This is a genomic window from Ruegeria sp. YTSA108, from assembly GCF_059610185.1.
Genome location: NZ_JBXWND010000011.1, coordinates 56,178 through 145,807, shown reverse-complemented (window position 1 = coordinate 145,807; position 89,630 = coordinate 56,178). Strand labels below are relative to the sequence as shown.

Below are 89,630 nucleotides of genomic sequence, written 5' to 3'. Positions count from 1 at the left end.
ATATTACACACCGTGCCAGAGCGGGCTTTTGCGTTGCGCCATCACAACTGAAAGCACCGTGGAAGCAAACGCGGCGAGAAAAACACTGTGACGGACCCGTAATAGATAATGCCAACCCGTAGGAAACGGGCAGCAATGTTGGTTACGCACCCTCGCTGCCTGACCCGCTCAACGTGAGACCCTTGGCGTTGAAGAAGGCGAAGGGATACCATGATCCTGTGTTAGGTCGGCTAGGTGCCAAGGGACTGCAAGGCCCGAAACACCGGGTGGAAGAGCTGAAATTGATTTAGACATTCTTCCCTAAGACCTGCCTGGGTTACGGTGGGTTGGGCGGTAAGATCTGTCCAAACGGTAAGCCCCTTGCGGCGCAGAAGGTCCAGATGAGGGTGGTCACTCGAATAGCCTGACGGTCCACGCTTCAACTCGGGCTCGCTGATCCTGACATTCCTGGCCGTAAGATCATTGATGATTGCCATGAGGTCATCGCCCGCTGGTCCTGCTACGCCGGTCCGGTACTTCTCTAGGGCTGCTTTTTCATATTGGAAGACGCCGCACCCAAGGGACAGGCAATCCGGGGACAGCCCGAAATGCCAAAGCGGGGGCTGATCTCCGCAATCGCCGGGTATGAAAGACATGCTCAGATGAGGATTATAGGGTGTCTTGTCGTTTGAGAACCGCACGTCTCGATGAATACGATAGATCTTGACCGAATGGGGCATGTGCGTCATCTCGGCCAGCGCCTGTGACATCTGGGCCGCAAATTGTTCTGCGGGCTGTTTGATCGCGGCCTCATAGATCTGTTTGTTGGCGTGAAACCACTCGCGTCGGTTATTGGCTCGCAGTTCAGAAAGAAACTGAAGGGCCTCGGGCGAAAAGCAGCGGAACTGATCCATCATCTTCTCCTGATATTCAACTTTTCGGCGGCAGGCTGGCGGCGTGCGCCAGGCACAGGCTCAGCCAGTCACCCAGCGCAGCCGGATCGCAGTCGGCCTCGTCTACAACGACAAACCCACTGAGTTTTCGCTTTCCGTGGACAATCGGGTTTGCAAACGGATTAGAAAGCGCCTCGGTCTCTTTGGCCTTGCCGACACGGAACATGAACCGTCCAAACCCGTCTTTGTCGCGGCGCGCGCCGCACAACATATTGCCGTTCAGAAAAAAGCAGGTGCCACCCATCATCCGCATTTCGGAAATTCCAATATGCGCCTCGAGGGCGAGGCGCATACGTTGATTCAGGTGTTCATCATTTGGCATCAGACTGATCCCGCCAACTGCCAAAGAATTGACAGGGACAAGACGAGCATCACCAATGTTGTCAGTGCGGCACCGATCACCCGACCTTTGCCGTCGGGGGTGGAACGCAGGCTGACATAGTGTACGGCGCGGGCCACCAACAGCACAAGACCGCATCCGCCGACCAGCCAGTCTGAGGCACCGGCAATTTCCGCCCCCGCCAAAGCCAGCAGCGCCAGAGGAACATATTCAGTAAAGTTCCCATGTGCCCGAATCCGCCGCAGCAGTTCGTCGTCATCCCCGTGCAGCAGTAAAACTCCGGTCTGGGATCGTCTGATGCCTACAAGAATTCCCATCGGAATACTCATAAGCACAAAGATTGCTGTCACAAGCAGAGCGATTTGCGGTGTGTGTTCCATGGGAATTCTCCTGTCTGCCCAAGATTAAGACGCCATGCTTTCATAAGTAATCAACGCAAACCGAGCGCCTTGTGGGTCGTTCAGAGTGGCCATCCGGCCGACCCCGGGCATATCTATGGCGGGTTGCAAGACTGAGGCTCCCTGTGCAACTGCGGCTGCTAGGCTGTTATCGACATCAGCAACCGTAAAATAGATCGTCCAGTTGCCATCCGTCTCGGGCATGGGCGAGAACCCTCCGATTGGCGTTTCACCAACCACCGCGGCGGCATAGCTTGACCCGTCCTGCATCGGCATCTCGTTAATGTTCCAGCCCAGCACATTTTTGTAGAATTGCTTGGCCTTGGTCTGGTCTGGCCCGGAATGCCCGATCCAGCCCGAGTTTCCAACGGTGGTCATGTCCAGAATGCTCATCTTTATCTCCCTTTGATTGCCCGCTGCATGCGGGACTGAACAAAGGACGCGTGAGGATCGGCCTTTCCTACAACTGGTTCAAATCTTTTTCACAGGCGGCGATTTCTTTCAGGACCGCCACACGTTCCGGTCCCGTCGGGCCAAGGTTCAATACGCGGTTAAGGGACTGGATCGCGGCGGGAAGATCGCCGATCTCTCGCAACATTGCCGCGCGCAAGGCATGGAACCAGCGATAAGACGCCAGATCATTCGCCACGGTATCCAACGCAACAAGCGTGCGGCGTGGGCCATGAACCCTGGACCCGGCGGCGATCTGGTTCAGGCGGATGACAGGTGAGGGCTGGAGGCGATAGAGCGCGGCATAATGCGCCTCGATCAGAGACCAGTCGGTATCTTTTGTCGATTGGGCATGCGCATGAACGGCGGCGATTGCGGCCTGAATACCGTAAACACCCACTTGGTTCAGCCGTTCGGCCTTTTGCATCAGGGCTGTCGCTTCGGCGATGTTGGCCTTGTCCCAAAGGGCCCCGTCCTGATCTTCCAGGGCTACAAGATCACCTTGATCGTCTAGCCGTGCTTCACGACGGGCATGTTGCAGAAGCAACAGGGCCAGCAGTGAAATCTGCTCGGCCATCGTCGGGAACAAGGCAACCAGCAGCCGGGCCAGACGTATCGCCTCATCGCATAGTTTGAGCCGGATTTGCACCGGGCCACCCGAGGTTGACCAGCCTTCGTTGAACATCAGGTAGATCATCAAAGACACTTCGCCCAAACGCGCAGCCCGCTCCTGTGGCGTGGGTGTTTCAAAAGCGACAGAACTTCCTGCGATCCTTTTCTTGGCGCGGGTAATTCGCTGTTCCATTGCCTTTGGACTGACAAGGAAACCACGGGCGATTTCTTCCACACGCAACCCGGCAACAATTTTTAGGGCCAGCGCAATCTGGTCTTGCCGGCTTAGGTCCGGGTGACAACAGATGAACAGCAGGCGCAGAACATCGTCGCGCAGCTCGTCCGGATCTGGTGGGTCATCAGCCATGGAATGAAATTCTTCCCTGTGGCGGGTCAGGATTGCGCTGCGGCGTTGGGATTTGCGCAAACCATCCAGCCCGGCATTACGGGCGGTGGTCAAAAGCCAAGCTAGCGGATCGCGCGGCGCGCCTTGTTTGCGCCATACGGTCAGGGCCTTTAGACAGGCTTCGGCAAATGCATCTTCGGCAAGGTCGATGTCCCGGAAATACCGCGTCAGGGCCGCGATGGCCTGCGGGCGTTGCTGCAAGAACGTGGCCTCTAGCCAATCCGACACGCGGTCAATCCAAGGTCATCGACCCGCCTGCCCAGGCGGCGGGGCGGACCTCGAGCCGGGCAACAGGTGACGAGATCATTCGCGCATGTTCAAGCGCCTCATCCAGATCGTTGAACTCGGCCAGATATAAGCCCAGAAAACTTTCTTTCGTCTCAGCGAACGGGCCGTCGACGATCATAGGTTGCAGAGTCTCGGCAGCCGCGGGTTCGACTGTGACAGCCGTAGTCGGGGGCATCAGTTTGACGGACAGGAAATCCCCGCGCTGCCTGAGGGCATTCTGTAGCACCGTATGTCCAGCCATGACATCGTCCTGACGGTCCTGTGGCAACGCTTCGAACACACCCGCCTGACCATAGATCGAGATTGCATAGATCATTTTTACCTCCGCGATGTTGGTTTCATCTTGCTAGGACGCGCGAGGCTTTGCAAATCCGACACTCATTTCACCGATCTGCACAGTTTCTGCAGATCTTCTGCACCCGAGCTTCCCGACCTTTGGGTCAAACCAGTCCCTTAAAACACAAGAGGGAAGAAATGGCGCAGCAACTTATAATATCTGGAGTTCCGAATTCTGTGGCGCTGGACGCTTGGTGGCTGTCGGAAGAGACGGTGATTTCAGGCACCAAGGGCCCGCCGGGTTCAACCCCGGGGTTTGCCACCGATGGTCGCGCATGGCGCGTGATCGGGTTTATCTTGCTGGTCGCGCTGGCGGATTACCTGTTCTGGGGGCATCAGGCGGGTGTGTCTCTAGCGGTCTTTGCTGTGGCGGTCTTTTTGTGCGGCCTGCCCGCGGATCGGTCTGGCAAAGGGGTGCTTATGCCCGCAACGGTTTTGGTGCTGAGTGTTTTGCCGGTCGTGGATTTCGTTCAACCATTATCGGTCGCGTTTCTTTTGTCCGGGCTCGTCGTTGCGATTGTCTGGGTCAGGCACCCGAAAGGCCAGGTTCTGGAACTGCTTTTGCTGGCGCTGGGGTTTCTGACTGATCTTCCAAAGAACTGGCTTGGCCCGGTCCGCGCGATACCCGGCCTGAAAACCACGATTGTCAGCGATGCCGGAGGCGGCTGGACGCGGGTTCGGCAGTTCCTGCGCAACTGGGGTCTGCCGATTGGCGGGACGATGGTTTTTGTTACCTTGCTGGCCGAGGCGAACCCGGTATTCCAATCCCTTGTCACCCCGGATATCGCCTTTGGCCACCTGCTGCAGCGCGCCCTGTTCTGGGGAGGGATTGCGCTGATCATCTGGCCTTTTGTCGATAACCACCCGCTTCGCGGACTGAACCCGCGACCATTCGCAGGCCCTCAGACAATCCCTGGCCTCAACGGTGGTTCGGTCCTGCGGGCGCTCTGGGTGTTCAATGCACTGATTGGTGTTCAGACTGTGCTGGACCTTTCGATTCTGCTGGGCGGGGCCTCATTGCCCGAGGGGATGAGCTATGCATCCTATGCCCATCGCGGCGCATATCCGTTGCTGGTAACGGCGCTGCTGGCCGGTGCATTCGCCCTGGCAGCGCGGCCGTTTCTGGATGAAAATCGGGTGCTGAAACCGCTGATGGTGTTGTGGCTGGCACAAAATGTGGCTCTGTGCGGTGCGGCGTTGATGCGTCTGGATTTATATGTCGGCACCTATGGCCTGACCTACCTGCGTATCTATGCGCAGATCTGGATGGGTCTTGTTGCGGCAGGTCTGGCGCTGGTTGGGTGGCAAATAGCGTTCAGGAAATCCAATAGTTGGTTGATCGCGCGAACCGGCATTCTGAGCATACTGGTCCTCTATTGCGCCAGTTTTGTGAATTTTGCCCATGTGATCGCGACCCGAAACCTGAAACTGCCCGAACCGGACTATGCCTATCTGTGTTCGTTGGAGCCCATGACCGGGATGCATATCAGCTACGGGTATCCGAATTCGCTGTGCTATTTTGAAGCCGACCCGATCAACAGCTGGCAGGAATGGGGCTTTCGAAAGTGGCGCCTGTCCCGCTATGGTGCCGATCTGAGCAGTATCGGTCCGGGTATATGAATATCTTAGTTGTCGATGATGATCCGCGGTTGCGTGAAGTTGTGCGTCTGGGGCTGGAACGCGCTGGCTACAGCGTCTCGACCGCCGCCAACGGTCAAGAAGCCGTAATCAGCACGTTTCGCGACGAACCGGACCTGATCGTTCTGGATGTTGGCCTGCCCGAACTGGATGGCTTTGCCGTATGTCAGAAAATTCGAACCCGTTCGGACGTCCCGATCCTGTTCCTGACTGCCCGCGATGATGAGGTCGACCGGATTCTGGGGCTGGAGCTTGGGGCCGATGACTATGTGACCAAGCCTTTCAGCCCGCGCGAACTGGTGACGCGGGTCAAGGTGATCCTAAGGCGCACCAATCGCATTGTGGCGGCGCCGGGAAATCTGCGGCACGGCCCCTTGACCTTGGACCGGACCGCAAGACTCTGTGCTTGTCACGACACGGAAATTGCCCTGACCGGTACTGAGTTTCAGATCATGGTGATGTTGATGGAAACACCGGGCCGTCTTGTTCCCCGCACGGCCCTGATTGCCGAGATTTGGGGCGCGCGCAGCCAGGTCTCGGACAGGACCTTGGACAGCCACCTGCGGAACCTGCGGAACAAATTTGCGCAGGTTGGTTTGTCGGACTCGGTGGAAACCGTACATGGTCAGGGTATCCGGATGAGGAGGCTGGGGTGACCCGGCGCTGGCGACCTTCATTGGCATTTGTGCTGGGCGGTGCGCTGGTCGGGACATTGGGTCTGTCATTCGCGGGGCTGGTGGCCCTGCGTTATCTGGGTCCTGAATTCGGCTTTCGGAACTCTGCCCTGGTTCTGGGCGGAGTGATCTTTCTTGCAACATCTGGGCTGGGCTGGTTGCTGGTACGGTTGCTGCTGCGTCCAATCAAAGCCTTGCAGGCCTATGCCGGGGCGCAAGAGGCCGGAGCCCGCGCCGTGCCAATTCGGCATTTCGGCACCAAAGAGCTTCACCAGACCGCAACTCAGGTTGTCACCATGGCCGAGGCGCTGCGTGACCGTGAGGCGACCATCCGGTCTTATACCGATCACGTCACGCATGAGTTGAAATCGCCGGTAACCGCAATCCGCGCGGCGGTTGAGATGCTACAGGACACCCCGGATGGCAGCGATGACTCCAAAGCCCTAATCGCGCAGATCGACGGGGCGCGTCAGCAGATCGAAACCCAGCTTGCCGCGCTTCGGGATGCCGCCCGTGCGCGCGAGGCCCGATATGTCGGGGCAAGCACCCTGCGCGATGCGTTGCCAGGGGCGCCTCCGCTTGAACTAAACCTGTCCGGGGCGGATGAGGTCGCATTCCCGATCTCGGCCGAGGGGTTGCGGATCGTTTTGGGCCATATTCTGCAAAATGCCAAAGATCACGGGGCCAGCGCGGTTGATCTGCGCGCCTCAGAGGCTGGAAACACGGTTATTCTGACCGTGTCCGACAATGGGGCGGGGATTTCGCCCGGTAACGTCGACCGCGTGTTCGATCCATTCTTTACCACCCGCCGGGAAAGCGGCGGGACCGGTATGGGTCTGGCTATTGTCCGTAACATCCTGTCTGCGCATCGCGGTGAAATCGAAAACCTGCCCGCCCCATGTGGCGCGCGGTTTGATCTGAGCTTTCAGAGGCTCTGACCCGCGCAGATATCCGTTACTGCGCCGGAAGCGGAAGGCATCCGGGCAGCCCCGCTGGCAGGACCAGCCGCGCCCCTTGCCGGTAAAGCGATTGGGCAAACCCGCTGCTCTCAGATGTGACCGTCACGCTGATCCCGGATGTCCCGATGACCGCTGCATCATCGGCCAGGTTCTGCATTAACCCCTGTGAAGGAAAGACCACGACATAGGCCGGGGCCTCATCCGTTATCAATGCGACGACGACAAGAACCGACAGCCAGCCAAGCACCATAAGCGGGATGGCTGTCAGGAGCGATCTAATAGTCATGGATATGCTCAAGCGTCAGGTTGTCCCCCTGGATCTGGCGCAGACGCTGAGAGAGGTCCGGAACCTTGACCAGTATCAGATGACGATAGTCCCCGAACCCTTGTCGTTGGGCGCTGAAGATTGCATCCGGCGCAGTTGGTTGGTCCGACAGGGCGGTGAACAGAATGTCGTCATTGCCAGCGATCTCGACAATCTCGACCCCCGCGCTGGCCATTTCCGCCAGTAGGTTGGTCAGGGTGCGGTAGCGTGGCGTTTCGACCTCAAACCCGTTCGGGCCTTCAGAGACAAACTTCACGCCGGGATAGGCAGACAGGCTGTCTGCACTGGCACCGGTGATGATCATCCGCAGCGTCAACTCATCAGCGCCGACCTGCGCAACTGCCTGTTCGATCACGCCCGCATAGGCCTGTTTGGCACCGTATTCCAAACCCAGCGCAATCGCTCTCTCGCTGTCGCGCAGGGTGCCGCTGTTTTGGTCGCTTAGGCTCTGGGCGTCGTCGGCGAAGGGCCATTTATACCAGGGAACCTGTTGCAGGAACGCGGCATAGGCGGCGGCCTGCTGTGCCGACACATCATCCAGCGGCGCCCGTTGCGAGCCCCGCAAGACAGTGGCCAGCCGACCGAGGGTTTCCTCATAGGCGGCCTTCAGCGCCAGTTCAGCGGAAAAGCTGGCACCGATCACATAGACCATCTGTTTGGTGGCCCCATCAACCTGACCGAGAGCGGAGGCGGTCCGATTCAGATCGCAGAGCGACCCCCAAAACCCGGTGATACTGCTCCAGAACCCGTAATCATGGGGATCGCCGGTGCGCAGAACCTCGGCGTAATCCTCATAGGCGTGGACAATGTGCCACTCGGGATAAGTCATCAGCGTGCGGGTTTCGGCCCGGTGATGTGCCGGGTCGATCAGGGCGGTATAAGCCGGGGGCTGACCCGTACCACGGCAGCTTGTTTCCACATAGAGGATCGGAGCAGCCAGCGCGATCCCGGCGAGGATCAACACCAGAATCAGCCGTTTGGTCCACCGCAGCAAGAACCTCATGCGGTGTGTCTCCGGTCCCGCAGCCCGGCCCAGGCGGCAACGCCGCCAAGCGCCAGATGTGGCAGGTTGGCAAACAGGCGAGGCAGGGACAATTCCGACCCGGCCGATGGGTTTGTAAAGATACCCAGATCAAGATAGCCATAACCGGTGAAAAACCCGAACACACCGTCCCCCAGATAAGCCAGCCCGAACAGGATCAGAAAGCTGCGAGCCGCGCGGTGTGACAACAGCCCGGCGATCAGCGCCCAAAGGGCCGAGGCCACGTGCAGCGCATCGTCATAGATATCCAGTGCGAAAATGCCAAAGGCCAGACCATCCTGATCCGTCAGGCCAGGAACATAGTTCAGCGATGCCGCAATCATCAGCGCGACAAAGTAAACCAGACAGAGTTTTTGAAGGTTGCTCATAGACGCCCCAGATAGCTGTCCCAAAGGTTGTTCCGCAGAACCAGTTGCGGATCAAGCTCTCGTTTTGCCTGCGCAAACCCTTCCGCATTGGGGTAGGCTGCAGTCAGTTGATCCAGTGTCGCATGTGGCCTGTACGGCAGGTAATAGGTTCCGCCAATCGCCACGATCCCGTCGATCAGCGCCCGGGTCATCCGCGCCATGTCGGCTTCGCCGCGTTCGGTCAGCTCCTGGCTGAACGACATGACAGCGGCGATCCGGGGCTGGCTTGCATAAGACAGAACCGCCTGATCGTCCTGTGCGACATAGCGCAGCGTTACGTTCAGAAACTCTTGATACGAGGCCGGAATTACCGCGCGACACACTGATAAGAAATCGTCGAACGCATCGAACCCTACGAAATACTCGTGCAGGATGTCGGTCCGGTCCGGGTTGCGGTCGTCCAGAGTCACAACCGGTTCGTTGATCAAAGTGTTCCGCGTCGCCTCACGCGAACCCAGCGCTGGGCCCAGCCGTGTTTCATTCCACCAACGGAAGGATTTGAAGGGCTCGCTGCCCAGTTGAGCCCGGTACAGACGGCTGGCCGCATGCGACATCCACCCCGACCCGGACGCTGGTGGCAGGTCCGACTGGTCCGAGCCTTCGCGATATGTCACCAATAGCGATTTCTCGAAAAAAGCATCGCGTTCAACATTCAGGCGGCCATAGGCCATTGTGACCGCCGGGTCGTCAATCGCCGCACGAAAGGCCGAGGCAAACGCTCCTGCTTCCAGAATGTCGAATCCCGGCGTCAGGCGTGAATTTGGAACCATCTCGACCTCAAGGTCCACGATCACGCCTATCAACCCGTACCCGCCCATCGCCAGATTGAACAGCTCGGTGTTCTCGGTGGGCGAACAGGTCACCAACTCACCCGAGGGCAGGATCATGCGCAACGACCGGACCGTCGCCCCCATCGGGCCAAAGGGAACCGGCCAGCCATGTGCATTGACCGAATAAGTGGCGGCGACACCGAAATCATTATTTGACTGCATGACTTTGGGGGACCAGCCTGCGGGATCAAGCGCTGCGATGACCTGCGACCAGCGGGCTCCGGCATGGGTCAGATAGGTCCCGGCTGAACCGTCGATCTGAACCGATCCATTGTTAAAGGTAATCGCTGTGCCGTTGCGGGGAATGGCTTGCCCACCCATGGAATGCCGCGCGGCCCCAATGTTGACCGGGCGTCCTTCTGACTTGGCCTCCGAAAGCTCTTGCCGGATGGCGGCGATCAGCGTGTCTCCGGGGTCATCGCTGAGCACCAGATGTTTGTGGATCGGTGTCGGTGACAGTCCGCTGGCGTCATTCATAACTTTGTCGCCGGTTTCCGCAAATGTCCTTCTTGTGCCTTCATAGACAGGAAGGTCCGGTCCCAGCCACCGCGACGCTGCCCACCCTGCCAACCCTCCGCCGGCAAACAAGGCCGCCCTTCTGGTAAATGTTTTCATCTTTCGATTTCTCCCGAAGTTAACTGGGACATCTGATCGAGAATGCTTTTAAGCGCAGTTTGAAATGCCTGCGGGCCTCAATCCGCGGTATGTGCCTGACCCCTGCCAAGGTGTCCATTTGGGCATCGGGTCAAAGAATGTGCAAGTCCATGGCCTGCTGTACCGGCGCAAAGGTGTCATAGTTGCCCCGGATCAGGCCGACGGGTACCTTCAGCATGGCGATGCGCCATGTTCAGCAGATTCGGGCAAGGTCCAAGGACCAGTTTTTTGACCGCAAGTGGCTCGAAACTTGACTTCATTCCCGGAATGTTCAACCGGAAGGCATGTTTTGAAAACTGCGGAAATCCGTACTTGTAAGACAGTCAGCGGCCACAGCTTGGCGTAAGCTTTCCGCTACGTAAGTTCATGCGCGCACGGCAGATTTGCGTCGGGGCATCCGCCAAACTGCCGTTTTTATGCTCAATCAGGTGTTGCAACTGTAACGATGATCTGGATGATCAGGACCACCAAGGCCGTAAAAATGGTCTGTCGTCCAAAGGACGATGTTAACAAAAAGGGGAGTTACAAATGATTCTAAGAAACCTGATGATCGCTGCAAGTGCGACGGCGCTGATGGCGGCGGGCGCTTCGGCGGAAACGCTGCGCTGGGCGCGGGCCGGTGATGCGCTGACGCTGGATCCGCATTCGCAGAATGAAGGTCCGACGCACACCGTGCGACACCAGATTTACGAGCCTCTGATCATCCGCGACGTGACCGGTGCATTCGAGCCCGCGCTGGCGACCGAGTGGGGCCCCAAGGCCGATGACCCGAATGTTTGGGTCTTCAAGCTGCGCGAAGGCGTGAAATTCCATGACGGTGCGGACTTCAACGCCGAAGATGTGGTGTTCAGCTTTACCCGTGCCAAGCAACCTAATTCCGACATGAAAGAGCTGATCGGCTCGATCGTCGAAGTGCGTGCAGTTGACGATTTCACCGTCGAGATTGTCACAGATGGTCCGAACCCGATCCTGCCGTCGAACCTGACAAACCTGTTCATTCTGGACAAGGGCTGGGCCGAGTCGAATGACACCGTCAATGTTCAGGATTTCGAAGGTGGCGAAATCACCTATGCCACCACCAATGCCAACGGAACGGGTCCCTATGTTCTTCAAAGCCGCGAGCCTGACATCAAGACGGTGATGGTGCGCAACGACAACTATTGGGGCATCGACCAGTTCCCGATGGAAGTGACCGAGATCATCTATACCCCGATCCAGAACGCTGCGACCCGCGTTGCGGCGATGCTGTCGGGTGAGGTGAACTTCCTCCAGGATATGCCGGTGCAGGACATTGAACGCGTCAATGGTGTCGACGGTCTGATGGTCAAGCAAGCCCCGCAGAACCGGGTGATCTTCTTTGGTATGAACCAGGGTGCCGATGACATCGAGGCGGATAACGTGGACGGCAAGAACCCTCTGGCCGATGTGCGCGTGCGTCAAGCGATGTCGATGGCGATTAACCGTGATGCGATCAAGCAGGTCGTGATGCGCGGCCAGTCGCAGCCTGCAGGCATGATCGCACCGCCCTTCGTGAATGGCTGGACCTCTGACATGGACGGCGAATCCTCCACCGATCTGGCCAAGGCCAAGGAACTGATGGCAGAGGCAGGTTATGGCGATGGCTTCTCGCTTCGGCTGGACTGCCCGAATGATCGGTACATCAACGATGAAGCTATCTGTCAGGCGGCTGTTGGGATGCTGGGCCAGATCGGCGTGACCGTGAATCTGGACGCCAAGCCCAAGGCGCAGCATTTCCCGCTGATCACCGATGGCAAGACAGATTTCTACATGCTGGGTTGGGGTGTGCCGACATATGACTCGGAATACATCTTCAACTTCCTTGTTCATGGACGCGAAGATGACATCGGCACGTGGAACGGCACCGGTTATCAGGACGATGCGCTGGACGGGAAGATCAAGTCGCTTGCCTCGAATACCGATCTTGACGCTCGGAATGCCGACATCGCCGACATCTGGCGGGTGGTGCAGGACGAAGCGCTTTACATCCCCATTCATCACCAGGTTCTGAACTGGGGTATGGCCGACGGTGTGGGCATCGAAGTGGATGCCGAAGATCAGCCTAAGGTCAAATATTTCACTCTGAACTAAGCCATTCAGATCAGTGATTTGGCAGGGCGCGGTTTCGCGCCCTGCCTTTTGCGCTATTGTTAAGCGCAACACCGCATCGCGGGGCAAAAAAGGGAGATTTCGCCATGACCCTCAGGAACAGTGCCATTGCTTTGGCCTTGCTGGCCACCACCAGCGTTCAGGCTGCCGAATTCAAATGGGCCTCGACCACGGACCCGCAGACGATGGACCCGCACGCGGTCAACTCGGCCCCTGTTCTGGGGTTTCTGAACAATGTCTACGAAGGCCTTGTACGCCGTGACAAGGACATGAGCGTTCAACCCGCGCTGGCCGTCAGCTGGGAGACGATTGGCGACGGCGAAGGTTGGCGCTTTAACCTGCGTGAGGGCGTGACCTTCCATGACGGTAGCAGCTTTGATGCGCAGGACGTTCTGTTCAGCTATCAGCGCGCCTCGGGCGAGGCAGCGGATACCCGCAGCTGGTTCGCGCCCATCAGCGAGGTGATCGTGGTCGACGACTATACGGTCGATTTCATGACGACTGCGCCGAACCCGTTATTCCCATCCTCAATCGCCAACTGGATGATCATGGATCAGGGCTGGGCCGAGGCCAATGACGCAGCGGTGCCCGACAAAGAGGTCGGGAATTACGCCACCCTGAACGCCAACGGCACAGGCGCTTTCAAACTTGCGGCACGAGAGCCCGGCCTGCGCACTGTTCTTGAGCCCTTTGACGGCTGGTGGGATCAGGCCGACCACAACATCACAAGTGCTGAGTTCACGCCGATCCAAAACCCGGCGACAGCGGTTGCAGCCTTGTTGTCAGGCGATGTGGACATGATCAACCCGGTGCCGATTCAGGATGTGGCGCGCCTGAAGGAAAACGGGGATGTCGACGTCATTCAGGGGATCGAGGCACGGGTCATCATGTTGGGGTTCGATCATCAGGCCGAGGTGCTTAAATACACCGACGATGCGGGCAAACCGAACCCATTCCGCGACGCGCGCGTCCGCAAGGCGGTAGCGCAGGCGGTGAATGTGGATGCCATTCTGGCGACTATCATGCGGGGCAATGCCGAAGCGGCCTCGCAACTGGTTAGCCCGGCGATGAGCGGCTATTCGGCGGCAAACGCAGACCGCCCCGCCTTTGATGTCGATGCCGCCAAGACGCTGCTGGCCGAGGCGGGCTATGCGGATGGCTTCTCGTTCGGGCTGAAATGCCCCAATGACCGCTATCTGAATGATGAGGCCGTTTGCCAGGCGGTTGTCAGCATGCTGGCCCAGATCGGGATCACTGCGGAACTGGATGCCATGCCGGTCCGTAACTACTGGCCGGAACTCAGGGAAGGCAAATACGATATGTACCTGCTGGGCTGGAGCCCCGGTACATTTGATGCCGAACACCCCGTGCGCTTCCTTGTGGCTACCCCAAACGAAGAGAAAAAGCTGGGCAGCTGGAATTTCGGCGGATTTTCGAACGCGCGGGTGGATGAGCTGCTGCCGATGATCCAGTCCGAGTTGGATGCGGGCAAACGGCAGGCGATGCTGGATGAGGTCACGCAGATCATTCAGGACGAACAGGTCTATTTGCCGATGTATGTGCAACCTCTGGTCTGGGGCACACGCAGCAATGTCGAACTGACGCAGCGCCCGGACAACTTCTTTCTGCTGCGCTGGGTAACGGTGAACTGAAACCGGGGCGGGGCCAGAAAACGCTAGCTTGCGTTAGCGGTATCTTGACCACCCCGCCCGGGCCTGCATAGACAGTCCGATCAACGAGGAAAACGAATGTTCGCTTATATTGTCCAAAGGATGTTCCAATCCGTGATCGTGCTGCTGATCGTGGGTCTGGTTGCCTTTTCGATGTTCCGCTTTGTCGGTGATCCGATCGACAACATGCTGGGGCAGGAACGTACGCAGGCCGATATCGACCGGCTGCGGTCCGATCTTGGTCTGGATCAGCCGTTTCCGGTGCAATATTTCAAGTTCCTGCAAGGCGCGGTGCAGGGCAATTTTGGCGTGTCCTACCGGCAAGGCCGACCGGTTTCGACCATCATAGCCGAACGCGCGCCCGCGACATTGGAACTGGCCTTTGTGTCGGGCTTTCTGGCCATCACCCTTGGCATCGCGCTGGGCGTTTTCACAGCGATTCGACGACAGGGGGTGGCGGCGAATATCATCATGACCGTGTCGTTGATCGGGGTTTCCCTGCCAACCTTCCTAATCGGGATATTGCTGATCTATATATTCTCGGTTGAATTGGATCTTTTACCCAGCTTTGGGAGGGGCGAGACCGTTATGATTGGCGGCTGGTCCACGGGGTTCCTGACAACCTCGGGGCTCAAGGCGCTGATCCTGCCGGCGATCACGCTGGGCCTGTATCAGATGACGCTGATCATGCGGCTGGTGCGGTCGGAAATGCTTGAGGTCCTGCGTGCCGACTATGTCCGTTTTGCACGTGCGCGTGGGCTGTCGGACCGGGTGATCAATTTTCGCCACGCGCTGAAAAATACGCTGGTGCCGGTGATCACCATCACCGGGTTGCAGCTGGGCTCGATCATCGCCTTTGCCATCATCACCGAGACGGTGTTTCAGTGGCCCGGTGTGGGCCTGCTGTTCATAAATGCGATCCAGTTTGTCGATATCCCTGTCATGGCCGCCTATCTGATGCTGATCTCGGTCATGTTCGTGTCGATCAATCTGATCGTCGATCTTTTGTACTATGCCATTGACCCGCGCCTGCGTGTCGACGCGAGGGCCACATGACCGATACTTCTGAAACTTCGAGACAAGTGCCCAAATCACGACTGGCCCAGTTCTGGGACAGCGATTTCGCATGGTCCTTCCGGCATTCACCCGTGGCGATGGTTGCCTCATTTGTTGTGGTCCTGCTGGTGCTGGCGGCAATACTGGCCCCGCTGATTGCGCCGCATAACCCGTTTGATCCGGCAACGCTGAACCTGATGAACGGATTTACACCGCCGGGCACGCCGAATGCCTTTACGCAGGACACGTTCCTGCTGGGCACCGACGATCAGGGGCGCGATGTGTTCTCGACCATCCTCTATGGGATGCGCATATCCCTGTTTGTCGGCGCTGCGGCGGTGCTGCTGGCGCTGATCATCGGAGTTGTTCTGGGGCTGGTCGCGGCCTATTTCGGCGGCTGGGTCGAGACGCTGATCATGCGGGTCGCAGATGTGCAGCTGACCTTTCCGGCCATTCTGGTCGCCATGCTGATCTTTGGCATCGCCAAAGGCGTGACCCCACCCGAATATCGTGACGAGATGGCGATCTATGTACTGATCATCGCCATTGCCCTGTCCGACTGGGTGCAGTTTGCCCGGGTCGTCCGCGGTGCTGCGTTGGTGGAAAAGAACAAGGAATATGTGCAGGCCGCCCGCCTGATCGGGCGCGGTTCTTTCCCGATTATGTTCCGCCACATCCTGCCCAATGTACTCAGCCCGGTTCTGGTCATCGCCACGATCTCACTGGCGCTGGCGATCATTGCCGAAGCAACGCTGAGCTTCCTCGGCGTAGGGGCACCACCAACCCAGCCGTCATTGGGCACGCTGATCCGTATCGGGCAGGGCTTCCTGTTCTCGGGTGAGTGGTGGATCTTGTTCTTCCCGGCCTGCACCCTGTTGGCGCTGGCCCTGTCTGTGAACCTGCTGGGCGACTGGCTGCGCGATGCACTGAACCCCAAGCTGCGGTGATTTCATGAGCCTTCTGACGATCAATGACCTGACGGTCGAATTCCCCACCCGCCGCAAATTGTTCACAGCCGTGGACCATGTGGACCTGTCGGTTGAACCCGGAGAAATCCACGGCTTGGTTGGCGAATCCGGGGCCGGTAAATCCACCATTGGCGCGGCCATCATGGGATTGTTGGATCGCCCCGGCCGTATTGCCAGCGGCACGATCCAGCTGAGCGGTGACCAGATCAGTGGTCTGGATGCCGAGGCGATGCGGGGGTTGCGCGGCAAAAAGATCTCGATGATCTTTCAGGACCCGCTGACCTCGCTGAACCCGTTATTCACCGTGCGCGAACAACTGACCGAGACCATTCAGGCCCATCTGGGCGGCACGGATGCCGAGGCGAACCAACGCGCGCGCGACCTGATTGACCGGGTTGGCATTCCTGATCCGGACACGCGGTTGGACCAGTATCCGCACCAGTTCTCGGGCGGGATGCGGCAGCGTGTGGTCATCGCACTTGCCTTGTGTACCGAACCGGATGTGATCATCGCGGATGAGCCGACCACGGCGCTGGACGTCTCGGTTCAGGCGCAGATTCTGGACCTGATCAAAGAACTGGCGCGGGAACGTCAGGTGGGCGTCATCCTGATCACCCACGACATGGGTGTGATCGCGGACACGACGGACAAGGTGACAGTGATGTATGCGGGCAAGGTTGTCGAAACCGGCCCGACCGCGCAGGTGATGGGGCAGCCCACCCATGAATACACCAAATCGCTGATCGCTGCCGTGCCGCGCCCGACCCTGAAACTGCATCGCTTTCCCCAGATCAGCTATGGTGGACGCGAGACACGCTTTGCCATCGAAGACATGGCCCGCCACTGGCCCAAGGTGGATAATGACACCAGCAAACCGGTGTTCGAGATCCGCAACCTGACCAAGAAGTTCCTGCAGCGCAAAGGCCTGCTGCCCTGGGACCGCACCTATTTCACCGCCGTTGACGAGGTAAGTTTCGACATCCGCGCAGGTGAGGTGTTTGGCGTTGTGGGTGAATCCGGCTCGGGCAAGTCGACTGTCGCACGGATGATTGCAGGGTTGTACCCTGTGGATGGCGGCACGATTACATTCGACGGGCAGGTGGTCAGCGATCTGACCAATCGGACCGCGCTGGATGCCTATCGCAAGAACATCCAGATGATCTTTCAGGACCCGTATTCCTCGCTCAATCCCCGTATGCGGGTGGATGAGATCGTGGCCGAGCCGATCCGCCATCACAGGTTGATGGAAGGTGCAGATATCAAACGCCGCGTCGATGAGTTGTTGGATCAGGTGGGACTCGGCCATGAGGCCGGGCAGAAATACCCGCATGAATTCTCGGGCGGACAGCGGCAACGTATCTCGATTGCACGTGCGCTGGCCACGCAACCGCGATTCCTGATTTGTGACGAGCCAACCAGTGCGCTGGACGTGTCCATTCAGGCGCAGATTCTGAACATCTTGAAGGACCTGCAGGAACATCTGGGCCTGACCCTGCTGTTCATCAGTCATGACCTGCCGGTGGTACGTCAGATGTGCGACCGAGTGGCAGTGATGAAACAGGGCCAAATTGTCGAGTTGCAGGAAACCAATAACTTGTTCGCCAACCCCCAGACGGATTATGCCCGCGAATTGTTGCGCCTGATGCCCAGGCTTGATGACCTGTCGACCGAGGGGTTGGACGCCGAATCCTGAGTCAGTGACGATTCCAGTATTGGCGGTATGACGGAAGGTCCGTCAATATGGCGATAGTTTTGACGTTTTCGTCAAGATTGCCTCTGCAGATTGAACAACTGTGCCTTCATACTTTCTGAAACGAAAGAGGAGGCGCGTTTTGAGCTGGAATATCTGTGTCATCGGAGCAGGCAAGATCGGTCAGATGATCGCGACTTTGCTGCAATCTTCATCCAACTATTCGGTCACAGTTGCCGACCGCGATCTGGCGGCTTTGTCCGTGCTGAATCGGCAAGGAGTTTCGACCCGCCAGATTGATGTCAGCGATGAAACGCAGCTGGCTGAGGGTCTGAACGGTTTCGATGCGGTTATCTCGGCGGCTCCGTTTTTCCTGACCCCACGGATTGCCAAAGCCGCCAAATCGGCCGGCGCGCATTATTTTGACCTGACCGAAGATGTTGCCGCCACCAACGCGGTGCGCGAGTTGGCCGCCGACAGCGAAACGGCCTTTATGCCGCAATGCGGGTTGGCACCGGGTTTTGTCGGCATCGCCGGCGCGGCCTTGGCTGCGGAGTTCGATACGCTGGACAGCCTGCATATGCGGGTCGGGGCGTTGCCGCTCTATCCCACCAACGCATTGAAGTACAATCTGACCTGGTCCACCGATGGGCTGATCAACGAATATTGCAATCCGTGCGATGCCATCGTGAATGGCGAACGGGTCAAGACCGCTCCGCTCGAGGATTACGAGCGTTTGGGTCATGACGGGGTGGAATATGAATGCTTCAATACCTCGGGCGGGTTGGGCACGTTGCCAGAAACCCTGGACGGAAAGGCGCGGGACGTGTCGTACCGATCGATCCGCTACCCGGGACACCGTGACATTCTGCGTTTGCTGCTGAATGATCTTGGATTGGAACGTCGTCGCGACCTGATGAAGGAAATCTTCGAGACCGCGCTGCCGCGGACCGATCAGGATGTGGTTCTGGTTTATTGCACCGCAAAAGGCATGATCGATGGGGCTCTGCGCGAGAAATCCCTGATCAACAAATCTTATGCCCGTACCCTCAATGGTCAGGTCTGGAGCGCCATTCAGGTCACCACTGCTGCCGGTGTTCTGGGTGTGGTTGATCTGATGCGAACGGGTGCTTTGCCCGGCAAAGGGTTCGTGCGGCAAGAGCAGGTGAACCTATCTGATTTCCTGAACACCGAATTCGGTCAGCTTTACCGCACCGGGGACATAACCAAACAGAACAAGGCGGCCTGAGATATGAAAGACATCGCTATGACAGCCCAAACAACCCTTGCAAATCTGGACCTGACAGCCGCTGAACTGATGGGCGGCACGCTGGCTGTACGCTCGCCCATTGATGGCGGCATTCTGGCCGAGGTACATGAAACGCCTGCGTCAGGGATGGGCACGGTGTTTGCCAATGCCAAGACGGCATTCAAGGCGTGGCGCACGGTTCCGGCCCCACGCCGGGGCGAGCTGATCCGCCTGCTGGGCGAGGAATTGCGCGCCGCCAAAGACGATTTGGGTGCGCTGGTCAGCTGGGAAGCTGGTAAGATCACCTCGGAAGGTCTGGGTGAAGTGCAGGAGATGATCGACATCTGCGATTTCGCCGTCGGCCTGTCGCGCCAGCTTTATGGTTTGACCATCGCATCTGAGCGCCCGGGCCACCGGATGATGGAAACGTGGCACCCGGCAGGACCGGTGGGCGTGATCTCGGCCTTCAACTTTCCGGTGGCGGTCTGGTCGTGGAATGCCGCGCTGGCGCTGGTCTGCGGTGATCCGGTGATCTGGAAGCCGTCTGAAAAGACGCCGTTGACCGCGATGGCCTGCCAGAAGATCTTTGAACGTGCACTGGCCCGATTTGGCAATGCGCCCGACCACCTGCTGCAGACCCTGATCGGAGGTGCCGCGCTGGGCGAGGCGCTGGTGGCCAGCGAGGACGTGCCGGTCATTTCGGCGACCGGGTCCACACGGATGGGCCGTGCAGTAGCCCCCATCGTGGCGCAGCGGTTCGGGAAATGTATTCTCGAGCTTGGCGGCAATAACGCGATGATTGTGGGCCCTTCGGCCGATCTGGAAATGGCCGTGCGTGCGATTGTCTTTTCTGCTGTCGGCACAGCCGGTCAACGCTGCACCACGCTGCGCCGACTGATCGTTCACAACTCGATCCGCGAGGAGCTGGTGAGCCGGTTGAAAAAAGCCTATGCCGGTCTGCCAATCGGCAATCCGCTGACCGAAGGCACATTGATCGGTCCTCTGGTGGACGAAGCCTCGGGCGCGGCCATGACCGCTGCGCTGGACGCTGCAAAGGCCGAAGGCGGCGCAGTCTTTGGTGGCGACCGCGTGACCGAAAACGTCCCCGCCGGTGTCTATATGCAGCCCGCGATTGTCGAGATGCCTGGCCAGACAGCAACCGTAAAGACCGAAACCTTTGCGCCGATCCTCTATGTCATGGGGTACGACGCGTTCGACGAAGCCATCGAATTGCAAAATGACGTACCGCAAGGTCTGTCGTCTTGCGTATTCACTCTGAACATGCGCGAGGCCGAGCAATTCCTGACCGCAGCGGGATCGGATTGTGGCATTGCCAATGTCAATATCGGGCCATCGGGGGCCGAGATCGGTGGCGCATTTGGTGGCGAGAAGGAAACCGGTGGCGGGCGTGAAAGCGGCTCGGATGCGTGGAAGGCCTATATGCGCCGTCAGACCAACACCGTGAACTACTCAGCCGAGCTGCCGCTGGCGCAAGGCGTCAAGTTCGACATCTGATCGTGCTGTCGGCGGTACCTGATGGTGCCGCCGGCTCATCAATCTGCAAACAGATAATCCAATCGCATGATGGCCTGCGCCTGTTCCTGTGAAACATTCAGAAACCGGACAATGGCGTCTTCGTTTTCTGTCCGGTCGCTGGTTTCCCGCAGGCGTGCATGTCGATCCAGCGCGGTGCCCCGGATCAACTCGGATTCGTATTCCATCGCGTTGTGCAAAGTTGGGACAAGCCGTGCCACGGTTTCGGTCGGGCTGTCCTGACCGGCCAACCCCACACGGCGGGCGTGGCCGATCAGGTAATCGTCGGAATATTCACACTCGACTTCAAGCACATGGGTTTTGACCTGATCTGCACAGAAGTCCTGAATGATTTCGATATCTGAGGGATCGATGCACAGAACCAGCCGGTTGGTTTCGAAACTTTCAAACAGCATCCGCACAAGAGCACGCCGGTGGCGGGACCGTTTGAGCAAGGTCGTTTCGATGCCGCCAAGATCGGGCAGAGCCGTATCCTGTTCGTTGAACAGATACTCGACACAAGGGATATCGGTTTCGGACTTAATCTGATCGACCAGACGCTTGGCCACATGCCATTTCTTACACACGATCAGGAAAACATCGCGGTCCGGTCCCAGCGTATTTCCGGCCTCCCAGAACCTTTGCTTGTGGCGGCGTCCGACGCGCCCTCTTGCGGTTAAGAAACTATGGAGATTGCGACCTTCATCCGAGATGTGAAAATCCACCCCATCCGCAGAATAGAGCTGGCCTAACCGGTCCTTCAGCTCATGTGCCTCGGGGCTGATTTTGCGGGCGAACAGAAAATCCTGCCCTAACAGCATGTCGTAATGGTCGTTATAAAATGTCACGGGCATTCCGTAGTCCGAGAACATCAGGAATGTGAGCGTTCGGTTGTCGATCTCTTCACGGGGAACAAGGTGGCGGACAAGCGTTTGAAAGAAAGTCTCATCCGGTATCCAGGTGGTCGAGAAAAAGCGGATTACGTCCGGGCGCTGGGCCAGGAATTCAAAGATCATTTCAACAGTATGACGGCGCAGACACCACCACTGACTGCCGATCATGACCTGGATGTCAGCCGGAACCTCGCGGGTCAGACCAAGTTTTTTCTGTACGTCATAGGATGTATAGAATCGTCTGCTCTGGGTGCGTTCATTGAAGAAATGGCGATAGATCAGCCGGTCTTCTTTCATGCCGGTCTTGATCCAGTTACTGGCAAAAAAGTCGTGGCTTTCGACAAAATCCCTGTCGTTGTCGTTCAGGAACTGATGCGCGTATTCCGCTGTTTTGATCGCCATGCAATCCCCTGACAGCATGTAGAAATGCGTCGCGCGGGGAAAGGCTTTGAGGGCGGCTTGCACTGCGTTCAATGTGGCCTGTACCAAAGACCACTCGCCCCAACCGCATTTGATGCGTTTGGTTGCAAAAGTGACATTCGAATTGGCCTGAAGAGCGCCCTGAATGCGTGCATAGGCCTCGCGACTTGCGCGGGCGTCAAAATGTATGGCCATGCAATCGCCAGCAGCGGTTAGCTGCTCGGCCTGCGCAATGATTGCGTCAGGGTCCTTGTGGCACAACAAAATGTAGGCAATTTTTGCCATTTCAGTTCTTTGTTATCCGTTTCTGCCCGGTTCCCTCTGTGATACTGAGGATGAGCGATTGAATAAACAGATTATTTTTGGTTCTGTAGATACAAAAGCAGGCGCGAATAGTGAGTTACGACCTGTTGAGGAGGCGCAGCAAATGGGTTTTCCCGGTACATGGATGACCGAGAGCGAGAGCATGGTTTACCGTGTTGTCCCGAAATGTGCATGCTCAACCATCGGGCAAATCATGTATTTTTCGGATCATGGCCGTTTTTTTGACGGCGATATCCACGATGCCAAGGACGGGATGCACAAGTGGGCGTTCGGTCCCAGCCAGGAGCCGATTTCGACAAATGTCCGAAATCATAACTCCTTTTCTTTCACCTGCGTGCGGAACCCGTACACGCGAATTCTCAGTTCGTTTTTTGACAAGATCTGTGGAATTCAGCGCAACGGCAAACGGTATCGCGGCAATCTGGTGCCGACGCTGATCTACAATTACGGCATCGAGGTTGGCGGAGAGGACGGTCAGGGTGATTTCGACCAGGTCGCCAGTTTCCGCAGATTCCTGTTATTTGCTCGTGACACGATCAGGTGGCGCCGGCCCATGGATCCGGATATCCACTGGTCCGCCATGTCTGGCCATGTATCGACCTTTATTGCAAATGGCGGACGATATGATCGCATCTTCTGGACCGAGAAGTTCAACGATGGGATGCAAGGTGTTCTGAGCAACTTGGACACGCCACACAAGGTGGCCCTGTCCGAAATCCCGCGGTTCAACGAATCCGAAGGCCACGGACCCAAACGAAAGCATCCTGTCGAGGACTATTTCGACGACCTGTCGATGCATCTTGTCTACGAGATATACAAACAGGATTTCGATCTGTTCAAATACGATTTTGAAGATCCGGCCAACAAGATGCCGATCGCCGAGATCGATCTGGATGAAGTCCACGCCAAGCTTGGGGATTGAGCTGGAAATCACCTTCTCCCGCCCATCGACAATGTAACTTGCGAAACATCTCCTCTGGTTGGGCCTGGCGCCGCGCTATGCGCCGCGCCAGGCCCAAGACCGAAGCCGATAGCGCCAGAAGGCGCGGGAGCGCTTTGGGAATTGATTGGGCCGGATCACTTGATTTGGTGTCCGGCCCTTATGTCTTAGACCTCCCGCACGGCCCCTTTTGCCGCGCTGGTTGTCAGTTTGGCATAGGCTTTGAGCGCGGTTGAGACTTTGCGCTTGCGGGGCGCTGCCGGTATCCAGCCTTTTGCATCCTGCTCCTGGCGTCGTTCGGCAAGCACTTCATCTGAGACTGCCAGATGGATCGAGCGGTTGGGGATGTCGATCTCAATCCGGTCACCCTGGCGCACCAGTCCGATCTCGCCACCTTCGGCCGCCTCGGGTGAGACATGGCCGATCGACAGGCCGGAGGTTCCACCCGAGAACCGTCCATCCGTCAGCAAAGCACAGGCTTTTCCCAGACCTTTGGATTTCAGGTAAGACGTCGGGTACAGCATTTCCTGCATCCCCGGACCGCCGCGCGGGCCTTCATAGCGGATGACCACCACGTCGCCCTCTTTGACCTTGCTGGTCAGAATGTCATTCACCGCCTGATCCTGGCTTTCGCAGACATAGGCCGACCCGGTGAAGGTCAGGCTGGCCGGATCGACACCGGCTGTTTTCACGATACAGCCGTCGCGGGCAATATTGCCGAACAGAACCGCCAGACCGCCATCCTGGCTGAAGGCGTGCTCTTTCGACCGGATCACACCGCCTTCGCGGTCTGTGTCCAGCTCTTTGTAGCGGTTCGACTGGCTGAACGCCTGCGTGGTGCGCACACCGCCCGGCGCGGCCTTGAACAAGTCTTGCGCCTTGGGGTTGTTGGCCACCTTGATGTCCCAATTGGCAATCGCCTCACCCATCGTGCCGGAATGGACCGTGCTGCAATCCTCGTGCAGCAGGCCTGCGCGGCTGAGCTCACCCAGGATCGAAAAGATGCCGCCGGCGCGGTGGACGTCTTCCATATGCACATTCTCGGTATTGGGTGCGACCTTACACAGGCAGGGCACCTGACGGCTGAGACGGTCCATGTCGGTCATGGTGAAATCCACCTCGCCCTCATGCGCGATGGCCAGCAGATGCAGCACCGTGTTGGTCGATCCGCCCATGGCGATATCCAGGCTCATTGCGTTTTCGAACGCCTCGAACGTGGCGATTTCGCGCGGGAGGAAGCCTTTCTCGTCCAGATCATAGTGCCGTTTGGTGATCTCGACGATCCGGCGACCGGCTTCAAGGAACAGCTCTTTGCGGTCCGCGTGTGTGGCCAGAGTCGAGCCGTTGCCCGGCAGCGCCAGACCCAGCGCCTCGGCCAGACAGTTCATCGAGTTGGCGGTGAACATGCCCGAGCACGACCCGCAAGTCGGGCAGGCGTTTTCCTCGATATGCTGAACCTGTTCATCGGTGAACTTGTCGTCGGCCGCGGCCACCATAGCGTCCACGAGGTCGATCTTTTTGGCGTCCAGATCGGCGATGTCGATCTTGCCCGCCTCCATTGGCCCACCCGAGACGAAAATGGCGGGGATGTTCAGGCGCATCGCGGCCATCAGCATGCCGGGCGTGATCTTGTCACAGTTCGAGATGCAGACCATCGCGTCAGCACAGTGCGCGTTGACCATATATTCAACTGAATCCGCGATTACCTCACGCGAGGGCAGCGAATACAGCATCCCGTCATGTCCCATGGCGATACCGTCATCCACCGCGATGGTGTTGAATTCCTTGGCAACACCACCCGCCGCCTCGACCTCGCGGGCGACCATCTGGCCCAGATCCTTCAGGTGCACGTGGCCCGGTACGAACTGGGTGAACGAGTTGACGATGGCGATGATCGGCTTGCCGAAATCGTCGTCGCCCATGCCAGTCGCGCGCCACAGGCCGCGGGCACCGGCCATGTTGCGGCCATGGGTTGAGGTTCTGGATCGGTACAATGGCATGATGCTGTTTCCCTTTTGCCTCGGGTTGCATGTCTTGGGGTTTGTGCGTTATAGCGCACGTACCACATGTGCGCTATAACGCACAAGAGGATTCGAAAGACGGCATCATGGCACCGGACGAGATCACGCTGAAATTACGGGACATGCGGGCGGCATCCGGGCTGAGCCTGTCCAAAGTCGCCGAGATGACAGGCGTCAGCAAAGCTATGCTGGGGCAGATCGAGCGTGGCGAATCCAGCCCAACCATCGCCACTTTGTGGAAGATCGCCAAGGGGTTCCAACTGCCGCTGAGCGCGCTGATTGAAACCGCGAATGGGGACCCCTCTGTTTTTCAGACCGTGACTTTTCCGGGCAGCATCGAGGTCAAGATCGTCTTTCCGTTTGATTCCGCGCTAGGGGCCGAAACCTTTCACGTCAGTCTGACCCCAAACCAATGCCACGAGTCGCCCGCGCATGCGGCGGGCGTGACCGAAGAGGTCTTTGTCCTTTCCGGTACGCTTGAAATTCTGCGTGGTGAGGCCTGGGTGCCGCTAAACGCTGGACAGGGGCTGCGTTTTGCCGCCGATCTGCCGCATGGCTATCGTGCGGGCGCGCAGGGGACAGCGTTTTTGAACATGCACCATTATGGGCAACACAGCGAGTTTCCTGAAAACGGCAAGGGCTGATCATGACTGCGTTTCTTGACACTTTGACCATCGCGGATGGAATCGGCTCAATCGGGGCGATGATCGTGGTCGCTGCGTATTTCGCCACGCAGATGCGGATGATGAATTCCGACGACCTGGCCTTTCCAGTGGTAAACCTGTTGGGGTCGATTCTGATCGTCTATTCGCTGTTTGAGAACTTCAATTTGGCCTCGATGCTGATCGAATCCTTCTGGATTTTGATCAGTCTGATCGGGATCGCTCAGTTTTTCCGCCTCAGGCGGGCCCGTTAGCGGTACAGGCCGCCATCCAGCCTTGAACAGACATGCGCGCGCGTATAGGGACAGACCAAGCGCGCATAGGGGAGGCATTGATGCAGGACGATCCCAAAACCCTCGTTTCAACCGAATGGCTTGCGGCCCATCTCAAGGATCCGGACCTGCGGGTCCTGGACGGATCATGGTATCTGCCGCAACACGGACGCGACGCCAAAGCGGAATATGACGCGACCCATATCCCCGGCGCGAGATTCTTTGACATTGATGATATTGCCGATCTTCGGTCGGACCTGCCGCATATGGTGCCTCCGGTCGAGAAATTCATGTCGCGCCTGCGGGCGATGGGCGTGGGGGATGGCCATCAGGTGGTGGTCTATGACGGCTCGGGGCTGTCCTCGGCTGCGCGGGTCTGGTGGATGTTCCGCCTGATGGGGCAGGACAACATTGCCGTGCTGGACGGTGGCTTGCCGAAATGGCTGGCCGAGGGGCGAGAGGTTGAAGACCTGCCGCCTGTTATCCGCGACCGCCACATGACCGTGCGGGTTCAGAACCATCTTGTGCGTGATGTCACGCAGGTATCTGCCGCCGCCAAGCTGGGGGATCACGAGATCATCGACGCACGCGCAGCCGGCCGCTTCGCAGGTACCGATCCCGAGCCGCGCGAAGGGCTGCGGTCTGGTCGTATCCCCGGATCACGAAACGTCCCCTTCGGCACCTTGCTGAACAAGAATCACACGATGAAATCGCCCGAGGAATGCCGCGCCATTTTCGAGGCCGCTGGCGTCGACCTGTCGAAACCGGCGATTACCTCATGCGGGTCGGGTGTGACTGCCGCGATTCTCAGCCTTGCGCTCGAGCGCATGGGCAAGAAAGACCACTCGCTTTATGACGGCTCCTGGGCTGAATGGGGTGCCTTCCCGACCCTGCCCGTCGCAACCGGAGAGACCTGATGTTTGAACATCTCAAGCCGCAACCTGCCGACAAGATTCTAGCGCTGATGCAGATGTACCGCGAAGACCCGCGCGATCAGAAGATCGATTTGGGTGTTGGCGTCTACAAGAATGCCGAAGGGGTGACCCCGGTGATGCGTGCGGTGAAAGCGGCCGAAAAGCGCATTCTGGAAGAGCAGGAAAGCAAGGCCTATACCGGTCTGGCGGGCGATCCGGCCTATGCTGATGCGATGATTGGCCTGATCCTGGGCACCTCGGTTCCACGCGGCAACATCGCTGCCGTGGCGACGCCCGGCGGAACCGGTGCCTGCCGTCAGGCATTTGAGATGATCCGCATGGCCAACCCCTCGGCCCGCGTGTTCGTCTCGAACCCGACCTGGCCAAACCATCTGTCGATCCTGAATTACCTGGGGATCGAAGCGGTTCCATACCGCTATTTCGATGGCGAGACTCGTGGCGTCGATTTCGACGGCATGATTGCCGATCTGAATACCGCCAAGTCGGGCGATGTGGTGTTGTTACACGGCTGCTGCCACAACCCGACCGGGGCCAACCTGAACCTGGTGCAGTGGCAGGAAGTGGTGAACATCATCAACGAGCTTGGCCTCGTGGCGATGATCGACATTGCCTATCAGGGTTTTGGCGACGGTCTGGAAGAGGATGCGCAGGCGACCCGCCTTGTTGCGTCTTCAGTCAAGGAATGCCTGATTGCCGCGTCGTGTTCCAAGAATTTCGGCGTCTACCGTGAACGCACCGGCCTATTGATGGCAATCAGCGCAGATGCGGGACAGACCGCGCTGAACCAGAGCACGCTGGCCTTTCTGAACCGCCAGAACTATTCATTCCCGCCCGACCACGGCGCGCGCGTGGTCACCACGATCCTGACCGACCCCGTCCTGCGGGCCGACTGGGAGGCCGAGCTGGAAGAGATCCGCTTGTCCATGCTGGGGCTGCGCCAGCAACTGGCCGATGAGCTGCAACGCCACAGCGGCTCCGACCGGTTCGGCTTTGTCGCCCAGCATCGCGGCATGTTCTCGCGCTTGGGCGCGGCACCGGAACTGGTGGAACAACTGCGCGCTGATCACGGCATCTACATGGTCGGCGACAGCCGTCTGAACATTGCCGGGCTGAATGCCAACACGGTTCCGATTCTGGCCAAAGCGATTATCGACGTCGGAGTTTAAATCTGCGGAAAAAAAAGAAACCCGGGCGACACCGCCCGGGTTTTTTGTTGGATTGGGTTGGATATCAGCCCTTGGAGAACTCCGGGTACGCTTCCATGCCCAGTTCCGCCATGTCCAGGCCGTTGATCTCATCCTCTTCGCTGACTCGAATGCCGACGGTGGACTTCAGGATCGACCACAGGATCAAAGCGCCGACAAAGGTGAACAGACCGTAGGCGAGGATACCCAGCAGCTGCGTACCCAGGCTGGCTTCGCCGTAAAAGATCACGGCGATGGTGCCCCAGATCCCGGCGAACAGGTGAACCGGGATGGCACCGACAACGTCGTCGATCTTGAACTTGTCCAGCATCGGAACCGCGAAGACCACGATGATACCGCCTACGGCACCGATCCACAGCGCGCCGAACAGCGTCGGGGCCAGCGGTTCTGCAGTGATCGACACCAGGCCGGCCAGCGCGCCGTTCAGCACCATGGTCAGATCAGGCTTTTTGTACAGCAGCTGTGTCAGGATCAGGGCTGCCACTGCGCCTGCCGCTGCGGCCATGTTGGTGTTAGCAAAGATGCGCGACACGTCGGATACGTCACCCACGGTTCCCATCGCCAGCTGCGAGCCGCCGTTGAAGCCGAACCATCCCAGCCACAGGATGAATGTCCCCAAAGTGGCCAGCGCCAGGTTCGAACCGGGCATCGGATGAACCTTGCCGTCTTTGTACTTGCCAATCCGCGGACCCAGGATCAGGGCACCTGCCAGAGCCGCCCAGCCGCCAACCGAATGCACGATGGTCGAGCCAGCAAAATCCGAGAAACCAGCCTCGGACAACCAGCCACCGCCCCACTGCCACGAGCCAGAGATCGGGTACATGACGCCGGTCAGAACAATCACGAAAACCAGGAAGGGCCACAGCTTGATACGTTCGGCTACAGCACCCGATACGATCGACGCGGTTGCGGCCACAAACACCAGCTGGAAGAAGAAGTCCGAACCAACCGAAGCATAATCCAATGCCGCGGCGTCAGCACCCACGCCCACCGGATCCAGGACTGTGGTTTTGAAGAACGGTCCAACCCACCCCGCGATGGTCCAGCCGTCGCCGGGATACATCAGGTTGAAGCCGATCAGCCAGTACATGATCGCGGCAAAGGAAAACAGCGCCACGTTCTTGATCATCTGCATGGCCACGTTTTTCGACCGCACCAGCCCGCCTTCGAGCATGGCAAAGCCGGCGGCCATGAAGAACACCAGGAACCCTGCCATCAGAAACAGCAGCGTGGTGAAGATGTATTGTGTGTGCAGCGCGGCTTCGCCGGTGGCGGCCTCCTGCGCTAGGCCAATCTGCGGCAGCGCGACTATCGCGGCGGCAGGGATGAGAGATTTCATCAGGTTCATTGTCAGTCCTCGAATAGTGTTGAGTGGGGGCGCTTAAAGCGCCTCTTCGTTCGTTTCCCCGGTCCGCACGCGCAGGGCCTGCTCAACGTCGAGGACGAAAATCTTGCCGTCGCCGATCTTGCCGGTCTTGGCGGATTTGGTGATGGTTTCTACGATCTGGTCGGCCATCGTGGCGGGCACCACGATCTCAAGCTTGATCTTGGGTACAAAGTTCACCGCGTATTCGGCACCGCGATAGATTTCCGTGTGCCCCGATTGCGAGCCGAAGCCCTTGATCTCGGTTACCATCATGCCGCGTATGCCCGCGTCGGTCAGTGCCTCGCGCACCTCCTCGAGCTTGAACGGTTTGATTGTTGCAATAATCAGTTTCACGCTGTTCCCCTCTGCTTCCCCGGTCTGTCCGGCGTGTTTGCACCTGCAGAAAAAGAGCGTGCCGAAGCTGTGTAAGGAACGGTTCAGTGGTCAAATTCGGGAGGAATTGGTGAGTGAGTGCACAATTTTTGCACAGATTCTGCATATCGATTAAAATATAGGCGCGTTAGAGAGGGTGCATTCCGGAAATTCAGACCTCTACTTCATCGGTATAGCAGGGTATGGTGCCTCAAAACGATAACCGGGCAGAGTTTGAGCATGACTGAGTCCAGGCGCCGCAAGGCACCGCTTGTGGCGGACAAAAGATACGCGTCGAAGGGGCGAAAACCCACGGCGACCAAAGGCACTGCGAAACCCGCAGGCAAAAAGGCTGCGGCGCGCAAAACGACAACCCGAAAAAGCACACGGAGAAAGACACGCCGGAAATCCGGCGGTGGTGGTGGCTTTTTTCGCCGGTTGTTTCGCTGGGTCTGGCGCCTGATCTGGGGGGTAAGTTGGCGCGTGGGCGCTGTGGCTGCCCTGTTGCTGGCGCTGGCTGTCGGGGTTGTCTATACCTCTTTGCCTGATGTCGGCGCCTTGCTGGACGGGCGTGCGCGCGGGTCTGTCACCTTGTTGGACCGGGATGGCAAGGTCTTTGCCTGGCGTGGGGATCAGTTCGGCGGGGTAATCACCGCGGACACGGTTTCTCCGTATCTGAAAAATGCAGTGGTCGCCACCGAGGACAAGCGATTCTACCGCCATTTCGGCGTCAGTCCTCGGGGTGTCGCTAGCGCTGTGCGTATCAACCTGCGCGAAGGGCGCGGGCCTTTGTCTGGTCATGGCGGATCGACCATCACCCAGCAGACGGCCAAACTGTTGTGCCTGGGCGTGCCATATGTCCCTAGCGAGTGGGAGTCTGAGGCCGCCTATGAGGCTGATTGCCGTCAGGGATCCCTGTGGCGCAAGGGCAAAGAGGCTGTCTATGCGATCGCGATGGAGGTCAAATACTCCAAGGATGAAATCCTGACCATCTATCTGAACCGTGCCTTCCTCGGGTCCGGTGCGCGGGGTTTTGAGGCGGCAAGCCAGCGCTATTTCGGGATTTCTGCCGCCGAGGTCAGCCCCTCGCAGGCGGCGATGCTGGCTGGTCTGCTGGTGGCGCCGACGCGGTATGCGCCGACAAATAACCTGCAACGCTCGCAGGATAGGGCGCAGTTGGTGATTGGGCTGATGGAGGCGCAGGGCTATCTGACCACTGCCCAGGCCAGCGGGGCGCGCAGCAACCCGGCGCAATTGTCTGCGGCTGCGGCTGCACGCGCCGGTGGGTATTTTGCCGATTGGGTCATCACGGAACTGCCCAGCTTTTTCGGCTCGGACACCACCGATGACGTGGTGATCCGGACGACGCTGGACCAGCGCCTGCAGAAATCCGCAGAAGAGGCATTGCAATATATCTTCAAGGAAAAGGTCCGCGAAGGGTCCAAGGCGCAGGCCGCGATTGTGGTGATGTCCGCAGATGGTGCCGTGCGGGCGATGGTCGGCGGGCGCAAGACCCGCGTATCGGGCGCATTCAACCGGGCCACACAGGCGCTGAGGCAAACAGGGTCGTCCTTCAAACCCTTCGTCTATGCTACCGCGTTGGAACTGGGCTATTCGCCTCTGGATACGGTGGTGGACGAGCCCTATTGCATCAATATCGCCGGTTCGGGGCAATGGTGCCCCAAGAACTATACCAACAAGCATTATGGGCGCGTCACGCTTGCTGATGCCCTCAAGAACTCGTTGAACATCCCGGCCGTGAAAGTGGCCGAGGTTGCCGGTTTGGAAAATGTCCGTACCGTCGCCAGTGAGTTTGGCATTGAAAGCAATCTGGCCGAGGGACCCGCGCTGGCGCTGGGCGCATCGGAAAGCACGCTGATTGAGATGACCGGGGCCTATGCCGGTATCCTGAACGGCGGTTCTGCAGTTGAGCCCTATGGGTTGACCGAGCTGAAGCTGCTGGGCGACGACGCCCCTCTGATGGCGACGAGCACCGGCATCGGTGAGCGGGTGATCAACGGTAAGGCTGCCAAGCAACTGACCTGGATGATGGAACGTGTCGTGTCCGAAGGCACGGGCGGGCGCGCGAAACTACCCGGCTGGCAGGTGGCAGGTAAGACCGGCACCACGCAGGCGGCGCGGGATGCCTGGTTCATCGGGTTCACGGCTGATTATGTGACCGGAGTCTGGATGGGTTATGACGACAACACCCCCCTGTCCGGCGTGACTGGCGGCGGGTTGCCAGCCGAGATTTGGAAAGAGACGATGGTGCGCGTGACTGACGGGATGACGCCCACACCGCTGCCAATGCTGGCCCCCGATCCGCCCGTCCGGCAAGAGCAACCGAGGCGTCAGCGCCGCAATCAGGGCAATGGGTTCGAAAATGCGATCAACAACCTGCTGAACAACCTCTTTGGCAACTGATGTAGGCAAGGAAAAGTCGGCGCGCAGGGTCAGCCAATGACAGCATATGGTGCAGAATGCCCGATTCGCATCCGTATCAACGTGAATCCCATCTCTGAACTGCTCTGCCGCTGCCAACATTGCAACTTCCGATATGCGGGACAAAACCGCCATTTACAAAAATCAGAAAGTGTCGGCCATTTACTCAAAGTAATGACCCGTTTGGGTCGCCAAAAATGTAGTTTCACAAAGGCGAGCTTGCGGCTGTGTCCAACGAAAGCTCGCCCTGCATTTGAATAGTGGAAGTTCAGTTTTCTACTGAGACATGCCACCTTCCTTGGAAGTTTGTTCTTCTACGTGGCTCTGATTTGCTACCGGTCGTCCTCGCGGCGGGAAGTCTTGGAAGGTCGCCAAGTGCGATTGCACAATGCGTGCGGCGGGCCCGAACGCCCACATTTTTTCTCCCATCCAACGGACATACATGCCACTTTCATCAGCTGCTTTCTCATACGGGTCTCTGCGCAAGTTATAGAGCAACGGAGCTACCAACTCTTCTTTTGGGCCAGACCATCCATGGTTTTGAACTACGAAATGAGCTTTCCAATCATTATAGCGCACAGCTTGAAGGTCCGTTCCCTGGTAGTAGAGCAGTTCCCGACGGCTGCTCTCTTCCGCTTCTCCGCTCAGATAAGGAAGTTGATTGTAGCCATCGACGTGGACTTTGAAGCCTTCATAACCTTCTAACAGTTTCTCTTTGAGGTCCGCCGGACCACCCGCAGCAGCAACAAATGTTGGCATCCAGTCCAAGCCGCTGAAAATACCGTTCAACACCTGCCCTTCGGGGATCTTGCCGGGCCACCTGATGACCGCCGGGACGCGGAAACCGCCCTCCCAAGTCGTTCCTTTCTCGCCATGAAAGGGTGTGGTGCCTCCATCCGGCCACGTCAGCGTCTCCGGACCATTGTCCGCGGTGAACATGACGATAGTATTGTCGGACACTCCAAGGTCGACCAGATGAGCTAAGACTTTCCCGACGTTGTCATCCAGTTCTTTCATAATGACATCTTGCAGACCGCGACCGTCACCAAGCATCGCCTCATACTTGGGACTAAGATGTGTCCAGACATGAGCCCGTGCCGGAGCCATCCACACGAAGAATGGAGTATCTGCTTCTACCGCGCGAGAAATGAAGTCTTTGGTGTGATTTGTTACCTCATCGTCCAAGGTCGCTTGCCGTTCTGGTGGGGCGGGCCCATCATCGACAATGCGTTGTTTTCCAACTTTACCAAAACGAGGGTCGATCGTTTCGTCGTCTTCTTCGGTAGCGTACGAATGGATGATGTTACGTGGACCGAACTGCGCCACGAATTCCGGGTCATCGGGCCAGTCTGGGTCACTTGTGTATTCCATTGCGTTCAAGTGATACAACCAACCCCAATATTCGTCGAAGCCCTTGGTGGTAGGCAAAAACTCATTCAGGTCTCCAAGATGATTTTTGCCAAACTGACCCGTGGTATAGCCCAATTTCTTCAAAAACATTGGCAGCGTGGGATCATCGGGGTGCAACCCAACTGGATCGCCCGGGAGACCAACAGTGTGCATACCTGTTCGAATAGGCATTTGTCCTGTCATGAATGCCGACCGACCCGCCGTACAACTGGGTTCAGCATAGTAATCCGTCAGGCGTACACCTTCGGAAGCAAGCTGGTCGAGATTTGGGGTCTCGATACTTTTGATACCCCCATGGTAAACGCCGAGGCTTGCCCATCCTACGTCGTCAGCCATAATCACGAGTATGTTTGGGCGCTCACTTTCGTCACTCCAAACGCTAGACCCTACGATACACAGCCCAAGTGTCATTGCCGCTAATGTTTTCATTTGTCCCTCCGCCTTTTTACTTTCCGCAGCCTATCCACAGCGCGACTAGGTGACCACACTACATTTCAATAATCTATACTTCTGAATAAGATACTATCCTTTATACCGTTGGAGGGGGGTGCCATACTGGGTTAGTAGGCGACGCTCCAACAACATCGAAACCATGGGAACGGTATCATGACAGAACGCTCGTTATTGATCCTGGCTGCCTTGGGCCTTGTGCCCATAGCGTTATCTTACGGCCTCATGCCGTCGGCTTCCGTAACCTATCTGTTGGGTTTTCCCGTCGAAGGTGTAAACCAAACGCATGTCTTCCGCGCCATCATGGGCCTCTATCTGGCGAACGCATTGTTTTGGTTGGTTGCGTCGACAAAGCCGAAGTTGCAGCGGTCCGCGCTGTGGGTACTTTTTCTGTTCATGGCAGGGCTTGCTGGCGGCCGTGCTTTGAGCATCCTGTTGGATGGTCTGCCGGGGGCAATACTGGTATTTTATCTGATAGCCGAACTGGTTTTTGCTGCTCTGTCACTCATGCTCTTGCTCAAAAATGGGGAAAGCAAATGAAAGACCTGAAAAATCTAATCCATCATTGTCAATTTAGTCTCGTTGCAGCATCTCTGGTGCTGACCGGAGGGTCCGAAGCATATGCGTCCTCAGCCGAGGCGGCTGTAGATAACAGTTTTGCTGCCATTGAGCGCGCAGTGGAAGACGCCGGGTTCAACTCAGTTGTGACAATTGATCATGCGCGGTTAGCAGCAGCAGAAGGTGTTGAGATGCCGCCGTCACGGGTTCAAATATTTTCGGACCCGAGTATCAACACATCGATCCTGAGCGACAATGTCAGAGCAGGCTTAGACCTGCCGTTTCGGGTGTTGTCCTTTGCGCAGGATGGAACCGCCAAGGACATTTATACGAACGCAGAATTTTTGAAGATCCGGCATTCTTTAGACAACCAGCAATCACTCAACAACTTTGGGATCCGACTTAACGCGGTAGTGGATGGTGCAGGCGCAACACCGGCACCTACAGATGGATTGACCCCAGACTTCGGCATTATCGAACTGACCTCCCCACTTAGCGTCGCTGAAGCAGTATCAAACCTGACCAGGATTGTGACGGCACAGGACGATACGGTCTGGTTTGGTGAAATCGATTTCGCCAAGCAAGCCTACAAGCATGGCGTCACGCTACCTGACGCTGTCTTGCTTCTCTTTGGGGGGCCAGCGCCGGGCGGCGTTGCAATGGCGGATTTCCCCGCAATTGGTCTGGATGCATTTTGCCAGAAACTTCTTGTATATGCAGGCGAAAATGGAGGGTCTGTGGTGATATTTAACGACATCGCCGCGTTGGCAGAATTGCACTACGGTTCATCTGCTAAACCTCACCACGCGTTGAACGAGCGGCTTACAGCCACATTCAAAAAAGCACTCGAACAGAAGAGTTTGGCCGCTACCAAAGACTGAAAGTGGCAAGCAACGGAAGTGATTTGCATCGATTTGCAAAGGCTGCTTTGGGCTCAAAGCAGACTAACGTCGTCCGTGGCAAGAGCCCGTGCAGACTGCGTGCCAGTGATCCACGCCATCGGCTATAGATGGGCGGCGCATCTGGCGCCGCCTCTATTTTCGGTTGTGACCTCTGATCAGAGGCTGTCGTCCAGCGCCGCCAGAATCGCGTCGCCCATTTCCGTTGTGGAAACCGGCGTGACCCCTTCGTCGGCCAGCAGGTCGCCGGTGCGGACACCATCGGCCAGGACTTTTTCGATCGCAGCTTCCAGTCGGTCAGCCTCGGCCCCCTGATCGAAGCTGTAGCGCAGGGCCATGGCAAAGCTCAGGATACAGGCGATCGGGTTGGCTTTGCCCTGACCGGCGATATCGGGTGCGGAACCGTGGACCGGCTCGTACATCGCCTTGGGGCGGCCATTGGCCATTGGTGAGCCCAGGGAGGCGGACGGCAGCATACCCAGTGAACCGGTCAGCATCGCGGCACAGTCCGACAGGATGTCACCAAACAGGTTGTCAGTGACGATCACATCAAACTGCTTGGGCGCACGCACCAGCTGCATCGCGCCATTGTCGGCATACATGTGGCTCAGCTCGACCTCGGGATAGTCCTGAGCGACCCGGTTTACGACTTCGCGCCATAGAATGCCGGATTCCATGACATTGGCCTTTTCCATCGAGCACAGTTTCTTGTTCCGGCGCATCGCCAGCTCAAAAGCCGAGCGTGCGGCGCGTTCGATCTCGGATTCGGTATAGCGCTGGGTGTTGATGCCGACGCGTTCATTGCCTTCCTCGAAGATGCCGCGCGGCTCACCGAAATAGACGCCCGAGGTCAGCTCGCGCACGATCATGATATCCAGACCGGCAACGATGTCTTTCTTCAGAGACGAGAAATCCGCCAGCGCGTCAAAGCATTGTGCCGGGCGTAGGTTCGAATACAGGTCCATCTCTTTGCGCAGCCGCAGCAAGCCGCGCTCGGGCTTGAGGCTGAAATCCAGATCGTCGTATTTGGGTCCACCAACAGCACCCAGCAGAACTGCGTCCGCCTCCTGCGCCTTGGCCATGGTTTCGTCCGACAGCGGCTTGCCATGGGCGTCATAGGCGGCACCGCCGACCAGATCCTCGCTCACGTCGAATTCCAGGCCGCGCTTGGCACCGAACCAGTCGATGATGCGGCGCACTTCGGCCATGACTTCGGGGCCAATTCCGTCTCCGGGCAGGATGAGGAGCGAGGGGTTGGACATGAAGGATCTCCTTGCGTTTGACAGCAAAGGCCCTAGCGCCTGCGCCGCATCGGGTCAATGAGACGAACCGGCCTAAACGCAGGTTCTGGACGGGAAATCGGGTTTCCGTGCCCTTGCTACGTCACGGATAGTGTGATTCGGTCAGAGATCGGCCTTTATCCCTTCGGCCAACATATCCCAGACTCGTCGGATTCGTGTCGTTTGCCGCATCGCCTGCGGTGCGGCAAGCCAAACCGGCAGCGCAGGGATTTCGACATTTATGTCCAAAACCTCTACCTCTGGGTCGGCCTCGGCAACTCTCACGGCGCTAAAACCGATACCGCAGCCCGCGCGGACCAGTTCCCAATAGGCAGTCTGAAAGTCGCAGCGTGTGGCAAAGCTGTCCCGGTTCACCGGCCAGCCCATTTCGCGCATGCCGATAATGATCTGCTCGTTCGCATCAAACCCGACAAGGTCATGGCTCAACAGATCGTCGGGAGAATTGGGGCGGCCGGCACGATCCAGATAGGACCGGCTTGCGCAAAAGCACAGTCTGATTTCCCCCAGATGTTTCGTGATGATGTCCATCTGTTCCGGCCGAAACATCCGCACTGCGATATCGGCCTCGCGGTAGAGCAGGTTCTCGGTGGCATCGGTGGCGACCAGTTCCAGTTGTATCGCGGGTTCTGCTGCCCGTATTTGGGCCAGAATCGGCGGCAGCAGGTGATGAGAGGCAAAGACAGACGCGGTGATGCGCACCGACCCTTCCAATTCCTGAGACTGGCCTGCGGCCGTTAGGCTGAACGCGTTCATGGCTACGTGCATCTGTTGCGCCATCGGGAAAAGCTGCGCCCCGACTTCGCTTAGCTTCAAGCCCCGCGCATGCCTGTCAAACAGCGAGACGCCAAGCTCATCCTCAAGTGCGTGGATCTGGCGACCCAGGGTGGGCTGGCTGCGGTTCAACTGCCGGGCAGCGGCAGACAAAGACCCGGTTTCCGCCACGGCCAGAAAGCTCTGGATCAGAGACCAGTCAGAGTGGGTGATAGATTTGTCCATTCAAAAATGAATACACGTTCTGCGTTTGGCGGCAATTCCTGAATTGAACTGAATGGCTCATATTAGATGGACAAGAGGAGGCTTATATGACGGGAACAGTTCTTATTCTGGGTGCGACGGGTCGGTTTGGACGCAATGCCGCAATAGCTTTTCGCGAGGCGGGCTGGATCGTACACTGCTTTGATCGCAAGACGCAGGATCTGAAGCGATCTGTCGAAGGGGTGGATGTTGTCGTCAATGCCTGGAATCCGGCCTATCCGGACTGGGCGCGACAAGTCCCCGAACTGCATCGTGATGTGATCAATGCGGCAGCGGATCACGGTGCAACTGTGATCCTTCCCGGCAATGTCTATGTTTTTGGCGCGCAAACGCCGGGGCCATGGTCGGGTGCAACACCGCATGCGGCGCAAAATCCCCTGGGCAGGATCCGGGTTGAGATGGAAGAAGCCTATCGAAAATCCTCGGTAAGAACGATTCTTCTCAGGGCAGGTGATTTCATTGACACCTGCGCCTCGGGGAACTGGTTCGATCAGGTCATGATCAAGCCTTTGGCACGCGGCAAGATGGTTTATCCTGGTCGCCCGGATATCCCACACGCCTGGGCCTATCTGCCCGACCTGACCCGAGCGGCCGTTGCGTTGGCTGATATCCGCCAGGACCTTCCCCGGTTCTGCGAGGTTCCTTATGCCGGGTTTACCCTGACCGGCCGGGATATTGCGCAATCCTTGTCGCGGGTGACCGGTGCCGAAATAGCTGTCAGCCCCATGAAATGGTGGCCGATTCAGGCACTGCGGCCTTTCTGGAAGTTGGCGCCACATCTGGTTGAGATGCGCTATCTATGGGATCTGCCGCATAGTTTGGACGGCGCATTCTTTGACGACCTTATCCCTGGATTTCAGACGACCGACTTGGACACGGCGATGGCTTCTGCGATCCCGAAAACAGCCAAGCAGAAAGCGACTTTGGTCAGAACTGCCCGGGCCTGACCAGCGTTAGCGATGTCCCAGGTCCACCCAGACAAGCCGGTGCCGGCTGGCCTGTTCGGCGATTGCGCGCAGGTCTGCGCCCGTGTCGGGCCAAAAGATGCCCGCATCCACAACGCGTAGATCTGCCGAGGGCAGAACGTAATCAACCCGCATCTCTCCGACGGCTTTCCACTCAACCGTGGCCAATGCCCCCGAGGGGGTGGCAGGCCTTGCATCCTGCAACCGCGGGTCTGCCAGCAAGCCCTGGATAGCCTCTTTCCGGCCTTCCCCGCGCGTGGGGTCCAGATTTGCATCCCCAGCAATCACGAAGGGCCCGAGTGGGGCAGGGCCCAGAGCACCGTCCAGCACAGCGTTCCACAGGCGAATTTCGTCACGATTGCGCAACCCGTTCCGGTCCTCGGGTCCGTCGAAAACGGGCGGGGTCGCGTGAAATGTCATCAGGTTCAGGTGGCCGATCGGGGACTCGATTGGTACGATCCAATGTGCCACCGAGGACAGTCGCTGAATGCGCTGGGCGGCTTCAGAGGGAAATGGCGTGCCATCGACCGTCGGCAGATCAGCCCCCGGCAGGTCGCGCCACAGTACTCCCGAGAAATCCTGCATGTCGTCATGGCCTATGGGAAACCGGGACAGAATGGCCAGCCCGCCCTGACCGGTGAACTCGCCATAGCCTTGGGAATCTCTTGGTCCATTGGCCTGCCCGTCCCCGTCCAGATCCAGACTGGTTTCCATTCCTGAATTAGGCTTGGCGGTAAAGCGATAGGGATAGTCCAGCCCTTCGTCGCGCAGCGCCTCACCGAATGCGGTCAGCGTTTCGCCATTGAGATCCCAGTCGATGCCCTGCAAGGCAACGATATCGGGTTGGGTTTCCAACAACACCCGCATCACAGCGCGAACCTGCGCATCCCCACGCCGGATATCGCGCAGCAGAATGCCCGGTCCTTTACGGCTGAGTTCGGTGTTGAAGGTGGCTATGCGTATCGTCTCTGCCTGTGCCGCGAATGGCAGCAAAAGCAGCAGAAAAACGCGAATCATGCGGTTTGTGTTGATTCAGTCGTAGAATAGGCGCGGCGTTTTTCGACAATCAGGTTTGCAATGCGCAGTGTCGCCATTCCTCGCATGATCATGCTAGCAGGCAGAAAGGCCCAAGCGCTCAACGTCCAGATCAGCGTCTGGGGGCTGTTCAGCGAGATCGGGCTCACATAGTCGGTCAGGATCTTGATCAGAGCCGGGATTACAAACGGCAGCAGGACGCCGATCGAGATGTTCAACCGTCCGTCACGCTGCAGACGGGTCACGACATCGCCACCCTTGGTCGGATCGAACAGCGGCAGATTTGTCCAGACGTTGAAGGCTCCGTTTCCGGTGGGCCAACCACGCATTTTCACCGCGTAGTAGAAACTGGCGATTGTGACCATAGCGGCGACATAGGCCACACTGGCAGCGATACGAACAAGTTCGATCAGCGGCGCGCTTGCGTTGACAGGCAGCATCAACACGATCAGACGCACGGGTGAATAGGGGAAGTCGACCACATTGGCGACGCCCAACCCGATCACATAAAAACCTGAGGTCAATTCTGTCGGCGAATAGGCGTTTTTGCAGATCAGCGTCAGGAAAGCGACCATCGAAACCAGCCCAACAAAGCGCAGGCGGTTCACTGGTGGTGCGTCGCGAAATTCAATAAAGCTTGGGAAGGCCGAATTATATTCGGCGAAGGTCAGGAAAAACGCGAGAATGGCGAGAAAGACGACAATCTCGGTCCCATTCGTTGATGATACGGGCAAGTACAACGCGGGTGTCAGCACTAAAAGTGCAACCAATATTCCCCGAATTGCCGCCCCTGTTGTGCGCGCAATCACTATCCGAACCCTTTCAAACTGGATAAGCCGATTCTATGCCGACTTCATTCCAACTTGTGCCTGCCACGTTACCGTTGCAGCAGATGTCATCTCTCACCAATGTTTTGCCATGGTGGGTGCCTGTACCCGCCGACATTGGCGATAAGCGACATTTCGCTCAAGCCAGGTGGCAGAAAACACTCAATTTTGGGCAAAATGATGGCGCAACTGGTGCGGGATTGCATCATTTTTGACGCAAATCCGACGTGTGTTTCAAGTCGAGACCTATATGTAGTGGTTTCGCCGTTCAGAACCCCAAGAAGGCGAATGGGGACGCCGTGGCGTCCCCATAAAGTTGAGTATCAACAGATTCGTTCCCAGAATCACACCCAGGGGCGTGCCTGGCCCGCATGATCCTCGAATTTCTCGATGTGATGGTCTTTTTCCATCGTCAGGCCAATATCGTCCAGACCGTTCAGCAGGCAGTGCTTACGATGAGAATCCACCTCGAATTCGATCACGACACCATCGGACGTGGTGATCTGCTGATCTTCCAGATGCACGGTCATGCGGGCGTTTTCGCCTCTATGCGCGTCTTCCATCAGAACCGCATGATGTTCTTCCTCGACCACGATGGGCAGGATGCCGTTCTTGAAGCAGTTGTTGAAGAAGATGTCGGCAAAGCTGGTCGAGATCACAACCTTGATGCCGAAATCCTTGATCGCCCAGGGCGCGTGTTCGCGCGATGAGCCGCAGCCGAAATTGTCGCCGGCCACCAGAATCTCGGTTTGCCGATAAGCGGGTTTGTTCAGAATGAACTCTTCATTCTCACCGCCGTGATCATGATAGCGCATCTCGTCAAACAGTACGACGCCAAGGCCGGATCGTTTGATCGTTTTCAGGTGCACTTTCGGAATGATCATATCGGTGTCGATATTGATCAATGGCATCGGGGCGGCCACCCCGTGGACTTTGTCAAACTTTTCCATGTCTACACTCCTGCGGGGGAGGGCCGCGCCCATGCCCCGCGTTTAAGCTTGTTTCGCTTCAGTTGTTTCGTCTTTGGGTGCGTCTTTGATGAACAGCGCCATGAAGACCAGACCCAGACCGTTGAACACCATCTCGATCCCCAGCAGGATGCCGAGCAGTTGCAACAGCACGACGGGATCGGTTGCTGCGAACCGCCAGATGAGCATCGCCAGAACAATCGACATCACGCCCGAGATCAGTGTCGCCCAGAAATACTGCGTACCTTTCATCTGGAACGACAAAATGACCCGCGCGATACCGCCTGCCATAAACAGGATCAGGCAGACCGTCGCCAGCGTCACGGTGCCCTGCAGCGGGTGATCCAGGAAGGACCAGCCCAGAAACAGCATCACCGCACCCATAATAAGCGACAGGATCTTGTTGCCGGTGCCCTCGACGGTGAACCCGCCGACCACCTGCAATGCCCCTGAAATCAGCAGCAGTACGCCGGTCACCACCGTTACGGCAATCGACGCCACTGCAGGCGCGCCCAGCACAAAAAGGCCGAACACTATGGACAGAAGCCCCATCAGGAGCCATTTGATCCAGTCACTCATGTCTTAAATCCCTCAAATATCCAGTTATGAGGGCAGCTTACATCAACTCGCGGACGTCTGTCAGCCGTCCTGTGATTGCCGCTGCGGCAGCCATTGCGGGGCTTAGCAGGTGGGTGCGCCCGCCGCGGCCCTGACGGCCTTCGAAGTTGCGGTTCGAGGTCGCGGCGCAGCGCTCGCCCGGTTGCAACTGGTCGGGGTTCATCGCAAGGCACATGGAACATCCCGCCAGACGCCATTCGAACCCGGCCTCTTTGAAGATCTCGGCCAGACCTTCTTCCTCGGCCTGCGCACGGACCAGACCGGAACCGGGCACGACCATGGCGCGCATCCCGTCCTTGATCTTTTTGCCCTTTAGAATCTCGGCAGCGGCGCGTAGGTCCTCGATGCGGCCGTTGGTGCAGGACCCGATAAAGACGGTGTCGATTTCGACGTCGCTGAGCTTCTGACCGGCTTCCAGACCCATATATTCGATCGACCGGCGGGCCGCATCGACTTTGCCACCTTCGAAATCCTCGGGGTGAGGCACGGATGCAGTGATCGGCAGCACATCCTCGGGGCTGGTGCCCCAGGTGACGACCGGCGCGATGTCTTCGCCGCGCAGAGTGATGATCTTGTCGAAATGCGCGTCTTCGTCGGTGAACAGCGTTTTCCACCAGTCCATCGCCGCTTCCCACTGGGCCCCTTTCGGTGCGTGTGGGCGGCCTTTGACATATTCGAACGTGGTCTCATCCGGGGCGATCAGGCCGGCGCGGGCACCGCCTTCGATGGCCATGTTGCAGACGGTCATGCGGCCTTCCATCGACAGATTGCGGATCGCTTCGCCGCAATATTCGATGACATAGCCGGTGCCACCAGCAGTGCCGGTCTCGCCAATCACAGCAAGAGTGATATCCTTGGCGGTCACGCCCGGCTGCAGTGTGCCGGTGATTTCCACCTTCATGTTCTTGGATTTCTTCTGGATCAGGGTCTGAGTGGCCAGAACGTGTTCAACCTCGGACGTGCCGATGCCGTGGGCCAGCGCACCAAACGCACCGTGGGTGGCGGTGTGGCTGTCGCCGCAAACAACAGTCATGCCGGGCAGGGTCCAACCCTGTTCGGGTCCGACGATATGCACGATGCCCTGGCGAACGTCATTCACCGGGTAATAGTGAATGCCGAAATCCTTGGCGTTCTTGTCCAGTGCCTCGACCTGAATGCGCGATTCGGGGTTTTCGATGCCGTTCACGCGATCCGGCGTGGTGGGCACGTTGTGATCCGGTACCGCGATGGTCTTTTCCGGTGCGCGTACCGGGCGGCCGGCCATGCGCAGCCCTTCAAAGGCCTGCGGGCTGGTCACTTCGTGGACCAGATGGCGGTCGATATACAGCAGGCAGGTGCCATCATCGGCTTCGTGCGCGACATGGGCATCCCAGATCTTGTCATAGAGTGTTTTGGGGGACATCGGTCCTCTCCCGTATGTATTGAGATTTAGCTGGCGAGTGGCTGGACGCCGCTTATAGGCGGGCCAGAACCGTGCGGGCGGCCCCAAAGAACCGTTCACGCAGTCGCGTGCGGTCTTGCAACGTAGGTGCTGGGGTCAGATTGAGTCTCATGCGCATCAGATATATCGCGTCAGTCCGTCAATCAAGGCGCAATCCTGCGGCGGGCTTGCATCATGCGTCAACGCTGTCCAAGCTGGCAAGCAGGAGACGTGCATGAACCCAGACCTGATACCCAGTTCGCTGTCTGATCTGTATCAGACCATGATCGAGGCCTTTTCCCTACAATTCGATAGACTGGTCGATCTGGTCATTACACCGGGCTGGCGTCAACATCAGCTGGTCATCATCCTGGGTCTCTGGGCGCTGGCCTATGTGTTGAAGCTGGTTACGCAGGGCCGATGGGAGGCCTGGGCCCGTGCCCGCTCTGGTTGGCCCAAATGGCGGTTGCGCACGCTGATCCAGCTGATGCAACGTCTGACGCTTGTCTATTTCGTCACGCTGTCCTGGATGCTGTATCTGGTGATGCAGCAGATCACCTGGCCATCGCGCAGCTATATCATCGGGGTGGTAGCAACTTTGGCGACCGCCTGGCTGGCGATTGCGCTAGTGGCCCGTCTGGTGCGAAACCGGACGCTGCGGCGAATTTTCAAATGGGCAATGTGGGCCTATGCGACGCTGATTGCGCTGAACTTGACCGATGACGTCGCCGGGTTTCTGGATGGGGTGGCGATCTCGATCGGGGATCTGCACCTCTCGGCGTTGGGTATCCTCAAGGCGCTTTTGCTGATTGGCGTGTTGTTGACGCTGGCCCGTCTTGGCACCGGTGCTGCTGAACGTGGCCTCAAACGCAATGACGATATCTCGCCGTCAATGCAGGTCTTGTTGGCCAAGGGATTACAGGTCGTCATCTATGGCGCCGTCTTCATGGCCGCCATTCGGACGCTGGGCTTTGACTTGACGGGTATTGCGCTGTTGTCGGGGGCCATTGGCGTCGGCATCGGCTTTGGTTTGCAGAAAGTGGTGTCGAATCTGATCTCGGGCATCATCATCCTGATGGATCGGTCGATCAAACCGGGCGATGTGATTTCGCTGGGCGACACGTTCGGCTGGATCAACGCGCTGGGCGCGCGCTATGTCTCGGTGGTCACGCGGGATGGGCGCGAATACCTGATCCCGAACGAGGATTTGATCACCAATCAGGTGGTGAACTGGTCGCATTCGGACCGGTTCGTGCGGCTGGATCTGACATTTGGCACAAGTTACACGGATGACCCCCATAATGTGCGGGCAACGGCCATCCATGCGGTTAAATCTGTCGAGCGAGTGCTCAGTGGCAGCGGGCATGACGCGGTCTGCCATATCACCGGGTTCGGCGACAGCAGCGTGGATTACGTGCTGCGATTCTGGATCAGCGATCCGACCAAAGGGCTGACCAATATACGGGGCAATGTCTATCTGGCGCTGTGGGACGCATTCAAGGCTGAAGGCATCTCGATCCCATTCCCGCAGCGTGAGGTTCGCCTGCTGAACGACGACGCCGATGCGCAACAGCTTGCCACAGAGTAAGCAATCGTTGCGATCCTTTGGTCTGTGTTCATTGAAATGTTGCAATCTCCTTGCTACCTTATTAGTACCCCGGCGCCGGGATATCATGGCGCGCAGCAAAGGAGGACTATGTCCTGTCTCTACACACTCAGGCGGGTTTGCCCGCCGAAGATGGGGCCAATATGATGGCCCACTCTCAGTCAATCAGCGACAAGCTGCTTGAACGTATCCTTTCCTCACTTTCCGATGACAAGGCCGAAGACGTCGTGCAGATCAACCTGCAGGGCAAGTCGTCCGTCGCGGATCACATGGTCATTGCCTCGGGTCGGTCGACCCGTCAGGTCTCGGCCATGGCGGAAAAGCTGACGGATCGCATCAAGCAGGAATTCGGATTCACCTCGAAGGTCGAAGGCAAGGATGCTGGCGACTGGGTGCTGATCGATACGGGCGACGTGGTCGTTCATATCTTCCGCCCCGAAGTGCGTGAATTCTATCAGCTGGAAAAGATGTGGCAGCCTGCGGGCGGCAGCGCCTCGGCGAACTGAGGCGCTATCCCGGCCTGCATTAACGGGTCGGCGGCGAGAGAGATATGCGGATCAGCATAGTTGCGGTCGGGCGATTGCGCGCCGGACCCGAAAAGTCCCTGCTTGATGATTACCTGACCCGATTTGATCGGACCGGCCGCGCGCTGGGCCTTGGGCCTGCGCGGGTGATCGAGGTCGAAGACAAGAAAAACGCAGGGATTGGGGCCGAGGCCACATTGCTGCGCAAGGCGCTGCCCAAAGGCACCGTAATCTGCACGCTTGATGAACGGGGGCGGGTGATGTCCTCGCCCGATTTTGCCCAAAAGCTGGGCGGTTGGCGCGATGCGGGGCGGCAGGATCTGGCGCTGATCATTGGCGGTGCCGACGGAATAGCCCCTGATCTGCGCGCCGAAGCGGATTTCTCCATCTCTTTCGGGTCCATGGTCTGGCCCCACATGCTGGTCCGTGTGATGCTGGCCGAGCAACTTTATCGGGCCGCAACCATCCTGTCGGGCGGTCCCTATCACCGGGTCTGACATGGCGCAGCTATTGATCGTTTACCATTCACGCACCAGCGGCGCCCGGCAGATGGCCGAAGCTGCTGCCGAAGGTGCGCACGATGAGGCCGACACCGTTTTGAAGCCCGCAGAGCGGGCCGGACCCCAAGATCTGCTGGCCGCAGATGGCTATATCTTCTGCGCACCCGAAAACCTGGCGGCGATTTCGGGCGTGATGAAAGAGTTTTACGACCGCTGTTATTATCCGGTTCTTGGTCGCATCGAAGGTCGCCCCTATGCCCAGATGATCTGTGCCGGGTCAGACGGCGAAAACGCCGCGCGCCAGACGGCCCGGATCGCAACCGGTTGGCGGCTGAAAGAGGTCCAGCCCCCTCTGATCATATGCACCCACGCACAAACGCCCGAAGCAATCCTAGCCGAAAAGCGCATCCCCCAAGACGCGCTGCAGACATGCCGCGACTTGGGGCAGGCGATGGCCGCAGGGCTGGCGTTGGGCGTATTCTGAGGTCAGTTCAGCGGCACAACAATGGTTTCGTCTGCCCAGCCATCCACGCTGCAACGGGCCTGTATCTGGACCTGAGATGTACCATCAGGAATTGCCACCCCGCCCAGCGAGCGGGTAAAGGGCTGTTCCGTCTCATGCGGGTGATGCAACACACGCATCCCCAGCTCATTCCCGTCCATATCCAGCACACGCCAGCCATCGGCATAGTGATCCCATCCGGTGTCCGGATGCCGGATCGTCACGTCGAAACGCCAACTGCCACCGCTGGACGAGGCGTTGACCTGCTCGATCGTTGGCGGATCGGCTAGGGTGGGGCTGGCCAGAAAGGTGCAGAGAATCACATATCGCATGTTTCGACCCTAAACTCTTGGCGGTATAGAGCTTCGCTCTAATAGAATCAGCTCCCGGCAGAAGTCTATGGAATTGCCCACTGCAGCAAGGCTTATATTTGGAAGCATATTTTTAATGCAAGCTATGCAAGGTGAAACAGACAGTTATCGGAGCGTGTCTAGAGCACGAATTGAGCGTTCGATTCTCAAGCTACTGAGACCACTTGAACTTGCCAGTTTGTTTACCGTTCATGTCGTGAAAAGTACCCTTTCCACTGGGCTTGAACAAATAAACGACCCCGAATTCCTTGAAGACGACCTGCAGACCGTTCTTGGTCTTTGTCATCGGATTGTTTGCCGGCGAAGTATTAGTGTCTCGCAAGCACAAACCACTGTTGGATTTACAAGATACGATCTGCGGACTGTAAGGCCCTCCGTTCTTTGAGTGCCAGTCGGAAGTTACCGTAAGTCTGGACCCTGCCGCGATATCCTGAGCCAAGGCCGGTGACATCGAAGTCAACAAAGTTATTGCTATGCCTACGAACACTTTTTTCATGGAACTATCTTTCTTTAAAAAATTTGAAGCATCTTGGCAGATTTGAGTTAACTGTCAAATCTTGTCGGCAAGGATAATGCTACTCGGCTGCTCAGGACTCAGATCGGACAATCGTTGCGTGTTGACCAAAAGCTCGCTTCGACCCACATGAAAACCTGCTGGCAAAAAGTAAGAACCAAAAGCCGGGCGTCAACGCCACGGCGATGGCATGGGGTCACGACTGCGTGTTGCCAACCTGCGCCATCAAGATCGCGCGGGATTGCGAGGCGAATTCGCGTCGGTAAAGCAGGCCTGCAGTGATAACTGTGCCGACGATCAACGCGAGTGGCCCCAGAAACCATGCAAGCAAGGCCAGTGCGAAATAGGTAGAGCGCAGCCCGCGGTTAAAGCTGCGGGCGGCGGTGACACAGATCTCGGCCGATTGCGTGGCGCGGGGATAGGCGATGGGATTTTCGGGCTCATTCGGGACCGCGGCCATCAGTACCGCGCAATAGCCGAACAGACGATGCGCCCAGACATATTTCAGAAAGGCATTGGCCAGCAGCAGGACGACGGCGAGTATCTTGATCTCCCACACCAGGGCTGGAAAGCTGCCGATGGCCAGATCACTGGCGACACCGGCCAGACGCTCGGTATTGCCCAGCAGGGCCAGGCCACCACCGATGGCAATCATCGTGGTCGAGGCAAAGAAGGTACTGCCTTGCCGCATCGTGGCCACGACCTGCGCGTCAAACATCCTTGGCTGGCGTGTGACCATCTCGCGCATCCAGTCGCGGCGATACTCATCCATCATCAAGGCCACTGACCGCTTCTTTGGCGACGGGTTTTCGATCATCCACCCAAGGCACAGCCAGGCCCCCATCATCAGCGTTATGGCGGCAAAATCCAAAGGGGCAAACAGAGCGGCGCGGTCAATCCAGGTCATGGCCGTGACAGTACTTCCGGAAGTCGGAACTTGCCATACTGACAAATTGGTAATATTATTTTACCAAACCAAGGAGCCTGCCATGGAAATGCCAAAGCCAAGCCCTGATGTCCTGCGTCGCAAAGATGCGGTGGTGGCGCGCCTGTCGGGGGTTCTGCCGGACGACGTGATCATTCATGACCCGGCCGAGACACGCGCCTATGAATGTGATGCTTTGACCGCCTATAGATGCCCGCCGATGCTGGCGGTTTTGCCTTCGACCACGCAGCAGGTCTCGGATATCTTGCGCATTTGCCATGACGAAGGCGTGCCGGTGGTACCGCGTGGTGCGGGTACGTCGCTGGCCGGGGGGGCGCTGCCAACAGCTGATTGCGTCATACTGGGCGTGGCGCGGATGAACGACGTGCTGGAGGTTGATTATGACAACCGATTCATCAAGGTCCAGACTGGGCGCACCAACCTGAGCGTCACCGGCGCGGTCGAGGAAGAGGATTTCTTTTATGCCCCCGATCCGTCGTCGCAACTGGCTTGCGCGATTGCGGGCAATATCGCGATGAATTCCGGCGGGGCGCATTGCCTGAAATACGGGGTAACCACGAACAACCTGCTGGGTGTGACCCTGGTGATGATGGATGGCAGCGTAGTCGAAATCGGTGGCGCTCATCTGGACGCGCCGGGTCTTGACCTGCTGGGGGTGATCTGCGGGTCCGAAGGGCAACTGGGCGTCGTCACCGAGGCGACCCTGCGCATCCTGCGCAAGCCAGAAGGCGCACGGCCCGTTCTGATGGGGTTTGATGACAATGAAATCGCAGGCCAATGCGTTTCGGACATCATCAAGTCCGGTATCTTGCCTGTCGCGATTGAGTTCATGGATCGCCTGTGCATTCAGGCCTGCGAAAACTTTGCGCATGCCGGGTATCCGGAATGCGAAGCATTGTTGATTGTCGAGGTCGAAGGCTCGGAGGCCGAGATCGACAGCCAGCTGGCCAAGATTGTCGAGATTGCAAAACGCCACAATCCGGTCGAACTGCGCGAGAGCCAGTCGGCGGATGAAAGCGCCCGGATCTGGTTGGGCCGCAAATCGGCCTTTGGCGCCATGGGGCAGATGAACGACTATATGTGCCTGGATGGGACCATCCCGGTATCGGCGCTGCCCGCCGTATTGCGCCGGATTGGTGAGCTGAGCGATGAGTTCGGCCTGCCGGTTGGAAATGTATTCCATGCCGGCGACGGGAACATGCACCCTTTGATCCTGTTTGATGCCAACAAACCCGGCGACCTCGAAAAATGTGAGGCGTTCGGGGCGGAAATCCTGAAACTTTGTGTGGATGAGGGCGGTTGCCTGACCGGCGAGCACGGTGTGGGAATCGAAAAGCGCGATCTGATGCATCATCAATATGCCCCTGCCGATCTTGAGGCGCAGATGGCGGTTAAAGATGTGTTCGATCCAGGATGGTTGCTGAACCCGGCTAAAGTGTTCCCGCTGGACGCCTCCGAACCGCGTCGCAACCCGCAAATAGCCGAAAAATAGGCTCTAACAAAGAGATATATGATGAAACCCACGTCCGAAACTGAACTGGCCCAGATGGTTGCCGGACTTACAGGCGCCGTGCGTATCACAGGCGGCGGCACTCGTGGCGTTGAGGGTCCCGGCCAAGTGATTGAAACCGGCGGGATGACAGGCATCACACTGTATGAACCCGGTGCCCTGACGCTGGTTGCGCAGGCCGGGACACCGCTGGCCGAGGTTGAGGCCGCATTGGACGCCGAAGGCCAGCAACTGGCCTTTGAGCCGATGGACCATCGCAGCCTGTTGGGCACCCAAGGCGAGCCGACCATCGGCGGTGTGGTTGCCGCCAACATCTCGGGGCCGCGCCGCATTCAGGCAGGCGCATGTCGCGATTTCTTGCTGGGGGTGCGATATGTCGATGGCACCGGGCAGGTGATCAAAAATGGCGGGCGGGTGATGAAGAATGTCACTGGCTATGATCTGGTCAAGCTGATCTGTGGGTCCTGGGGAACGTTGGGCGTGCTGACCGAAGTGTCGTTGAAAGTCCTGCCCAAGCCAGAACACACAGCAACGCTGTCAGTGACCGTATCTAATGCAGAAGCAGCGATAAAAACGCTGTCCGCAGCGCTTAGATCTCCGTTCGAGGTAACTGGCGCAGCTTATGACCCGGAGTGCGAAAAAGCCTTTGTTAGGGTCGAAGGATTTGCGGACTCCGTCGCTTACAGAACCGAGAGGCTGACATCCGAACTGTCTGGGTTCGGCCAGATCGCAAATGTCGATGAACCGGCAACGCTGTGGACGGCGACCCGCGATGTTCACGCGTTCCGGGGCAAGGCTGGCGACGTGTGGCGTCTGTCTGTCACGCCCGGTGACGCCCCGATGATCGCGGCGCGGGCCGAGGCTGAACAGGTGTTCTACGACTGGGGCGGCGGTCTGATCTGGCTGCGCCTTCCTGCGGGGACCGATTTGCGGGCGCGACTTGGCACTTTTTCTGGTTATGCAACCCTTGTGCGCGGCGATGCGGAAACGGTCGAGCGGCTGGGCCGGTTCCAGCCTGAGAGTGTAGCTATACAGGCTCTAATAAAAGGCATTCGGGCGAAATTTGATCCCCGAGGGCTGTTTAACCCGGGGCTGATGGGGTAGGGCAATGCAGACAGATTTCACCGAAAAACAGCTGCAGGATCCGGCGATCCAACGCTCGAACCAGATCCTGCGCAGCTGTGTTCATTGCGGCTTTTGTACCGCCACTTGCCCGACTTATCAGGTGCTGGGGGATGAGCTCGACAGCCCGCGCGGACGGATCTACCTGATCAAGGACATGCTTGAGAATGAGCGTGTCCCGGATGAGAAAACCGTCAAACATATCGACCGCTGCCTGTCCTGTCTGGCCTGCATGACCACCTGTCCGTCGGGCGTTCACTATATGCATCTGGTCGATCACGCGCGCGAGTATATCGAGCAGAATTACAAACGCCCGCTGACCGATCGCCTTCTGCGTTGGGTTCTGGCGCAGATTCTGCCCTATCCGATGCGGTTTCGCTGGGCCCTGATCGGGGCCAAGCTGGGCCGTCCCTTCCGGTTTCTGATGCCGGATGCGCGGCTGCGGGCGATGCTGGAGATGGCACCAAAACATATCCCTCCGGTCAGCCGCAACGATGACCCGCAACGCTTTGCCCCTAAAGGAGCGCCGAAAAAGCGCGTGGCACTGATGACAGGTTGCGCCCAAAAGGCGCTGAACACGGATATCAACGACGCCACGATTCGCCTGCTGACCCGACTGGGCTGCGAAGTCGTTGTGGCCAAAGGCGCGGGATGCTGTGGTGCGCTGACCCATCACATGGGCAAGGTGGCTGACAGCCATAAAGCGGCGGCGGCCAATATACAGGCCTGGACCAGAGAGATCGATGGCCAGGGGCTGGATGCCATCGTCATCAACACCTCAGGTTGTGGTACGACCGTCAAGGATTACGGGCACATGTTCCGAAACGAGGCTTTGGCGGCAGATGCCGCGCGGGTTTCGGCGATTGCCATGGATATCAGCGAATTGCTGGTGCAACTGGACCTGCCCGGAGGCCAGCACAAGGGCATGACCGTCGCCTATCATGCCGCTTGTTCTTTGCAGCATGGGCAAAAGATCAAAAACCATCCCAAAGACCTGTTGAAGAATGCGGGTTTCACCGTGTTAGAGCCTTCAGACAGCCATCTGTGCTGTGGCAGCGCCGGGACCTATAACCTGATGCAGCCCAAAATCTCGGGTCTGTTAAAGCAACGCAAGGTTCGGACGCTTGAGGCTAAGAACCCTGATGTTATCGCTGCAGGCAATATTGGTTGCATGATGCAGATCGGTTCGGCCACGCAGATACCTATTTTGCATACGGTCGAGCTGTTGGATTGGTCCACAGGCGGGCCGTTGCCGCGTGCGATGCAGCAGGGTCATGAGATGGGAACGGCCGTGCCGATCCTGCGTTAGCTGCCTGATGCAGGGCTGCATCAGATAGAACGGGAAACGTACCGGCCCTATTTTCGCCGTACCCGACAGCTATGAGTATGCGCTGGAAGCAACGCCGGAGAACCGCTTGAAAAACTGGATCAAGGCTTTTGCGCTGGCACTCATGCCGATGGCCGTACTGGCGCAGGATAGCGGGCTGAAAAGTCTGGACACCACCGATGCAGGGCGGGCCTGGATGGCTGTCGGGCGCTTGAATATTGACGGCGAAGCATTCTGCACCGCGACGCTGATTGCGCAGAACCAGGTGCTGACGGCAGCGCATTGTCTTTATGATAAGGCCACAGGCCAACGTATTGACCTGTCTAAGGTCGAATTTCTTGCCGCCTGGCGTCTGGGTCGGGCATCAGCCTATCGTGCGGCGCGCAGGGCGGTGATTCACCCCGATTACTTTTACGACGACGAAACTCCGACCAACCGGATCGGTAGCGATATAGCGCTGATCGAGCTATGGCAGCCAATCCGCAGTACCTCGGTCATTCCATTTGATACTGGCGATCGCCCCGTTCGCGGACAGGAAGTTGGGGTTGTGTCCTATGCGAAGGACCGCGCCGAGGCGCCATCATTGCAAGAGGTCTGTTCGGTCGTGACCGGCGTTTCCGAGGTTCTTGTCCTGTCCTGTGATGTCGAGTTTGGATCCTCCGGCGCCCCGGTATTTGCGTTCGAGGGCGAAAGACCACGGATCGTCTCGGTCGTGGCGGCCAAGGCGGAATTCAATGGCGAGCCTGTGGCCATAGGTACCGCGGTCGAGGTTTCGTTGCCTTTGCTGCGGAGTGAACTGTCCGCCGGGCGAGGGTTCAGCGGCTCGGAAACCGGCGATTCGGCAAGCCGTCATATTGGCGCCAGGTTCGTCCGGCCATGATGCGATTTTGGGCAAGCCTGTTTTTATGCCTGGCTATGATGACAACGATGTCCCAGGCGCAAAGTGCAAAACGCAAACTCACCGACCGCGATGACCTATATGGCTGGGAGGCCGTCGGCCGCCTGGATATCGGCGCCGAGGGGTTTTGTACGGGTACGTTGATCGCACAGGATCTGGTACTGACCGCGGCCCATTGCGCCTTGGACAAAAGAACCGGTCAACCCTATGGGCCAGGGCAGGTAACCTTTCGGGCAGGGCTAAGCGACGGAACTGCGTTGGCAGATCGCAAGGTGGTGCAGATCGCGGCACATCCGGATTACACACGTTTCGCTCAACTGTCGCCCGATGCCGTGCGCGTTGATGTCGCGTTGATGCGGCTGGATCAACCGATCCCCTATTCCGTGGCCGATCCCTTTGCGTTGCATAACGGGCGCGTGGCGGGGGATGAGGTCAGTCTTGCATCGTATGGTCGGGGCCGATCGAATGCGATTACGCGGGAACGGTCCTGCAAAATCCTGCAGCGCCATCAGGGCCTGATCACATTCAACTGCGACATTACCTTTGGGTCCTCGGGTTCGGCTCTGTTGGCGCGAAACGGTCCGCGCTGGCAAATACTTTCAGTAGTCTCTGCAGTTGGTACGGATGGTCGGCAGAAAGTGGGATTCGGTATGGAATTGCAGGAAATTGTGGCCGATCTGAAGGCGACTCTGCGCCGGGATGCCCCTAAACCAAAGGCGACAATAAAGCGATTGCAGGTGGGATCAGGCAAGTCGGATACCGGTGCGAAATTCATCAGCTCCGGAGGGGGTTGAACTCGGCCAGAACGTTTCCCATGTCAAATGTATCGGGTCGCCGCAAACGGGGCCTGAGACAATCGAACGCCCGTCCGATCGGAGGGCATTACGTTCATCGCTCAAACATGAGGATACGACATATGCGTACATTTGACTTTGCACCGCTGCACCGCGCCACTGTAGGTTTTGACCAGATCGCTGACATGATGGATCGCGTTCTGACCAATGATGTGGCTCAACCCAGCTATCCGCCCTACAACATCGAAAAAACCGATGTCGACACCTATCGTATCTCGGTTGCTGTTGCCGGTTTTTCCGAGGCCGATCTTTCGGTCGAAGTGAAAGAGAATTCGTTGGTCGTCGCCGGTAAGAAAACTGCGGAAGACAAAGATCGCAGCTATCTGCACCGCGGCATCGCCACCCGCGCGTTCGAGCGCCGTTTTGCCCTTGCCGACCACGTTCGTGTTACCGGTGCCAGCCATGAGAACGGCATGCTGAATATCGATCTCAAGCGCGAGGTGCCCGAAGCCCTGAAAGCCCGCCGGATCGAGATTTCGTCCAGCAAGGCCATCGAAAAGGATGTGGTTGACGCCAAAGCCGTAAACTGAGGCAGTCAGTCACCACGCCGCGGTAATCGTTCCTCTCTGGATTACCGCACCATGCGCCCCGCGTTCCTCCAGACGCGGGGCGTTGCCTTTACGGCCATCTGTACAGCGAAGGTTTGGGCGGATCAGACCGACAGGCAGATGTATTTCATCTCCAGATAGTCTTCCATGCCATGATGGCTGCCTTCGCGGCCCAAGCCGGATTGTTTGACGCCGCCAAACGGGCCCAACTCGGTTGAGATGATGCCGGTGTTCACACCAACGATCCCGTATTCCAGCGCTTCGGCCACTTTGTAAACGCGGCTGAGATCCTTGGCATAGAAATACGAGGCCAGACCAAAGATCGTGTCATTGGCCATGGCGATCACGTCGTCTTCATCCTCGAACTTGAACAGCGGTGCCAGCGGGCCAAAGGTTTCGTCCTGCGCCACCAGCATGTCCTGCGTCACACCGGTGACAATGGTCGGCTCAAAGAAGGTGCCGCCCAGATCGTGCGGCAGGCCACCGGTCAGGATTTGGCCGCCTTTGTCGGTTACATCCTTGATGTGTTCCTGCACCTTTGCAACGGCGTCATCATTGATCAGCGGTCCGGTGGTGATGCCTTCGTTCAGGCCGTCGCCGACGTTCAGAGCCTCGACCGCAGCCTTCAACTTGGCAGCAAACGCGTCATAGACACCGGCCTGCACATAGATGCGGTTGGCACAGACACAGGTCTGGCCGTTATTGCGGAACTTGCACATCATCGCGCCTTCGACGGCGGCATCCAGATCGGCATCGTCAAACACGATGAACGGCGCATTGCCGCCCAGTTCCATCGAGCATTTCATCACCTGTTCCGCCGCCTGCCGCAGCAGGATGCGCCCGACTTCGGTTGAGCCGGTAAAGGTCAGCTTGCGCACGCCGGGGTTTTCGCAGAATTCCTTGCCGATTTCGCTGGCGCGCGACGAGGGCACCACGTTGAACACACCGGCGGGGATGCCTGCCTGCTGGGCCAATGCGCCCAGAACCAGCGCCGACAAGGGTGTCTCGGCGGCAGGCCGGGCGACAAAGGCGCATCCGGCTGCAAGCGCCGGTCCGGCCTTTCGCGTGATCATCGCGTTGGGGAAGTTCCAGGGCGTGATCGAGGCCGCAACGCCGATGGGCTGCTTCAGCACCATGATGCGTTTGTCGCGCTGATGACCTGGAATAGTCTCGCCATAAACGCGCTTGGCCTCTTCGCCGAAAAACTCGATGAACGAGGCACCATAGCCGATCTCACCCACGGCTTCGGCCAGCGGCTTGCCCTGTTCGGCGGTCAGGATCTTGCCCAGATCCTCGGCGTTTTCCATCATCAGATCGTACCAGCGGCGCAGGATCACCGCACGTTCCTTGCCTGTCAGCTTGGCCCATTCCTTTTGCGCGGCCTCGGCCTGTGCGATGGCACCTGCAACCTGCGCGCGGCTCAGGTCGGCGACCTCGGCGATCACATCGCCCCGCGCAGGGTTGGTGACGGAAAACGTCCCATTGTCACCATCGACCCACTGGCCGCCGATATAGGCCTTGGTCACCAGCAGATCGGGGTTTTTCAAAATGGATTTCAGGTCGGTTGTAGTATCCAGCATGGGTCGGACTCCGGCAGAAAAGGGTTTGCGCGCACCCAAACAGGTGGCGTCGCATTTGTCTATGTCCACTCGGCGGGCAGGATCAATCCAGATTTGATCAAATTCATCGTTGCGGAGCGCAGATATCTCGCCTGCGTGGCCTATCTTTTTCGATACGAAATTGTAAAAGTCTCGGTGATTTGAGGGCTCAAGGGGATGTAAATGAACATAACATTCCCTATCTTATTGGGTAAATAAAGAAAACAGGGGACAGCAGAGATGTCGAACCAGCAATTCGAAGCGTTGATTGAAGAAACACAGACGAAAGTGCGCGAAAGCCAGTCGCAGATCCAAGGGCTGACCTCGCGGATTGAGGCTGCGCGGGCCAAGATCGGTACGGCCGAGGCGGATATCGATATCGAAAACGCCACTTTGGAAGATGTGCACGCCCATACCGAAGTCATGAACGCCAATATCGCCGAGCTGATCATGGGTCTGGATGACGTCACCAGCGCGTTCTCTAAGGATTTTGACGAGATGCGCTCAAAATCCGGGTGGGAGACGTTTGTTGGCATCTTCTCGAAGGGTAAATCTGAATCGATGCGGCAGGAGCGGATGCGCACAGCCAGTATCGACGACAAGCTGCAGGACCTGATCGCCAAATCCGACGTGATCGTGAAACTGCTGGAAGGACAGCTGTCGGTGCTGGAAGAGCAGCGCGTGAAAGTTGAAAACAACCTGACCGGCACGCTGGACGACCGTGAGGCCACCGTGGCCGAATTGGAAGCGCTGCGGGCTGAGATTCAGGGCATGGACCCGACGATCATCACGCTGGAGAACAAGATCAGCGTCGAACAGGACGCCGCCGCGCGGACCCAACTGGAAACCGAACTGGCCGAGCTGAACAAGCAATACAACGCCAAGGTTCAGGAAGAGCAGGTCAAGCTGGCCAAGTCGCAAACGCTTGAGCGCTATATCGAAAAGGGCAAGACTTGGGTTGACTCCCTGCAGAACCAGGCGGCGACGCAGATGGTGCTGATCAACAAGCTGCAGACAGACACGCAACAGCGTGTGGTGCTGTATGACGCCCTGACCAAATCGCTGAAAACCGCGCAGCAGCAGGATGTGGCCCACCGCATCAACGAGATCGGCGTGCAGACCGACCAAGAGGCGCAAACCGCCATGGCCTCGATCGGCACCGCGACCAACCAGAAAATGGCCGACATGCTCGAGGCGCATGAGGACCACATGGTCTTTGCCCGCGACGTGCTGGAGAAAAAGGCCAAGGCAGATGAACGCTTTGCCCGCCGGTTTGCGTCGATTGTCGAGAAGCATGATAAGAATTTGTATGGGGGTTGATCTTGGAACTGCTGGAGTTTTTTACATTTCTGGTGGCTCCAGAGAACTGGTTTTGGTGGATCGTTCTCGGCAGTTTCTGGCTTGTGTTCTCAGTGATGTACGCCGTTCTAGGCGGACCGTTTGGATGGGTGGCCGTCGTTCTTGTGGTCGCCAGCCTTTCTCATTCGGCTCATCGTTTGTGGAACGGAACCGTTGACTGAACAAATTCAACAAAGACCCAAGGTCGTCGGCTTCAGAATACTCTGGTTCGGTATAGCGATGATTTTTTGGCCTATTTTGGCGGCGTTTTTGTCCGGGCTTTTGTTTGCACAGGGCAGCTTTGGAATGTTCATAGCTCGTGTATCCTACCATTTGGCGTTTTTGCTGGGCACTCCCAGTATGCTGGCGGGCGTCGTGGCTGTAATGTGGGCTCTCGTTCTATTAAGAAAACAGAAGCGTCAATCGCAGGCAAACGTGAATGAGTGACCTTAACCTCACCCAAGACCATGTCGGCCTGACCGATACCTTCGCCTCGCGTCGTTACTTTCGCAAATTCGAGGTAATCACCGTCCACCTTCTGCGCGTGGCCGCGACGATGGAGGCGGAGGGCGCGATCTCAAAACAAGAGGTGCGGATCGTGTCGAGCTATCTCTCGGGGCTGCTCTACACCTTCCGTGCGCTGTCCATGAAATACCTGCTGGTCGGGCGCGATACGGGGCGGTTCTTTGGCAGCCTCGCCATGGACAAGCGCGACAGCGGCTTTCCGGTGGCGGCCGAGCTGCTGACCATGGCCAATGACGCGCAGCAGGCGCAGGTGCATCTGGCGAATATGCCGTCCGAGGATGAGCTGAAAACCGACATGGTGCGCACCATCATCAGCGACCGGGAGATCCCGACCAAGCTGCAATTCGCGCTGTCCCAAAGGCTCTATTACGAGGAATTGCTGAAGGGTGAGCTGTTCTGGGCCCGCAACGATCCCGAATGTCACTGGATTGGCAATGAGGGCGAGCGGCGCAGGTTCCTGATCCACTGGGCCGTCTATGACAGCCAAATAAACCTGCCGGTCATCTACCTGATGGAGTTGGAGGATTCGGGGCGCACGGCCCTGCCCAAAGATCAACGCCGCTGGCCCGAAGTGCAGGCGCATCTGATGGCGCAATCCTTGGGTGGGCTGAAACTGGTGACCATCGCCAAAGGCTTTGATCAGGATTTCGACGACCTGCATCCCAAACACCTGCGCCGCATTCATGTGGGGCCGATGTACTCCTCGGCCTTTACCGAGCAATCCGGCCCGCTGCGGCAGGTGCTGGAGGATGCGAAATCCCCTGCGGGTCAGGATTGGGCCTTGGCCTGGACCACTGAAGCGCTGCGAAGCGAGGATGTGATTCAAGAACGCTCGGGCTGGTTCGGGACCGTAGACCGCGAGGTCTTTGCGCTGGACCCATTCGGCGGGCAAGGAGCCGAGACCGGGGCGACGCAAACCGAGCGCTCGATCATTCTGCCACAACGCCCGTTCCAGGTACTGGCCGAGCGCAACCCGCCGGGTTTTGGTGACGTGCGCAAGTTCGTCGTCAGCAAGACCGGGCAGGTGTTGAGATATTGAAGACAGTAAAGGCGATTTTGAGATGAGTTTGACGTCAGACCAGATGGAATTGCGCGAAGACGATATTCGCAAGCACTACACCGCGGCCACCGCTTTGCTGAACGGGTTCGAACACGCCCCGCGGATTGCCAAAGCGGTTGAGGCCGCGGTTGAGAGGTCGCCGGGCGTATCCACAGGTCGGCGGTTTCGGTCTACCACGCCGGGTCTGGTGACACGGCGCACTGTGCGGGCCGACGGGGTGCATCTGGTGGAACGGATTGAGGCGTCTGATGATGGCGATACGCTGGTTTCTCCGCCGCAGGCCACCACGCAACAGGCTATTCGTCGCGCCGTCGCCATCGCTCTGGCCGTGTCTGAGGCCTATGCCGAACAAACCCCTCTGGCCGATCTAAAACGTGCGAATTTGGCCGGGGATCTGCCCGCCGCGCGCAAGACCGAATTCTCGGAATTGCTGACGGCTGAGGCCTTAATCACCTCGCACACATTCGGCAATGCGCTGGCCTACCTGATGTCCTCGCATCTGGGCGAAACCACCGTCGATATCGGTGAGATCGAAGAGGTCCTGACCGACAACGGCCAGCTTGCCCTCCATGGCGCTCTGTGGGAGTTGGACCAGACGCTGGCCAAACACGCCCCCGACGACGCGCATCTGATCGCCGCCACCAGCGCCTATGCCGAGCAACTGATGGAGAAGGCCGCCCTGCGCGCGCAGACTGCAGGCCATCTGGCCCCGTTCCAGAACGCCGCCTGGCATATCGAGGCCGACGACTTGACGATCCGGGGGTTTGAGCCCGCCTCGAAGGCCAAATCCACCACCCTGACCATGACGTTCAAGAAGCCGAACGAGGTGGTCGGCAACCATATCGCCAAGTATCAAGCGATGAAGCTGGCCAAGATGGTAATGGCCTATGACTTTGACCGCCGCCTGAACCCGTTCGCCGAGCTTGGCGGGTTCATCTTCACCTTCATGGGCGACGGCAAACCGGGCACCGGCAAGACCACCCTGATCCAGATGATGGCCGGACTGATCAACGACTATTGCCAGAACGCGGGCTATCCGTTCCGCTATCAGAACCTGAGCACCGATAATATCGACAGCTATCAGGGCAAGTCCGGCCAGAACGCCAAAGCCTTTATCAACACGATCATCGACCCCTCGGTCATCGGCTTCGGCACCATTGATGATATCGACCAGCTGGCGGGCAAACGCGGCGACCGGCAGTCCAGCGCCGGGCAGTTGGAAATCACCGCCGTTCTGATGGAGAGCTTTGCCGGCGCCAACACCGTCGTGCGTGGCAACTGCACCTTTGGCATGTTCTCGAACTATCCCGAGAATGTGGACGACGCCCTGCGCCAGCGGGCAGGTGCGCGATTTCTGGTGGACGGGCCGCAAACGCGCGAGGATTACATCGACATCCTGCACCTGCTGATGGGCCGCAACCACGACATCCCGCTGGGCGCGCACGAGGCCTATGCCGCGCAGGAAATCAAAAAGGCCGTCGCTGCCAGTTTCGAAAGCCACTCACGCCCGCATGAGGACGCGCTGCTGCAGGTCTATGACCGGGTGTCCGGCGATATCGGCCAGATGGACACGATCGCCAAGCTGGGCACCTACCTCAAGGCGATCCAACAGGCGGATGAGCGTTTCACGGGCCGCGCCATCAAGAACATCACCGACGCGGTCAAGGTCCGCGCGATGGATTTCGAACTGCCCGACGAGTGGATGGAGAACCCCGACCTGTTCCTGTTTCGCGATTACGACACCAAGAAAGCGATGATCGAGGACCTGCGCCAGCCGATCACGGTCGAGATGGTGATTCAGGAGATCAACCGCTACGCCGACAGCGAATTCCGCTATGCCGACAAGAGCGACGCGGTCGCCATCGAAAAAATGGTGCGTGAGATGGGCCTGATGGAAGAGGCCGAACGGCGGTATCTGGAGGGGAAATCGTGAAGACGTGGTTGGTCAACCAAATGAAAAATGTCCGTTTAGGCCTTTCTAGCAGCAACCCCATGGATGTTGGAAAATCGATTTCCAAAGTTTTTCTGATCGTTGTCATCGCTTTGGCCCTTCTTCCTCAGCATACGGAACAGGGAGGTTGGCAACTTCGATTTTTTGCGTTCTTAACTTCGCCATCCAATGAAATTGGGGACACATTTGCCGGTATCGCCGGCGTGTTGGCGTTTCTTTGGATCATCATCACAGTTTGGCTACAAAGTCAGGAGTTGGCGGCGCAAAGGAAAGAACTCAGCCTCACAAGGAAGGAGGTTGAGGGTCAAAAGAAAGCGACCAATCAATTGGCTAAGTCTGCGAGAGAGCAGCGTTTAGATAGTTTTGTCTTTGAACTAATTTCGACGCACAATTCTATTGTCGCGGGTATGGATATTACTCGAAAGGACGGTAAAGTTCTGTACCAAGGAAGAGATTGTTTCAGGCGGTACTACAGACAGTTATCCGATGTCCCTTCGTCGACAAAAATGTTCGAAGGCGCTGAAGAATTAGATGATACCCTTTCGAGGTACGAACAAGTTTACCGTGATCATCAATCTGATCTAAGCCAATATTTCCGTTTTTCCTATAATATGCTGCGCGTGATCGATGAAGCCGCCGAGAAAAAGGAAAGTCACAAAAAACTTGTTAGAGCGCTGTTCTCCGACGACGAGCTTCTTATCCTGTTCTACAATGCACTGACTTCCAGAGGTCAGAATTTTGTCAAGTATATCGAGAGCTATGAGCTGTTCGACAATCTACCGATCGAAAGCTTGGTTAGTTGTGAACATAAGAGTCGTTTCTCTCCTCGCTGCTATGGGGAAGCAAGCGAATGATCCGCCTCATCAAAAAAGGCCTGATGTTCGGCAATCTCGTCCACATCTCCAGCCCGGCTCTGGTCGAGCGGTATAACCGCGCGCTGCAGCATCTGGCGGGCAAGACTACGGAGCTGACGGATTTCCATGTCGATATCTCGGGCTATTCGCCCGAGGTGGGGATTGAGTTGGATGACCCGCTCTACCTCAACCCCAACGGGGTCAACCGGCAGTTCATCCTGCTGACGACCGAGCAGAAACGCGCGCCTTTGCTGAACGTCAAATTCTCGACCTCACGCGATATCCTGCGCGAATTCATCGAGATGAACGAGGCGCAGCTGTTTGCCCTGACCGCCACCGATGCGGTGGCCGGAGAACTGGTGAACTCGGTCTTCAAACTCACCACGCCGCGCGATCTTTTCAACATCCAGAAGATCGAGATTGAGGCCGATACTGCTGGCGGCACCCTACGCAAGGCTCAGCAACTGGCAGGCATGGTCGAGCAGTTCAAAACCGAAGAGGACGCCTGGTTCGACGATGTGTTGATCGCAAAGATGATCGAAACGGCCAAGGAAACTGGCGATGTCACCCGCAACCCGGTCCACCTGCGCCACACTGCCTTTGAACAGCGTAATTTTTGGACCGCGCATTTCGGCGGGCTGTATCTGTTTCCAGACATGGATCACCCGGCGGCGATCTGCATGGGCGAAAAGCCCGACGATCTGAACATCAAATACACGTTTGACCCGTCGCAGCGGAACCAGATCGCCGAGTTCCTGGACTATAACGACCTGGTCGAACCCATCGTCAAGGCGCGCGGCGTGGATGCTGCTGCGATCCTGCAGCAAAAGATGGACTTCCTGACCGTCGACGCGGCCGCTGATGCCGGGGTCGATCTGACTGGCCTGAACCGCAGTGATATGCGTCGGCTGGCGCGCACCCACGCGGATCGGTTGCCAGAGGCCTATCATGGGCTGGCGCAGCTATTGCGTTGGGCGACGGATGGCGGGCGGTGGCCCCGGATCACCTCGGATCATTCGGCGTATTTCTATACGCTGCGGGCCGCCGATACGCCGAACCGTGATCTGGTGAACATGCTGCTGGCCGAATTGGCCCCACTGGACCCGCGCCAGATGTTCATCTGCCACAAAGAGCTGTTCTATAGCACCTACAATTCCTGGTCCGAGGCCAAGAAGGCCTATGTTGCTGATTTCCTCGCGCGTGAGTATCAGGTGGACAAGGCGGGTGCCCGCGCTGCCCTGTTCGGACATGAGCCGGATATGAGCGGTCGAGACAGGATCAGCGAAACTGTTATCGCCCGCGTTGGTCCCTGGGGCGCGTTAGGAAAGGATTGAAATGTTCGGAGCGATGCGCCTGTTTCTGATCCTGCTAGTCATCCAGACCGTGGCCTATTTTGCCCTGTCGCTGTATTCACGCAGTGTGCGTCGCCGCAGGCTAGAGCATTGGTGGGACGAAAAGGGCAAAACCGGAGACAAGGCAGCCTTTGTCGCACGGGGGCTGCACGTCTATGACAATTCGTTCCGGCGCAAATTGATCCTGGGTGTCTATGTTGTGCCTTGGGTAGCGATCGGGTCGCTGATCTACATTGTGAACTACATGTGAGAGGTAAAGCATGGCCTATTTGAAATGGGCATTCATTCTGATTTTCTGGGGAACGGTCGCCGTAGTCCTTCAGTATTCTCTGCCGCAACGGGATGTGGTTCGGATCGTCAACACCTATGAAGAACGGCAGGACCTGAACGACTGGACCCGGATCTTCTGGTCCGAGCCCGATGATCAGTCGGCCAGTCTGTCGAACCGGGATGTACAGTTCATTCAGGCCGTACGTGCCAATGGCAAACCGATTGTGTATCGCAACGAAGATACCAGCTGGGGTTGGCCGCCCTATTTCAAATTCGACACTGCCAATTTGTATACCGAAGCCAATGACGCGATCTCGGACAAAAACGACCCGGACTGGGTTGCCGTGACGCATTATGGCTGGCGGAATGAGTTCATGTCGATCTTTCCCAACGCTGTCTTTATCAAACATGTCGACGGTCCGGATGCGCGTCTGATCCCTTGGTTCAACATCGTCTTCCTGACGGTCTTCTTTGCGATTGTCTGGGCAATCTGGGTGCGCTGGCGCAGGTTCCGCCAGGCGCGGATCGATCCGATGATCGAGAGTGTCGAGGATGGGTTGTATGCAACCGGCGACGCCATCGGTGAGCATCGCAACCGATTCCGCAAATGGTTGGACAGTTGGAAATCAAAGTGACGTGAATTCCCGGCGGGTCTTGGGGCTGTGCGCCTACCGCCGGGATAGCCCTTCATCGAACGATGAACTCGGCGTGTAATGCTCCGGCCGCTTTGATCGTTTTCAGGATGTCGATCATGTCGCGGGGTGAAACACCCAAAGCGTTAAGCCCTGCGACGACTTCGGACAAGGTCGTGGCCTCGGGAATTTCCGCCAGACCGGTGCCTTCCTCTTCTTCGATACTGGCTACGGTACGCGGAACCACGACGGTTTCGCCTCGGGCGAACGGGTTCGGCTGAACCGCGATAGGGGCCTCATCGACCGTCAGTGTCAGGTTGCCCTGTGAGACTGCCACACGTGAGATACGCACTTCCTGACCCATGACAATCGTGCCCGAACGCTGATCGACTACTACTCGCGCCGTTGTTTCTGGCTCTACTAGGATATTTTCAATGCGCCCAAGCGCATGCGCGGTCGAGATCGCCTGTGTCGCTGCAATATTCAGTTCGACCGTCCCGGAATCGCGCATGATCGCTACGGCCCGGTTGAATTCGGTATTGATTGCCTGCTCGATCCGACCGGCGGTTGTGAAATCCGGTTCACGCAGGGCTAGGCGCATTTGGGTCAGATCGGAAAGCTCAAAGTCGATTTCACGTTCGACCCGAGCTCCGGATGGGATCACACCGGATGTCGGAACCCCTTGGGTGACCGAAGCCGCATCGCCTTCGGCAACGGCGCCACCTGCAAGAACTGACCCCTGTGCCACCGCATAGATCTGACCATCTGCCGCATTCAGCGGTGTCATAATAAGCGTCCCGCCCAGCAAGCTTTTGGAATCGCCGATGGCCGAAACGGTGACATCAATCTGGCCACCGACCCGCGAAAAGGGGGGTAGGCTGGCTGTCACAAGAACAGCGGCGACGTTCTTGGGGCGAAAATCCTCACCATTCACGTTCACACCAAGCCGTTCCAGAATATTGGACATGATCTCTTCGGTGAACGGAGAGTTCCTGAGCCCATCGCCGGTTCCATTCAATCCGACCACGAGACCATAACCAACCAGATCATTGCCGCGCACCCCGTCGAAATCGACAAGGTCCTTCAGCCGGATTGCCCCGGCAAAAGACAGGCTCGGAAGCAGGATCAGGAGAATGGCAAGTAATCTCATCTCAGGAAATTCACCAACGATAGGTTCGCGTTGCGAACAGTGACAGAATACAGGCTTTCCAATTGAAATTGGACAGTCTGCAGTTGCACTGCGGTTTGATACGGGTCCGCGGCGATCAGAGATTTTCGGCTGTATTCCAGGCTTGTACGCGCCGCCGCATTGCGCGTGGCGGCTTGTTCAATCCTGGCTTCGGCGGCGCCAACATCCGCCCGCAAATTCACTGTTCCGTCCTGCGTGTTGGCAAGCTCGCTCCCGAGTTGGGTGAATAAGGACGTCCGCAGATCATTCGGCAGTCCCAGACCATCGACCGAAACCAGGGCGGCAACGGCGATATCCCTTAACGCCGCTTTGAGTGTTGGATCGGTCGCAGTGATCGGAATGGAGACACTTTCGTTTTCCGAAATGCTCATCGGTGCCAGAGTTGTGTCTGCGCCCTGATAGATAACCGCATCGAAACCCGCAGGATCATTGAACCAGTCTTCCGCAGCTTGTGTGATGTCCGTGAGTGTTGTCAGCCCCGTCAACTCAGCCTCTAACGCTGTCAACAAGGTATCCGCAGATGACAGAGGCGATACATCAGTATCCACGCCGGAAAACAGGTTTCGGCCACCCGCACGGGTATTCAAAGCAGACATGACCGTATCCAGCTCATTTCTGGCCTGAACAGAGGCATGTTCATGGGTGACCGCCTGATTGGATGTCCCATATGCCAGCAAGGACGACGTCAGGCGCCCCACCGCGTCATCGATTGTTGTCAGGCTAAGCTGCATGGCGTCGGTGAACAGGCCAGCTTCGGCTGTGGCCACCTGAAAGGCATCCAGGCGTGACAGGTTTCGATCCATATCCAGAAGATAGGAATAATCCCCGTCCAGATGGCCGGAGACATCCTGCACTTTGCCTGAAGACATCTCATAAGACAGGGATTCGATCTGATTTTTGATATCAGTCGCCCGCGATTTCAGGGTCAATCCGCGCGCGAGGTCGCCCATAGAGGTTACATTCATCATCACAGCCTCAACAACGTATCCATAAGTTCATCGACGACCGAAACCAGTCTGGCATTTGCCGCATAGGCTTGTTCGATTTGCATTAGCCGCTGCAATTCCTGATCGGTATCGACGCCCTGTTCGGCCTCAATGGCCATCATTTCCAGATTGGCGCTGTTTGCAAACACCCGCCGCCCATCGGCCACATGTGCGTCCGACCCAATCCGTGACAACAGCGCCTCTGAGATGTCTGCGGCAGGCATGTTTCCGGCCCCGAAAACAGCGCCGGAAACAGGGCGTTCGTCGTTCAGAATTGAGCTGAAGGCGCGCAGCTGGCTGGCATCTCCGGCGCTGCCGGGTGTGGCCGCACCCAGCCCGGCGCGAAGTTTCCAGCTCTCTCCTCCGGCGTCCGGGTCGACGATTGCGTTCAAGCTGATGCGCGAGGCCAATCCCGTCACCGATGCCGGATCAAACCGGTTGCCGTCATCGGTGAACACGCCCGGATCCGTGGCCAGCGCGGTCGGATCCAGCCCCGGCGTTTCGAACCTTTCGATAAGATCGCGCGCAACAGCATCCAGATCGACCTGAGCCTCAACCGCGATTTCATCCCGAATCTGGAATTGGGCCATCAAGGCACCGCCGCGAATTTGGGCAAAATCGCCACTGGTGCGGACAGTGTTTCCGTTCATCTCAAGCCCGGACAACAACCCGTTTGCCAGGGTCATATGGGGCTTGGTGTCGCCGGTTGTCGAAAAGGAGAACTCGGCCGCAGTGTTTTCCAGCAATATCAAGCCGCCATCAGAATAAAGCGAGACCTGATCATTGTCCCTTTGAATCACATTTACAGGAACCAGTTCGTTGACCTGATCAATCAGGACCTGTCGTTGATCCAGTATCCCACCAATATCGGCGCCGGAATACTTAATGGCCGGGATCTTGGCATTCAGCTCTTCAATATCCTTGAGGGTCTGATTCAGGGTGTCGACCTGTTTGCCGATGGACCGGTCCGCGTCGGATCGCATCTGACGCAACCCTTCAGAGGCTGCGTTCAGACCGCGTGCCAGATCCTGAGCCGTGCGCGCTACCTGGTCCAGTCGTTCACTGGAATCCGGCAGGCTTGCCGCTGTTAGCAGGCTGCTGTCAAAATCAGCCAGCCGAACCGAAAGCGATGCGGGATCATCGGCGGACCCTACCAAAGATTCCAACCTTGTGTGAAAGTCTGAAATGGTGGTGTGGAAGGCCAGATCGGCATCCGTGGCCCGGCGGTTGGACGTGAGGACGGGATCCTGATGACGAATGACACCTACGGTACGCACGCCGTGACCGGAAATCGTGTTGGTTGCCAGTTCCAGTGACCTGCGCGCGTAGCCGGGCGTCAATGCGTTTGCGATATTTTCGGACACAACCGCCGCACCGCGACTGGCGGCGGTCAGGCCGCCCAACGCGTTGTTCAATGCTGTGGACATATTCATTCTGCAGGTCCCTTTCCTGAATCAAAACCCTGATCAGCGTTTGATATTGGTTGTTTCCTGAAGCATCTCATCCACCGTTTGGATAACCTTTGCGCTGGAAGAGTAAGCCCGCTGTGTCTGGATCATTGAGGTCAGCTCGGTCGCCACATCGGTAGTGGATTCTTCGCGCGCAAAAGAAACCAGGTCGCCGGTTGGCCCGTCCCCCGCATTCCACAGAAAGAACGTCCCGCTTTCCCGGGATGGTGCATAGGTCTGGCTGTCCAGCGCGGTCAGTCCATTTGGGTTCGGAACATCCGCCAATGGGATTTGGTACATGCGTCGGCTGACACCGGTATCGTAGAACGCATAAACATACCCGTTTTCGTCAACCTGAACGCTGGTCATGGTGCCGACCGCCGAACCGTCGCGCGTGATCGAAACTGGTGCAAATGTATCGGACAGTTGCGTGATTCCGTCGGCATCCCCGATTTCCCCTATATTGATTTCCATTGGGCCGCCGGCCACGTTCACCACAACGCTGCCGGTTGCTGGGTCATATGCACCGCCGGTGACCGCAGTTACGCTGGCCAGCGTGCCACCCGCAGTTCGGCTATCGGTGAAGGTCAGGGTGTATTCACCGATAATGGTGCCGCCCGAGGCTGAATCGCGCATGATCATCGTCCATTCGTTACTGCTGCCGGTGGCCGGCACTGTAGGGACGAGTTCGATATCAACGCTTTCGGATTTTCCCAGATTGTCGAAATATTCAACGGACAAGGGTTGCATGTCGCCAGGGGAACCCGCATCCGTAGCGGTCGCGGGCAGGTTCATGCGCAGATTCATCTGCGTCGTGGGCGCGCCCGACAGTTGATTAACACTGAGCTGAATGGGTTCAAGCGCAGCTGGAGTGTCACGCGGAACCGCAGGGATGGTTCCATCCGCATTCGCACGCCAACCCAGCAGAACAAGCCCTGATTCGGTGACCAGATATCCTTCTTCATTGGTGCGGAACGACCCTGTCGTGGTCAGCAACATCTCATTCGAACCGGCCGCGATCTGAGAACTTGGTCGTACAGGCATCATGCCGCGCCCACGCACCGCAAGGTCGGTGGAGTTGTTGGTTGTCACCAGCGAACCGCGCTGGTCGATCAGGCGTTGGCTGGTGGTGCGAACGCCCCCAGCGGAATAGCTGCCGCCCTGGCCGGAGGTGACCATCGAATGGAAATCGGTTTCGACCCGTTTATACCCGAAGGTCGACGAATTCGCGATATTGTCCGAGATCGTCGCCAGCCGGTTTGCATTGGCCTTCAATGCGGCCACACCTGCGTTCAGCGAAGAGGAAATTGTCATTGGCACGCCCTTCTGTTGCGTCAAATCTTGATGCAACAGCTAACGCGCTGGGCCTTAACAGCGCGCTAACGGGTAAAATGCCGTCTATCCTTTTATTCTCAGGTGCCGCGCAGAAAGATAATCTCGATCCTGTTGTTGCGTACGGCCATCGGGTTTTCATCCGACAATTTTCGATCAGCATGACCGGTTACGCGGTCCAACCTGAGCGGCGCAACACCCTTGTCCTGCAGCATTTGGCGAACTTGCTGAGCGCGCGAGGTAGACAAATCCCAGGCCGGGTTTTTGGCCAGAACCACCGGCGAGGAACCGACATGCCCTCCGACCGCCATGTCATTTGTCACCAGATCAGAGGATCGGGCCACCAACAATGTCAGAGCACGCAGCATATTGGTTGGTTGGTTCGTCCCTGATTCGAACAGAGGTTGATCCTTGGTGGCGAAGAGTTCGACCACCAGACCCTCATCCGTCACGCGGGTGACGATATGTTTGAGGACCTTGTCGGACACCATGCTTTCGCCGGTTCGCCCCATAAGCTCTGATTCCAGTGAGGAAAAGTCTTCGACCGTTTCTTTTCCGCCGCCGTCCGAGCTGACGCCAACCGATCCACGCGCTTGTCGCGCGGGCGTCGGGCTGCGTTTGCTGGCGCCGGTCCCGTCCATGACCAGAGTTTCCTCAGAGAACATGTAATTGCCGCCAAAGGCCCCATCGCCGCCACCCGAAACCGGGTTTATGGGAATGGTCGGCGAGAAATAATCCGCAAGCCCTTTGCGTTGTTGTTCCGTTGTTGCATTCAGCAGCCACATCAACATGAAGAACGCCATCATGGCTGTGACAAAGTCGGCATATGCGACTTTCCACGCGCCACCATGGTGACCATCGCCACCTGACACACGTTTCTTCTTGATGATGATTGGCGCCACATTGGATTGCGCACCCATCTCCACCACCTTTTTATCACCCAGTTACAGGGGTAGCCGGGCAGGTCTTAAGGTGGGCTTAACACTTAAAACTGTCTTGAATTCCTCACTGCGGTAATGCTGCCCCGGCGCGTCGCAGAATCAGTTGCAGGTGGTTGAAACTGTTGCTGATTCCGTCCGGTTCGGCCTTGCCGAAAAAACCATCAAGCTCATCATGAACCCGGACTGCCTGATCCAATAACGGGTCTGCCCCTTCGGCATAAAGCCCGGCTTTGATCATAACCTCGGATTGCTCGTAACTGCCAACCAGCTTGCGGGTTTCCGAGATCATCCGGTTTTCCGCATCCGAGGCAGCCGCGGGCAGGCTGCGTGAAACCGACCGGCTGAGGTCAATGGCCGGGAAACGGCCACGCTCGGCAATGTCGCGGCTCAGGATGATATGCCCGTCCAGGACACCGCGCAGAATGTCGGCAATCGGTTCATCCATGTCCGAGCCCGCGACCAGAACGCTGAATACCGCGGTGATATCACCCTGATCAGCGGTGCCCGGCCCGGTTCGTTCGCACAGACCTGCAATCAAGGGCGTGACCGAAGGTGGGAACCCGCGCAAAGAGGGGGCCTCACCCATCGCAACGGCGATTTCGCGGTGCGCCTCGGCAAAGCGGGTGACCGAATCGGCCAGAAACAGGACGTTCAGCCCCTGATCCCGCAGGAATTCCGCGACTGAAAGTGCCGACCATGCACAGCGCCTGCGGGCCAGTGCTGACTGATCCGAAGTTGCCGCCACAACCACGGATCGTGCCAACCCCTTGGCCCCAAGCGCATGTTCAACGAACTCATTAACCTCACGACCCCGCTCGCCGACCAGAGCGACCACAACCGCGTCTGCCTGCATCGACCGCGCCAGCGTGGCCAACAGGGTCGACTTGCCGACCCCTGACCCGGCGAACAGGCCGATACGCTGCCCCTGCACCACAGGTAACATGGTGTTCATAATGCTCAGCCCGGTTTCCATCCGTGCGCCCAGCGGTTTGCGGACAACGGCAGGTGGCGGATTTTGCAGGATATCTCTTTCCTGAGTGCCCGACAGCAACGGCTTGCCGTCCAGCGGTTTGCCGAAGGGATCAATGACCCGACCCAGCCAGTGCAGTCCGGGGGAAAATGCCGGTGTCTGATTTAGAATCACCCTATCACCCAAGCAAACCCCATCGGGTGCAGCGGCGGGTAACATGTGGATCAGATCCGATTCGACATGCAGAACTTCACCCGCCAGATCAGGGCCGCTGCGCCGCCGCAGGGTCAGGTTGTCGCCGATGCGGGCAACGCACTCCAACCCCTCTATTTCTATGACGCCGCGCCCAACACTGGCCACGCGGCCCATATGGCGCATGGCAGACAAACGGTCGAATTCGCATTTCAGAAGCATCGGGTCGAGATCGGTCATCGTGGGTTCTCCAACGGGTTTCTGAAAACGGTTTCTAAAGGAATCGGGGTTAAGCCTTGATTGAAATTGATCGAGGGAGAAGCCCCGATGTTCTCTGACCTGAACGTCTTTAAGACTGCGTACGCAATGGCAACCCATGCCGGGCAACGGCAGTCTGTCATTGCGCGAAACATGGCAAATGCGGATACGCCGGGCTATCAGCCCCGCGATATCGAGGCCTTTCAGGAAGCTTTCGAAAATTCCGGGCATGAGGTTGCGATGACCGCCACGCGGGCCGGGCATCTGAACGGCGCCGCCGCAGCCCAGCCCTGGGCCGAGTTCGATGCCGCACCCTCGGGCGATCCCAACGGAAATGGCGTTTCCCTTGAGGAAGAAATGCTCAAAGCGGTCGAGGTCAAGCGTCAACATGACCGCGCGTTGGCGATCTATAAATCCTCGATTGGCATCCTGCGTACCAGCCTTGGTCGCGGGTGAGGAGGGCTGAGAGATGAGCGATTTTTCCCATTCCCTTTCCGCCTCGGCCAGCGCCCTGCGCGCGCAGGCGGCCCGTTTGCGGCACGTCTCCGAAAACATCTCGAACGCGGATACGCCGGGATATCGGCGCAAAACCGTGCCGTTTGAAGCGGTCAGCAAAGATGGTGCGCAAATGGTCGAGACCGGGCGCGTTAAGCTTGATCATCGCGACCTGTCGCGCATCTATGACCCCGGCCATGCGTTGGCCGATGAGACCGGCCATTATCGCGGGTCCAATGTAGATTTGATGATCGAAATCGCTGACGCGCGTGAAGCGCAGCGCAGCTACGAAGCCAATCTCAAGATGTTCGACCAGACACGACAAATGTCGTCGAGCCTTATGGAACTTCTCAGAAAATAAAGGACACCAGAATGGATATCCGATCCCTGACCGCCGCGCAGAGCTATGCCGTAGCGCGGCCCGCTACGCAGCCCGACCCCGACCTTGCCGGAATGGCACAGGGGTTGCGCTCAACCTTTCAGGACTTTGCCGCAACATTGAAACAGTCCGAGCAGATGTCCGGCGCGGCGATGACCGGCCAAGCCGATCCGCACGCGCTGGTTCAGGCGTTGGCGCAGACCGAACTGGCCGTCGAAACCGCCGTCATCGTGCGCAACAAAGTGGTCGAGGCCTATCAGGAAATCCTGCGGATGCCGGTCTGATAGATGCTCAGCGAAGGTCTCTATTATGACATTGTCCGCCAGGCGCTTTGGGTCGCGGTGATCACATCCGTCCCGATCCTGGCGGTGGCACTGGTCTCGGGTCTGGTTGTGGGTCTGTTCCAGGCGCTGACCTCGGTTCAGGAAATGACGCTGACCTTTGTGCCTAAGCTGATCGCCATTGTGATCGTTTTCTGGATTTCGATGGGGTTCATGACCCAGACGCTGGTGACGTTCTTCACCTCAACCCTCATCCCACTGATCGCCGGAGGCCGCTGATGGATACCTCATATACCACCTTGTCCCGCCAATCGGGGCTGATGAATGAAATGCGGCTGGTGGCGAACAATATCGCCAACGCCAATACCACGGGGTACCGCCAGCAGGGCTTGGTGTTTTCCGAGTTCGTGAAAGTCTCGCCGGGCAATCCGTCCTTGTCCATGGCGCGGGCAGAGGCGCGCAATACCTCGTTGCAACAAGGCGTTCTGACCGAAACCGGCGGGCAATTTGATTTCGCCATCGAAGGCGACGGGTTTTTCATGATCGAAACCCCCAGCGGCAACCGGCTGACACGGGCGGGTGCGTTTTCACCCAGTGCCGAGGGTGATCTGGTTACCATGGATGGGTACCGGGTTCTGGACAGCAACGGCGCCCCTGTTTTCATTCCGCCGGATGCCGCGTCGATTGATGTCGGCAGCGACGGCACGCTCAGTATTGAAGGGCAGGTTCTGGGACAGATCGGCGTCTACCGCGTTGCTGATCCCACGAGCCTGGTGCGCGAAGGCAGCACGCAATTTCGGTCAGATGCAGCGATTGAACCCGTGGAGGAGCCGGTCATTGTGCACCGATTCCTCGAAGGATCGAACGTGAACGCGATCGAACAGGTCACCCGGATGATCGAAATCCAGCGCGCCTATGAGTTGGGGCAGAGTTTTCTTGAAACCGAAGACGAACGTGTGCGTGGGGCGCTTAAGGCGCTGATGCGCTGATTTGATAACGGAGGAATTGATATGCGGGCACTGAAAATCGCAGCGACAGGCATGACCGCGCAGCAGATGCGGGTCGAGACGATCTCGAACAATCTGGCGAATATGAATACCACAGGCTACAACGCGCGCCGCGCTGAGTTTGCAGACCTGCACTATCAACAAATGGCGCGCGCGGGGACGGTGAACGCCAATGACGGCACCGTCTTGCCCACAGGTATCCAACTGGGTCTGGGGGTACGCCCGGCTGCGGTCACCGTGCAGCTGGCACAGGGTGCGTTGGCGGCCACTGGCAGCGATTTGGATGTCGCAATCGAAGGGCGCGGCTATCTTGAGGTGACGTTGCCCAGCGGTCAGTCTGGCTTTACCCGTGACGGCAGCCTGAAACGCTCGGCCGAAGGGTTGATCGTCACTTCAGATGGCTTCGCTGTCGCGCCAGAGATCACAATCCCAGACGATGCAAGGTCGATCTCGATCAATGCATCGGGTGAGGTCTACGCCTATTTCGATGATACCGCCGAAGGACAGTTGCTCGGTGAATTCACCCTGGCCAGTTTTTCCAATGCCAAGGGGCTGGAGGCGATCGGCAGCAACCTGTTCAAAGAAACCGAAGCCTCGGGCGCGCCTGTTATCGGCACTCCGGGCGAGGGTGGGATGGGCACATTGCGCCAGGGATATCTCGAGGACAGCTCGGTAGATGCCGTGCGCGAAGTCACCGAACTGATCGAAGCCCAGCGAGGGTATGAGATGAACGCCAAGGTCATCTCGGCCGTCGATCAGATGATGGGCGCAACAACGCAGGTGCGGTGATGCGCGCCCTATTCATAGCACTGGTGACGATCAGCCCGCTTTGTGCCTTGGCTGAGATCGTGGTGCCGATCCGGACCATACGCGCCAAAGAGGTGATCTCGGCCGCCGATCTTGAGATCAAAGATCAGGTTGTCCTCGGAGCGGTTACAAACCCCGATGATTTGATCGGTCAGGAAGCACGCGTCGCGCTTTACCCCGGACGCCCGGTGCGCGCTGCCGATGTTGGACCGCCCGCATTGGTGGACCGCAATGATCTGGTGGTTCTGGTCTTTGACCGCCAGCCCCTTTCGATCACAGCCGAAGGCCGTGCCCTTGGGCGTGGGGCTGTCGGTGATCGTATTCGCGTCATGAATCTGTCGTCCCGCACTACCGTCGTTGGCTTTATCCGACCAGACGGTCAAATCGAGGTAAAATGATGTCCGGAAAACTAAAATTGTTGATGATGGCAAGCCTGGCTCTGACCGCCTGCGGTCGCATAGATCATTTGGGAAAACCGCCAAGTTTCACACCCGCGGACGAATCTGCTGAACATGTCGCCATGCTGTGGCCGGGTTTACCGTTGCACACGCAGCCGCAACGCAATGTGGATCGGTCATCGCTGTGGAGCGGGGGGCAGCAATCGCTTTTGGGTGATCAGCGCGCGATCAAAAAGGGCGATATCCTGACAGTTGTGATCGAGCTGGACGAGAAAGCCGAGATTTCCAACGATACGAACCGCTCGCGCAGCGGGTCCGAAAGCCTTGAGGTTCCAGAGCTGTTCGGCCTGCCGCAGCGCGCATTGGAACGGCTGCCCGATGGGGCGACGCTGGACGAAGCTGTCGGGATCGACTCATCCTCGGTCAGTAAAGGCAAGGGCTCGGTCAAGCGTAAGGAAAAGCTGACCCTGCGGGTTGCGGCGACCGTCATCGACGCCTTACCGAATGGCGTGCTGGCCATATCCGGCTCGCAAGAGCTGCGCGTTAATTTCGAGCTGCGAGAGCTTTTGGTCACGGGATATGTGAGGCCACAGGACATCTCGCGGAAGAATGAAATCACCTATGACAAGATCGCCTCGGCGCGCGTGTCTTATGGTGGCCGAGGCCAGATCACGGATGTGCAGCAGCCTCGTTACGGCCAGCAGGTCCTCGATACACTTTTGCCGTTCTGAGGTCGTATAACAATGAAAAAGCTACTTCCTATATTGTTTCTGCTTGTTGGCCTAGGCGGTGGAATTGGTGCGGGAATTGCCATGTCTCCTTCTGGAAAAACCAAAGATGGTGACATGGATAAATCCGCTGCCGCCGAACCCAAGAAAGCCAAGGAGAAGGCCACTAAGACCAAGTCGGACAAAAAGGATACGTCCAGCAAGTATGAATATCTGAAGATGACGAAACAGTTTGTGATCCCGGTCGTGAAGTCCGACCGGATTGCCGCGTTGGTCACAATGTCGCTGAGCCTGAAAACCAAACCCGGCGTTGCTGAAACGATTTATGAGTTTGAGCCAAAGTTGAGAGATGGGTTTCTGCAGGTTCTTTTCGATCACGCAAATACCGGTGGTTTCAACGGCAACTTTACGGAATCCGACAATCTGGATTTGGTCCGAAAGGCTTTGCTGCAGGTCGCCAAGAAGGATTTGGGTGATGACGTGCTGCAAGTCCTGATCATGAGTGTTAACCGTCAGGATACTTGAAGCCTGTTTCGGCCCGCTTATTGCCGCGATCGCTTTTTCATAAGCATGTCTCGGCGGGCCTTTTGTTGTTCTTCAATCAGCTTTCCTAGGGCCTGTTTGCGTCCGAACGCTTTCCGCAAGGCTTGCATCTTGGTTAGCTTTTGCGCTCGGACGCGCGCAAGGTCTGTATTGAGTTTTCGTCGGGTTGCCTCTTCCCATCCACGCCACAGAACATCAGTGCCGGTGACCTGATATCCATCAGCTTGGCCGCTGTTTTGACGGGTCTGCTGAAGCTGTGCGTCCAATCGGCTCAGTTTTTGCAAAATCTCGGCCTCGGCTTCGATATATGGGCGCAAGGTCTGTTGCTCTTTTTGGAAGGCCGCGTCGGATAAACGCTTCAGATCGGCAAGTCCGGTAAGCCGCATCAAATTCTGTCCTTCGCGCGTTTGCGCATGGCTTCGGCAAAGCGGATGGCGGCTGCGACAGGGCGATAGTGTTCCGGGGCGATCTCATGCCCGATTTCGACGGTCGCATGGAGAGCCCGTGCGGTGGGGGGATCCGAGTGTATCGGAACCCCGGCCTCGGCCGCCGAGGCGCGGATGGCGGCCGCAATCTGGTCGACACCTTTCGCCACGCATGTCGGTGCGGAGCCGGCCGTCCGCTGCCATTTGAGAGCTACCGCATAGTGGGTCGGGTTCACGATGATCACATCCGCAGTCGGGACATTCGCCATCATCTGATTTGCCGCAATCTCCTGTGCACGCTGGCGGCGCTGTTGTTTGACATGTGGGTCACCTTCGGCGTCTTTGGTCTCGTCCTGAATTTCTTTGCGGGACATCCGGTTCTTGCGCATATGCTCGGAATATTGCCACAGGTAGTCCACGACTCCGATGGCCAGTGCGATGGTGACAACGATGAATAGGAACCGGAATAAAAGGTTCATCATCAAGACGATCGACGATTGCGGTGGCGCGGCGCTGGTAGTCAAAATCTCGGGCAGGTTGACGCGCAGAAACATCAACAGGCAGACGCAATAAATCAGCAGCTTCGCAAAGCTTTTGGCAAATTCGAACAGACCGCCGCGCCCGAATTTGTTCTTGGCATTGGACGGAATCGAGATCCGCGACAATTTGGGCTGCAGCTTGCTGGGGGCAAAAACCAGGGCCTTTTGGGCGATCAGGCTCAGCAGAACCGCAGTGGCGGGAACAACAAATATGGTTGCCATCGAGATTGCAGCCTTGCCAAGCATCCCTCCCACCAGACCGTCAGCCGGGCCATCCGTCAACATGGTTCCGATCTTGTCGGATTGGTCGATCAGAACGACAAACAATATTCCCAGATGTTGAACACCAATCTTGCCTGCCAAAAGCAAACCTATGAGCAGCCCGACATAAGCCGCGACAACAGACAGGTCGTTTGATTTGGCGACCTCACCCTTTTCCCGTGCTTTCAGAAGCTTTTGCGGCGTCGGGTCGTATGACTTGTCGCTGTCGTTGTCCGATGCACTCATCTCGGATCTCTCAGCGGGTTCTGCATGAAGTCAAACAGGGCATCCGACCAGACCGACAGGATTAGAGGCGCGCCAGCGCACAGCAAAAACAGCCCCGCAAATGTGATGGCCGGGGCGCCGACAAATGCCACCATCAGCTGTGGCATGGCGCGGTTGATGACACCAAGCGCAAGGTTGTAGATCAGCGAGGCAATCACAAACGGCATCGCCAGTGCGAATGCCAGGCTGAAACTGTACGAGACCCGTTCCACGCCCCATTCCGACAAATCCGGCGCCGCAGGTGTGGTTCCGGTGGGAAACAGATCGTAGCTGTGGACCAGGAACTCTGCCAAGCGGATGTGCAGGCCAAGCAATACGGCAAGGGTCAACCCGGCCAATGTCAGCAGATAGCCCATGGCCGGAACCGGATCAGCCGCTGCCCCGCCCAGAATTTGCGAGAGTGACGTTGCCTGTGCGGCGATGGACCCTGCCGTCTGCAGGGTCAGAACAAAGATGCGCAGCGCCATCCCGAGCGCCATTCCGACAAGAGTTTCGGTGGTGATCAGCTGGACCATGGACAGGAATTCGGGATCGAATTCCTTTGTCGGCACTGCCGGTGCCACGATCAACGTAAAGGCAACGGCAGTGCCAAGTTTGACACGGGTGGGGATGCTGCGTTCCCCGAATGCGGGCATCAAGGATACCATTGCCGAAACGCGTAGGAAAACACCAAAGAAATGCCAGGCCCCAGAGCCCAGGTGCGACAAGAGTTCGGGTGGGAGGGCGATCATGCGGGTACCGTGCCTACAAGTGCGGGCCGCGCCTCGAGCCCGATTTCCTCAAATGACAGGACCGGATTGGACACGCCGCGCGCATGCATGATCGTACGCAGCAGCCTGCGGCGCCGGGTCGAGGTCACGACGGCGGGAAAGATGCCATGGTCAGCAGAATGTGAGACACTGTCCACCACGCCGTCTGCAAGCTTGTTGAACAGGTTCGGCGGCAGGGCGACATCCAGCCCTGCATTGGGTGCATCGACCTGATAGGTGGCAAATGTGTCTTCCCATTCCGGTGCAAGCTGGATCAGCGGGATCGACCCGTCTCCGCGTTTCATGTCGGCCACAAGCTGGAACCCAAGCCGCTGTCGCACCAGTTCGCAAATCCCTTCGGGTTGCGTGGTGGTCAGGCGCGCCTCGGCGATGCTTTCGAGGATAAGCGCCAGATTGCGGATCGAAACCCGTTCGTCCAGCAACAGGCGCAGGACTGCGTGAAGTGTGTCGATTGGAACCTTGTCGGGGATCAACTCGTCCAGCAGTTTCCTGTTTGCCTCGGCCCGGACCGGGTCGCTGAGCCGGGCCATTTCTGATAGCAGCCTGCGTAGCGCCTTCAGCGTCAACAGACGCGAGAAGTTCTGTTTGATGATTTCCAGCAGATGTGTTGCCAGTATTTCCGGAGGCGAGACAATCGTAGCGCCGTTCATTGCTGCGGCCTCTTGATCCTTGGGCAGGATCCAACGTGCAGGCGCACCATAGACAGGTTCGGTGACATCCCTCCCCTCGGGCAAAAGATCGTGCCCGTCCTGAACCAGCGCCAGAATCAGATCGGGGTTCAGGGCACCACGGGCCTGTTCCACCCCATGTACCTTGATGACATATGTCCCCATCGGTAGCTCGGCCCGATCGGTCAGACGGATATCGGGCAGGATCAATCCAAAGGTCGAGGCGACATAGGTCCGCATATTCGCAATGCGTGCATCCAGTCCGGTGCCCTGGTTCAGGACCATGCTGACCAGATCCGGTGCGAATTCCAGGTGAACATCATCGAGGTCGAGAATATCGCCAATCGCCTGCGACACCGCTGTGTCCGCCTCATCCGTCGCAGTTTGAACCTGGGTCTCTTGCTTTTGCTGTTTTCGGTGCACTGCATAGGCGGCGTAGCCCAAAACGCAGGCCCCTAGAATAAAGGGCAGAAACGGCAGACCCGGAACCAGGGCGAACAGCACCATCAGACCGGCAACAGTGCCCAGCGCGGCCGGGTGGCGCCCCAGTTGCGATAAGATGGCGATGTCAGTTGCGCCCTGCGTGCCGCCACGTGCCAATAGCAAAGCGGAGGCGATCGAGATGATCACGGCCGGTATTTGCGAGACCAGACCATCGCCCACCGTCAGGATAGCGTAGGTTTCGAACGCCGATGACACCGGCATCCCGTGCACGATCACGCCCATGACAAGCCCCATGACCAGATTCAGCAGGGTGATCAAAAGCCCGGCAACTGCGTCGCCTTTGACGAATTTCGACGCCCCGTCGAGCGAGCCGAAAAAGGTGGTTTCCTGTTGTTCCCGTTCGCGCCGCTCCTTGGCCTCTTGATGGTCGATGGCGCCAGCGGACATATCACTGTCGATGGCCAGCTGTTTCCCGGGCATCCCATCCAGGGCAAATCGCGCACCAACTTCGGCCATGCGGGCCGCGCCTTTGTTGATGACCATAAAGTTCACGATCAACAGGACGCCGAACACGACAAGGCCCAGGAATATGCTGCCGCCCATGACGAAGCTTGCGAATCCCTCGATCACATCGCCGGCGGCATTGGGGCCGGTATGCCCCTGACCGATAATCAGCTTGGTCGATGAGACGTTCAACGACAGCCGGAGCATCAAAGACCCCAGAAGGATGGTCGGGAAGGAAGAGAAATCCAGCGGCCGTTCGATGAACAGGGTCAGCGTGAAAATCAGGATCGCCAGGGCGAAGGACGTGGCCAGTCCGACATCCAGAACCCAGGACGGCATGGGCAGGATCATCATCACGATGACGGTCATCAACGCAAGCGCCAGCAAAACAGTCGGAGAAAACAGGGAGCGGACGTCAAGTCTGGGCACGTAATTCTCCTAGTTGAAGGCGATGAAGGCTGTTTGGGTGTCCGCGGCTGGCATCAAGGAGCCCATCGCACCCGTCGGAAACTGGGTGATTTGCACCGGGAACAGCGGTGCGGCGGGTTGTGTGAAGGGATCACGCGACATGCGGGCAGTTTGCACCGCCGTGCCCGGGTCAAGCTGAGCATGAACAATCTGGTAGCGGCTGGAATAGGTCTTGGCCAAAGCCGGGGTTCGCGAGTGATAGGCCCCCACCGCTGCCGGCCACGACCCAAGTTCGGAATATAGCTGTTTCAGAAACCGGGCCGCGTAGCTGGCGTTAGTCTCGGGGTCGAACATGGCATCGATCGACTGAAAGGCCTGCCCGTGCCAGCGATAGTTGATTTGAAAGCACCCGATATCAAAGCTGCGCTTTCCGGCTTGGAAAATATCCGCGACATAGGCTTTAGCCTCCTGCTCAGATCGGAACCAATGGCCGCGCCCTTCGACATTGATTGCCCATGGCCATGGCTCAAGCCGGCCTTCGACCGCGCGGCCGGTTTCCACCCGCGTTATGGCGCGCAGCACATCAAGCGGTATGTCTTGGGCGAGGGCCGCGCGGCGGGCGGCCTGATCACATGCCTGAGACATCCGGGCCTCCGCGCCCGCAAAGCTCTGACGCGCTGCCAGAAGCAACGCAACACATGCTATGACAATGAATAGGCGATTTGGCATTCTGCCGGTCCGGGATTCTGATCAGTCCGGGCCACGCTAGCCTTGCCTTGGTTTACAGAGGGTTATCAGTCAATCAGATTCGATCAATCCGCCGGCCAAAAACAACGCTCGTATTGGTGCGCAGAACACCGGGGATTCGTGCCAGATCATCAACGAGAATATCCAGATCCTCGATCCTTGGCGCGTCAGCGGTCAACAGCAGGTCAAAGTCACCGTTGATCGAAAGACAGAGTTTAACCTCGGGATAGGCCTCGAGCCGCTTGATGATACGGGTGGTTTCCTTCTGTTGGACCTCGAGCAGAACGACAACCTGGACGCGGGGGGCATCTTCGGGGCTGTTCAGGATCACGGAATAGCCGGCAATGATGCCGCGTTCTTCCATCCGGCTGATGCGTTCATGCACGGTTGTCCGGGCAACGCCCAGTTTTGCCGCGATTTTTGTGGTCGACTCGCGGGCATTATGTTGCAGGACTGAGATGATGCGGCGGTCAAGCTGATCCATTGGCGCTCCGGTGCGGGTCTGGTTTTTCCGGTTTAGGGCAAAACGGCAGCAGGGCTCAAGGCTCACGCGGGATACGGGGGTGCAGGTCGTCTATTATGACGGGATGAGCATGCGGTGGCGGGCCGGCCATGTGCGGGTGGTCACGCGGCAGGTCAGGATGGTCGTGGATCACCGAATGCAGATCAGAACGCGGCCAAAGGGTGACCGCACCGATAATACCCAGAAAGGACATCGCCGCCATAAAGCTCAGGGCAGTTGTGGCCCCAAACAGGGTCATCAGCCCGCCTGCCAGAGGATACAGCACCAGCCAACAGCAATGAGACAGCGTGAATTGGGCCGCAAAGACGGCGGGGCGGTCTTCGGGATGGGCCGAGCGGGTCAGCAGGCGGCCAGACGGCGTCAGCGTGGTGGAATAGCCAAAGCCAGCTAGGGCCCACAAAACGATCAACAGACCCAAAGACAGCGGGGTTGTCGCAAATATTGCGGCGGCCCCGGCCATGGTGGTGCAGCACAGAAGGGCGCCGGCAAACATGACCTTTCGATCCTCGATCCGGTCCAGCATCCGGGGTAGGATAAAAGCGGCAAGCATAGAGCCGCCACCAAAACCGGCCAGCGCAGCGGCAACGGCGCTTTCCGACAGCCCCAGATCTGATCGCACGATGACCACAGTGTTGACGATCACCATTGAGCTGAGTGCTGCCGCGCTCCAACTCAGGGCAAGAAGGCCCCGCAGCCGGGGTGTATTCAAATAGATGCGTATGCCACGTGTTGTCCGTTCGTATATCCCGCGCGGCTTACTTGGTTTGGGTGATGGCAAAGCCACCGACACCACCAGCAGCGCCGAAGCGACAAATCCCAGGGCGGTGCCCCAGAACAGGCTGTTGAAGCTGACCAACAACAACAGGGCTGCGGCGAATACGGGGCTTAGCAGGCTCTCCAGATCATATGCCATCCGCGATAGGGACAGGGCACGGGTGTATTCGCGCTCATCTGTCAGTACATCGGGGATTGTAGCCTGAAATGCAGGGGTAAATCCGGCCGAGGCGGATTGCAGCACGAAAATCAGGACATAAACCTGCCAGACCTCGGTCACAAAAGGCAGACACAGCGCGACAGCCGCACGGATCAGGTCAAGCACCACCAACATCTTGCGCCGGTCCAGCCGCTCGGCAAACGCGGCCGCCAATGGCGCGACCGTGACATAGGCCACCATTTTGATGGTCATCGCGGTGCCCAACACCAGGCCGGCCGCATCCCCTGCCAGTTCAAAGGCCAACAGACCCAGCGCGACCGTGGCCAGCCCAGTGCCCGTCAGGGCTACGATCTGCGCGGCCAACAGGTGGCGATAGGTCCGATTTCTAAGAACGCTCAACATTGATTGATATCTGCCGCAGTCTAAAGGCTCTGTCACCCCAAACCTTCATTTAGGTCTTGACCAACTGCGACAGCGGCAACCGGCTGGCGTACAGGGATGGCGTTGAGTTTAGGGAATAAAGCGCCTATCTCGGTGGCGATACCGCGCAAAGGAATACTCGGGTGGCTAACTATTTGTACAAAAACGACCTGCCGGACGGGTTGGATATGGGGCCGGTGGTGGCCATTGACTGTGAAACCATGGGTCTAAACCCGCATCGCGACCGCCTCTGCGTGATCCAGATGTCGGGCGGCGATGGCAATTCGCATATCGTTCAGGTCGAAAAGGGCCAGACCGAGGCACCGAACTTGTGTGCCATGCTGGAAAACCCGGATGTGCTGAAACTGTTCCATTTTGGCCGTTTCGACATTGCCGCGATGTATCACGCCTTTGGTGCGTTAGCCGCGCCAGTCTATTGCACCAAGATCGCCAGCCGTCTGGTGCGCACCTATACCGACCGGCACGGGCTGAAAAACCTGTGCAACGAGTTGATCGGCGTCGATATCTCGAAACAGCAGCAGATGAGCGATTGGGGCGCCGAAACGTTGAGCGAGGCGCAGCTGGACTATGCCGCCTCGGATGTTCTGTATCTGCACCGCCTGCGGGAGGAGTTGAACAAGCGCCTGGCGCGAGAGGGCCGGACAGAGATGGCGCAGGCCTGTTTTGACTTCTTGCCGATGCGTGCGAAACTCGATCTAGCCGGATGGCCAGAAACGGATATTTTTGCGCACTCATGACTGATACCGAAGCATTTCTGAGAACCGCCCGTCAGGTGGTGACAGACGAGGCCCGCGCGCTGGAGGTACTGGCCGACGGTCTGGATGAACATTTTGCCCAAGCGGTTCAGCTGATTTTGCAGGCCTCGGGCCGCATCATCATCAGCGGCATCGGCAAGTCGGGTCATATCGGGCACAAGATCGCGGCCACGCTGGCCAGCACCGGTACACCGGCCTATTTCGTGCACCCGGCCGAGGCCAGCCATGGCGATCTGGGCATGGTTTCAAAAGGCGATGTGGTTCTGGCCATCTCGAATTCGGGCGAAGCGCCAGAGCTTGCCAACCTGCTGGCTTTTACCCGCCGCTTTGGCATTCCACTGATTGGCCTGTCCAGCAAGCCGGAAAGCACGCTGATGAAACAGGCAGACGTGCATCTATTGATCCCGTCATTGGGCGAGGCCTGCGGCTATGGCATGGTGCCTTCGATTTCCACGACGTTGACTTTGGCCATGGGCGACGCGCTGGCGATAGCGTTGATGAAGTATCGCAACTTCAAACCCGAAGATTTCCGCGCCTTTCATCCCGGTGGAAAACTAGGTGCACAGCTGAGCACGGTGCAGGATCTGATGCACAAGGGCGATGCGTTGCCGCTGGTTTCGGTCGGAACACCCATGAGCGATGCGCTGATCGAGATCAGCCGCAAGGGCTTTGGCGTTGCCGGGGTTGTCGATCCGCAAGGTCAGGTGGTGGGCATCATCACCGATGGCGATCTGCGGCGTCATATGGAGGGCTTGCTGGGCAAAACGGCCGAGCAGGTGATGACGCAGAACCCAACAACCATCCCGCCCGGCGCGTTGGCCGAAGAGGCGGTGGCCATCATGAATGACCGCAAGATCACCTCTTTGTTTGTGGTCGAGGAGGGCAGTGATCGCCAGGCCTTGGGCGTGCTGCATATCCATGATTGCCTGCGCGTTGGTCTGGGGTAGAGGGGCGTTCGATGGACGGACATTCCCGGATGGTGCAATTTCTGAAGGTGTTGCTGCCTTTGGCAGCCATTGTGCTGCTGTCGACGGTTTTCCTGCTGTCACGCAGCATCGAAACCAGCGTGTCCGTCCCGTTTACCCAAAAAGACATAGATGAACGTCTGGCCGACCAAGTGGTGACCCAACCCCATTATCTTGGAACAACCAGAAAAGGCGAGGAAGTTCAAATTCAGGCGGCCCAAGCGACCCAGGGGCGCGAAGGGTCATTGCCCACGACTGCCGAGTTTAGAGGGCGGTTGGGATTGTTGAATGGCGGCATCATAACGATGGATTCAAATTCCGGTATGATCCGCCCGGACAAGAATTCCGCAACGTTTGTTGGGGATGTCCTGATAACGACGACGGACGGAATTCAGGTCAGAACTGATCTTCTGAATACCTCTCTGGATGAAATCCGCGGCGACACTCCGGGTCAGGTCGATGGCACCGGCATCATTGGAGATTTTTCCGCGGGACGCATGACATTTGGTACCGAAAAAAAGGATGGGCCGGTCCATATTCTTTTTACAGATGGTGTTAAGCTGGTATACGAGCCTGAAAAAACAGAAAGATAAGCCGTGATTGATTTGCGATTTGCTGTTGTTAGTTTTGCGCTGATGGTCGGTGCCTTTTCGGCGTCGGCACAGGAAACGCAGGTCGCCTTCGGGTCAGCCAAGGCGGATCCAAGCCAGCCGGTCGAAGTCACCTCGGAATCCCTAAACGTCAATCAAGAAGACGGCACGGCCGAGTTTATCGGTAACGTCCTGATCGTGCAGGGTGAGATGCGCCTGACCGCCGAGCGGGTCCTGGTCATCTACAACGCCGACAGGTCCGGAATCGAGCGGATGGAGGCGACAAATGATGTGGTTCTTGTCAGCCCGCCTGATGCAGCCGAAGGCGACTGGGCCGAATACACAATCGACTCGGGCGAAATCGTGATGCGCGGAAATGTGCTTTTGACGCAAGGCCCCAGCGTTATCAGCGGCGATCAGATGAATGCCAATCTGACGACCGGAACGGCAAAGATGACTGGCCGCGTCAAAACCATTCTGAATCCGGATAGCAACTGATGGAGCGTCCGAATTTGTCTGTGGCCGAAGGCGGTTCCGGCCTCAGGATCGAGAAACTGCGGAAATCATACCGTAAGAAGACCGTAATACGCGAAGTCTCGATGACGTTGGGCCGGTCCGAGGTGGTTGCCTTGTTGGGTCCGAACGGATCAGGCAAGACCACAACGTTCTATTCGGTCGCCGGGCTTGTCTTTCCCGAAGCTGGCACTGTGACCATTGACGGCCAAAACGTGACGACCCTGCCGATGTATAGGCGCGCGCGGCTTGGGATCGGATATCTGCCACAAGAGATGTCGATTTTCCGCGGGATGAGTGTCGAGGACAACATTGCCGCCGTTCTGGACATCACCGTGAAGCACAGCCATCGCAGGAAAGAGCGGCTGGAAGAGCTGTTGTCCGATTTTTCGATCGAACATCTGCGCCGCGCCCCGGCATTGGCATTGTCCGGTGGCGAGCGTCGCCGTGTCGAAATTGCCCGTTGTCTTGCGGCTGATCCGAAATATCTGTTGCTGGACGAGCCGTTTGCAGGCGTGGACCCGATCAGCGTCGGCGATATCCGCCATCTGGTAGCGGACCTGAAAAAGCGCGGCATCGGCGTGCTGATCACTGACCATAACGTGCGCGAAACACTGGAAATCGTGGACCGGGCCTATATCCTGCATGATGGTCAGGTGCTGATGTCGGGCACGCCGGATGAAGTCGTCGAGAACGAAAATGTCCGCCGGGTCTATTTGGGCGAAAACTTCCGTATTTCATAGGCTTGCGCGGAATTGCGCCCAGCGCATGGCTGAAATCACGTATATACACGCCTGTTTTGATTGACTCTGCCGCCGTCTCTTGCCTCAATTGGGTTATGGCATTTCTTCAGTTCCAGTCGGGATCGCGGTGCACCTTTGCTAAGGGGTACGTTTCTCAGCAACTGCGGAATATGCCGATATCCCCCACCCGATAAAAACACGTGCGTTGCGTAACGCAGCGTCAAAATGGGTGTGAATTGTGAAGGAGATCACATGCGTTACCAAATTAGCGGAAAACAGATCGACATCGGCGAGGCACTGCAGACCCATGTGCAGACCGAGCTAGGGGAGGTTGTTGGAAAATATGCCCAGCGCCCGACCGACGCCAATGTCGTCTTTTCCCGTTCTGCGCATGAGTATGTTTGCGAAGCCACCGTGCATCTTTCGACCGGCCTGACTGCGCAGGCCAAGGCCCACGCTATCGAAATCTACGCAGCATTCGAGGCCTGCTGTGACAAGATGGAAACGCAGTTGCGCCGGTATAAGCGCCGCCTCAAGGACCATCACAAGGACCGATCCGAGCCGGTTGAACTCTTTGGTGCTTCCTCTTATATCCTCGCCTCTGACGAATCAGAGTCGGCTGATGAACCTGAAACGCTGCAGCCGATGATCGTGGCTGAGATGGAAACCAAGATCCCATCGTTGAGTGTTGGTGAAGCCGTTATGCAGATGGAACTAGCCGGCGCCCCGGTGCTGGTGTTCCGGAATGAAAACAAGGACGGATTGAATGTCGTGTATCGCCGTGAGGACGGCAACATTGGCTGGATTGATCCGTAACAGGCAAGAATAGCAAGGCAAGCCCCTGCACAAGCAGGGGCAAGGCCATGGAGCGTGATCATGGAGCTTTCGAGCATACTGAAGCCCGAGGCAGTACGTGTATTGTCCGCCGCTTCCAGCAAGAAGCGGCTGTTTCAGGAAATCGGCGATGTTGCCGAGGGGGCCCTTGGTCTTGACGCGCAGGTTGTTGTGGATGGCCTGCTCGAGCGGGAGAGCCTTGGCCCAACAGGCGTTGGTCATGGAGTTGCCCTGCCACATGCGCGGCTGGGTGATCTGGCCGAAGTGGCTGGCGTTTTCGTAATGCTGGAAAAGCCGATTGATTTCGGTGCGGTAGACCGCCAGCCGGTTGATGTCGCTTTTGCGTTGTTTGCCCCAGAAGAGGCGGGCGTGGACCACCTAAAGGCGCTTGCGCTGGTGTCCAGAACGCTGCGCAATACGTCGGTTTGCGCAAAGCTGCGCGCCAATCCTGATCCGGTCAAGCTCTATGCAATTTTGACCGAGGCGCAGTCGGTCCAGGCGGCTTAACTGCCCCAAAGGCAAAAATAGCCCCCGGTTTTCGGGGGCTTTTGCGTTTTAACCACCGGTTCCCATTTCCAGGGTCCACCAGATCTTCCCGCCGTTCTCCTGGTGCCAGGCAAAGCCCATCTGGGTGGCTTTGGCATCCATGATGACATTTCGCGGTCCGGGTTCCTGCATCCAGGCGGCCAGCGTTTCGGTCTCGGTCTCATAGGTTTCCGAGATCGCCTCGCCGAGGAAGGTGCCGTAATAGCCGACGCGCGTCGCCCGATCCAACGGCGAAGATCCGTCCGAGCCAAAGTGCCAGGGCCGATTCTGTCGCGCCATATCCTTGGAATGGGTGGCGGCCGCGGCATTGAGCTGAGCATTCAGTTGTACCGGCTGAAGGCCCGATGCCTGGCGGAGGGCGTTAACCGAATCCAACATCCGGAATTGCAGCTTTTCTGGATTGCCACGGATCTTGTACACCGTTGGCAGGGGGCGCCCATCTGCCCCATAGGTTGGGGATCCACCCGGCGTACAGGCGGCCAGTGCAATAAAGCTAGCAAACAGTAATGAAATGATGCGCGTCATGATCGACCTGATTATTGTGTTGCCATACGGCATAGCGTGACAGAAGGCTGTGGGCAAACGCACAATGGCTTTGTTCTGCGTGATTCTGCCGGTTTCAATTGCGACTGAAGCATTCTGGCAATAAAATGCACAGGATTTTTAGATTTTCTGTGAAAAGGACCTGCGATCATGGTCAAGAAAAGCATTACTCATACAACCCGACGCGGATTCGTCGCGGGTGTCTCGGCTCTGGTCGCCTCGCCTGCGATTGCCCAATACACCCCCGGAGACCCGCTGCGCCCCGCACCCGAGGACGAACCCGCGGTGCGCCGTAACATCTCTGGCTTCAGGGCGCTGGACTGGCAGCCCTATTTTTCCAACACGAAAAACGGCGCTATCCTTGTCGATACAGTGTCGCGGGCGCTGCATTACTGGTCTGACGATCAATCGGTGTACAAACTATACCCGTCGTCGGTTCCCCTGACCGAAGAGCTGACGCGCCGCGGCCGGACCAGTGTGATCCGCAAGGTCGAGGGCCCAAGCTGGTCGCCAA

General features: G+C 57.9%; 96 protein-coding genes (1 of these 96 only partly in view). 55 read left to right on the top strand and 41 right to left on the bottom strand.

Annotated elements, in window-relative coordinates:
• Positions 1-230: 230 nt before the first annotated feature.
• The 6 genes from AC2FHW_RS15650 to AC2FHW_RS15625 form a co-directional block, all read right to left on the bottom strand.
• Positions 231-893 carry a DUF2461 domain-containing protein gene (locus AC2FHW_RS15650; protein ID WP_496822185.1) on the bottom strand — a complete coding sequence of 221 codons (663 nt, stop codon included), beginning with the start codon at positions 891-893 and terminating at the stop codon, positions 231-233.
• Between the two features lie 16 nt (positions 894-909).
• Positions 910-1,254 (bottom strand): TfoX/Sxy family protein, encoded by a 345-nt coding sequence (locus AC2FHW_RS15645; RefSeq protein ID WP_142638450.1) that lies wholly within the window; start codon positions 1,252-1,254, stop codon positions 910-912.
• Positions 1,254-1,652, bottom strand: a complete 399-nt coding sequence (locus tag AC2FHW_RS15640) for an MAPEG family protein (protein WP_142638448.1) — start codon at positions 1,650-1,652, stop codon at positions 1,254-1,256. Before AC2FHW_RS15640 ends, AC2FHW_RS15645 begins: the two co-directional genes overlap by 1 nt.
• A 24-nt stretch (positions 1,653-1,676) precedes the next feature.
• Entirely contained in the window at positions 1,677-2,063 is a 387-nt protein-coding gene (locus tag AC2FHW_RS15635) for a VOC family protein (RefSeq protein ID WP_142638446.1), read from the bottom strand.
• 67 nt (positions 2,064-2,130) lie between these two features.
• Positions 2,131-3,366 carry an RNA polymerase sigma factor gene (locus tag AC2FHW_RS15630; protein WP_496752174.1) on the bottom strand — a complete coding sequence of 412 codons (1,236 nt, stop codon included), beginning with the start codon at positions 3,364-3,366 and terminating at the stop codon, positions 2,131-2,133.
• 4 nt (positions 3,367-3,370) lie between these two features.
• A complete protein-coding gene (locus AC2FHW_RS15625) occupies positions 3,371-3,742 on the bottom strand; it encodes a YciI family protein (RefSeq protein WP_142638441.1) in 372 nt (123 codons plus the stop codon).
• 158 nt (positions 3,743-3,900) lie between these two features.
• Between AC2FHW_RS15625 and AC2FHW_RS15620 the strand changes: the two genes are divergently transcribed.
• The 3 genes from AC2FHW_RS15620 to AC2FHW_RS15610 are packed head-to-tail and all read left to right on the top strand — an operon-like array spanning position 3,901 to position 7,012.
• A complete protein-coding gene (locus tag AC2FHW_RS15620; RefSeq protein WP_496822184.1) occupies positions 3,901-5,382 on the top strand; it encodes a DUF4153 domain-containing protein in 1,482 nt (493 codons plus the stop codon).
• Positions 5,379-6,056 (top strand): response regulator transcription factor, encoded by a 678-nt coding sequence (locus tag AC2FHW_RS15615; protein ID WP_271950973.1) that lies wholly within the window; start codon positions 5,379-5,381, stop codon positions 6,054-6,056. The genes AC2FHW_RS15620 and AC2FHW_RS15615 overlap by 4 nt, the downstream gene beginning before the upstream one ends.
• A complete protein-coding gene (locus AC2FHW_RS15610; protein ID WP_271950970.1) occupies positions 6,053-7,012 on the top strand; it encodes a sensor histidine kinase in 960 nt (319 codons plus the stop codon). The genes AC2FHW_RS15615 and AC2FHW_RS15610 overlap by 4 nt, the downstream gene beginning before the upstream one ends.
• Before the next feature lie 16 nt (positions 7,013-7,028).
• Here the strand turns inward: AC2FHW_RS15610 and AC2FHW_RS15605 are convergent, their stop codons facing one another.
• The 4 genes from AC2FHW_RS15605 to AC2FHW_RS15590 are packed head-to-tail and all read right to left on the bottom strand — an operon-like array spanning position 7,029 to position 10,252.
• Complete coding sequence (locus AC2FHW_RS15605) at positions 7,029-7,319, bottom strand: hypothetical protein (protein WP_271950967.1); 291 nt, start codon at positions 7,317-7,319, stop codon at positions 7,029-7,031.
• Positions 7,309-8,361, bottom strand: a complete 1,053-nt coding sequence (locus AC2FHW_RS15600) for a hypothetical protein (RefSeq protein ID WP_496822182.1) — start codon at positions 8,359-8,361, stop codon at positions 7,309-7,311. Before AC2FHW_RS15600 ends, AC2FHW_RS15605 begins: the two co-directional genes overlap by 11 nt.
• Positions 8,358-8,768: a DUF4383 domain-containing protein gene (locus AC2FHW_RS15595; RefSeq protein ID WP_271950961.1), complete on the bottom strand. Its 411-nt coding sequence runs from the start codon at positions 8,766-8,768 to the stop codon at positions 8,358-8,360. The genes AC2FHW_RS15600 and AC2FHW_RS15595 overlap by 4 nt, the downstream gene beginning before the upstream one ends.
• Positions 8,765-10,252 (bottom strand): FAD-binding oxidoreductase, encoded by a 1,488-nt coding sequence (locus tag AC2FHW_RS15590; protein WP_271950959.1) that lies wholly within the window; start codon positions 10,250-10,252, stop codon positions 8,765-8,767. Before AC2FHW_RS15590 ends, AC2FHW_RS15595 begins: the two co-directional genes overlap by 4 nt.
• 567 nt (positions 10,253-10,819) lie before the next feature.
• Between AC2FHW_RS15590 and AC2FHW_RS15585 the strand changes: the two genes are divergently transcribed.
• From AC2FHW_RS15585 to amaB, 7 genes are all read left to right on the top strand, one after another.
• A complete protein-coding gene (locus tag AC2FHW_RS15585; RefSeq protein ID WP_185956712.1) occupies positions 10,820-12,400 on the top strand; it encodes an ABC transporter substrate-binding protein in 1,581 nt (526 codons plus the stop codon).
• A gap of 104 nt (positions 12,401-12,504) precedes the next feature.
• Complete coding sequence (locus tag AC2FHW_RS15580; protein WP_282022207.1) at positions 12,505-14,070, top strand: ABC transporter substrate-binding protein; 1,566 nt, start codon at positions 12,505-12,507, stop codon at positions 14,068-14,070.
• Positions 14,071-14,166: 96 nt separating this feature from the next.
• Positions 14,167-15,144, top strand: a complete 978-nt coding sequence (locus tag AC2FHW_RS15575; RefSeq protein ID WP_142638424.1) for an ABC transporter permease — start codon at positions 14,167-14,169, stop codon at positions 15,142-15,144.
• Positions 15,141-16,091, top strand: a complete 951-nt coding sequence (locus AC2FHW_RS15570; RefSeq protein ID WP_271950952.1) for an ABC transporter permease — start codon at positions 15,141-15,143, stop codon at positions 16,089-16,091. Before AC2FHW_RS15575 ends, AC2FHW_RS15570 begins: the two co-directional genes overlap by 4 nt.
• A 4-nt stretch (positions 16,092-16,095) precedes the next feature.
• A complete protein-coding gene (locus AC2FHW_RS15565; RefSeq protein WP_271950949.1) occupies positions 16,096-17,805 on the top strand; it encodes an ABC transporter ATP-binding protein in 1,710 nt (569 codons plus the stop codon).
• Positions 17,806-17,944: 139 nt separating this feature from the next.
• Entirely contained in the window at positions 17,945-19,051 is a 1,107-nt protein-coding gene (locus tag AC2FHW_RS15560; protein ID WP_271950947.1) for a saccharopine dehydrogenase family protein, read from the top strand.
• 18 nt (positions 19,052-19,069) lie between these two features.
• Entirely contained in the window at positions 19,070-20,566 is a 1,497-nt protein-coding gene (gene amaB, locus AC2FHW_RS15555; protein WP_271950943.1) for an L-piperidine-6-carboxylate dehydrogenase, read from the top strand.
• A 38-nt stretch (positions 20,567-20,604) separates the two neighbouring features.
• Here amaB and AC2FHW_RS15550 read toward each other — a convergent pair whose 3' ends face one another.
• A complete protein-coding gene (locus tag AC2FHW_RS15550; protein ID WP_496679507.1) occupies positions 20,605-22,182 on the bottom strand; it encodes a DUF5928 domain-containing protein in 1,578 nt (525 codons plus the stop codon).
• Positions 22,183-22,324: 142 nt separating this feature from the next.
• Here AC2FHW_RS15550 and AC2FHW_RS15545 point away from each other — a divergent pair, with 142 nt between their 5' ends.
• Positions 22,325-23,143: a sulfotransferase family protein gene (locus AC2FHW_RS15545; protein ID WP_142638414.1), complete on the top strand. Its 819-nt coding sequence runs from the start codon at positions 22,325-22,327 to the stop codon at positions 23,141-23,143.
• A 185-nt stretch (positions 23,144-23,328) separates the two neighbouring features.
• On the opposite strand, the gene ilvD is transcribed toward AC2FHW_RS15545, so the two are convergent.
• Positions 23,329-25,161, bottom strand: coding sequence for a dihydroxy-acid dehydratase (ilvD, locus tag AC2FHW_RS15540; RefSeq protein ID WP_271950937.1), 1,833 nt, complete (start codon positions 25,159-25,161; stop codon positions 23,329-23,331).
• Between the two features lie 107 nt (positions 25,162-25,268).
• Here ilvD and AC2FHW_RS15535 point away from each other — a divergent pair, with 107 nt between their 5' ends.
• The 4 genes from AC2FHW_RS15535 (at position 25,269) to AC2FHW_RS15520 (ending at position 28,217) form a co-directional block, all read left to right on the top strand.
• Entirely contained in the window at positions 25,269-25,826 is a 558-nt protein-coding gene (locus AC2FHW_RS15535; RefSeq protein WP_496679558.1) for a helix-turn-helix domain-containing protein, read from the top strand.
• A gap of 2 nt (positions 25,827-25,828) precedes the next feature.
• Positions 25,829-26,098 (top strand): CBU_0592 family membrane protein, encoded by a 270-nt coding sequence (locus tag AC2FHW_RS15530; protein WP_142638410.1) that lies wholly within the window; start codon positions 25,829-25,831, stop codon positions 26,096-26,098.
• A gap of 80 nt (positions 26,099-26,178) precedes the next feature.
• The gene (gene sseA, locus AC2FHW_RS15525) at positions 26,179-27,033 is read left to right on the top strand and encodes a 3-mercaptopyruvate sulfurtransferase (RefSeq protein ID WP_142638408.1); all 855 of its coding nucleotides are present in this window, start codon (positions 26,179-26,181) and stop codon (positions 27,031-27,033) included.
• Positions 27,033-28,217, top strand: a complete 1,185-nt coding sequence (locus tag AC2FHW_RS15520; RefSeq protein WP_142638407.1) for an amino acid aminotransferase — start codon at positions 27,033-27,035, stop codon at positions 28,215-28,217. The genes sseA and AC2FHW_RS15520 overlap by 1 nt, the downstream gene beginning before the upstream one ends.
• Before the next feature lie 64 nt (positions 28,218-28,281).
• On the opposite strand, the gene AC2FHW_RS15515 is transcribed toward AC2FHW_RS15520, so the two are convergent.
• Together AC2FHW_RS15515 and AC2FHW_RS15510 are read right to left on the bottom strand one after the other, a co-directional pair.
• Positions 28,282-29,604, bottom strand: a complete 1,323-nt coding sequence (locus AC2FHW_RS15515) for an ammonium transporter (RefSeq protein ID WP_142638405.1) — start codon at positions 29,602-29,604, stop codon at positions 28,282-28,284.
• Positions 29,605-29,637: 33 nt separating this feature from the next.
• Positions 29,638-29,976, bottom strand: coding sequence for a P-II family nitrogen regulator (locus tag AC2FHW_RS15510; RefSeq protein ID WP_142638403.1), 339 nt, complete (start codon positions 29,974-29,976; stop codon positions 29,638-29,640).
• Between the two features lie 258 nt (positions 29,977-30,234).
• Here AC2FHW_RS15510 and AC2FHW_RS15505 point away from each other — a divergent pair, with 258 nt between their 5' ends.
• A complete protein-coding gene (locus AC2FHW_RS15505; RefSeq protein WP_142638401.1) occupies positions 30,235-32,418 on the top strand; it encodes a transglycosylase domain-containing protein in 2,184 nt (727 codons plus the stop codon).
• A 294-nt stretch (positions 32,419-32,712) separates the two neighbouring features.
• On the opposite strand, the gene AC2FHW_RS15500 is transcribed toward AC2FHW_RS15505, so the two are convergent.
• Positions 32,713-34,257, bottom strand: a complete 1,545-nt coding sequence (locus AC2FHW_RS15500; protein ID WP_281286306.1) for an arylsulfatase — start codon at positions 34,255-34,257, stop codon at positions 32,713-32,715.
• A gap of 213 nt (positions 34,258-34,470) precedes the next feature.
• Here AC2FHW_RS15500 and AC2FHW_RS15495 point away from each other — a divergent pair, with 213 nt between their 5' ends.
• Both AC2FHW_RS15495 and AC2FHW_RS15490 read left to right on the top strand, forming a co-directional pair.
• Positions 34,471-34,836, top strand: a complete 366-nt coding sequence (locus AC2FHW_RS15495; protein WP_271951933.1) for a DUF4345 domain-containing protein — start codon at positions 34,471-34,473, stop codon at positions 34,834-34,836.
• Positions 34,833-35,735: a DUF302 domain-containing protein gene (locus tag AC2FHW_RS15490; protein WP_142640381.1), complete on the top strand. Its 903-nt coding sequence runs from the start codon at positions 34,833-34,835 to the stop codon at positions 35,733-35,735. Before AC2FHW_RS15495 ends, AC2FHW_RS15490 begins: the two co-directional genes overlap by 4 nt.
• A gap of 176 nt (positions 35,736-35,911) precedes the next feature.
• On the opposite strand, the gene leuB is transcribed toward AC2FHW_RS15490, so the two are convergent.
• Entirely contained in the window at positions 35,912-37,015 is a 1,104-nt protein-coding gene (gene leuB / locus AC2FHW_RS15485; protein WP_142638396.1) for a 3-isopropylmalate dehydrogenase, read from the bottom strand.
• Between the two features lie 141 nt (positions 37,016-37,156).
• The gene (locus AC2FHW_RS15480) at positions 37,157-38,050 is read right to left on the bottom strand and encodes a LysR family transcriptional regulator (protein ID WP_142638394.1); all 894 of its coding nucleotides are present in this window, start codon (positions 38,048-38,050) and stop codon (positions 37,157-37,159) included.
• 86 nt (positions 38,051-38,136) lie between these two features.
• Between AC2FHW_RS15480 and AC2FHW_RS15475 the strand changes: the two genes are divergently transcribed.
• On the top strand, positions 38,137-39,036 hold the full coding sequence (locus AC2FHW_RS15475) for a sugar nucleotide-binding protein (RefSeq protein ID WP_496822179.1): 900 nt from the start codon (positions 38,137-38,139) through the stop codon (positions 39,034-39,036).
• Between the two features lie 6 nt (positions 39,037-39,042).
• Here the strand turns inward: AC2FHW_RS15475 and AC2FHW_RS15470 are convergent, their stop codons facing one another.
• From AC2FHW_RS15470 to AC2FHW_RS15445, 6 genes are all read right to left on the bottom strand, one after another.
• A complete protein-coding gene (locus tag AC2FHW_RS15470) occupies positions 39,043-40,071 on the bottom strand; it encodes an endonuclease/exonuclease/phosphatase family protein (RefSeq protein WP_496787116.1) in 1,029 nt (342 codons plus the stop codon).
• Positions 40,068-40,898, bottom strand: coding sequence for a hypothetical protein (locus AC2FHW_RS15465; RefSeq protein ID WP_142638388.1), 831 nt, complete (start codon positions 40,896-40,898; stop codon positions 40,068-40,070). The genes AC2FHW_RS15470 and AC2FHW_RS15465 overlap by 4 nt, the downstream gene beginning before the upstream one ends.
• Positions 40,899-41,260: 362 nt before the next feature.
• Positions 41,261-41,866, bottom strand: a complete 606-nt coding sequence (gene leuD, locus AC2FHW_RS15460; RefSeq protein WP_142638386.1) for a 3-isopropylmalate dehydratase small subunit — start codon at positions 41,864-41,866, stop codon at positions 41,261-41,263.
• A gap of 42 nt (positions 41,867-41,908) precedes the next feature.
• Positions 41,909-42,463, bottom strand: a complete 555-nt coding sequence (locus AC2FHW_RS15455) for an HdeD family acid-resistance protein (RefSeq protein WP_142638384.1) — start codon at positions 42,461-42,463, stop codon at positions 41,909-41,911.
• A 37-nt stretch (positions 42,464-42,500) separates the two neighbouring features.
• Complete coding sequence (gene leuC, locus AC2FHW_RS15450; protein ID WP_496709717.1) at positions 42,501-43,904, bottom strand: 3-isopropylmalate dehydratase large subunit; 1,404 nt, start codon at positions 43,902-43,904, stop codon at positions 42,501-42,503.
• Positions 43,905-43,956: 52 nt separating this feature from the next.
• Positions 43,957-44,055: an isopropylmalate isomerase gene (locus tag AC2FHW_RS15445; protein ID WP_271950909.1), complete on the bottom strand. Its 99-nt coding sequence runs from the start codon at positions 44,053-44,055 to the stop codon at positions 43,957-43,959.
• Between the two features lie 102 nt (positions 44,056-44,157).
• On the opposite strand from AC2FHW_RS15445, the gene AC2FHW_RS15440 reads away from it, so the two are divergent.
• The 4 genes from AC2FHW_RS15440 (at position 44,158) to AC2FHW_RS15425 (ending at position 47,036) form a co-directional block, all read left to right on the top strand.
• Positions 44,158-45,510: a mechanosensitive ion channel family protein gene (locus AC2FHW_RS15440; protein ID WP_496678537.1), complete on the top strand. Its 1,353-nt coding sequence runs from the start codon at positions 44,158-44,160 to the stop codon at positions 45,508-45,510.
• A 161-nt stretch (positions 45,511-45,671) separates the two neighbouring features.
• A complete protein-coding gene (rsfS, locus tag AC2FHW_RS15435; RefSeq protein WP_142638376.1) occupies positions 45,672-46,034 on the top strand; it encodes a ribosome silencing factor in 363 nt (120 codons plus the stop codon).
• Between the two features lie 44 nt (positions 46,035-46,078).
• The gene (gene rlmH, locus AC2FHW_RS15430) at positions 46,079-46,549 is read left to right on the top strand and encodes a 23S rRNA (pseudouridine(1915)-N(3))-methyltransferase RlmH (protein ID WP_271950900.1); all 471 of its coding nucleotides are present in this window, start codon (positions 46,079-46,081) and stop codon (positions 46,547-46,549) included.
• Between the two features lies 1 nt (position 46,550).
• Entirely contained in the window at positions 46,551-47,036 is a 486-nt protein-coding gene (locus AC2FHW_RS15425; RefSeq protein WP_271950897.1) for a flavodoxin family protein, read from the top strand.
• Positions 47,037-47,038: 2 nt separating this feature from the next.
• On the opposite strand, the gene AC2FHW_RS15420 is transcribed toward AC2FHW_RS15425, so the two are convergent.
• The 3 genes from AC2FHW_RS15420 to AC2FHW_RS15410 form a co-directional block, all read right to left on the bottom strand.
• Positions 47,039-47,386 carry a hypothetical protein gene (locus AC2FHW_RS15420; RefSeq protein ID WP_142638371.1) on the bottom strand — a complete coding sequence of 116 codons (348 nt, stop codon included), beginning with the start codon at positions 47,384-47,386 and terminating at the stop codon, positions 47,039-47,041.
• Positions 47,387-47,576: 190 nt separating this feature from the next.
• Positions 47,577-47,711, bottom strand: a complete 135-nt coding sequence (locus tag AC2FHW_RS15415) for a hypothetical protein (RefSeq protein WP_271950893.1) — start codon at positions 47,709-47,711, stop codon at positions 47,577-47,579.
• A gap of 424 nt (positions 47,712-48,135) precedes the next feature.
• On the bottom strand, positions 48,136-48,846 hold the full coding sequence (locus tag AC2FHW_RS15410) for a DUF599 domain-containing protein (RefSeq protein WP_142638369.1): 711 nt from the start codon (positions 48,844-48,846) through the stop codon (positions 48,136-48,138).
• An 82-nt stretch (positions 48,847-48,928) separates the two neighbouring features.
• Between AC2FHW_RS15410 and AC2FHW_RS15405 the strand changes: the two genes are divergently transcribed.
• From AC2FHW_RS15405 to AC2FHW_RS15380, 6 genes are all read left to right on the top strand, one after another.
• Positions 48,929-50,377 carry an FAD-linked oxidase C-terminal domain-containing protein gene (locus AC2FHW_RS15405; RefSeq protein ID WP_496822177.1) on the top strand — a complete coding sequence of 483 codons (1,449 nt, stop codon included), beginning with the start codon at positions 48,929-48,931 and terminating at the stop codon, positions 50,375-50,377.
• A gap of 21 nt (positions 50,378-50,398) precedes the next feature.
• Positions 50,399-51,499: an FAD-binding protein gene (locus AC2FHW_RS15400; RefSeq protein WP_496678547.1), complete on the top strand. Its 1,101-nt coding sequence runs from the start codon at positions 50,399-50,401 to the stop codon at positions 51,497-51,499.
• 4 nt (positions 51,500-51,503) lie between these two features.
• Complete coding sequence (gene glcF, locus AC2FHW_RS15395; protein WP_271950884.1) at positions 51,504-52,826, top strand: glycolate oxidase subunit GlcF; 1,323 nt, start codon at positions 51,504-51,506, stop codon at positions 52,824-52,826.
• Positions 52,827-52,932: 106 nt separating this feature from the next.
• Positions 52,933-53,724, top strand: coding sequence for a trypsin-like serine peptidase (locus AC2FHW_RS15390; RefSeq protein WP_271950881.1), 792 nt, complete (start codon positions 52,933-52,935; stop codon positions 53,722-53,724).
• A gap of 38 nt (positions 53,725-53,762) precedes the next feature.
• Positions 53,763-54,536: a trypsin-like serine peptidase gene (locus tag AC2FHW_RS15385; protein ID WP_496822175.1), complete on the top strand. Its 774-nt coding sequence runs from the start codon at positions 53,763-53,765 to the stop codon at positions 54,534-54,536.
• Between the two features lie 122 nt (positions 54,537-54,658).
• Complete coding sequence (locus AC2FHW_RS15380) at positions 54,659-55,126, top strand: Hsp20 family protein (RefSeq protein ID WP_142638359.1); 468 nt, start codon at positions 54,659-54,661, stop codon at positions 55,124-55,126.
• A 122-nt stretch (positions 55,127-55,248) separates the two neighbouring features.
• Here the strand turns inward: AC2FHW_RS15380 and AC2FHW_RS15375 are convergent, their stop codons facing one another.
• Positions 55,249-56,724: an NAD-dependent succinate-semialdehyde dehydrogenase gene (locus tag AC2FHW_RS15375; RefSeq protein WP_142638358.1), complete on the bottom strand. Its 1,476-nt coding sequence runs from the start codon at positions 56,722-56,724 to the stop codon at positions 55,249-55,251.
• Positions 56,725-56,982: 258 nt separating this feature from the next.
• Between AC2FHW_RS15375 and AC2FHW_RS15370 the strand changes: the two genes are divergently transcribed.
• Genes AC2FHW_RS15370 through AC2FHW_RS15330 form a run of 9 tightly spaced genes read left to right on the top strand, consistent with a single transcriptional unit; the run spans position 56,983 to position 64,727 of the window.
• Positions 56,983-58,062 carry a coiled-coil domain-containing protein gene (locus tag AC2FHW_RS15370; protein WP_271950875.1) on the top strand — a complete coding sequence of 360 codons (1,080 nt, stop codon included), beginning with the start codon at positions 56,983-56,985 and terminating at the stop codon, positions 58,060-58,062.
• A 2-nt stretch (positions 58,063-58,064) separates the two neighbouring features.
• Positions 58,065-58,262, top strand: a complete 198-nt coding sequence (locus AC2FHW_RS15365) for a hypothetical protein (protein ID WP_281973554.1) — start codon at positions 58,065-58,067, stop codon at positions 58,260-58,262.
• A complete protein-coding gene (locus AC2FHW_RS15360) occupies positions 58,255-58,527 on the top strand; it encodes a hypothetical protein (RefSeq protein ID WP_282022195.1) in 273 nt (90 codons plus the stop codon). The genes AC2FHW_RS15365 and AC2FHW_RS15360 overlap by 8 nt, the downstream gene beginning before the upstream one ends.
• On the top strand, positions 58,520-59,644 hold the full coding sequence (locus AC2FHW_RS15355) for a hypothetical protein (RefSeq protein WP_496708197.1): 1,125 nt from the start codon (positions 58,520-58,522) through the stop codon (positions 59,642-59,644). Before AC2FHW_RS15360 ends, AC2FHW_RS15355 begins: the two co-directional genes overlap by 8 nt.
• Positions 59,645-59,666: 22 nt before the next feature.
• Positions 59,667-61,598 (top strand): AAA family ATPase, encoded by a 1,932-nt coding sequence (locus AC2FHW_RS15350; protein ID WP_496822173.1) that lies wholly within the window; start codon positions 59,667-59,669, stop codon positions 61,596-61,598.
• Positions 61,595-62,470 (top strand): putative phage abortive infection protein, encoded by an 876-nt coding sequence (locus tag AC2FHW_RS15345; RefSeq protein ID WP_496822171.1) that lies wholly within the window; start codon positions 61,595-61,597, stop codon positions 62,468-62,470. The genes AC2FHW_RS15350 and AC2FHW_RS15345 overlap by 4 nt, the downstream gene beginning before the upstream one ends.
• A complete protein-coding gene (locus AC2FHW_RS15340; protein ID WP_496822169.1) occupies positions 62,467-63,804 on the top strand; it encodes a DUF6638 family protein in 1,338 nt (445 codons plus the stop codon). Before AC2FHW_RS15345 ends, AC2FHW_RS15340 begins: the two co-directional genes overlap by 4 nt.
• Position 63,805: 1 nt before the next feature.
• Complete coding sequence (locus AC2FHW_RS15335) at positions 63,806-64,072, top strand: hypothetical protein (RefSeq protein WP_142638342.1); 267 nt, start codon at positions 63,806-63,808, stop codon at positions 64,070-64,072.
• 10 nt (positions 64,073-64,082) lie between these two features.
• Positions 64,083-64,727, top strand: coding sequence for a DUF1523 family protein (locus AC2FHW_RS15330; RefSeq protein WP_142638340.1), 645 nt, complete (start codon positions 64,083-64,085; stop codon positions 64,725-64,727).
• 52 nt (positions 64,728-64,779) lie between these two features.
• On the opposite strand, the gene AC2FHW_RS15325 is transcribed toward AC2FHW_RS15330, so the two are convergent.
• From AC2FHW_RS15325 to AC2FHW_RS15300, 6 genes are all read right to left on the bottom strand, one after another.
• The gene (locus AC2FHW_RS15325; protein ID WP_496822168.1) at positions 64,780-65,874 is read right to left on the bottom strand and encodes a flagellar basal body P-ring protein FlgI; all 1,095 of its coding nucleotides are present in this window, start codon (positions 65,872-65,874) and stop codon (positions 64,780-64,782) included.
• Positions 65,871-66,881, bottom strand: a complete 1,011-nt coding sequence (locus tag AC2FHW_RS15320) for a flagellin (protein ID WP_271950848.1) — start codon at positions 66,879-66,881, stop codon at positions 65,871-65,873. Before AC2FHW_RS15320 ends, AC2FHW_RS15325 begins: the two co-directional genes overlap by 4 nt.
• Positions 66,881-68,332, bottom strand: coding sequence for a flagellar hook-associated protein FlgK (flgK, locus tag AC2FHW_RS15315; protein ID WP_281973563.1), 1,452 nt, complete (start codon positions 68,330-68,332; stop codon positions 66,881-66,883). The genes AC2FHW_RS15320 and flgK overlap by 1 nt, the downstream gene beginning before the upstream one ends.
• Positions 68,333-68,365: 33 nt before the next feature.
• A complete protein-coding gene (locus tag AC2FHW_RS15310; protein ID WP_271950842.1) occupies positions 68,366-69,661 on the bottom strand; it encodes a flagellar hook protein FlgE in 1,296 nt (431 codons plus the stop codon).
• Positions 69,662-69,759: 98 nt separating this feature from the next.
• On the bottom strand, positions 69,760-70,599 hold the full coding sequence (locus tag AC2FHW_RS15305) for a flagellar motor protein MotB (protein WP_281973564.1): 840 nt from the start codon (positions 70,597-70,599) through the stop codon (positions 69,760-69,762).
• A gap of 85 nt (positions 70,600-70,684) precedes the next feature.
• Entirely contained in the window at positions 70,685-72,022 is a 1,338-nt protein-coding gene (locus tag AC2FHW_RS15300; RefSeq protein ID WP_142638331.1) for a FliI/YscN family ATPase, read from the bottom strand.
• A gap of 87 nt (positions 72,023-72,109) precedes the next feature.
• Here AC2FHW_RS15300 and AC2FHW_RS15295 point away from each other — a divergent pair, with 87 nt between their 5' ends.
• The 9 genes from AC2FHW_RS15295 to AC2FHW_RS15255 are packed head-to-tail and all read left to right on the top strand — an operon-like array spanning position 72,110 to position 76,660.
• Positions 72,110-72,496, top strand: coding sequence for a FlgB family protein (locus tag AC2FHW_RS15295; protein WP_142638329.1), 387 nt, complete (start codon positions 72,110-72,112; stop codon positions 72,494-72,496).
• Between the two features lie 13 nt (positions 72,497-72,509).
• A complete protein-coding gene (gene flgC, locus AC2FHW_RS15290) occupies positions 72,510-72,896 on the top strand; it encodes a flagellar basal body rod protein FlgC (protein WP_142638327.1) in 387 nt (128 codons plus the stop codon).
• Between the two features lie 11 nt (positions 72,897-72,907).
• Positions 72,908-73,198: a flagellar hook-basal body complex protein FliE gene (fliE, locus tag AC2FHW_RS15285; RefSeq protein ID WP_142638325.1), complete on the top strand. Its 291-nt coding sequence runs from the start codon at positions 72,908-72,910 to the stop codon at positions 73,196-73,198.
• 3 nt (positions 73,199-73,201) lie between these two features.
• Positions 73,202-73,474 (top strand): flagellar biosynthetic protein FliQ, encoded by a 273-nt coding sequence (locus AC2FHW_RS15280; RefSeq protein ID WP_142638323.1) that lies wholly within the window; start codon positions 73,202-73,204, stop codon positions 73,472-73,474.
• Positions 73,474-74,184, top strand: coding sequence for a flagellar hook-basal body complex protein (locus AC2FHW_RS15275; RefSeq protein WP_496822166.1), 711 nt, complete (start codon positions 73,474-73,476; stop codon positions 74,182-74,184). Before AC2FHW_RS15280 ends, AC2FHW_RS15275 begins: the two co-directional genes overlap by 1 nt.
• Positions 74,185-74,205: 21 nt before the next feature.
• A complete protein-coding gene (flgG, locus tag AC2FHW_RS15270; protein WP_142638319.1) occupies positions 74,206-74,991 on the top strand; it encodes a flagellar basal-body rod protein FlgG in 786 nt (261 codons plus the stop codon).
• Positions 74,991-75,407 (top strand): flagellar basal body P-ring formation chaperone FlgA, encoded by a 417-nt coding sequence (flgA, locus tag AC2FHW_RS15265; protein ID WP_281973569.1) that lies wholly within the window; start codon positions 74,991-74,993, stop codon positions 75,405-75,407. The genes flgG and flgA overlap by 1 nt, the downstream gene beginning before the upstream one ends.
• On the top strand, positions 75,407-76,138 hold the full coding sequence (gene flgH / locus AC2FHW_RS15260) for a flagellar basal body L-ring protein FlgH (RefSeq protein ID WP_425595610.1): 732 nt from the start codon (positions 75,407-75,409) through the stop codon (positions 76,136-76,138). The genes flgA and flgH overlap by 1 nt, the downstream gene beginning before the upstream one ends.
• Before the next feature lie 12 nt (positions 76,139-76,150).
• Positions 76,151-76,660 (top strand): flagellar basal body-associated protein FliL, encoded by a 510-nt coding sequence (locus AC2FHW_RS15255; protein ID WP_282022185.1) that lies wholly within the window; start codon positions 76,151-76,153, stop codon positions 76,658-76,660.
• Positions 76,661-76,677: 17 nt separating this feature from the next.
• Here the strand turns inward: AC2FHW_RS15255 and AC2FHW_RS15250 are convergent, their stop codons facing one another.
• The 7 genes from AC2FHW_RS15250 to AC2FHW_RS15220 all read right to left on the bottom strand — a co-directional run bounded on the left by AC2FHW_RS15250 (position 76,678) and on the right by AC2FHW_RS15220 (position 83,588).
• The gene (locus AC2FHW_RS15250) at positions 76,678-77,064 is read right to left on the bottom strand and encodes a hypothetical protein (RefSeq protein WP_496822164.1); all 387 of its coding nucleotides are present in this window, start codon (positions 77,062-77,064) and stop codon (positions 76,678-76,680) included.
• A complete protein-coding gene (gene flhB / locus AC2FHW_RS15245; protein ID WP_496814127.1) occupies positions 77,064-78,149 on the bottom strand; it encodes a flagellar type III secretion system protein FlhB in 1,086 nt (361 codons plus the stop codon). Before flhB ends, AC2FHW_RS15250 begins: the two co-directional genes overlap by 1 nt.
• Positions 78,146-78,919: a flagellar biosynthetic protein FliR gene (locus tag AC2FHW_RS15240; protein WP_142638307.1), complete on the bottom strand. Its 774-nt coding sequence runs from the start codon at positions 78,917-78,919 to the stop codon at positions 78,146-78,148. The genes flhB and AC2FHW_RS15240 overlap by 4 nt, the downstream gene beginning before the upstream one ends.
• Positions 78,916-80,943: a flagellar biosynthesis protein FlhA gene (gene flhA, locus AC2FHW_RS15235; protein ID WP_496822189.1), complete on the bottom strand. Its 2,028-nt coding sequence runs from the start codon at positions 80,941-80,943 to the stop codon at positions 78,916-78,918. Before flhA ends, AC2FHW_RS15240 begins: the two co-directional genes overlap by 4 nt.
• A 69-nt stretch (positions 80,944-81,012) precedes the next feature.
• Positions 81,013-81,711 (bottom strand): lytic transglycosylase domain-containing protein, encoded by a 699-nt coding sequence (locus tag AC2FHW_RS15230; RefSeq protein WP_496822162.1) that lies wholly within the window; start codon positions 81,709-81,711, stop codon positions 81,013-81,015.
• 73 nt (positions 81,712-81,784) lie between these two features.
• Entirely contained in the window at positions 81,785-82,213 is a 429-nt protein-coding gene (locus AC2FHW_RS15225; protein ID WP_142638301.1) for an Lrp/AsnC family transcriptional regulator, read from the bottom strand.
• A 55-nt stretch (positions 82,214-82,268) separates the two neighbouring features.
• Positions 82,269-83,588 (bottom strand): MFS transporter, encoded by a 1,320-nt coding sequence (locus AC2FHW_RS15220; protein WP_282022182.1) that lies wholly within the window; start codon positions 83,586-83,588, stop codon positions 82,269-82,271.
• A gap of 161 nt (positions 83,589-83,749) precedes the next feature.
• Between AC2FHW_RS15220 and AC2FHW_RS15215 the strand changes: the two genes are divergently transcribed.
• The 7 genes from AC2FHW_RS15215 to AC2FHW_RS15185 all read left to right on the top strand — a co-directional run bounded on the left by AC2FHW_RS15215 (position 83,750) and on the right by AC2FHW_RS15185 (position 88,534).
• The gene (locus AC2FHW_RS15215) at positions 83,750-84,364 is read left to right on the top strand and encodes a ribonuclease D (RefSeq protein ID WP_496703761.1); all 615 of its coding nucleotides are present in this window, start codon (positions 83,750-83,752) and stop codon (positions 84,362-84,364) included.
• Entirely contained in the window at positions 84,361-85,329 is a 969-nt protein-coding gene (locus AC2FHW_RS15210) for a KpsF/GutQ family sugar-phosphate isomerase (protein WP_142638295.1), read from the top strand. The genes AC2FHW_RS15215 and AC2FHW_RS15210 overlap by 4 nt, the downstream gene beginning before the upstream one ends.
• An 11-nt stretch (positions 85,330-85,340) precedes the next feature.
• On the top strand, positions 85,341-85,940 hold the full coding sequence (locus AC2FHW_RS15205) for an LPS export ABC transporter periplasmic protein LptC (protein WP_496697374.1): 600 nt from the start codon (positions 85,341-85,343) through the stop codon (positions 85,938-85,940).
• A 42-nt stretch (positions 85,941-85,982) separates the two neighbouring features.
• The gene (locus AC2FHW_RS15200; RefSeq protein WP_142638458.1) at positions 85,983-86,435 is read left to right on the top strand and encodes an LptA/OstA family protein; all 453 of its coding nucleotides are present in this window, start codon (positions 85,983-85,985) and stop codon (positions 86,433-86,435) included.
• Positions 86,435-87,193 (top strand): LPS export ABC transporter ATP-binding protein, encoded by a 759-nt coding sequence (gene lptB / locus AC2FHW_RS15195; RefSeq protein WP_142638291.1) that lies wholly within the window; start codon positions 86,435-86,437, stop codon positions 87,191-87,193. Before AC2FHW_RS15200 ends, lptB begins: the two co-directional genes overlap by 1 nt.
• A 252-nt stretch (positions 87,194-87,445) precedes the next feature.
• Entirely contained in the window at positions 87,446-88,009 is a 564-nt protein-coding gene (gene hpf / locus AC2FHW_RS15190) for a ribosome hibernation-promoting factor, HPF/YfiA family (protein WP_271950796.1), read from the top strand.
• Positions 88,010-88,069: 60 nt separating this feature from the next.
• A complete protein-coding gene (locus AC2FHW_RS15185; RefSeq protein WP_142638287.1) occupies positions 88,070-88,534 on the top strand; it encodes a PTS sugar transporter subunit IIA in 465 nt (154 codons plus the stop codon).
• 48 nt (positions 88,535-88,582) lie between these two features.
• Here the strand turns inward: AC2FHW_RS15185 and dalA are convergent, their stop codons facing one another.
• The gene (gene dalA, locus AC2FHW_RS15180; protein WP_142638285.1) at positions 88,583-89,098 is read right to left on the bottom strand and encodes a divisome-associated lipoprotein DalA; all 516 of its coding nucleotides are present in this window, start codon (positions 89,096-89,098) and stop codon (positions 88,583-88,585) included.
• Positions 89,099-89,266: 168 nt separating this feature from the next.
• On the opposite strand from dalA, the gene AC2FHW_RS15175 reads away from it, so the two are divergent.
• Positions 89,267-89,630, top strand: partial view of a L,D-transpeptidase gene (locus tag AC2FHW_RS15175; protein ID WP_142638283.1) — the 5' portion only. 236 nt of this gene lie beyond the right edge of the window; only the first 364 of its 600 coding nucleotides appear in the window; the start codon lies at positions 89,267-89,269; its stop codon lies beyond the right edge, outside the window.

Bases quoted from the DNA above. Each gene is read 5' to 3' on its own strand.
- AC2FHW_RS15650 (WP_496822185.1), bottom strand. From the start codon at position 893: ATGGATCAGTTCCGCTGCTTTTCGCCCGAGGCCCTTCAGTTTCTTTCT.
- AC2FHW_RS15645 (WP_142638450.1), bottom strand. From the start codon at position 1,254: ATGCCAAATGATGAACACCTGAATCAACGTATGCGCCTCGCCCTCGAG.
- AC2FHW_RS15640 (WP_142638448.1), bottom strand. From the start codon at position 1,652: ATGGAACACACACCGCAAATCGCTCTGCTTGTGACAGCAATCTTTGTG.
- AC2FHW_RS15635 (WP_142638446.1), bottom strand. From the start codon at position 2,063: ATGAGCATTCTGGACATGACCACCGTTGGAAACTCGGGCTGGATCGGG.
- AC2FHW_RS15625 (WP_142638441.1), bottom strand. From the start codon at position 3,742: ATGATCTATGCAATCTCGATCTATGGTCAGGCGGGTGTGTTCGAAGCG.
- AC2FHW_RS15620 (WP_496822184.1), top strand. From the start codon at position 3,901: ATGGCGCAGCAACTTATAATATCTGGAGTTCCGAATTCTGTGGCGCTG.
- AC2FHW_RS15615 (WP_271950973.1), top strand. From the start codon at position 5,379: ATGAATATCTTAGTTGTCGATGATGATCCGCGGTTGCGTGAAGTTGTG.
- AC2FHW_RS15605 (WP_271950967.1), bottom strand. From the start codon at position 7,319: ATGACTATTAGATCGCTCCTGACAGCCATCCCGCTTATGGTGCTTGGC.
- AC2FHW_RS15600 (WP_496822182.1), bottom strand. From the start codon at position 8,361: ATGAGGTTCTTGCTGCGGTGGACCAAACGGCTGATTCTGGTGTTGATC.
- AC2FHW_RS15595 (WP_271950961.1), bottom strand. From the start codon at position 8,768: ATGAGCAACCTTCAAAAACTCTGTCTGGTTTACTTTGTCGCGCTGATG.
- AC2FHW_RS15590 (WP_271950959.1), bottom strand. From the start codon at position 10,252: ATGAAAACATTTACCAGAAGGGCGGCCTTGTTTGCCGGCGGAGGGTTG.
- AC2FHW_RS15585 (WP_185956712.1), top strand. From the start codon at position 10,820: ATGATTCTAAGAAACCTGATGATCGCTGCAAGTGCGACGGCGCTGATG.
- AC2FHW_RS15580 (WP_282022207.1), top strand. From the start codon at position 12,505: ATGACCCTCAGGAACAGTGCCATTGCTTTGGCCTTGCTGGCCACCACC.
- AC2FHW_RS15575 (WP_142638424.1), top strand. From the start codon at position 14,167: ATGTTCGCTTATATTGTCCAAAGGATGTTCCAATCCGTGATCGTGCTG.
- AC2FHW_RS15570 (WP_271950952.1), top strand. From the start codon at position 15,141: ATGACCGATACTTCTGAAACTTCGAGACAAGTGCCCAAATCACGACTG.
- AC2FHW_RS15565 (WP_271950949.1), top strand. From the start codon at position 16,096: ATGAGCCTTCTGACGATCAATGACCTGACGGTCGAATTCCCCACCCGC.
- amaB (WP_271950943.1), top strand. From the start codon at position 19,070: ATGACAGCCCAAACAACCCTTGCAAATCTGGACCTGACAGCCGCTGAA.
- AC2FHW_RS15550 (WP_496679507.1), bottom strand. From the start codon at position 22,182: ATGGCAAAAATTGCCTACATTTTGTTGTGCCACAAGGACCCTGACGCA.
- AC2FHW_RS15545 (WP_142638414.1), top strand. From the start codon at position 22,325: ATGGGTTTTCCCGGTACATGGATGACCGAGAGCGAGAGCATGGTTTAC.
- ilvD (WP_271950937.1), bottom strand. From the start codon at position 25,161: ATGCCATTGTACCGATCCAGAACCTCAACCCATGGCCGCAACATGGCC.
- AC2FHW_RS15535 (WP_496679558.1), top strand. From the start codon at position 25,269: ATGGCACCGGACGAGATCACGCTGAAATTACGGGACATGCGGGCGGCA.
- AC2FHW_RS15530 (WP_142638410.1), top strand. From the start codon at position 25,829: ATGACTGCGTTTCTTGACACTTTGACCATCGCGGATGGAATCGGCTCA.
- sseA (WP_142638408.1), top strand. From the start codon at position 26,179: ATGCAGGACGATCCCAAAACCCTCGTTTCAACCGAATGGCTTGCGGCC.
- AC2FHW_RS15520 (WP_142638407.1), top strand. From the start codon at position 27,033: ATGTTTGAACATCTCAAGCCGCAACCTGCCGACAAGATTCTAGCGCTG.
- AC2FHW_RS15515 (WP_142638405.1), bottom strand. From the start codon at position 29,604: ATGAACCTGATGAAATCTCTCATCCCTGCCGCCGCGATAGTCGCGCTG.
- AC2FHW_RS15505 (WP_142638401.1), top strand. From the start codon at position 30,235: ATGACTGAGTCCAGGCGCCGCAAGGCACCGCTTGTGGCGGACAAAAGA.
- AC2FHW_RS15500 (WP_281286306.1), bottom strand. From the start codon at position 34,257: ATGACACTTGGGCTGTGTATCGTAGGGTCTAGCGTTTGGAGTGACGAA.
- AC2FHW_RS15490 (WP_142640381.1), top strand. From the start codon at position 34,833: ATGAAAGACCTGAAAAATCTAATCCATCATTGTCAATTTAGTCTCGTT.
- leuB (WP_142638396.1), bottom strand. From the start codon at position 37,015: ATGTCCAACCCCTCGCTCCTCATCCTGCCCGGAGACGGAATTGGCCCC.
- AC2FHW_RS15480 (WP_142638394.1), bottom strand. From the start codon at position 38,050: ATGGACAAATCTATCACCCACTCTGACTGGTCTCTGATCCAGAGCTTT.
- AC2FHW_RS15475 (WP_496822179.1), top strand. From the start codon at position 38,137: ATGACGGGAACAGTTCTTATTCTGGGTGCGACGGGTCGGTTTGGACGC.
- AC2FHW_RS15470 (WP_496787116.1), bottom strand. From the start codon at position 40,071: ATGATTCGCGTTTTTCTGCTGCTTTTGCTGCCATTCGCGGCACAGGCA.
- leuD (WP_142638386.1), bottom strand. From the start codon at position 41,866: ATGGAAAAGTTTGACAAAGTCCACGGGGTGGCCGCCCCGATGCCATTG.
- AC2FHW_RS15455 (WP_142638384.1), bottom strand. From the start codon at position 42,463: ATGAGTGACTGGATCAAATGGCTCCTGATGGGGCTTCTGTCCATAGTG.
- leuC (WP_496709717.1), bottom strand. From the start codon at position 43,904: ATGTCCCCCAAAACACTCTATGACAAGATCTGGGATGCCCATGTCGCG.
- AC2FHW_RS15445 (WP_271950909.1), bottom strand. From the start codon at position 44,055: ATGAGACTCAATCTGACCCCAGCACCTACGTTGCAAGACCGCACGCGA.
- AC2FHW_RS15440 (WP_496678537.1), top strand. From the start codon at position 44,158: ATGAACCCAGACCTGATACCCAGTTCGCTGTCTGATCTGTATCAGACC.
- rsfS (WP_142638376.1), top strand. From the start codon at position 45,672: ATGATGGCCCACTCTCAGTCAATCAGCGACAAGCTGCTTGAACGTATC.
- rlmH (WP_271950900.1), top strand. From the start codon at position 46,079: ATGCGGATCAGCATAGTTGCGGTCGGGCGATTGCGCGCCGGACCCGAA.
- AC2FHW_RS15425 (WP_271950897.1), top strand. From the start codon at position 46,551: ATGGCGCAGCTATTGATCGTTTACCATTCACGCACCAGCGGCGCCCGG.
- AC2FHW_RS15420 (WP_142638371.1), bottom strand. From the start codon at position 47,386: ATGCGATATGTGATTCTCTGCACCTTTCTGGCCAGCCCCACCCTAGCC.
- AC2FHW_RS15415 (WP_271950893.1), bottom strand. From the start codon at position 47,711: ATGACAAAGACCAAGAACGGTCTGCAGGTCGTCTTCAAGGAATTCGGG.
- AC2FHW_RS15410 (WP_142638369.1), bottom strand. From the start codon at position 48,846: ATGACCTGGATTGACCGCGCCGCTCTGTTTGCCCCTTTGGATTTTGCC.
- AC2FHW_RS15405 (WP_496822177.1), top strand. From the start codon at position 48,929: ATGGAAATGCCAAAGCCAAGCCCTGATGTCCTGCGTCGCAAAGATGCG.
- AC2FHW_RS15400 (WP_496678547.1), top strand. From the start codon at position 50,399: ATGAAACCCACGTCCGAAACTGAACTGGCCCAGATGGTTGCCGGACTT.
- glcF (WP_271950884.1), top strand. From the start codon at position 51,504: ATGCAGACAGATTTCACCGAAAAACAGCTGCAGGATCCGGCGATCCAA.
- AC2FHW_RS15385 (WP_496822175.1), top strand. From the start codon at position 53,763: ATGACAACGATGTCCCAGGCGCAAAGTGCAAAACGCAAACTCACCGAC.
- AC2FHW_RS15380 (WP_142638359.1), top strand. From the start codon at position 54,659: ATGCGTACATTTGACTTTGCACCGCTGCACCGCGCCACTGTAGGTTTT.
- AC2FHW_RS15375 (WP_142638358.1), bottom strand. From the start codon at position 56,724: ATGCTGGATACTACAACCGACCTGAAATCCATTTTGAAAAACCCCGAT.
- AC2FHW_RS15370 (WP_271950875.1), top strand. From the start codon at position 56,983: ATGTCGAACCAGCAATTCGAAGCGTTGATTGAAGAAACACAGACGAAA.
- AC2FHW_RS15355 (WP_496708197.1), top strand. From the start codon at position 58,520: ATGAGTGACCTTAACCTCACCCAAGACCATGTCGGCCTGACCGATACC.
- AC2FHW_RS15350 (WP_496822173.1), top strand. From the start codon at position 59,667: ATGAGTTTGACGTCAGACCAGATGGAATTGCGCGAAGACGATATTCGC.
- AC2FHW_RS15340 (WP_496822169.1), top strand. From the start codon at position 62,467: ATGATCCGCCTCATCAAAAAAGGCCTGATGTTCGGCAATCTCGTCCAC.
- AC2FHW_RS15335 (WP_142638342.1), top strand. From the start codon at position 63,806: ATGTTCGGAGCGATGCGCCTGTTTCTGATCCTGCTAGTCATCCAGACC.
- AC2FHW_RS15330 (WP_142638340.1), top strand. From the start codon at position 64,083: ATGGCCTATTTGAAATGGGCATTCATTCTGATTTTCTGGGGAACGGTC.
- AC2FHW_RS15325 (WP_496822168.1), bottom strand. From the start codon at position 65,874: ATGAGATTACTTGCCATTCTCCTGATCCTGCTTCCGAGCCTGTCTTTT.
- AC2FHW_RS15320 (WP_271950848.1), bottom strand. From the start codon at position 66,881: ATGATGAATGTAACCTCTATGGGCGACCTCGCGCGCGGATTGACCCTG.
- flgK (WP_281973563.1), bottom strand. From the start codon at position 68,332: ATGAATATGTCCACAGCATTGAACAACGCGTTGGGCGGCCTGACCGCC.
- AC2FHW_RS15310 (WP_271950842.1), bottom strand. From the start codon at position 69,661: ATGACAATTTCCTCTTCGCTGAACGCAGGTGTGGCCGCATTGAAGGCC.
- AC2FHW_RS15305 (WP_281973564.1), bottom strand. From the start codon at position 70,599: ATGGGTGCGCAATCCAATGTGGCGCCAATCATCATCAAGAAGAAACGT.
- AC2FHW_RS15300 (WP_142638331.1), bottom strand. From the start codon at position 72,022: ATGACCGATCTCGACCCGATGCTTCTGAAATGCGAATTCGACCGTTTG.
- AC2FHW_RS15295 (WP_142638329.1), top strand. From the start codon at position 72,110: ATGTTCTCTGACCTGAACGTCTTTAAGACTGCGTACGCAATGGCAACC.
- flgC (WP_142638327.1), top strand. From the start codon at position 72,510: ATGAGCGATTTTTCCCATTCCCTTTCCGCCTCGGCCAGCGCCCTGCGC.
- fliE (WP_142638325.1), top strand. From the start codon at position 72,908: ATGGATATCCGATCCCTGACCGCCGCGCAGAGCTATGCCGTAGCGCGG.
- AC2FHW_RS15280 (WP_142638323.1), top strand. From the start codon at position 73,202: ATGCTCAGCGAAGGTCTCTATTATGACATTGTCCGCCAGGCGCTTTGG.
- AC2FHW_RS15275 (WP_496822166.1), top strand. From the start codon at position 73,474: ATGGATACCTCATATACCACCTTGTCCCGCCAATCGGGGCTGATGAAT.
- flgG (WP_142638319.1), top strand. From the start codon at position 74,206: ATGCGGGCACTGAAAATCGCAGCGACAGGCATGACCGCGCAGCAGATG.
- flgA (WP_281973569.1), top strand. From the start codon at position 74,991: ATGCGCGCCCTATTCATAGCACTGGTGACGATCAGCCCGCTTTGTGCC.
- flgH (WP_425595610.1), top strand. From the start codon at position 75,407: ATGTCCGGAAAACTAAAATTGTTGATGATGGCAAGCCTGGCTCTGACC.
- AC2FHW_RS15255 (WP_282022185.1), top strand. From the start codon at position 76,151: ATGAAAAAGCTACTTCCTATATTGTTTCTGCTTGTTGGCCTAGGCGGT.
- AC2FHW_RS15250 (WP_496822164.1), bottom strand. From the start codon at position 77,064: ATGCGGCTTACCGGACTTGCCGATCTGAAGCGTTTATCCGACGCGGCC.
- flhB (WP_496814127.1), bottom strand. From the start codon at position 78,149: ATGAGTGCATCGGACAACGACAGCGACAAGTCATACGACCCGACGCCG.
- AC2FHW_RS15240 (WP_142638307.1), bottom strand. From the start codon at position 78,919: ATGATCGCCCTCCCACCCGAACTCTTGTCGCACCTGGGCTCTGGGGCC.
- flhA (WP_496822189.1), bottom strand. From the start codon at position 80,943: ATGACCGTCATCGTGATGATGATCCTGCCCATGCCGTCCTGGGTTCTG.
- AC2FHW_RS15230 (WP_496822162.1), bottom strand. From the start codon at position 81,711: ATGCCAAATCGCCTATTCATTGTCATAGCATGTGTTGCGTTGCTTCTG.
- AC2FHW_RS15225 (WP_142638301.1), bottom strand. From the start codon at position 82,213: ATGGATCAGCTTGACCGCCGCATCATCTCAGTCCTGCAACATAATGCC.
- AC2FHW_RS15220 (WP_282022182.1), bottom strand. From the start codon at position 83,588: ATGTTGAGCGTTCTTAGAAATCGGACCTATCGCCACCTGTTGGCCGCG.
- AC2FHW_RS15210 (WP_142638295.1), top strand. From the start codon at position 84,361: ATGACTGATACCGAAGCATTTCTGAGAACCGCCCGTCAGGTGGTGACA.
- AC2FHW_RS15205 (WP_496697374.1), top strand. From the start codon at position 85,341: ATGGACGGACATTCCCGGATGGTGCAATTTCTGAAGGTGTTGCTGCCT.
- AC2FHW_RS15200 (WP_142638458.1), top strand. From the start codon at position 85,983: ATGGTCGGTGCCTTTTCGGCGTCGGCACAGGAAACGCAGGTCGCCTTC.
- lptB (WP_142638291.1), top strand. From the start codon at position 86,435: ATGGAGCGTCCGAATTTGTCTGTGGCCGAAGGCGGTTCCGGCCTCAGG.
- hpf (WP_271950796.1), top strand. From the start codon at position 87,446: ATGCGTTACCAAATTAGCGGAAAACAGATCGACATCGGCGAGGCACTG.
- AC2FHW_RS15185 (WP_142638287.1), top strand. From the start codon at position 88,070: ATGGAGCTTTCGAGCATACTGAAGCCCGAGGCAGTACGTGTATTGTCC.
- dalA (WP_142638285.1), bottom strand. From the start codon at position 89,098: ATGACGCGCATCATTTCATTACTGTTTGCTAGCTTTATTGCACTGGCC.